Annotated in this window: 140 protein-coding genes, 2 tRNA genes, 1 pseudogene and 1 riboswitch (2 of these 144 running past the window's edge); of the genes and pseudogenes, 46 read left to right on the top strand and 97 right to left on the bottom strand. The window is 66.7% G+C overall.

The window, feature by feature from the left end; genetic code table 11:
* From OG300_RS40865 to OG300_RS40855, 3 genes are all read left to right on the top strand, one after another.
* Window positions 1–475, top strand: the 3' portion of a protein-coding gene (locus OG300_RS40865) for a hypothetical protein (RefSeq protein WP_405490608.1). Its footprint begins 440 nt before the window's first position; the window shows 475 of its 915 coding nt (coding positions 441–915); its start codon lies beyond the left edge, outside the window; the stop codon is at window positions 473–475.
* A gap of 117 nt (window positions 476–592) precedes the next feature.
* Window positions 593–2,269, top strand: coding sequence for a DUF222 domain-containing protein (locus tag OG300_RS40860; protein ID WP_405490606.1), 1,677 nt, complete (start codon window positions 593–595; stop codon window positions 2,267–2,269).
* A 132-nt stretch (window positions 2,270–2,401) separates the two neighbouring features.
* Window positions 2,402–2,854: a VOC family protein gene (locus tag OG300_RS40855; RefSeq protein WP_405490604.1), complete on the top strand. Its 453-nt coding sequence runs from the start codon at window positions 2,402–2,404 to the stop codon at window positions 2,852–2,854.
* Here OG300_RS40855 and OG300_RS40850 read toward each other — a convergent pair.
* A complete protein-coding gene (locus OG300_RS40850; protein ID WP_405490602.1) occupies window positions 2,851–3,399 on the bottom strand; it encodes a hypothetical protein in 549 nt (182 codons plus the stop codon). The two genes, OG300_RS40855 and OG300_RS40850, sit on opposite strands and share 4 nt — an antisense overlap.
* A 158-nt stretch (window positions 3,400–3,557) precedes the next feature.
* On the opposite strand from OG300_RS40850, the gene OG300_RS40845 reads away from it, so the two are divergent.
* The 3 genes from OG300_RS40845 to OG300_RS40835 all read left to right on the top strand — a co-directional run bounded on the left by OG300_RS40845 (window position 3,558) and on the right by OG300_RS40835 (window position 6,278).
* Entirely contained in the window at window positions 3,558–4,433 is an 876-nt protein-coding gene (locus OG300_RS40845; RefSeq protein WP_405490600.1) for a helix-turn-helix domain-containing protein, read from the top strand.
* Window positions 4,430–4,639: a DUF397 domain-containing protein gene (locus OG300_RS40840; RefSeq protein WP_405490598.1), complete on the top strand. Its 210-nt coding sequence runs from the start codon at window positions 4,430–4,432 to the stop codon at window positions 4,637–4,639. Before OG300_RS40845 ends, OG300_RS40840 begins: the two co-directional genes overlap by 4 nt.
* Before the next feature lie 286 nt (window positions 4,640–4,925).
* Entirely contained in the window at window positions 4,926–6,278 is a 1,353-nt protein-coding gene (locus OG300_RS40835) for an MFS transporter (protein ID WP_405490597.1), read from the top strand.
* 79 nt (window positions 6,279–6,357) lie between these two features.
* On the opposite strand, the gene OG300_RS40830 is transcribed toward OG300_RS40835, so the two are convergent.
* The gene (locus OG300_RS40830; protein WP_405490595.1) at window positions 6,358–7,029 is read right to left on the bottom strand and encodes a hypothetical protein; all 672 of its coding nucleotides are present in this window, start codon (window positions 7,027–7,029) and stop codon (window positions 6,358–6,360) included.
* Between the two features lie 127 nt (window positions 7,030–7,156).
* Window positions 7,157–8,029 carry a hypothetical protein gene (locus tag OG300_RS40825; protein WP_405490591.1) on the bottom strand — a complete coding sequence of 291 codons (873 nt, stop codon included), beginning with the start codon at window positions 8,027–8,029 and terminating at the stop codon, window positions 7,157–7,159.
* Window positions 8,030–8,283: 254 nt separating this feature from the next.
* Between OG300_RS40825 and OG300_RS40820 the strand changes: the two genes are divergently transcribed.
* The 6 genes from OG300_RS40820 (at window position 8,284) to lysA (ending at window position 14,403) form a co-directional block, all read left to right on the top strand.
* The gene (locus OG300_RS40820) at window positions 8,284–8,862 is read left to right on the top strand and encodes a PadR family transcriptional regulator (RefSeq protein ID WP_405490589.1); all 579 of its coding nucleotides are present in this window, start codon (window positions 8,284–8,286) and stop codon (window positions 8,860–8,862) included.
* The gene (locus tag OG300_RS40815) at window positions 8,859–10,886 is read left to right on the top strand and encodes an FAD-dependent oxidoreductase (RefSeq protein ID WP_405490588.1); all 2,028 of its coding nucleotides are present in this window, start codon (window positions 8,859–8,861) and stop codon (window positions 10,884–10,886) included. The genes OG300_RS40820 and OG300_RS40815 overlap by 4 nt, the downstream gene beginning before the upstream one ends.
* Window positions 10,886–11,470 (top strand): VOC family protein, encoded by a 585-nt coding sequence (locus OG300_RS40810; RefSeq protein WP_405490587.1) that lies wholly within the window; start codon window positions 10,886–10,888, stop codon window positions 11,468–11,470. Before OG300_RS40815 ends, OG300_RS40810 begins: the two co-directional genes overlap by 1 nt.
* A gap of 102 nt (window positions 11,471–11,572) precedes the next feature.
* Entirely contained in the window at window positions 11,573–12,058 is a 486-nt protein-coding gene (locus tag OG300_RS40805; protein ID WP_405490586.1) for a nuclear transport factor 2 family protein, read from the top strand.
* Between the two features lie 61 nt (window positions 12,059–12,119).
* On the top strand, window positions 12,120–12,914 hold the full coding sequence (gene cmrA, locus OG300_RS40800; protein ID WP_405490585.1) for a mycolate reductase: 795 nt from the start codon (window positions 12,120–12,122) through the stop codon (window positions 12,912–12,914).
* Between the two features lie 142 nt (window positions 12,915–13,056).
* A complete protein-coding gene (gene lysA / locus OG300_RS40795) occupies window positions 13,057–14,403 on the top strand; it encodes a diaminopimelate decarboxylase (protein ID WP_405490584.1) in 1,347 nt (448 codons plus the stop codon).
* Window positions 14,404–14,471: 68 nt separating this feature from the next.
* Here lysA and OG300_RS40790 read toward each other — a convergent pair whose 3' ends face one another.
* The gene (locus OG300_RS40790) at window positions 14,472–16,253 is read right to left on the bottom strand and encodes a helicase HerA-like domain-containing protein (protein WP_405490583.1); all 1,782 of its coding nucleotides are present in this window, start codon (window positions 16,251–16,253) and stop codon (window positions 14,472–14,474) included.
* A 240-nt stretch (window positions 16,254–16,493) separates the two neighbouring features.
* Here OG300_RS40790 and orn point away from each other — a divergent pair, with 240 nt between their 5' ends.
* Window positions 16,494–17,123 carry an oligoribonuclease gene (gene orn / locus OG300_RS40785; RefSeq protein ID WP_405490582.1) on the top strand — a complete coding sequence of 210 codons (630 nt, stop codon included), beginning with the start codon at window positions 16,494–16,496 and terminating at the stop codon, window positions 17,121–17,123.
* Between the two features lie 78 nt (window positions 17,124–17,201).
* Window positions 17,202–17,274 (top strand) — tRNA-His (locus OG300_RS40780).
* Between the two features lie 140 nt (window positions 17,275–17,414).
* Here OG300_RS40780 and OG300_RS40775 read toward each other — a convergent pair.
* Window positions 17,415–17,660: pseudogene (locus OG300_RS40775) on the bottom strand (pyridoxamine 5'-phosphate oxidase family protein); the annotation flags it as partial.
* A gap of 40 nt (window positions 17,661–17,700) precedes the next feature.
* Window positions 17,701–18,246 (bottom strand): LppP/LprE family lipoprotein, encoded by a 546-nt coding sequence (locus OG300_RS40770; RefSeq protein WP_405490581.1) that lies wholly within the window; start codon window positions 18,244–18,246, stop codon window positions 17,701–17,703.
* 197 nt (window positions 18,247–18,443) lie between these two features.
* Here OG300_RS40770 and OG300_RS40765 point away from each other — a divergent pair, with 197 nt between their 5' ends.
* The gene (locus OG300_RS40765) at window positions 18,444–19,196 is read left to right on the top strand and encodes an SDR family NAD(P)-dependent oxidoreductase (protein ID WP_405490580.1); all 753 of its coding nucleotides are present in this window, start codon (window positions 18,444–18,446) and stop codon (window positions 19,194–19,196) included.
* 4 nt (window positions 19,197–19,200) lie between these two features.
* Here the strand turns inward: OG300_RS40765 and OG300_RS40760 are convergent, their stop codons facing one another.
* On the bottom strand, window positions 19,201–19,740 hold the full coding sequence (locus OG300_RS40760; protein WP_405490579.1) for a dihydrofolate reductase family protein: 540 nt from the start codon (window positions 19,738–19,740) through the stop codon (window positions 19,201–19,203).
* Between the two features lie 99 nt (window positions 19,741–19,839).
* On the opposite strand from OG300_RS40760, the gene OG300_RS40755 reads away from it, so the two are divergent.
* Entirely contained in the window at window positions 19,840–20,472 is a 633-nt protein-coding gene (locus OG300_RS40755) for a metal-dependent phosphohydrolase (RefSeq protein WP_405490578.1), read from the top strand.
* A 22-nt stretch (window positions 20,473–20,494) separates the two neighbouring features.
* Here the strand turns inward: OG300_RS40755 and OG300_RS40750 are convergent, their stop codons facing one another.
* Together OG300_RS40750 and OG300_RS40745 are read right to left on the bottom strand one after the other, a co-directional pair.
* On the bottom strand, window positions 20,495–21,907 hold the full coding sequence (locus tag OG300_RS40750; protein WP_405490577.1) for a glycoside hydrolase family 27 protein: 1,413 nt from the start codon (window positions 21,905–21,907) through the stop codon (window positions 20,495–20,497).
* A gap of 119 nt (window positions 21,908–22,026) precedes the next feature.
* Complete coding sequence (locus OG300_RS40745; protein WP_405490576.1) at window positions 22,027–24,201, bottom strand: glycosyltransferase family 39 protein; 2,175 nt, start codon at window positions 24,199–24,201, stop codon at window positions 22,027–22,029.
* A gap of 114 nt (window positions 24,202–24,315) precedes the next feature.
* On the opposite strand from OG300_RS40745, the gene OG300_RS40740 reads away from it, so the two are divergent.
* The 4 genes from OG300_RS40740 to OG300_RS40725 all read left to right on the top strand — a co-directional run bounded on the left by OG300_RS40740 (window position 24,316) and on the right by OG300_RS40725 (window position 31,414).
* Window positions 24,316–24,789, top strand: coding sequence for an Lrp/AsnC family transcriptional regulator (locus OG300_RS40740; protein ID WP_405490575.1), 474 nt, complete (start codon window positions 24,316–24,318; stop codon window positions 24,787–24,789).
* Window positions 24,790–24,975: 186 nt separating this feature from the next.
* On the top strand, window positions 24,976–28,452 hold the full coding sequence (locus OG300_RS40735) for an indolepyruvate ferredoxin oxidoreductase family protein (RefSeq protein WP_405490574.1): 3,477 nt from the start codon (window positions 24,976–24,978) through the stop codon (window positions 28,450–28,452).
* A 271-nt stretch (window positions 28,453–28,723) separates the two neighbouring features.
* Window positions 28,724–29,794 carry a Glu/Leu/Phe/Val dehydrogenase dimerization domain-containing protein gene (locus OG300_RS40730; RefSeq protein ID WP_405498851.1) on the top strand — a complete coding sequence of 357 codons (1,071 nt, stop codon included), beginning with the start codon at window positions 28,724–28,726 and terminating at the stop codon, window positions 29,792–29,794.
* A 51-nt stretch (window positions 29,795–29,845) separates the two neighbouring features.
* Window positions 29,846–31,414 (top strand): amino acid permease, encoded by a 1,569-nt coding sequence (locus OG300_RS40725; protein ID WP_405498850.1) that lies wholly within the window; start codon window positions 29,846–29,848, stop codon window positions 31,412–31,414.
* Window positions 31,415–31,469: 55 nt separating this feature from the next.
* Here OG300_RS40725 and OG300_RS40720 read toward each other — a convergent pair whose 3' ends face one another.
* Window positions 31,470–31,658 carry an NAD(P)-binding domain-containing protein gene (locus OG300_RS40720; RefSeq protein WP_405490573.1) on the bottom strand — a complete coding sequence of 63 codons (189 nt, stop codon included), beginning with the start codon at window positions 31,656–31,658 and terminating at the stop codon, window positions 31,470–31,472.
* A gap of 158 nt (window positions 31,659–31,816) precedes the next feature.
* Between OG300_RS40720 and OG300_RS40715 the strand changes: the two genes are divergently transcribed.
* From OG300_RS40715 to OG300_RS40700, 4 genes are all read left to right on the top strand, one after another.
* Window positions 31,817–32,422: a class I SAM-dependent methyltransferase gene (locus OG300_RS40715; protein WP_405490571.1), complete on the top strand. Its 606-nt coding sequence runs from the start codon at window positions 31,817–31,819 to the stop codon at window positions 32,420–32,422.
* 60 nt (window positions 32,423–32,482) lie between these two features.
* Window positions 32,483–33,316, top strand: a complete 834-nt coding sequence (locus tag OG300_RS40710) for a formate/nitrite transporter family protein (RefSeq protein ID WP_405490569.1) — start codon at window positions 32,483–32,485, stop codon at window positions 33,314–33,316.
* Between the two features lie 12 nt (window positions 33,317–33,328).
* Window positions 33,329–34,192, top strand: a complete 864-nt coding sequence (locus tag OG300_RS40705) for a thioesterase family protein (RefSeq protein ID WP_405490567.1) — start codon at window positions 33,329–33,331, stop codon at window positions 34,190–34,192.
* A 79-nt stretch (window positions 34,193–34,271) separates the two neighbouring features.
* On the top strand, window positions 34,272–35,222 hold the full coding sequence (locus tag OG300_RS40700) for a LysR family transcriptional regulator (RefSeq protein ID WP_405490565.1): 951 nt from the start codon (window positions 34,272–34,274) through the stop codon (window positions 35,220–35,222).
* On the opposite strand, the gene OG300_RS40695 is transcribed toward OG300_RS40700, so the two are convergent.
* On the bottom strand, window positions 35,174–36,076 hold the full coding sequence (locus OG300_RS40695; RefSeq protein WP_405490563.1) for a serine hydrolase: 903 nt from the start codon (window positions 36,074–36,076) through the stop codon (window positions 35,174–35,176). The two genes, OG300_RS40700 and OG300_RS40695, sit on opposite strands and share 49 nt — an antisense overlap.
* Before the next feature lie 153 nt (window positions 36,077–36,229).
* On the opposite strand from OG300_RS40695, the gene OG300_RS40690 reads away from it, so the two are divergent.
* On the top strand, window positions 36,230–38,005 hold the full coding sequence (locus OG300_RS40690; protein ID WP_405490561.1) for a penicillin-binding transpeptidase domain-containing protein: 1,776 nt from the start codon (window positions 36,230–36,232) through the stop codon (window positions 38,003–38,005).
* A gap of 208 nt (window positions 38,006–38,213) precedes the next feature.
* Window positions 38,214–39,074, top strand: coding sequence for a class A beta-lactamase (bla, locus tag OG300_RS40685; protein ID WP_405498849.1), 861 nt, complete (start codon window positions 38,214–38,216; stop codon window positions 39,072–39,074).
* Window positions 39,075–39,194: 120 nt separating this feature from the next.
* Here bla and OG300_RS40680 read toward each other — a convergent pair whose 3' ends face one another.
* The 3 genes from OG300_RS40680 to OG300_RS40670 form a co-directional block, all read right to left on the bottom strand.
* Window positions 39,195–39,467 (bottom strand): hypothetical protein, encoded by a 273-nt coding sequence (locus OG300_RS40680; RefSeq protein WP_405490559.1) that lies wholly within the window; start codon window positions 39,465–39,467, stop codon window positions 39,195–39,197.
* Between the two features lie 239 nt (window positions 39,468–39,706).
* On the bottom strand, window positions 39,707–40,471 hold the full coding sequence (locus tag OG300_RS40675; protein ID WP_405490557.1) for an SDR family NAD(P)-dependent oxidoreductase: 765 nt from the start codon (window positions 40,469–40,471) through the stop codon (window positions 39,707–39,709).
* Between the two features lie 35 nt (window positions 40,472–40,506).
* Window positions 40,507–41,145, bottom strand: coding sequence for a DUF4386 domain-containing protein (locus tag OG300_RS40670; RefSeq protein ID WP_405490555.1), 639 nt, complete (start codon window positions 41,143–41,145; stop codon window positions 40,507–40,509).
* A gap of 105 nt (window positions 41,146–41,250) precedes the next feature.
* Between OG300_RS40670 and OG300_RS40665 the strand changes: the two genes are divergently transcribed.
* Window positions 41,251–41,733, top strand: coding sequence for a MarR family winged helix-turn-helix transcriptional regulator (locus OG300_RS40665; protein WP_405490553.1), 483 nt, complete (start codon window positions 41,251–41,253; stop codon window positions 41,731–41,733).
* Window positions 41,734–41,746: 13 nt separating this feature from the next.
* Here OG300_RS40665 and OG300_RS40660 read toward each other — a convergent pair whose 3' ends face one another.
* Window positions 41,747–42,379, bottom strand: coding sequence for a TetR/AcrR family transcriptional regulator (locus OG300_RS40660; RefSeq protein ID WP_405490551.1), 633 nt, complete (start codon window positions 42,377–42,379; stop codon window positions 41,747–41,749).
* Window positions 42,380–42,519: 140 nt separating this feature from the next.
* Here OG300_RS40660 and OG300_RS40655 point away from each other — a divergent pair, with 140 nt between their 5' ends.
* The gene (locus OG300_RS40655; protein ID WP_405490549.1) at window positions 42,520–43,662 is read left to right on the top strand and encodes an FAD-dependent oxidoreductase; all 1,143 of its coding nucleotides are present in this window, start codon (window positions 42,520–42,522) and stop codon (window positions 43,660–43,662) included.
* A gap of 1 nt (window position 43,663) precedes the next feature.
* Here OG300_RS40655 and OG300_RS40650 read toward each other — a convergent pair whose 3' ends face one another.
* Complete coding sequence (locus OG300_RS40650) at window positions 43,664–44,098, bottom strand: helix-turn-helix domain-containing protein (RefSeq protein WP_405490547.1); 435 nt, start codon at window positions 44,096–44,098, stop codon at window positions 43,664–43,666.
* Between the two features lie 68 nt (window positions 44,099–44,166).
* Here OG300_RS40650 and OG300_RS40645 point away from each other — a divergent pair, with 68 nt between their 5' ends.
* On the top strand, window positions 44,167–45,003 hold the full coding sequence (locus OG300_RS40645) for a class I SAM-dependent methyltransferase (protein WP_405490545.1): 837 nt from the start codon (window positions 44,167–44,169) through the stop codon (window positions 45,001–45,003).
* Between the two features lie 62 nt (window positions 45,004–45,065).
* On the opposite strand, the gene OG300_RS40640 is transcribed toward OG300_RS40645, so the two are convergent.
* On the bottom strand, window positions 45,066–45,593 hold the full coding sequence (locus OG300_RS40640) for a hypothetical protein (protein WP_405490543.1): 528 nt from the start codon (window positions 45,591–45,593) through the stop codon (window positions 45,066–45,068).
* 134 nt (window positions 45,594–45,727) lie between these two features.
* Window positions 45,728–45,817: riboswitch (glycine riboswitch) on the bottom strand.
* Between the two features lie 135 nt (window positions 45,818–45,952).
* Between OG300_RS40640 and OG300_RS40635 the strand changes: the two genes are divergently transcribed.
* Window positions 45,953–46,633, top strand: a complete 681-nt coding sequence (locus tag OG300_RS40635) for a cyclase family protein (protein ID WP_405490541.1) — start codon at window positions 45,953–45,955, stop codon at window positions 46,631–46,633.
* A gap of 104 nt (window positions 46,634–46,737) precedes the next feature.
* On the top strand, window positions 46,738–47,049 hold the full coding sequence (locus OG300_RS40630) for a hypothetical protein (RefSeq protein ID WP_405490539.1): 312 nt from the start codon (window positions 46,738–46,740) through the stop codon (window positions 47,047–47,049).
* Between the two features lie 85 nt (window positions 47,050–47,134).
* Here OG300_RS40630 and OG300_RS40625 read toward each other — a convergent pair whose 3' ends face one another.
* On the bottom strand, window positions 47,135–48,334 hold the full coding sequence (locus OG300_RS40625) for an Ig-like domain-containing protein (RefSeq protein WP_405490537.1): 1,200 nt from the start codon (window positions 48,332–48,334) through the stop codon (window positions 47,135–47,137).
* 315 nt (window positions 48,335–48,649) lie between these two features.
* Between OG300_RS40625 and OG300_RS40620 the strand changes: the two genes are divergently transcribed.
* Both OG300_RS40620 and OG300_RS40615 read left to right on the top strand, forming a co-directional pair.
* Window positions 48,650–48,722, top strand: a tRNA-Lys gene (locus OG300_RS40620).
* 54 nt (window positions 48,723–48,776) lie between these two features.
* Window positions 48,777–48,992, top strand: a complete 216-nt coding sequence (locus tag OG300_RS40615; protein WP_405490535.1) for a hypothetical protein — start codon at window positions 48,777–48,779, stop codon at window positions 48,990–48,992.
* Window positions 48,993–49,063: 71 nt separating this feature from the next.
* On the opposite strand, the gene OG300_RS40610 is transcribed toward OG300_RS40615, so the two are convergent.
* On the bottom strand, window positions 49,064–50,254 hold the full coding sequence (locus OG300_RS40610; protein ID WP_405490533.1) for a helix-turn-helix domain-containing protein: 1,191 nt from the start codon (window positions 50,252–50,254) through the stop codon (window positions 49,064–49,066).
* A 206-nt stretch (window positions 50,255–50,460) separates the two neighbouring features.
* Between OG300_RS40610 and OG300_RS40605 the strand changes: the two genes are divergently transcribed.
* From OG300_RS40605 to OG300_RS40585, 5 genes are all read left to right on the top strand, one after another.
* Complete coding sequence (locus OG300_RS40605) at window positions 50,461–50,676, top strand: hypothetical protein (protein ID WP_405490531.1); 216 nt, start codon at window positions 50,461–50,463, stop codon at window positions 50,674–50,676.
* The gene (locus OG300_RS40600; RefSeq protein ID WP_405490529.1) at window positions 50,673–50,843 is read left to right on the top strand and encodes a hypothetical protein; all 171 of its coding nucleotides are present in this window, start codon (window positions 50,673–50,675) and stop codon (window positions 50,841–50,843) included. Before OG300_RS40605 ends, OG300_RS40600 begins: the two co-directional genes overlap by 4 nt.
* Complete coding sequence (locus OG300_RS40595) at window positions 50,840–51,130, top strand: hypothetical protein (protein ID WP_405490527.1); 291 nt, start codon at window positions 50,840–50,842, stop codon at window positions 51,128–51,130. The genes OG300_RS40600 and OG300_RS40595 overlap by 4 nt, the downstream gene beginning before the upstream one ends.
* 138 nt (window positions 51,131–51,268) lie before the next feature.
* A complete protein-coding gene (locus OG300_RS40590) occupies window positions 51,269–51,571 on the top strand; it encodes a hypothetical protein (RefSeq protein WP_405490525.1) in 303 nt (100 codons plus the stop codon).
* A gap of 7 nt (window positions 51,572–51,578) precedes the next feature.
* Complete coding sequence (locus OG300_RS40585) at window positions 51,579–52,064, top strand: hypothetical protein (protein WP_405490523.1); 486 nt, start codon at window positions 51,579–51,581, stop codon at window positions 52,062–52,064.
* 66 nt (window positions 52,065–52,130) lie between these two features.
* On the opposite strand, the gene OG300_RS40580 is transcribed toward OG300_RS40585, so the two are convergent.
* The 31 genes from OG300_RS40580 to OG300_RS40430 all read right to left on the bottom strand — a co-directional run bounded on the left by OG300_RS40580 (window position 52,131) and on the right by OG300_RS40430 (window position 79,549).
* Complete coding sequence (locus OG300_RS40580; RefSeq protein ID WP_405490521.1) at window positions 52,131–53,636, bottom strand: hypothetical protein; 1,506 nt, start codon at window positions 53,634–53,636, stop codon at window positions 52,131–52,133.
* A gap of 10 nt (window positions 53,637–53,646) precedes the next feature.
* The gene (locus OG300_RS40575) at window positions 53,647–54,141 is read right to left on the bottom strand and encodes a hypothetical protein (protein ID WP_405490519.1); all 495 of its coding nucleotides are present in this window, start codon (window positions 54,139–54,141) and stop codon (window positions 53,647–53,649) included.
* Window positions 54,142–54,151: 10 nt separating this feature from the next.
* The gene (locus OG300_RS40570; RefSeq protein ID WP_405490517.1) at window positions 54,152–54,805 is read right to left on the bottom strand and encodes a hypothetical protein; all 654 of its coding nucleotides are present in this window, start codon (window positions 54,803–54,805) and stop codon (window positions 54,152–54,154) included.
* Between the two features lie 12 nt (window positions 54,806–54,817).
* The gene (locus tag OG300_RS40565; protein WP_405490515.1) at window positions 54,818–55,204 is read right to left on the bottom strand and encodes a hypothetical protein; all 387 of its coding nucleotides are present in this window, start codon (window positions 55,202–55,204) and stop codon (window positions 54,818–54,820) included.
* Between the two features lie 101 nt (window positions 55,205–55,305).
* Window positions 55,306–55,608, bottom strand: coding sequence for a hypothetical protein (locus OG300_RS40560; protein WP_405490513.1), 303 nt, complete (start codon window positions 55,606–55,608; stop codon window positions 55,306–55,308).
* On the bottom strand, window positions 55,608–55,925 hold the full coding sequence (locus tag OG300_RS40555) for a hypothetical protein (protein WP_405490511.1): 318 nt from the start codon (window positions 55,923–55,925) through the stop codon (window positions 55,608–55,610). The genes OG300_RS40560 and OG300_RS40555 overlap by 1 nt, the downstream gene beginning before the upstream one ends.
* A 7-nt stretch (window positions 55,926–55,932) precedes the next feature.
* Complete coding sequence (locus OG300_RS40550; RefSeq protein WP_405490509.1) at window positions 55,933–56,526, bottom strand: hypothetical protein; 594 nt, start codon at window positions 56,524–56,526, stop codon at window positions 55,933–55,935.
* Window position 56,527: 1 nt separating this feature from the next.
* Window positions 56,528–57,673 carry a hypothetical protein gene (locus tag OG300_RS40545; protein ID WP_405490507.1) on the bottom strand — a complete coding sequence of 382 codons (1,146 nt, stop codon included), beginning with the start codon at window positions 57,671–57,673 and terminating at the stop codon, window positions 56,528–56,530.
* A complete protein-coding gene (locus OG300_RS40540) occupies window positions 57,670–58,422 on the bottom strand; it encodes a hypothetical protein (protein WP_405490505.1) in 753 nt (250 codons plus the stop codon). The genes OG300_RS40545 and OG300_RS40540 overlap by 4 nt, the downstream gene beginning before the upstream one ends.
* Window positions 58,423–58,800 carry a hypothetical protein gene (locus OG300_RS40535; protein WP_405490503.1) on the bottom strand — a complete coding sequence of 126 codons (378 nt, stop codon included), beginning with the start codon at window positions 58,798–58,800 and terminating at the stop codon, window positions 58,423–58,425.
* Window positions 58,797–59,006 (bottom strand): hypothetical protein, encoded by a 210-nt coding sequence (locus tag OG300_RS40530; protein WP_405490501.1) that lies wholly within the window; start codon window positions 59,004–59,006, stop codon window positions 58,797–58,799. The genes OG300_RS40535 and OG300_RS40530 overlap by 4 nt, the downstream gene beginning before the upstream one ends.
* On the bottom strand, window positions 58,987–59,322 hold the full coding sequence (locus tag OG300_RS40525) for a hypothetical protein (RefSeq protein ID WP_405490499.1): 336 nt from the start codon (window positions 59,320–59,322) through the stop codon (window positions 58,987–58,989). The genes OG300_RS40530 and OG300_RS40525 overlap by 20 nt, the downstream gene beginning before the upstream one ends.
* Window positions 59,309–59,548: a hypothetical protein gene (locus OG300_RS40520; RefSeq protein WP_405490497.1), complete on the bottom strand. Its 240-nt coding sequence runs from the start codon at window positions 59,546–59,548 to the stop codon at window positions 59,309–59,311. Before OG300_RS40520 ends, OG300_RS40525 begins: the two co-directional genes overlap by 14 nt.
* A complete protein-coding gene (locus OG300_RS40515) occupies window positions 59,545–60,357 on the bottom strand; it encodes a GH25 family lysozyme (protein WP_405490495.1) in 813 nt (270 codons plus the stop codon). Before OG300_RS40515 ends, OG300_RS40520 begins: the two co-directional genes overlap by 4 nt.
* Window positions 60,354–60,857 carry a DUF2744 domain-containing protein gene (locus tag OG300_RS40510; protein ID WP_405490493.1) on the bottom strand — a complete coding sequence of 168 codons (504 nt, stop codon included), beginning with the start codon at window positions 60,855–60,857 and terminating at the stop codon, window positions 60,354–60,356. Before OG300_RS40510 ends, OG300_RS40515 begins: the two co-directional genes overlap by 4 nt.
* A gap of 42 nt (window positions 60,858–60,899) precedes the next feature.
* The gene (locus OG300_RS40505; RefSeq protein WP_405490491.1) at window positions 60,900–62,606 is read right to left on the bottom strand and encodes a hypothetical protein; all 1,707 of its coding nucleotides are present in this window, start codon (window positions 62,604–62,606) and stop codon (window positions 60,900–60,902) included.
* Complete coding sequence (locus tag OG300_RS40500) at window positions 62,603–63,427, bottom strand: hypothetical protein (protein ID WP_405490489.1); 825 nt, start codon at window positions 63,425–63,427, stop codon at window positions 62,603–62,605. The genes OG300_RS40505 and OG300_RS40500 overlap by 4 nt, the downstream gene beginning before the upstream one ends.
* Before the next feature lie 89 nt (window positions 63,428–63,516).
* Window positions 63,517–69,156, bottom strand: a complete 5,640-nt coding sequence (locus OG300_RS40495) for a hypothetical protein (protein ID WP_405490487.1) — start codon at window positions 69,154–69,156, stop codon at window positions 63,517–63,519.
* 17 nt (window positions 69,157–69,173) lie between these two features.
* The gene (locus tag OG300_RS40490) at window positions 69,174–69,692 is read right to left on the bottom strand and encodes a hypothetical protein (RefSeq protein ID WP_405490485.1); all 519 of its coding nucleotides are present in this window, start codon (window positions 69,690–69,692) and stop codon (window positions 69,174–69,176) included.
* A complete protein-coding gene (locus tag OG300_RS40485) occupies window positions 69,599–69,973 on the bottom strand; it encodes a hypothetical protein (protein WP_405490483.1) in 375 nt (124 codons plus the stop codon). Before OG300_RS40485 ends, OG300_RS40490 begins: the two co-directional genes overlap by 94 nt.
* An 88-nt stretch (window positions 69,974–70,061) precedes the next feature.
* A complete protein-coding gene (locus OG300_RS40480; RefSeq protein WP_405490481.1) occupies window positions 70,062–70,961 on the bottom strand; it encodes an Ig-like domain-containing protein in 900 nt (299 codons plus the stop codon).
* 90 nt (window positions 70,962–71,051) lie between these two features.
* Entirely contained in the window at window positions 71,052–71,582 is a 531-nt protein-coding gene (locus tag OG300_RS40475; RefSeq protein ID WP_405490479.1) for a hypothetical protein, read from the bottom strand.
* On the bottom strand, window positions 71,579–71,953 hold the full coding sequence (locus OG300_RS40470) for a hypothetical protein (protein WP_405490477.1): 375 nt from the start codon (window positions 71,951–71,953) through the stop codon (window positions 71,579–71,581). The genes OG300_RS40475 and OG300_RS40470 overlap by 4 nt, the downstream gene beginning before the upstream one ends.
* Entirely contained in the window at window positions 71,953–72,213 is a 261-nt protein-coding gene (locus OG300_RS40465) for a hypothetical protein (RefSeq protein WP_405490475.1), read from the bottom strand. The genes OG300_RS40470 and OG300_RS40465 overlap by 1 nt, the downstream gene beginning before the upstream one ends.
* 62 nt (window positions 72,214–72,275) lie before the next feature.
* A complete protein-coding gene (locus OG300_RS40460) occupies window positions 72,276–72,764 on the bottom strand; it encodes a hypothetical protein (RefSeq protein ID WP_405490473.1) in 489 nt (162 codons plus the stop codon).
* Window position 72,765: 1 nt separating this feature from the next.
* Complete coding sequence (locus OG300_RS40455) at window positions 72,766–73,923, bottom strand: Ig-like domain-containing protein (RefSeq protein WP_405490471.1); 1,158 nt, start codon at window positions 73,921–73,923, stop codon at window positions 72,766–72,768.
* Between the two features lie 73 nt (window positions 73,924–73,996).
* Window positions 73,997–74,548: a hypothetical protein gene (locus tag OG300_RS40450; protein ID WP_405490469.1), complete on the bottom strand. Its 552-nt coding sequence runs from the start codon at window positions 74,546–74,548 to the stop codon at window positions 73,997–73,999.
* 80 nt (window positions 74,549–74,628) lie between these two features.
* On the bottom strand, window positions 74,629–75,855 hold the full coding sequence (locus OG300_RS40445) for a hypothetical protein (protein ID WP_405490467.1): 1,227 nt from the start codon (window positions 75,853–75,855) through the stop codon (window positions 74,629–74,631).
* Window positions 75,856–76,019: 164 nt separating this feature from the next.
* A complete protein-coding gene (locus OG300_RS40440) occupies window positions 76,020–77,513 on the bottom strand; it encodes a phage portal protein (protein ID WP_405498848.1) in 1,494 nt (497 codons plus the stop codon).
* 10 nt (window positions 77,514–77,523) lie between these two features.
* Entirely contained in the window at window positions 77,524–79,155 is a 1,632-nt protein-coding gene (locus OG300_RS40435; RefSeq protein ID WP_405490465.1) for a terminase, read from the bottom strand.
* Window positions 79,127–79,549 carry a hypothetical protein gene (locus OG300_RS40430; protein WP_405490463.1) on the bottom strand — a complete coding sequence of 141 codons (423 nt, stop codon included), beginning with the start codon at window positions 79,547–79,549 and terminating at the stop codon, window positions 79,127–79,129. The genes OG300_RS40435 and OG300_RS40430 overlap by 29 nt, the downstream gene beginning before the upstream one ends.
* Window positions 79,550–80,133: 584 nt before the next feature.
* On the opposite strand from OG300_RS40430, the gene OG300_RS40425 reads away from it, so the two are divergent.
* Entirely contained in the window at window positions 80,134–80,412 is a 279-nt protein-coding gene (locus tag OG300_RS40425; protein WP_405490461.1) for a hypothetical protein, read from the top strand.
* Here OG300_RS40425 and OG300_RS40420 read toward each other — a convergent pair.
* The 5 genes from OG300_RS40420 to OG300_RS40400 all read right to left on the bottom strand — a co-directional run bounded on the left by OG300_RS40420 (window position 80,375) and on the right by OG300_RS40400 (window position 82,402).
* A complete protein-coding gene (locus tag OG300_RS40420; RefSeq protein ID WP_405490459.1) occupies window positions 80,375–80,680 on the bottom strand; it encodes an HNH endonuclease in 306 nt (101 codons plus the stop codon). The genes OG300_RS40425 and OG300_RS40420 overlap by 38 nt on opposite strands.
* Window positions 80,681–80,752: 72 nt before the next feature.
* Window positions 80,753–81,070 carry a hypothetical protein gene (locus OG300_RS40415; RefSeq protein WP_405490457.1) on the bottom strand — a complete coding sequence of 106 codons (318 nt, stop codon included), beginning with the start codon at window positions 81,068–81,070 and terminating at the stop codon, window positions 80,753–80,755.
* Between the two features lie 8 nt (window positions 81,071–81,078).
* Window positions 81,079–81,264, bottom strand: coding sequence for a hypothetical protein (locus OG300_RS40410; RefSeq protein WP_405490455.1), 186 nt, complete (start codon window positions 81,262–81,264; stop codon window positions 81,079–81,081).
* Window positions 81,251–81,454, bottom strand: coding sequence for a hypothetical protein (locus tag OG300_RS40405; RefSeq protein ID WP_405490454.1), 204 nt, complete (start codon window positions 81,452–81,454; stop codon window positions 81,251–81,253). The genes OG300_RS40410 and OG300_RS40405 overlap by 14 nt, the downstream gene beginning before the upstream one ends.
* Window positions 81,455–82,006: 552 nt before the next feature.
* Window positions 82,007–82,402 carry a hypothetical protein gene (locus OG300_RS40400; RefSeq protein ID WP_405490452.1) on the bottom strand — a complete coding sequence of 132 codons (396 nt, stop codon included), beginning with the start codon at window positions 82,400–82,402 and terminating at the stop codon, window positions 82,007–82,009.
* A 226-nt stretch (window positions 82,403–82,628) separates the two neighbouring features.
* On the opposite strand from OG300_RS40400, the gene OG300_RS40395 reads away from it, so the two are divergent.
* The 4 genes from OG300_RS40395 to OG300_RS40380 all read left to right on the top strand — a co-directional run bounded on the left by OG300_RS40395 (window position 82,629) and on the right by OG300_RS40380 (window position 84,060).
* Window positions 82,629–82,934 (top strand): hypothetical protein, encoded by a 306-nt coding sequence (locus OG300_RS40395; RefSeq protein WP_405490450.1) that lies wholly within the window; start codon window positions 82,629–82,631, stop codon window positions 82,932–82,934.
* 138 nt (window positions 82,935–83,072) lie between these two features.
* Window positions 83,073–83,255: a hypothetical protein gene (locus OG300_RS40390; RefSeq protein ID WP_405490448.1), complete on the top strand. Its 183-nt coding sequence runs from the start codon at window positions 83,073–83,075 to the stop codon at window positions 83,253–83,255.
* Window positions 83,256–83,273: 18 nt separating this feature from the next.
* Window positions 83,274–83,609, top strand: a complete 336-nt coding sequence (locus OG300_RS40385; RefSeq protein ID WP_405490446.1) for a hypothetical protein — start codon at window positions 83,274–83,276, stop codon at window positions 83,607–83,609.
* Between the two features lie 301 nt (window positions 83,610–83,910).
* Window positions 83,911–84,060, top strand: a complete 150-nt coding sequence (locus tag OG300_RS40380; RefSeq protein WP_405490444.1) for a hypothetical protein — start codon at window positions 83,911–83,913, stop codon at window positions 84,058–84,060.
* Here OG300_RS40380 and OG300_RS40375 read toward each other — a convergent pair.
* The 41 genes from OG300_RS40375 to OG300_RS40175 form a co-directional block, all read right to left on the bottom strand.
* Window positions 84,057–84,431: a hypothetical protein gene (locus OG300_RS40375; RefSeq protein ID WP_405490442.1), complete on the bottom strand. Its 375-nt coding sequence runs from the start codon at window positions 84,429–84,431 to the stop codon at window positions 84,057–84,059. The genes OG300_RS40380 and OG300_RS40375 overlap by 4 nt on opposite strands.
* Window positions 84,428–84,736, bottom strand: a complete 309-nt coding sequence (locus OG300_RS40370; protein WP_405490440.1) for a hypothetical protein — start codon at window positions 84,734–84,736, stop codon at window positions 84,428–84,430. The genes OG300_RS40375 and OG300_RS40370 overlap by 4 nt, the downstream gene beginning before the upstream one ends.
* Window positions 84,737–84,992: 256 nt before the next feature.
* On the bottom strand, window positions 84,993–85,367 hold the full coding sequence (locus OG300_RS40365) for a hypothetical protein (protein ID WP_405490439.1): 375 nt from the start codon (window positions 85,365–85,367) through the stop codon (window positions 84,993–84,995).
* Complete coding sequence (locus OG300_RS40360; RefSeq protein WP_405490437.1) at window positions 85,364–85,744, bottom strand: DUF6221 family protein; 381 nt, start codon at window positions 85,742–85,744, stop codon at window positions 85,364–85,366. The genes OG300_RS40365 and OG300_RS40360 overlap by 4 nt, the downstream gene beginning before the upstream one ends.
* Window positions 85,741–86,124 carry a hypothetical protein gene (locus OG300_RS40355; RefSeq protein ID WP_405490435.1) on the bottom strand — a complete coding sequence of 128 codons (384 nt, stop codon included), beginning with the start codon at window positions 86,122–86,124 and terminating at the stop codon, window positions 85,741–85,743. The genes OG300_RS40360 and OG300_RS40355 overlap by 4 nt, the downstream gene beginning before the upstream one ends.
* A gap of 73 nt (window positions 86,125–86,197) precedes the next feature.
* Window positions 86,198–86,419 carry a hypothetical protein gene (locus OG300_RS40350; protein WP_405490433.1) on the bottom strand — a complete coding sequence of 74 codons (222 nt, stop codon included), beginning with the start codon at window positions 86,417–86,419 and terminating at the stop codon, window positions 86,198–86,200.
* Window positions 86,416–86,709 carry a hypothetical protein gene (locus tag OG300_RS40345; RefSeq protein WP_405490431.1) on the bottom strand — a complete coding sequence of 98 codons (294 nt, stop codon included), beginning with the start codon at window positions 86,707–86,709 and terminating at the stop codon, window positions 86,416–86,418. Before OG300_RS40345 ends, OG300_RS40350 begins: the two co-directional genes overlap by 4 nt.
* Complete coding sequence (locus tag OG300_RS40340) at window positions 86,706–86,939, bottom strand: helix-turn-helix domain-containing protein (RefSeq protein ID WP_405490429.1); 234 nt, start codon at window positions 86,937–86,939, stop codon at window positions 86,706–86,708. The genes OG300_RS40345 and OG300_RS40340 overlap by 4 nt, the downstream gene beginning before the upstream one ends.
* A gap of 286 nt (window positions 86,940–87,225) precedes the next feature.
* Window positions 87,226–88,269: a hypothetical protein gene (locus tag OG300_RS40335; protein ID WP_405490427.1), complete on the bottom strand. Its 1,044-nt coding sequence runs from the start codon at window positions 88,267–88,269 to the stop codon at window positions 87,226–87,228.
* Entirely contained in the window at window positions 88,259–88,504 is a 246-nt protein-coding gene (locus OG300_RS40330; protein ID WP_405490425.1) for a hypothetical protein, read from the bottom strand. The genes OG300_RS40335 and OG300_RS40330 overlap by 11 nt, the downstream gene beginning before the upstream one ends.
* 5 nt (window positions 88,505–88,509) lie before the next feature.
* Window positions 88,510–88,764, bottom strand: a complete 255-nt coding sequence (locus OG300_RS40325) for a hypothetical protein (protein ID WP_405490423.1) — start codon at window positions 88,762–88,764, stop codon at window positions 88,510–88,512.
* A complete protein-coding gene (locus OG300_RS40320; RefSeq protein WP_405490421.1) occupies window positions 88,761–89,024 on the bottom strand; it encodes a hypothetical protein in 264 nt (87 codons plus the stop codon). Before OG300_RS40320 ends, OG300_RS40325 begins: the two co-directional genes overlap by 4 nt.
* A complete protein-coding gene (locus OG300_RS40315) occupies window positions 89,021–89,365 on the bottom strand; it encodes a hypothetical protein (RefSeq protein WP_405490419.1) in 345 nt (114 codons plus the stop codon). The genes OG300_RS40320 and OG300_RS40315 overlap by 4 nt, the downstream gene beginning before the upstream one ends.
* Window positions 89,366–89,648: 283 nt before the next feature.
* Window positions 89,649–90,026 carry a hypothetical protein gene (locus OG300_RS40310; protein WP_405490417.1) on the bottom strand — a complete coding sequence of 126 codons (378 nt, stop codon included), beginning with the start codon at window positions 90,024–90,026 and terminating at the stop codon, window positions 89,649–89,651.
* Entirely contained in the window at window positions 90,023–90,397 is a 375-nt protein-coding gene (locus tag OG300_RS40305) for a hypothetical protein (RefSeq protein WP_405490415.1), read from the bottom strand. Before OG300_RS40305 ends, OG300_RS40310 begins: the two co-directional genes overlap by 4 nt.
* Before the next feature lie 207 nt (window positions 90,398–90,604).
* Window positions 90,605–90,814, bottom strand: coding sequence for a hypothetical protein (locus OG300_RS40300; RefSeq protein WP_405490413.1), 210 nt, complete (start codon window positions 90,812–90,814; stop codon window positions 90,605–90,607).
* Window positions 90,804–91,304: an SLOG family protein gene (locus OG300_RS40295; protein ID WP_405490412.1), complete on the bottom strand. Its 501-nt coding sequence runs from the start codon at window positions 91,302–91,304 to the stop codon at window positions 90,804–90,806. The genes OG300_RS40300 and OG300_RS40295 overlap by 11 nt, the downstream gene beginning before the upstream one ends.
* Window positions 91,304–91,693 (bottom strand): hypothetical protein, encoded by a 390-nt coding sequence (locus OG300_RS40290; protein ID WP_405490410.1) that lies wholly within the window; start codon window positions 91,691–91,693, stop codon window positions 91,304–91,306. The genes OG300_RS40295 and OG300_RS40290 overlap by 1 nt, the downstream gene beginning before the upstream one ends.
* A complete protein-coding gene (locus OG300_RS40285) occupies window positions 91,686–91,856 on the bottom strand; it encodes a hypothetical protein (RefSeq protein ID WP_405490408.1) in 171 nt (56 codons plus the stop codon). The genes OG300_RS40290 and OG300_RS40285 overlap by 8 nt, the downstream gene beginning before the upstream one ends.
* Window positions 91,849–92,958 carry a hypothetical protein gene (locus OG300_RS40280; RefSeq protein WP_405490406.1) on the bottom strand — a complete coding sequence of 370 codons (1,110 nt, stop codon included), beginning with the start codon at window positions 92,956–92,958 and terminating at the stop codon, window positions 91,849–91,851. Before OG300_RS40280 ends, OG300_RS40285 begins: the two co-directional genes overlap by 8 nt.
* Window positions 92,945–93,550, bottom strand: a complete 606-nt coding sequence (locus OG300_RS40275; protein ID WP_405490404.1) for a hypothetical protein — start codon at window positions 93,548–93,550, stop codon at window positions 92,945–92,947. The genes OG300_RS40280 and OG300_RS40275 overlap by 14 nt, the downstream gene beginning before the upstream one ends.
* Complete coding sequence (locus tag OG300_RS40270; RefSeq protein ID WP_405490402.1) at window positions 93,547–94,536, bottom strand: hypothetical protein; 990 nt, start codon at window positions 94,534–94,536, stop codon at window positions 93,547–93,549. The genes OG300_RS40275 and OG300_RS40270 overlap by 4 nt, the downstream gene beginning before the upstream one ends.
* The gene (locus tag OG300_RS40265) at window positions 94,533–94,799 is read right to left on the bottom strand and encodes a sigma factor-like helix-turn-helix DNA-binding protein (RefSeq protein WP_405490400.1); all 267 of its coding nucleotides are present in this window, start codon (window positions 94,797–94,799) and stop codon (window positions 94,533–94,535) included. Before OG300_RS40265 ends, OG300_RS40270 begins: the two co-directional genes overlap by 4 nt.
* Window positions 94,800–95,017: 218 nt before the next feature.
* Window positions 95,018–95,521 (bottom strand): hypothetical protein, encoded by a 504-nt coding sequence (locus OG300_RS40260; protein WP_405490398.1) that lies wholly within the window; start codon window positions 95,519–95,521, stop codon window positions 95,018–95,020.
* Entirely contained in the window at window positions 95,511–95,945 is a 435-nt protein-coding gene (locus OG300_RS40255; protein WP_405490396.1) for an HNH endonuclease, read from the bottom strand. Before OG300_RS40255 ends, OG300_RS40260 begins: the two co-directional genes overlap by 11 nt.
* Window positions 95,942–96,493, bottom strand: a complete 552-nt coding sequence (locus OG300_RS40250) for a hypothetical protein (protein WP_405490394.1) — start codon at window positions 96,491–96,493, stop codon at window positions 95,942–95,944. Before OG300_RS40250 ends, OG300_RS40255 begins: the two co-directional genes overlap by 4 nt.
* A gap of 2 nt (window positions 96,494–96,495) precedes the next feature.
* Complete coding sequence (locus OG300_RS40245; RefSeq protein ID WP_405490392.1) at window positions 96,496–97,380, bottom strand: PD-(D/E)XK nuclease-like domain-containing protein; 885 nt, start codon at window positions 97,378–97,380, stop codon at window positions 96,496–96,498.
* Window positions 97,377–97,589, bottom strand: coding sequence for a hypothetical protein (locus tag OG300_RS40240; protein ID WP_405490390.1), 213 nt, complete (start codon window positions 97,587–97,589; stop codon window positions 97,377–97,379). Before OG300_RS40240 ends, OG300_RS40245 begins: the two co-directional genes overlap by 4 nt.
* Complete coding sequence (locus OG300_RS40235; RefSeq protein WP_405490388.1) at window positions 97,586–97,861, bottom strand: hypothetical protein; 276 nt, start codon at window positions 97,859–97,861, stop codon at window positions 97,586–97,588. Before OG300_RS40235 ends, OG300_RS40240 begins: the two co-directional genes overlap by 4 nt.
* Complete coding sequence (locus tag OG300_RS40230; RefSeq protein WP_405490386.1) at window positions 97,861–98,139, bottom strand: WhiB family transcriptional regulator; 279 nt, start codon at window positions 98,137–98,139, stop codon at window positions 97,861–97,863. The genes OG300_RS40235 and OG300_RS40230 overlap by 1 nt, the downstream gene beginning before the upstream one ends.
* Window positions 98,136–98,363, bottom strand: a complete 228-nt coding sequence (locus OG300_RS40225; RefSeq protein WP_405490385.1) for a hypothetical protein — start codon at window positions 98,361–98,363, stop codon at window positions 98,136–98,138. The genes OG300_RS40230 and OG300_RS40225 overlap by 4 nt, the downstream gene beginning before the upstream one ends.
* Window positions 98,363–98,632 carry a hypothetical protein gene (locus tag OG300_RS40220; protein ID WP_405490383.1) on the bottom strand — a complete coding sequence of 90 codons (270 nt, stop codon included), beginning with the start codon at window positions 98,630–98,632 and terminating at the stop codon, window positions 98,363–98,365. Before OG300_RS40220 ends, OG300_RS40225 begins: the two co-directional genes overlap by 1 nt.
* Window positions 98,632–99,186: a hypothetical protein gene (locus tag OG300_RS40215; RefSeq protein ID WP_405490381.1), complete on the bottom strand. Its 555-nt coding sequence runs from the start codon at window positions 99,184–99,186 to the stop codon at window positions 98,632–98,634. Before OG300_RS40215 ends, OG300_RS40220 begins: the two co-directional genes overlap by 1 nt.
* Entirely contained in the window at window positions 99,183–99,443 is a 261-nt protein-coding gene (locus OG300_RS40210; RefSeq protein ID WP_405490379.1) for a hypothetical protein, read from the bottom strand. The genes OG300_RS40215 and OG300_RS40210 overlap by 4 nt, the downstream gene beginning before the upstream one ends.
* A complete protein-coding gene (locus OG300_RS40205; protein WP_405490377.1) occupies window positions 99,440–99,712 on the bottom strand; it encodes a hypothetical protein in 273 nt (90 codons plus the stop codon). Before OG300_RS40205 ends, OG300_RS40210 begins: the two co-directional genes overlap by 4 nt.
* Window positions 99,709–99,927, bottom strand: a complete 219-nt coding sequence (locus tag OG300_RS40200) for a hypothetical protein (RefSeq protein WP_405490374.1) — start codon at window positions 99,925–99,927, stop codon at window positions 99,709–99,711. Before OG300_RS40200 ends, OG300_RS40205 begins: the two co-directional genes overlap by 4 nt.
* Window positions 99,924–100,277: a hypothetical protein gene (locus OG300_RS40195; RefSeq protein WP_405490372.1), complete on the bottom strand. Its 354-nt coding sequence runs from the start codon at window positions 100,275–100,277 to the stop codon at window positions 99,924–99,926. The genes OG300_RS40200 and OG300_RS40195 overlap by 4 nt, the downstream gene beginning before the upstream one ends.
* 218 nt (window positions 100,278–100,495) lie before the next feature.
* A complete protein-coding gene (locus OG300_RS40190; RefSeq protein WP_405490370.1) occupies window positions 100,496–100,933 on the bottom strand; it encodes a hypothetical protein in 438 nt (145 codons plus the stop codon).
* A complete protein-coding gene (locus OG300_RS40185; RefSeq protein WP_405490368.1) occupies window positions 100,930–101,628 on the bottom strand; it encodes a Bro-N domain-containing protein in 699 nt (232 codons plus the stop codon). Before OG300_RS40185 ends, OG300_RS40190 begins: the two co-directional genes overlap by 4 nt.
* The gene (locus tag OG300_RS40180; protein ID WP_405490366.1) at window positions 101,625–101,837 is read right to left on the bottom strand and encodes a helix-turn-helix domain-containing protein; all 213 of its coding nucleotides are present in this window, start codon (window positions 101,835–101,837) and stop codon (window positions 101,625–101,627) included. The genes OG300_RS40185 and OG300_RS40180 overlap by 4 nt, the downstream gene beginning before the upstream one ends.
* On the bottom strand, window positions 101,834–102,115 hold the full coding sequence (locus tag OG300_RS40175) for a helix-turn-helix domain-containing protein (RefSeq protein ID WP_405490364.1): 282 nt from the start codon (window positions 102,113–102,115) through the stop codon (window positions 101,834–101,836). Before OG300_RS40175 ends, OG300_RS40180 begins: the two co-directional genes overlap by 4 nt.
* Before the next feature lie 136 nt (window positions 102,116–102,251).
* Here OG300_RS40175 and OG300_RS40170 point away from each other — a divergent pair, with 136 nt between their 5' ends.
* The gene (locus tag OG300_RS40170; protein WP_405490362.1) at window positions 102,252–102,824 is read left to right on the top strand and encodes a multiprotein-bridging factor 1 family protein; all 573 of its coding nucleotides are present in this window, start codon (window positions 102,252–102,254) and stop codon (window positions 102,822–102,824) included.
* A gap of 593 nt (window positions 102,825–103,417) precedes the next feature.
* Here OG300_RS40170 and OG300_RS40165 read toward each other — a convergent pair.
* A complete protein-coding gene (locus OG300_RS40165) occupies window positions 103,418–104,611 on the bottom strand; it encodes a tyrosine-type recombinase/integrase (RefSeq protein WP_405490360.1) in 1,194 nt (397 codons plus the stop codon).
* A gap of 358 nt (window positions 104,612–104,969) precedes the next feature.
* On the opposite strand from OG300_RS40165, the gene OG300_RS40160 reads away from it, so the two are divergent.
* Window positions 104,970–106,067, top strand: a complete 1,098-nt coding sequence (locus OG300_RS40160) for a hypothetical protein (RefSeq protein ID WP_405490358.1) — start codon at window positions 104,970–104,972, stop codon at window positions 106,065–106,067.
* A 125-nt stretch (window positions 106,068–106,192) separates the two neighbouring features.
* Window positions 106,193–106,285: the 5' portion of an SAM-dependent methyltransferase gene (locus tag OG300_RS40155; RefSeq protein WP_405490356.1), read on the top strand. It continues 720 nt past the right edge of the window; only the first 93 of its 813 coding nucleotides appear in the window; the start codon lies at window positions 106,193–106,195; its stop codon lies off the right edge, out of view.

Genomic DNA, 106,285 nt, shown 5'->3' with positions numbered 1-106,285 from the left:
TGCCGGGCAGCGCGTCGGCAGACTCGAATGGCACATCAACACCGACCAGGGCACGACAGTCGCATTCAACACCCACCTGCGCTTGGAACCCGCCGCCCGCGGCCAGGGCTTCTCGAAATCCTTCACCACCGCGATCCGCGACTACTACCGCCGCTCGGGCGTGAACCGCATGGAACTCCACGCCGTCCAGGACGGCTCCGTAGCCTGGGCGCGAGCAGGTTTCGACTTCGACCGTGACCCGGCAAAACTGGCCCGGACGGTATCCAGCCTCCGAGAACGAATCGCCGCCATCCACACCGACCTCTCCCCCGCCGACCGCAAACAACTCACCAAGGCCGTGAAACACCTCGAACGAGGCGGACCAGGCTCCCCCACAGCCCGCGACCTCGTCGAATTGACCGGCGACGACCCGAAACTCGGCACCAAGCTGATGAAAGGCACGTCCTGGCACGGCGTCCAGACCCTGTCCACCTAGTCCCGCAGCGGCCCGATCGCCGCGAGCACGACAGTCGTTGGGCCAGCTGGAAATTCGCTCAGCGTGTCACCGAAAGCCTTCTGGCGTGTCTCATTACACGCGAATATCATCGAACATGTGAACGAAACCGCTGCTGACAGCCTCAGCGCCACCGAACTGGTGGCGCGGCTGCGCGCGGTGCACTCGACGATCGCTGTAGCCCAAGCCGAAGAAGTCGCGTTGATGACCGCGCTCTACCGGATGCGCCGCACCCAGCAACTCCAGCGCGGAGTACGCGCCGTCTACGCGGGCGAGGACGCCGCCACCGAAATCGGTGTCGCCCTGCATGTTCCACAACGCCACGCCGACAACCTCATCGCCCTCGGCCTGGGCCTCGAACACCGGTTGCCGTGCACGCGTGCAGCATTCGAAGACGGCCGCATCGACCTGCTGCGAGTACGGGCCCTGCACGAGGTATTCCGCAATGTCGACGCCGAACTCGTCGCGGCCCTCGAATCACGCATCGTCGCCTACGCCGAAACCGCCGACCCGTCACGGGTCAAGCGCACCCTGCGCCGCTGGCTGCTGGAAACAGACCCCGCCGGACAGGCCGAACGCCGCAAGACCGCCGAAGCCGACCGGTATGTCAACGTGACTGCCGCCGACAACGGCACCGCCGTCTTGGATGCGGTGTTGCCCGCTGCCGACGGTGTGGCTCTCTACGAACGCCTGCGGGAGATGGCGCAAACCCATTGCTGCGCTGGCGATCCCCGGACCAGCAACCAACGTCGCGCTGATGCCCTGATCGCCCTCACCACCGGGGCCGGTCGGTTGAGTTGCGGGTGCGGCCACCACGACTGCCCACGCGCCACGCTCCCGGCCGTACCAGCACGTAAAGCGCTTGTGCAGGTGGGTGTTTCCGCGCACACCCTCGCCGGGTTGGCCGACAACCCTGCTCTGCTGGCCGGTTTCGGTGCGATCGACGCCGACCTGGCACGCCAGTTGGCCCGCCACGCCCGCTTCGAGATCATCCCCGAACACCCCAGCAGCATCGAGCCCACCGGGCACGCTACCGTCGACGGCCGGGCACGTCCGGCAGACACCAGCCATAGCCGACAGGCTGCGGTCAACAACCGGGCGCGCCCGACAGGCACCAGCCACGCCAGGCAGGCCGCACCCGAACTCCGGGCCGCCACCCCGATCAGCACCGGTGAGCAGGTATACCTGGCCGCCGCGGGCGAGATGCGCTACCGGCCCAATACTCGCCTGGCCCACCGCATCCGCGCCCTCGATGGCGGCTGCCGCGCACCCGGATGCGCGATCCCCGCCGCAGCCACCGACATCGACCACCAAGACCGCTACAACCACCGCTCACCCGAATCCGGTGGCCGCACGGTCGAATCCAACCTCGGCTGCCGGTGCCGACGCCACCACCGCACCAAAACCCTCGCCGACAACGGACTCAACGGATGGAAAGTCATCCACCACCCCGACCGACGCGTGGAATGGCGCAGCCCGTCAGGTGGATCGATCACCACCACACCCGAGGGAGCGAAGTTCCTGTTCCCCAACACACCGGTACCGCCGGTCACCGTCACGGGCATCCAAGCACCGGAACCGGTTGAGCCACTGTTGAATCCGGGCAGAGCGGTCAACGAACTCACCGAACTCCTCCACGTCTACCACCCACCCGCACAACGACGACTCGCACGCACCGCCCGCTCTGCTCGTGCCCGTCGAGAATCCGGAGCGACGCGACAGGCGTCGACTATCGACATGCCCGAGACTCGGTATGCCGACCCGGCACCGTTCTAGCTTCTGTCCTCCGAGCTCAGGTCCTGTCTTCCGGTGAGGTGAAAGGTCCGCCTGGTTCGATCGATACCTGTAAGCATCCTGCGGTCTCGCGTCCGCGGATCGTTTGTCGGCGGTGCGGAGTAGCTTCAGCGCATGGCACTGCACTGGAAGCTGGTCATCGACAGTCGAAACGCGGCCGTGCTCGCGGACTTCTGGGCCGACGCCCTGGAGTACGTGGTGGAGGACCCGGGCGCGCTGATCGGGCAACTGCTCGCCGCGGGCCACCTCGGGCAGGACGCGGTGGCGAAGCACCAGGGTCGCACGGTCTTTCGCGGCTACGCGGCGATTCGGCATCCGGACGATCCCTTCGACCCGGCCAGCGGCGTCGGCCACGGTCGCCGCATCCTCTTCCAGGACGTACCGGAGGACAAGTCCGGCAAGAACCGCCTGCACATCGATATCCACAGTGAACCCGGCGGCCTGGACGACCTGGTCGCCCGGTTGGAGAAGGCTGGGGCAACACGCATCCGGGAGGTGGACCGAGGCCCCGCCGGGCACTGGTGGATCATGGCGGACCCGGAAGGCAACGAATTCTGCGCTGCCTAGGGCTGCACTCCGCCCTGCGGCGGAAGCGGTGACGCACGGCGCGCGTACGTGGCTTCCGGGCTCACCGTGATCACATCGAGTTGCCGTACCAGCGCCGCCGGCACGCGATCGTCCGCGAAATGGGCTGTGCCGGGCACGATCACCGCTTCCGAATCCAATCGGTTCGCCTGGATTCTCAGCCTGGCCAACGGTGGCCGACCGCTGGCAGGGTCGTAGACCACGATCCCGGCCAGGTCGTAGCCGAGCCGGACCGCCAGCGCCCGGATCTGAGATTCGTCCCAGAGCTGGCCGATCCCGGACACGTCCGTACGCAGGTATCCCAAACAGGTTGGCTTGTAACGCATTACCGCCCCTCCATCGTGTTCACAGTCGTGTGCGATCGTCGGATGGAATTGGAGGAAGGCCCCGCACGAGCCGATGTCCTCGTCGCCGTCTCCGGTCAACTCGAGGACTCCGCCTGGAAATTCGACCAGGCGCGCGCACTCGGCTACCTCCCGATCCAGTTGCCGGTGGAGCTCCGGGAAACCTCCGTTCTGCTGTGCCATGGCGATATAGTGACGCCCCCGAGGGGCTGGGGAGTCTCCGACCGAGTGTGTTCCGCGAAGAGTCCGGAAGGCCCAGCACGATTCCTGCGCACCTCGTACTCTGATTCCCAGAATGGGAAACAGCAGGCCACACCGTTGGGAAACCAGGGGGGACTGAGATGCCCAGCAAGGCAAACCTCACCGGCACAACGCTTCCGCGTCGACAACTGGGCAAGGCACTACGGGATGCGCGGCAGGCGCGCGGGATGACCCTGGATCAGGTAGCGCGCGAAACCGAGAACAGCAGATCCACCCTGAGCAGGATCGAACTCGGACAATACGACAAGATCAAAGTCCGTGAGATCGAGTACCTCTGCCGGTATTACTCCCTGCCGGAGGCTCAGACCAGCTACCTCACGAGCCTTGCTTCACAATCGAATACAAAGGTCTGGTGGCAGGACTATCGGCACCTGCTGATCCCTGGGTTCAACACGTATCTCGAACTCGAGTCGTACGCAAACCAATTCAGGATCTACCAACCACTCATCGTTCCGGGGTTGCTGCAAACAGCGGACTACGCACGTACTATTCAATGCCTCTTCACACCCGACGACCCGTCAGCGGAAATCGACAAGCGAGTCGAGCTGCGGATGCAACGATCTGCGCGCCTCACCCGCCAACACTGGCCGGTACGTGCGGAATTCTTGTTGTACGAGACAGTGTTTCACGCGCTGGTCGGATCCAGCCGGACGATGGCGGCTCAATGTCGGCATGTCGCGGACATGAGCACACATGAGAACATCACGGTCCGCCTCTTGCCCTTCGCGGCCGGCCTGCCAACCGGGACCGTGATCCCTCCGTTCCTCATCCTCGAATTTCCGGAAAGCGAGCCATCCGTGGTCTACACGGAGGCAGCAATAGGGTCGATGACCTTCGAAGATGAAGAAGACGTCAAGCGCTTCCACGCGCTGTATCGAACCCTCCGACACGCCGCACTGGAAGAACAGCCGTCTCGGGACCGAATCCGAAAGATAGCAAGGAGATACGAACAGTGACGATCGACCTAACCGGCGCACACTGGTTCAAAGCGTCATACAGCGGCGGAAGCAACGAGTGTGTCGAAATCGCTTGGATCGCAACCGATCACGTCGGTGTACGTGATTCCAAAGACCCGACGGGATCAGCGATAGTTTTCACTTCCAATGAATGGAATACCTTCACCCTGGGCATCAACAGCGGAGAGTTCAACTCTCCCAGCTGATTTCGAAGGGAGCCGGATCGCGGCGAGCGGCACTCTGGGCATACAGCGCGTAACCATGTCCGGGCACTCCGAGGTCCCCGACCTGGCACGGCGTCCAGATGCTGTCCGCCTGACCCGCGGTGCTCCGTATCTCGGCACCGGGATCCAGGTGGTGCCGGTACCCGTATAAGCAGGCTCCTGTTCCAAGGTGTCGGGGCGGCAGACGATCATTCACATGACTCAGAGCCTGACCCAATCTTCATCGGTGACGGCGGCTTCCGCTTCCGTCGGTAGGCGGCCGGTTGCCGTGCTGGCCGTTATTCTGCTCGGACAGTTCATGGCCGTGCTGGATGCTTCCATTGTCAATGTCGCCATTCCTTCGATGCGAATCTCGTTGCATGCCAGCGGTTCCGAGATGCAGTTGATCGTTTCCGGGTATGTCATCGCGTATGCCGTGCTGCTGGTGACCGGGGCCAGGCTGGGGGATCGGTTCGGGCAGCGGAATATGTTCATTGCTGGGCTGGCGTTGTTCACTGTTGCTTCGTTGGCCTGCGGCCTGGCGTGGAATGCGGGGGCGCTCATCGTCTTCCGATTCCTGCAAGGGGTGGGGTCGGCGACCATGGTGCCGCAGGTGATGACGCTCATTCAGCGGACGTTCACGGGGACCACACGGGCTCGCGCACTTTCGGCGTATGCGGCCGTTATCTCCGGTGGCATGGTTGTCGGGCAGATCGTGGGTGGGCTGATCGTGAGCAGCGATATTGCCGGGACCAGTTGGCGCGGAGTGTTTCTCGTGAATGTGCCGATCGGGCTGGCACTGCTGGCGGTCGCGCCGGGAATCCTGCCCGGGATCACCGCTCGGGTGGATCGGAAGCTGGATCTGGCCGGGCTCGGCGTGCTCACCGCTTCGGTGCTGCTGCTGGTGGTGCCGCTGGTGCTCGGGCACGAGCAGCACTGGCCGCTGTGGACTCAGATCGCGCTGGCCGCAGCCGCATTCGGCTTCGCCCTCTTCGCGCTGGTGGAACGTGCTGTGCATCGGCGAGGTGGTGAACCGCTGTTCGCTGACCGTGTCTTGCGCACGCCAGGCCTGGTCCTCACCGCCGCGACGCTGCTGTTGGTGATGACCACCTTCGGTGGCTGGCTGTTCGTCATCGCCATCCATCTGCAATCCACACTGGGCTACAGCGCCATTCACGCGGGGCTGGTCTTCTTCCCCAACGGCGTGGCCTTCGGCCTGATCAGCCTGAACTGGTCGCGAATCCCGGCCCGATTCCACGCGATCATGATCCCGGCGGGGCTGGCCATAGCCGCGATCACCACCGTCATCATGGGCCTGCTGCTGCGCGACGGCGGTGGCTTCGGCCCCCTCGACCTCACCGTCTTCACCATCATGGGCCTCGGCTACGGCCTGTCCTTCAGCCCGCTGATGGCCCGCACCACCGCCCGCATCCCCCTGGCCCTGGCCGCCGACGCCAGCGGAATCCTCGTCACCTGTGTACAACTCGGCGTCGTGATCGGCATCGCCACCTTCGGCTCGATGTTCCTGAGCCTGGCGGGCACCAGCATCCTGTCGGCCTCGCACGCGGTCGGCATCACCGCCATCGCCGAGGGCATCACCGTCGCCGTGGCGGCCGCCCTGGCCGTCCGCGCCGCCCGCTGACGAAGTCGTTGGGGGCGACCCGAATCCGAGAACGCGAACCGGTAGCCGAACAGGCCGGTTCGCGTTCTCGCGTCGGCGACTAGGCCGGTTGCTCCGCGCCCACCAGACAGCAGCGGGCGTAGTCGATGACGTCCAGGGCGTCGGGCGAGGGCTCCTCGTCGGCGAGGTGGGCCAGGTGGTCGAGGGCGTCGTCGAGGCGGGGGTCGGGGCCCTCACCGGCGAGCAGGACGACGATGGCCTCCCAGGTGGCGATGGTCGGATCGGGTTGGGCGAGTAGCTCTTCGAGGTAGGCGCCGGGTTGTAGCAGGCGCAGGGCGCGGCGGGCGTAGGCGTGGACGCGCTTGGGGAGTTCCTCGCGGATCACCGAGACGTCACCGGTCAGGACGTGGCCGGGGGCGTCGGTGTCCAGGCGCAGCGACCAGGGTTCGGTGAGGGCGGGCGGCAGGGTGTCGGCGTCGATCACGCCGGGGCCGGTGGCCGCTTCCAGCGGGGCGACCGGCAGGCCGTCGCGGGTGTCGCGCCAGGCCCGGAATTCCCACCAGGCCAGCGGGGTGGCCTGCACACGCAGGCCGAAGGTCAGTTCCTGCTGGCCCGCGGTGAAGGAGCGCAGCGTGCGGGTGCGTTCGACCACGGCCACGCCACCGGGGTCGGTTCTCACCCAGCGCGGGTCCTCGCCTTCGAACCCGTAGGGTTCCAACAGCTTTCCGGTATCGCGCATGAGGCGGCGCAAGGCCGAATCCGGTCTGACCATCAGGGCAGATTATCGGGGCGGACCGACAGCTTCGGGAAAGAGCGAGACCGCCACGCCCGGACGGATCCGTCACAATTCGGGACCGGCACGCCCCCGGCCGGTCGCGCGGCCGGAGGCGTGGACGGACTCAGTTGACGGTGACCGCCAGCGTGGCCGCGGGCGTCTGCCCCTTGGTGGCGTCGTAGCTCAGCACGTACGCGCCGGTGCCCGGGGACGCGACCACGAAGGTGGCCAGATCCTTCGGATTGTCGATGGTCTGGTTGCGGTCGAGCAGCTCGTCGATGAAACCGCGCTGGTCGGCGACCAGACTCTGACCGTCGGGGGTCTTGATCGAGAAGTACTCGGTGAAGATATTCGCGCCACCGTCGGAGATATCGCCGCCGCCAATGAGTTTCACGTGCAGGGCGAGCTCCATCTTGCCGCGCTCGTCCTTGGTGTAGCTGGGGGTCAGGGTGGCCCCGGTGACCTGCACGGTGGTGTGCCCCTGCACCAGGGTGCCGGTGATGGGCAGCGTCTTGGGCTGGATGCTGTCGACCTTCGCATCGGCCTTCAGCGGGATCTTGGTCTGGTTGGCGCTGGCGGGGCCGTACACCAGGGTGAGGGTGTCGATCAGGTGCCCGGCGTCGCCCAGCTTCTTCACCGAGGTGGTGACTGTGCCTGCGGCCGAACCCTTTCCGGGCACGGTCGGGTCGGTGAAGTCGGCTCCCCCGTCGATCTGATCGCCGACCTGCAGGGTCGGTGTCACGCTGATCATCTTGTCGTCGGTGGTGTTGTTCTTGTACGTGATGTCGATGGTGACGCGGGCGCCGCCGGAGCCGTCGGGCACCACGGTGGCCTTGTCGACGGTGATGTCGAAGCCGTCGTACCAGCCGGTCTTGCCGATCGCCTTGACCGTCGACTGCGAGTTGCTGCCGCCGGGGCTGGTCGAGGCGCCGGTGTCGCCCGTCTGACCGGGTCCCATCCCCGCCGCCCCGACCGCGCTGGTCGTCGGCGCGGCCACCGGGGTGTCCTTGTCATTGCATGCCGTCAGAAGTACCGCCGATGTGGCGATGAGTAACGCCGCACCAATGGTGGTGAGTTTCGATCGCACAGCTGCCTCCCAGAAAGATTGCCATCTCAGTGCACGACACCCGGTCCCCCCGGGCATGTGATTCGCAAAGAAATCCCCGCGACGCGCGTGAACGTTAACCGGCGGACAACTCACGCCTATGCACTGAATTGCATAGTACGTCCCGTAGCAGTTATCCTGGCCGCATGGCCCTCGAACACGCACTACTGGTGTCGCTGACCGAACGCGCGAGTTCGGGGTACGACCTGGCCCGGCGGTTCGACAAGTCGATCGGCTTCTTCTGGAACGCCACCCACCAGCAGATCTACCGCGTCCTCAAGCGGATGGACGAGCAGGGCTGGGTCATCCCCGAAGCCGTCGTGCAGGAGGGCCGCCCCGACAAGAAGGTCTACACGGTCTCCGACGCCGGTCGCGCGGAATTGGTCCGCTGGATCGCCGAACCGGCCGACCTGGAACCCATGCGCAACGAGCTCGGCGTCAAGCTGCGCGCGGCCTCCCTCGGTGACGTGCCCGCACTGCTCACCGAGGTGAAGCGGCACCGCGACCAGCACGCGCACCGCCTCGACCTGTACCGCGCCTTCGAGAAGAAGGACTACCCCGCGCCGGATCAGCTCTCCGGCCCCAAGCTGCACCAGTACCTCGTGCTACGCGGCGGCGTCCGCGTGGAGGAGGGCATCGTCGACTGGTGTGAGGAAGTAATCGACGCACTCACGCGCGACACAGCCCCGTCGCCGGCGTCCGACACGAAAGGCACTCAGGGATGAGCGCTTACCCGCATCTGTTCGAACCCCTGGACCTGGGATTCACCCGGCTGCGCAATCGCGTGGTCATGGGTTCCATGCACACCGGTCTCGAGGACCGGGCCTGGCACATCAACCGGCTGGCCGCCTACTTCGCCGAAAGAGCCCGTGGCGGAGTGGGTCTCATCATCACCGGCGGTTACGCGCCCAACCGCACCGGCTGGCTGCTGCCCTTCGGCGCCAAGCTGACCAACAAGACCGAGGCCTACCGGCATCGCGCCATCACCAAGGCCGTGCACGCCGAGGGCGGCAAGATCGCGCTGCAGATCCTGCACGCGGGCCGCTACTCCTACATGCCCACCAGCGTCTCCGCCTCCGCCATCAAGGCCCCCATCAACCCGTTCAAGCCGCGGGCGCTGTCGGGCAAGGGCGTCGAGGCCACCATCGACGATTACGCGCGCTGCGCGGCCCTGGCCAAGTTCGCCGGGTACGACGGCGTCGAAATCATGGGTGGTGAAGGGTATTTCATCAACCAGTTCCTGGCCGAGCGCACCAACAAGCGCAAGGACAAGTGGGGCGGCTCGCCCGAGAACCGCCGCCGCATCGCCGGTGAGATCGTGCGCCGGGTGCGCAAGGCGACCGGGCCGGACTTCATCATCGTATTCCGGCTGTCCATGGCCGATTTCGTGGAGAAGGGCCAGACCTGGGACGAGATCGCCGCCGTCGCAAAGGATGTGGAGGCCGCCGGAGCCACCATCATCAACACCGACATCGGCTGGCACGAGGCCCGGGTGCCCACCATCGTGACCTCGGTGCCGCGCGCCGCGTTCGTCGAGTGGACCGCGAAAGTCAAGGACATCGTGGACATTCCGGTGTGCGCGTCCAACCGCATCAATATGCCGGAGACCGCCGAGGAGATCCTCACCCGCGGTGACGCGCACCTGGTGTCGCTGGCCCGCCCGCTGCTCGCCGACCCGGAGTGGGCGCGCAAGGCGCAGGAGGCCCGCGCCGACGAGATCAACACCTGCATCGCCTGCAACCAGGCCTGCCTGGACCACGCCTTCCAAGCCAAAACTGTTTCCTGCCTGCTGAATCCGCGCGCCGGACACGAGACCGAGCTGCAACTGCTGCCGACTCGGCGCACCCGCAGGTTCGCGGTCGTCGGTGCGGGACCGGCCGGGCTGTCGGCCGCGGTCAGCCTGGCGCAGCGCGGACATCACGTCGACCTGTTCGAATCCGACGACAAGATCGGCGGCCAGTTCGACATCGCCCGCCGCATCCCCGGCAAGGAAGAGTTCAGCGAGACCATCCGCTACTACACCCGGCAGATCGAGATCTCCGGCGTGCGTTTGCATCTCGAAACCCGCGCCACCGCGCAGCAGCTCATCGACGGCGGCTACGACGAGGTCATCCTGGCCACCGGCGTGAAGCCGCGCATCCCCAACATTCCCGGCATCGATCACCCGAAGGTGCTCACCTACGCCGAACTGGTGCGCGAGGGCAAGCCGGTCGGCAAGAAGGTCGCCGTGATCGGCGCGGGCGGCATCGGCTTCGACGTGAGCGAATTCCTCACCGTCGAAGGACATCCCAGCCTGAAGCTCGACGAGTGGAAGGAAGAGTGGGGCGTCTCCGACGACCCGACCGTACCGGGCTTCGTCACCACCCCCAAGCCCTCCCCCGCCGCCCGCGAGGTGGTGCTGTTGCAGCGCAAGGCGTCGTCCTTCGGCAAGGATCTGGGCAAGACCTCGGGCTGGGTGCACCGGGCCGCGGTCAAGGCCAAGGGCGTCGAGCAGATCGGCGGCGTGAACTACGAGCGCATCGACGATCGCGGCCTGCACATCAGCTACGGCGAGGAGCGCAAGCGCCCGCAGATCATCGAGTGCGACAACGTGATCCTGTGCGCCGGACAGGAATCCGTGCGCGAACTACAGGAGCCGCTGGTCACCGCGGGCGTCAAGGTGCATCTCATCGGCGGGGCCGACCTGGCCTCGGAACTCGACGCCAAGCGCGCCATCAACCAGGGCACCCGGTTGGCGGCGGCCCTGTAATGCCGAACCTCACCCGCCTGGGACTGCCCGGAGACGAGCAGTCCTGGGCGGCACTGGGTTTCACCGTCACCGACGGGCGAATCCGGATCGGGGCCGTCGAGTGCACGCTCGGCGGCCCCGGTTGGGGTTTCGACGAAATCCGGGCCGCCCCTGAGCAACTCGGTGTGCCGTACCTGAAGCCCGGCGACGCGCTGCCTCCGGTCGCGCACCCCAACGGGGTGACCATTGTCGACCACGTCGTCTACTGGGTGCCGGAACTGGACGCGGCCGTCACCGATCTGACTGCGGTACTGGGCATTCCGCCGCGCCGCCGCTTCTTCCCGCGCGGCCCGGAAGGCCCCGAGATGGCCTTCTACCGGGTCGGCGAACCGTTCATCGAGGCGGTCACCTCCGGGTCCCCACCCGCCCTCGTCGGCGTCGCCTTCCTGACCCCCGATCTCGATGCCGCGGTGGCCGCGGTGCGCGCGGCGGGCGGTCCGATCGGCGACCCGAAGAACGCCGTGCAGGGCGGGCGCATCGCCAGCGTCTGGCACGGCCACCTGAACTGGGGCATCGCCTTCATGGAGCCCAAGCCGCGCAACTGAACTGCCGACCCATTGACCCGTTTAAGCGAACATGCTTAATTGGGAGTCGAGTGCCGTCCTCATCGCCGAGGGCGGCATCGACCGACGGGAAAGAGTTCCGCTATGGGCAAATTCAGCCGGGCCGAGCTGGAAGAGGCGCTGCACCACTACGTCGAGGTGGTCGATCGCTGCTCGGCCACCGAGGACTGGTCCCCCTTCGCCGATCTCTTCACCGAGGACGTCGAATACATCGAGCACGCCTACGGCATCATGCACGGCCGCGAGGAAGTGCGCCGCTGGATCGTCAGCGTCATGAAACCCTTCCCGCAGATGCGCTTCCCGCACGAGTGGATCGCCTTCGACGAGGACAACGACGCCATCGTCATCAGCATCCGCAATGTCCTCGACCATCCGACCGAAGCCGGCGTCGAATTCTGGTTCCCCAACATCAGCCGCATCGTCTACGCGGGCGACGGCCTGTTCGCCAGCGAGGAGGACACCTACAACCCCGCCCGCGACGCCCCGCGCGTGGTCGGCGAATGGGTGCAAGCCGGTGGCGTGCTGCGTTCCGCACCCCAGGAACAGATGAAGCACGTCTTCACCCGCTAGTCACCGACGCCTCGGCGCACTCGACAACGTGGGTGCGCCGGGCATCGGTAGGCTCTGGGCCGTGAGCCTGCCTGCACCCACCGCCGACAACCGTGCCGTCGTCACCGGATCCTCCTCCGGGATCGGCGTCGCCCTCGCCGAAGAGCTTGCCTCGCGCGGCTACTCGCTGATCCTGGTCGCCCGGCGCGGCGAGCTGCTCGCCGAACTGGCCGAGAAGCTGACCGAGCGGTACGGCATCACCGCCGAGGTCCGCGCCATCGACCTCTCCGATCGCGAACAGCGCGCGCCGCTGGCCAAGGAACTGGCCGCCCGCGATATCGCCATCCTCTGCAACAACGCGGGCGTCGCCACCTTCGGCGCGCTCGCCAAGCTGGATCTCGACTACGAGCGCGACATCATGGAACTGAATGCCGTTGCCGTACACGACCTCACGCTCGCGGTGCTGCCCGGCATGCTGGAGCGACGCGGCGGCGGCATCCTGATCACCGGATCCGCGGCGGGCAATATGCCGATCCCGCACAACACCACCTACGCCGCCTCCAAGGCGTTCACCAACACCTTCTCCGAATCGCTGCGCGGGGAGCTCAAGGGCACCGGCGTGAACGTCACGCTGCTGGCCCCCGGCCCGGTCCGCACCGACAACCCGGACCAGGAGGAGATGGGCAACAAGATCCCGGAGTTCATCTGGGTCACCGCCGCCCACACCGCCAAGATCACCATCGACGCGCTCGGCCGCAACAAGATGCGGGTGGTCCCGGGCCTGATCAGCAAGGGCATGAGCTTCGTCGGCCAGTTCGGGCCCCGCTCGATCACCTCGATGGTGGCCGGGGCCGCCTACAAGAAACTGGGCGAGTGACCGTCGATTCGGTCAAGATCGCGTAAGGATCGGGGCGCGGCTCGTCAAAGCCGCGTAGCCGGACGTTCACCGGCACCCGTACGGGCGTACTCCTGGGGATGGCCCCGCATAAGAGAAAGCGGGGACGCCCACAGGAGACACCTTGACGCTGCTCGAGATCTTCCCGTCATTGCGCGACGGGGGTATGGTGCCGCGACTCGACCCGACCATCTGGCCACGTGACACCCACTACGACGGCGAAGGACGCATCACCGTCGGCAATGTGGCCCTGGCCGATATCGCCGACCAGTACGGCACCCCCACCTACGTGCTCGACGAGGGCGAGGTGCGCGGACGCTGCCAGGACTACCGCAAGCGCTTCCCCGACGCCGAGATCATCTACGCGGGCAAGGCGCTGCTCACCCGGGCCGTCGCCGAATGGGTCACCGAAGAAGGACTCTCCCTGGACGTGTGCTCGGCCGGCGAACTGGCGGTGGCACTGTCCTCCTGGGCCGACCCGGCTCGAATCATGCTGCACGGCAACGGGAAACCGTTCGGCGAGCTGGAGACCGCGATCAACTGCGGGGTCGGGCGCATCGTCGTCGACTCGCTCACCGAGATCACCCTGCTCTCCGCGCTGGCCAGCCGACCGCAGCGGGTGCTGCTGCGGGTCACCCCCGATATCGACGTGCACGGGCATCCCGCCGTGCGCACCGGCGTCACCGACCAGAAGTTCGGCTTCCCGATCGGCGGCGACGCGGTCCGGGAAGCGGCGGATCGCATTCTGCGCCAACCGAATCTGCAACTCGTCGGACTGCACTGCCACATCGGCTCGCAGATCGGCGAGACCTTCCCCTACGGTGAGGCCGTGCGCCGGATGATCGGCGAAATGTCGCGCCTGCGTGACGAACTCGGCGTCGAACTCACCGAACTCGACCTGGGCGGCGGGCACGCGGTCGCCTACCGCAGCGGCGATCCGGCCATGGATCTCGCCGAGCTGTCCGACATCGTGGGCGACTCGCTCGACGCCGCCTGCATCCGCTACGGCTTCCCGCAGCCGAAGATCGCGCTGGAACCCGGACGAGCCATCGTGGCCCGGGCCGGAGTCACCCTCTACCGGGTGCTGTCGATCAAGCACGTGGAGGGCGGGCACACCTACGTGACCGTCGACGGCGGCATGAGCGACAACCCGCGGGTGGCGCTCTACGGGGCCCGCTACGACGCCGTCGTCGCCAACCGGCATCCCACCGGCGAGCACATGACCGTCACCATCGCCGGACGGCACTGCGAGGCCGGGGACATCCTCGCCCACGATGTTCGGCTGCCCGTCGACCTGCGGCCCGGTGAGGTGCTCGCGATGCCGTGCACGGGCGCGTACCACCACAGCCTGGCCTCGTCCTACAACGGGATCGGGCGGCCGCCGATCGTCGCGGTGCGCGACGGGCGCAGCCGGGAACTGGTGCGGCGGGAGACGATCGACGATCTGCTGTGCCGGGACATCGGACACTGAGCGGCGTGAGTCCGGGCACCCGCGGGTGCCCGGACTCGTTGCGGCTCAGCGTAATTACCCAGTTGTGCTCAGCGTTTCCGGGTGCCGAAGATGCTGCGGCTGATCTCCCGTCCCGCCACGGTGGCGGCCGAACGCAGCAGGTTCTTGAACGCCGGGTTGTTGACGATCTTCTCGGCCATCGACTCGTCCTCCGGCGTCGGCTTCGAGGACCGCGACGGCTTCACCGGAGCCGACTCCTCGGCGGCCTGCTTGGCGGCCGCCAGCTTCTCGGTGAGGATCTCGTAGGCCGAATCGGCGTCGACGGTGGTGCCGTACTTGCTGTACAGGGTGGAACCCTGTGCCCGCGAACGAATTCCGTCGTCACCGATGGTGTCCATCAGCGAGCGCGGGGGCTGCATGCGCGCCCACGCCACCGGCGTCGGCGCACCCTTCTCCGACAGCACCGTCACGATGGCCTCACCGATACCCAGTGAGGTGAGCGCCTTTTCGAGATCGTAGGTCCCGGTCTTGGGATACGTGCGCACCGTCTTCGACAGCGCCGCTTGATCTTCCGGCGTGAACGCGCGCAAGGCGTGCTGCACGCGCGCACCCAGCTGCGAGAGCACCTGGTTGGGGATGTCGGTCGGCAGCTGCGTGCAGAAGAACACGCCAACGCCCTTGGAGCGGATCAGCTTGACGGTCTGCTCCACCTGGTTGAGGAACGCCTTCGACGCCCCGTTGAACAGCAGGTGCGCCTCGTCGAAGATGAAGACCAGCTTGGGTTTGTCGATATCGCCGATCTCGGGCAGGGTCTGGAACAGGTCGGCCAGCACCCACATCAGGAACGTGGAGAACATCTGCGGCCGCGACGCCTGCGCACCCAGCTCGAACAGGGTGATGACGCCCATGCCACCCGCGGTCCGCATCAGGTCGGCCGGATCCATCTCCGGCTCACCGAAGAAGGTGTCGCCGCCGTCGGCCTCCAGGTTCACCAGCGCGCGCAGGATCACGCCCGCGGTCTGCGCCGAGACACCGCCGATGCCCTTGAGATCCTCCTTGCCCTCCGGGCTGGTGAGGAACTGGATCACCGCGCGCAGATCCTTGAGATCCAGCAGCGGGAAGGCGTTCTGATCCGACCAGTGGAAGATCAGGCCGAGGGTCGATTCCTGAGTGTCGTTGAGCCCCAACGCTTTACTGAGCAGGATCGGCCCGAACGAGGTGATGGTGGCGCGGATCGGCACCCCGATGCCCTCGGTGCCCAGCGAGACGAATTCGCACGGGAAGCCCTGTGGCTTCCAGTCCGGGTCACCGGTCTCCGCCGCGCGTGCCAGCAGCTTGTCATTGGATTGGCCCGGCATGGCGAGGCCCGACAGGTCGCCCTTGATATCGGCCAGCACCACCGGGACGCCCGCCGCCGACAACTGCTCGGCGATGCCCTGCACGGTCTTGGTCTTACCGGTGCCCGTCGCGCCCGCGACCAGACCGTGACGGTTCATGGTCTTCATCGGAATGCGTACGCGCGCATCGGGATGCACCTGACCGTCCACGATCACGGTGCCCAATTCGAGGGCCAGGCCCTCCATGGCGTATCCGGCGGCGATCTCCTGCGCGGCGGCCTCGGCCTTGTCGGTCGAATTACCGCCCGTGGCAGTAGCTTTCACGCCGGTCTTCGCGGTGTCCGCCGCTGCGGCCGGTGCCGCACCGGAATCGGAGGTCGCCGCCGCGGCATCCGCCTGTGCCTGCTCCGCCGCCTCCTGCTCGGCGGCTTCCTTCTCCGCGGCTTCGGCGGCTGCCACGGCTTCCGCCGCGATCCGCGCCGCGTCCTCCGCCGCCTTCCGTGCCGCGGCTGCCTTCTCCTGCGGGGTGGTCATCGCGCTTCCTCCGTCTGCTCTGCCAACTACGACTGCCCTGCGAACACTTGCTCTGGGAACTGCCTGCCAACATGCCGACCGCTGCATACGCGCCGGGGATGCGGGAAACGATACTGCCCGGTCGGCACGGAAACCGGACCCGACGCGGCCGGATCACCACCCGGGTGTCGGCCGACCACCCGCGAGCGACCCGAAAGTCCCTGCGCCGTCGAACCAGGGCCTACGGCTACGCTGGCCCCGGTGAGCGACAAATACTTGGTGTGGATCGACTGCGAGATGACCGGCCTACGCCTGGACAGTGACAAGCTGATCGAGGTGGCCGCGCTCGTGACCGACAGCGACCTCAATGTCATGGGCGAGGGCGTGGACATCGTGATCCACGCCGACGACGCGGCCCTCGCGGCCATGCCGCCGGTGGTCACCGACATGCACGCCCGTTCCGGGCTCACCGAAGAGGTTCGTCGCTCCACCGTCACCGTCGCCGAGGCCGAACAGCAGATCCTCGACTACATCAAGCAGTACGTCCCCACCCCGCGCACGGTGCCGCTGGCCGGCAACTCGATCGCCACCGACCGCGGCTTCATCGCCCGCGACATGCCGATCCTCGACGGCCACCTGCACTACCGCATGATCGACGTCAGCTCCATCAAGGAACTGACCCGCCGCTGGTACCCCCGCATCTACTTCGGCCAGCCGGAGAAGGGCCTCGCCCACCGCGCCCTGGCCGACATCCAGGAGTCCATCCGCGAACTCCAGTACTACCGCCGCACCGCCTTCGTCGCCCCGCCCGGCCCCTCCACCGCCGAGATCGCCACCGTCGCCGCCGAAGTCTCCGCCACCCACCCGACAACCCCCGGACAACACCACTGAAACCCCACCTGAACAGCCGATTTTGTACTCCCGGCCGGGACAGGATACGATTCTCCGCGCCGGAAGTTACCGGCAATGGTGGCTGTAGTTCAGCTGGTAGAGCACCAGGTTGTGATCCTGGGGGTCGCGGGTTCAAGTCCCGTCAGCCACCCGACACGAAGGGCGTGAACCGATCCGGTTCACGCCCTTCGTCATTCTCACCGCATCGCCACGTAACTGGGGCCGCATGCCGTAGGGCCGATCAGGCCGGGGAGATGCTCGCGTAGTCGGGTGCGTAGACGGTCATCCAGTGCGGGCGGTGCCGAAATGCCATGCGCCGTGCAGGAAGTGGCCGTCCGCGCCGCTGATTCGCGGCTCGCCGGTGGCGGTCACGGTGGACAGGGCGAGGGTGCACATGCCGGTGAGGATTCCGGTGAGCTGCGCGGCGGTGAGAGTTCGTTCGGAGTTGATGATCGACTGCAGGTGCGCGGTCGATCGGGTCAGGGATGCGTCGAGCAGCGTTTGCAGTTCCGCGAGTTCTTCGGATGTTTCGCGCATCGCGCGACTGTATCGCCGCCCACCGACAACTCCGCCGACCTCAGCTGTGCGGCGGGAACTGACCGTTCGCGGTGACGGTGGTGCCGTTGAGCGTGAAGGTGACCGTGCTCGGACCGCCCTGCGGGCAGCACATCGGATCGGTGGCGTTCGTCCACCGGTAGGTCAGCGCCAGCGAAGTGCGCGTGTGCGCGCCCACCAGCGTGTACGGGTAGGCGTCCGAGGTGGCCGTGCCCAGATAGGTGCCGTTGGTGAAGAACAGGACGTGCGTGTAGGTGTGATTGGTGCTGGTGTTCACGGTCATCCACGACAGCACCCCGTCGCATCCGGAACTCAGCGAATCATCGCTGACCTCCCCGACCGACCAGCCCCCGACCGGCGGTGCCGCCAATCGCGCGATCGCCGCCTGCGCCAGACTCGAATTCCGGTCGAAGCACAGCCCGTTGCCACTCCCGTTCGGAGCCGCCTGCTGCTGCGCCACCGAACCCACCGGACTCGGCGCGGCCTTCGACGTGGACGCCGCACACCCCCCGGTCGTCAAGGCGATCCCCGCCGCCAACGCCACCGCCGCCAAAGCCTTCATGTTCATGCTCTCCCCTCGGACCAGTCGCACACAGTGTGAATCGCCCCGGCCCGATCTTGTGTTATCGCAGCTCACCACGGCCCGGTTACGGGAGAAAACGGGGCCGGAATTCGGGGTCGACGCCGGACCACGGCAGGCTAAATTGTAACTCGTTCTAATTTGGCGGCGGGTTCGAAGCCGCTCGGCGATGGATGGAGACGGGTATGACGGGCGAGAATGCCGGGCGGTTCGAGGGGCGGGTCGCGGTGGTCACCGGGGCGTCGTCGGGGCTGGGGCAGTCGGTCGCGCAGTTGCTGACCGCGGGCGGGGCGCGGGTGTTCGGGGTGGGGCGGGACGAGGAGCGGTTGAAGGCGACGCTGAATGGGCCCGAAAGTGGTTGGCTGGCTGCCGATCTGGCCGATCCCGCGACGGGTGACGCGGTGGTTCGGGCGTGTACGGAGCGGTTCGGCGGGGTCGACATTCTGGTGAATGCGGCGGGGGCGCACGGCATGCGGCACACCGGGACGCTCACCGACGAGGAGTGGCAGCGGGATCTGGCGGTCAACCTCAGTGCGCCGTTCTTCCTGTCGCGGGCGGCGCTGCCCAGCCTGCTGGAGCGGGGCGGGTGCATCGTCAATGTGTCGTCGGTGGCGGGACTGGAGGGGCAGGCGTATTCGGCCGGCTACTGCGCGGCCAAGCACGGGCTGATCGGGCTGACGCGGGCCATGGCGCTGGAATTCGACAGCCGCGGCATCCGGATCAACGCGGTCTGCCCGGGCGGCATGACCACGCCGATGGTGCAGTCGTTCACCTTCCCGGAGGACCCGGACTACACGCTGATCATGAAGGTGGCGGCGGCCCGCGGGCTGATGGATCCGGTCCAGGTCGCCAATGTCATCGCCTTCCTCTGCTCCGACGAGGCGTCCGCCGTGCACGGCGCGATCTACACCGTCGACAACGGCAAGATGTCGCTGTGAGCCGTCAGGCGCGGACGACTTCGAAACGCAGATCGGTGATCTGACCGGAATCGTCGCAGCGCAGCTTGCGCAACCCGACCGGCGCACCACCGTCGAACAGCCGGACTCCACCGCCGAGCAACGCCGGAACCAGGTGCACCACAATCTCATCCACGAGACCCAGGTCGAGGCACTGCCGGGCGAGATCGGCACCGAGGATCCCCACCGCCCGGTCCCCGGCGGCGGCCTTCGCGGTGGAGACCGCGTCTGCCACGCCCGCGGACAGGAACACGAAGCGAGAGTCCGCGGGCACGTCGTAGGGCCGGTGCGTCAGCACGAACATCGGCCCACTCCACATGCCGCCGTACAGTTTCCGCTCCCCCTCCCCGGGCTGATTGCCGAGGTCGTATCCCCGGCGACCGGACAGCACCGCGCCGAGCCGCTCCATGGTCTCCATCCCGAGCGGCCCGGCCGCGCCGTGCCCGAACATCCACTCGACGGAGTCGTCCTCCGGCGCGATGAACCCGTCCAACGACATCGTGATATGCCACAGCACCTTCGTCATACCCGTACAGACGGTCCGCACCGGGCGAATTCATCGACCGTGGCGAAGACCACCGGGAAATCCCTGTCCCCTGTCACACCGATTCGGCAGACTGCCGAGATGGGGAATCTCGAAGCAGAACTGCTGGATCGCTGGACCCGCCTGGCGGGCCCCGGCGCGCACCCGGTCGGGGAGGACCTGGTGCGCCGCTACAGCGAACCGCACCGCCGCTATCACACGGTCGACCACCTGGCCTACATGCTCGCCGTGGTCGACGACTTGGCCGCGGACGCAACGGATATCGACGCCGTCCGCTACGCCGCCTTCTTCCACGACGCCGTCTACGCCATGGACGGCACCGACAACGAGGAAGCCTCCGCCCGGCTGGCCGAATCCACCCTGCCGAGCCTCGGTCTCGCACCGGAGACCGTGGCGGAGGTGGCCCGCCTGGTCCGCCTCACCGCAGGCCACTCCCCCACCCCCGACGACCGCAACGGCGCAGTCCTCTGCGACGCCGACCTCGCCATCCTGGCGGGCGACGAATCCGCCTACACCGCATACGCTTCCGCCGTCCGAGCCGAATACGCCCACGTCCCGGACCACCTGTTCCGCGCCGGCCGCGCCCAAGTGTTGAAGGGCCTGGTCGAGCAGGACAACCTGTTCCGCACCCCCATCGGCCGAGCCCGCTACAACACCGCTGCCCGCGCCAACCTCACCGCCGAACTGGCCGACCTCACCGCCCCGGAGCACTGAGCGCGCCGCGCCCGCAACGGAATCAGTGGGCGACGGTCAGTTTGAGCATGGTCACGCCGTGGGCTGGTATGCCGGTGGCGGTCAGCACGCCGGTGGTCTCGGCGGTGGTGTGGGTCCACAGGTCTTTCACCGTGTAGGTGGTGGCGGTGGGTAATCCCAGTGCTGCGGTGGTGGTTTCGATGGTGGTCGCGGATTCTGCTGGGTTGAAGATCGCGACCGCGAGTGAGCCGTCGGCGAGGCGCTTGGTCAGGATGCGGCGATCGGCGGGCAGCGGGGCGGCCTGGGTGCCGGTCGGATCCTGGTCTATCGCAACGACATCCGGGTTCGTCAGGATCGCACGGGTGGTTTCGGTCATGGTGCGGACGTCGTTGCCCGCGATCAAGGGGGCGGCGAGCATGGACCAGAGGGTGAAGTGGGAGCGCTGCTCGTCGGGATTCAGGCTGAAGTCCGGGTCACGCAGACGGCCGACCACCGCGCTGGGGAGTTCGAAAGAGGCTTCCAATTCCAAGGTTTGGGTGGTGGTGAGCGGGCCCTGGACCACCGCTTCCGGATAACCGTCGACATGCGTGGCGATGAAGTGGGCGAGCTGGACGCCGACCACCAGCATGTCGGGATCGTTCCAGTACCCGGGGCGGCTGCGGGCGGCGAGGGGTTCGGCGGCTCCGAGTTCGTCGGTGACGCCGATCAATCCTCTGTTGGAGGTGGTTTCGAGCTGGCCGGTGGGGGAACCGTTGTGCCACAGCGGGATCAGATCACCGGTGTTGCGGGTCATGTCGGCGACGCGGGACCAGTCGTAGTCGGCGGCGGCGTGCAGGTTCTCGGAACTGTTGGGGTTGATGCTGTAGACGATGCGACGGCCGCTGGCGCGCAACGCGTCCCGCATGGTGCTGAAGACCCGGACCTGTTCGGTCAGGTCGGCGTCGGCGCGGCACCAGTCGTATTTGAGGAAGTCGACGCCCCAGGCGGCGAAGGTGCGGGCATCGGCGGTCTCGTGGCCGAAGCTCGCGTTGGTGCGGGCCTGGCCGCAGATCTGGTTGAAGGGGCTGGAGTACAGGCCCAGCAGCATGCCGTGGCTGTGCGCGTAGTCGGCGAGGGCGGCGATGCCGTGCGGGAACCACTGCGGGTCGGCTCGCAGGTTGCCCTCGGCGTCGCGGTCGGGGGCGGCCCAGCCCGCATCCAGGTTCACGTAGCGGTATCCGGCGGCGACCATGCCGGAGGCGGACATGGCGTCGATGACGGCGTGCACGTTGCGCTCCGTCAGCGGGACACCGGAATTCCAGGAGTTCCAGCCCATCGGCGGCGTCGGTGGCCCCGCCGGGGCGGCCCCGGTCACCCCGTCGGCGGAGGTGCTGGACGTGTCGCCCAGCAGCAGCGCGTCACCGAGCACCAGCGAGGCCGCGGTGAGCAGCACCAGGGGCAGGATTCGGGATCGCACGCTGAGCGTTCTCCTTCGGTGCGCCGGAGCGGGACGTGGCAATGATCCAGCAGGACCGAACGCGAAGGCCCGGCGGGCAGTGGAAGACACTGCCCGCCGGGCCGTTTCGCGAGGCCGTCCTAGCCGGTGTATCCGGTCAGCTGGTAGACGGTGGCCCCGCCGACCTGCTGCGGGGTGAACGTCGCGGTCACCCAGTTGGTGATATCGGTGTGCTGGTTGCGCCCGAAGCCACCACCCTGGTTGCCCGCGTCGGTCTGATCGCGCACCGGGTCGGCGGGCGTCTGGCCGCCCTGCCGGTCGCGTTCATCGTTGCCGGTCGCGCCGGGGGTGCGGTTACCGGTGCCGTTCTGGCCGGTGCCACGATCGCCGGTGCCGTTGCCGGACTGCGCATTACCGCGATCACCGGTGCCGTTGCCGCCGTTGGCGCTATCGGTGTCGCCGCCGCCGCGCTGGTTGTTCTCGACGATGTAGTAGCCGATCTTCCCGGCCTTCACATCGGCCTGGAATTCCGCGAGGGTCGGCGTCGGGTCGCTGCCCGAGAAGCCGCCGATCGCCATGACCGAACGGTCGCTCTGCAATTCGAGTCCGGCCGCCGCCGAGGATCCGTTGATGGCCGCGGCCCACTTGGCGTCGCTGCCCTCGAGGAGGGTCGCGAGTGCCGGATTGGCTTGGCTCTCACCGAATCCGCCCATGCCGCCGCGGCCACCGGCACGCGCCGGTCCGACGGTGGGGCCGCCACCGGAGTGCGGGGTGGCGATGGTCGCGAATGCGTAGGCAGAGGTCCCGGCCAGGCCGCCGATCAGTCCGAGCGCCAGGGCGGCGGTCGCCAGTCGCCGGTTGCCGCGAGCCCACGGCAGCGCGATCAGCACCGCCGCGATGACGGTCGCGGCCAGGATGGCCCAGCGCAGTTCGGGGAACCAGCCGCTGTTGCGGTGCAGCAGCACGAAACTCCACACCCCGGTCAGCAGAATCAGCGCGGACAGTCCCAAACGGCCGAGCAGTACGTCACGGCGCGTCCACATTTCGTGGATGCCGAGGGCGAACATGCCCGCCACCGCCGGGGCGATCGAGAGGCAGTAGTAGGGGTGCACGGTGCCGCTCATGTAGCTGAGCACGCCGCCGTCGATGACGATCCACAGGCCGAACAGGATCGCGCCCGCCCGGGCCAGATCGGTGCGCGGGGCCCGGCCCCGCGAGATCAGCACCAGCACCACGGCCAGCAGCGCGGTCGGCAGCAACCAGGCGATCTCGAAACCGAACTCACCGGTGAACAGGCGTTCCACACCGCGCACCTGGCCGCCGCCGAAGCCACCGAATCCGCCACCGCCGCCACCGCGGCCCGCCTGCTGCTGGGCAGCATCCGCCGCCGCCTGGGCGGCCGCCGGGTCGGCGGGTGGACGCGGTGCGCCACCACCGCCACCGTGATTACGGCCGAGCACCCGCGCGAAACCGTTGTAGCCCAACACCAGGTTCATGAAGTTGTTGTCGGTGGAACCGGCCAGGTACGGGTGGCTCGAGGCGGGCCACAGCAGCGTGACGAACACGTACCAGCCGCTGGAGGCCAGCATCGCGACCAGCGCGCCGACCAGTTGCAACAGCCGGGTGCGAATCTTGTTGGGAGCGGCGATCAGGTAGACCACGCCCAGTGCGGGCAGCACCATCAGGCCCTCGAGCATCTTCGCCAGGAACGCGAAGCCCAGCGCGACACCGGCCAGCAGAATCCAAGTGGTGGAAGCCTTTTCGAGTGCCCGGACGGTGGCGTACGCGCCGGCCATCATGAGCAGCACCATCACGGCGTCCGGGTTGTTGAACCGGAACATCAACGCCGCCACCGGAGTCAGTGCCAGCGCCGCACCGGCGAGCAGGCCGGTGTAGTGGCTGCCGGTCACCCGCTTGGTCGCACCGTAGAGCAGGCCCACCGCGGCGACCGCCATCAACGCCTGCGGAATCAGCATGCTGGCGCTGGAGAATCCGAAGATCTGCCCCGACAGGCCCATCACCCACTGCGAGACGGGCGGCTTGTCGACGGTGATGAAGTTGCCCGGGTCGAGGGACCCGAACAGGAGGGCTTCCCAGTTCTTCGACCCGGCCCAGGCGGCCCCGGCGTAGAACTGGTTGCCCATGCCGTTGATGGTGATGTTCCACAGGTACATCACCGCTGTCGCGACTAGGAGCACGACCAGACCGGCACGTTCGACGGCCTTACCGTCGAACCTGCCCGTCACGCGGGGGGCCGCGGACTGCGGCGGAACGACCGGAGGGTTGTCCATGAGTGATGCGGTCACGGTGACCATTCAGCCCTTCGGACTCCAAGGAATCCTGTGAGCCCGCCGCGAGCTTCCGGTGAGCCCTGGCCGGTCTGTTTCCGGGCGGGCGGGTGGCGCAGGTCACGTGTGGGAAAATGCGGCATGAGTATCAAGATCGATGCGCTGGATTCCGCACTGCTCGCGGAGCTGGCCGTGGATCCGCGAGTACCGATTCTGGAGTTGGCGCAGCGGCTGGGCGTGGCCCGCAACACCGTGCAGGCCCGGATGAAACGCCTGGAATCCTCGGGCGCGGTGCGCGGCTATCTGCCGGATGTAGACCTGGCCGCGATCGGGTTCGGGGTGCACGCTTTCCTGGGCATCGAGGTGGATCAGAACAAGATGGACGCGATCGTCGAGGCGCTGCGGGACTTTCCGAATGTGCTCGAGGTGCACGCCACCACCGGGCGGTCGGATCTGCTGGTGCGGATCGCGGCGCGCTCGCAGCAGGATCTGCTCGCAGTCGTCCAGCGCGTGCACACGATTCGCGGGGTGAAGCACACCGAGACCATGCTCGCCCTCGCCACGCCGATCGAGTACCGGTCGCTGCCATTGGTCGAACACGTTAATGACGCCTAACTGAACCGCCCTGAGCAGACTGCTGCGCACCGGCAGTGTGTGCTGAATCACTATTGAGCAGTCTGATCAACTTTTCGCGCGTCGGTTGACACAGATCACCCTGCACGGCAGATTTCGCTGCACCGAATCGCTGGCCCCTTCGTTTGCGGCTCACGATCTGAGCCGTGGAGAGTGTGGTGACTGTTCATGACCGACCTCGCCTGTGCGCCCCTACCGCAGGCCGAACCGGCCGCACCCTACGACCTCGCCGACCGCTACCGCTCCGGAGCGGGCCCGGTCCTGCTGACCGGGGTGCAGGCCATCGCCCGGCTGCTGGTCGAACAACATGTCCGCGATATCCGCGCCGGACGTCGGGTCGCGACCTTCGTGTCCGGCTATCAGGGCAGCCCGCTCGGCGGCGTCGACAAGATGCTGCTCGGGATGCCGAATGTGCTTGCGGAGCATGACATCACGTTCGTACCGGGCCTCAACGAGGAACTGGCGGCGACGTCGGTGTGGGGCAGTCAGGCCGACCTGCCCGCCGGGCGCGCCACCCATGACGGGGTGGTCGGGGTCTGGTACGGGAAGGGGCCGGGCGTGGACCGGGCCACCGACGCCATCCGGCACGCCAATATGTACGGCGTGAACCCGCGCGGCGGGGTGTTGCTGCTGGTCGGCGACGATCCGGGCTCGAAATCCTCTACGGTGCCCGCGGTGAGCGAACGGTCGCTGGCCGCCATGGGCGTGCCGGTGTTGTTCCCGCGCAATGCCGAGGAGATCATCACCCTGGGCCTGCGCGGGGTGGCGATGTCGCGGACCTCGGGATGTGTGGTGGCGATGAAGATCGTCGCCGATGTCGCCGACGGCGCGTGGACGGTGGACTCGACTGTCGCGGACCTGGCGCTCGATGTTCCCGAGGTGAGCTGGGACGGAAAGCCTTTCGTCTACCGGCAGCGCCCGATGGCCGCACCCGCCGACAGCCTGATCGCCGAGGCCGATCTCTACGGCCCGCGCTGGGCACTGGTGCACGCCTTCGGCGCGGCCAACGATCTCGACGTGATCGAGGTGGATCCGGCCGACGCCCGGGTCGGGATCGCAGCCACCGGAACCACTTTCGACGCGGTGCGGCAGGCGCTGCTGGACCTCGGGGTGGACGACGCGACCATGCATCGCGCCGGAATCCGCCTGCTGCGCATCGGAATGCCCTATCCGGTCGGTGCGGAGCGGGTCACCGAATTCGCGCGCGGACTGGAAGAACTGATCGTGGTCGAGGACAAGACCGCGTTCGTCGAGACCCAGATCCGCGAAATCCTCTACGGCGCAGTCGAAGCCCCGCGGATACACGGCAAGCGCGACGGGAACGGCGCACCGCTCATGCCCGCCGACGGTGAGCTGACCGCCGGTCGGCTGCTGGCTCCGCTGCGCCGGGTGCTGCGCGAGCGGGTGGAACTGAAGCGGACCCCGCCGCCCCCGCTGGCGCTGGAAGTGTTGTCCGCCAAGCGCACCCCGTACTTCTGTAGCGGTTGCCCGCACAATCGCTCCACGGCGCTGCCGGAGGGTTCGATCGGTGGCGGCGGCATCGGCTGCCACACCCTGGTCACGCTGTCGGGGCGCGCGGACAGCGCGGTCACCGGGCTCACCCAGATGGGGGGTGAAGGCAGCCAGTGGATCGGGCAGGCCCCGTTCACCGATGTGCCGCACCTGTTCCAGAACATCGGCGACGGAACGTTCTTCCACTCGGGACAGCTCGCGGTGCAGGCGTGCGTCGCGGCGGGGGTGAACATCACCTACAAGCTGCTCTACAACGAGGTCGTCGCCATGACCGGCGCGCAGGATGTGGAGGGCGGGCTGACGGTCGCGAAGCTGACGCACAAGCTGACCGTCGAGGGCGTGAAACAGATCATCATCTGCGCGGATGAACCCAAGCGGCACAACCGCAGAGCGCTCGCCAAGGGCACGCTGCTGTGGCATCGCGACCGGCTCGACGAGGCGCAGCGGGTGTTGCGTGAGGTCGAGGGCGTGACCGTACTGATCTACGACCAGCACTGCGCGGCCGATGCCCGCCGTCAGCGCAAGCGCGGCACACTGCCGGTGCGCAATACCCGCGTGGTGATCAACGAGGCGGTGTGCGAGGGGTGTGGTGACTGTGGCACCAAGTCCAATTGCCTGTCCGTGCAACCGGTCGAGACCGAGTATGGCCGCAAGACGCGCATCGATCAGACGTCCTGCAATACCGATTACAGCTGCCTCGACGGCGACTGCCCGTCGTTCGTGACGGTGGAGACTTCACCGGATACGAAGGGTGGCAGGTCTTCCCGACGCAAGGGTGCGGATGCCCCTGCCGTCCCGGACCCGGCCTTCGGACTTCCGGAAGGCACCCAGAACGTGCTGATCGCGGGTATCGGCGGCACCGGCATCGTGACGGTGAACCAGGTGCTGGCGACCGCCGCCCTGCGGGCCGGATACGCGGTGGAGAGTCTCGACCAGATCGGCATGAGCCAGAAGGCCGGACCGGTGCTGTCGCATCTGCGTTTCGCCACAGCGGAATTGGAGCCGTCCAATCGGCTCACGCCGGGCAGCGCCGACTGCGTGCTGGCCATCGACCTGCTCACCGCGGCCGAACCCAAGAACCTCCAGTTCGGTTCTCCGATCAGCACGGTGACGGTCGCCTCGACCAGCCCGACTCCGACCGGTGACATGGTCTACGACAAGTCGGTCGCCTACCCGAATACCGCGACACTGCTGGATCGTGTTGCCGCGGTGTCGAATTCCGTGCATCACTTCGATGCGCTGGCCGCCTCGCAGGAGCTGTTCGGCAATACCGCCGCGGCCAACTTCCTGATCGTCGGCGCGGCCTTCCAGTCCGGTGGCCTGCGCCTGCCCGCCGCCGCCATCGAGGAGGCGATCGGCATCAACGGTGTCGCGGTCGCCGCCAACACCGCGGCCTTCCACTGGGGTCGAGTGGCCATCGCCGACCCGGCGGCCTTCGCGGCCTCCACCGCGACCGCCCGGCCGAAGCGCGCCCGCGCTGAACTGCCCGCGGATCTACTGGCACACACCACCTTCCACGGGGAGGTCCGCCGACTCGTGGAACTGCGCGCCGCTGAACTGATCGAATTCGGCAACCGGAAGGTCGCCCACCGCTACCTCGAATCCGTGCAGGCGGCCTGGACCGCCGAGCGCGCCGTCACCGACCGCACCGAATTCTCCGAGGCGGTGGCCCGCGGCCTGCACAAACTCACCGCCTACAAGGACGAATACGAGGTGGCCCGCCTGCTGGTGGACCCCGACTTCCTCGCCGACGTCGAAGCCCAGGTCCCCGGCGGCCGACGCCTCACCTACAAACTCCACCCGCCCGCCCTGCGCGCGCTGGGCCGCAAGAAGAAGATCGGCCTCGCTCCCAAATCCCATGTGGCACTGAAGCTCCTCGCCAAGGGCAAGGTCCTGCGCGGCACCCGTCTCGACCCCTTCGGCTACGCCCACGTCCGCAGGGTGGAGCGTGAACTGCTGGCCGACTACACCGCGATGATCCACCGCCTCGCGGCCGACCTGACCCCCGAAAGCTATTCCGCCGCGACGGAAGCCGCCGGACTCCCCGATCTGGTTCGCGGCTACGAAGACGTCAAACTCGCCAATGTCGAGCTGTATCGAGCCCGCCTGCGCGAACTCGGCCTCGACCAGTGACGGACCACCGGACACGAAGTCACCCACCGCACCACATCTGAATTCGCTCCACCTCGAACGGCAGCTTCCACTCCGCTGGACCCGGCGGGCGCGCGAGCAGGCGCGCCCGGCGGACAGCTGTGCCCGAATCTGGGAACACCTGACAATTCAGGAGAGTGCGGCTGCACAGATCTCCGGCCGCCGCGCGAGCGTCCGCCGGTCCGGCCGCCACCCATGCGGCCCCGTACTGCCGCCACGAGCGGCGACTCGAAAGGAATCGACAGTGACCGCAATGCACACCGACGCAGGGGTTTTCGGGCGTTCGCACGAGTTGAGCGCACGCCGCCACGAGCAGGTGATGTTCTGCGAGGACGAGAAGAGCGGGTTGCGGGCGATCATCGCCGTGCATTCGACGACGCTGGGGCCCGCGCTCGGCGGGACCCGGATGTATCCGTATGCGAGCGAGTCGGCGGCGCTCGAGGATGTGCTGCGACTGTCGTGGGGCATGACGTACAAGGCCGCGGCGGCGGGACTGGAGCTGGGAGGCGGGAAGGCCGTAATCATCGGGGATCCGGCGCGGGGCAAGAGCCCGGAACTGTTCGCGGCGTACGCACGGTTCGTGGAATCGCTTGGCGGGCGGTACATCACGGCGGGCGATGTGGGCACCAATACCGATGACCTCGACACGATCGGCCGCCACACCCGGTACGTGACCGGCCGCTCCACCGCGGCGGGCGGCTCGGGCGACAGCGCCCGGCTGACCGCGCTCGGCGTGTTCAACGCCATGCGTGCAGGGGCCGAATCCGTGTGGGGTGCTCCGACATTGGCCGGTCGCACGGTGGGTGTCGAGGGTGTCGGCAAGGTCGGTCGTCAGCTGGTGGAACTGCTGCTCGCCGACGGCGCGGAAGTCTGCGTCACCGACGTGAACGATGCGGCCCTGCAAGGAATCTCGCGGGACCTGCCCGCGGTGCGGCTGCTGAGCACGGTAGCCACCGCACCCGTCGACGTCTACGCCCCGTGTGCGCTCGGCGGCACCCTCACCCTCGACAGCGCCGAGCACATCGAGGCCAAGCTGGTGTGCGGCGCGGCCAACAATCAGCTGGCGAATCCCGTTGTGGAACAAGCCCTCACTGAGCGCGGCATCACGTGGGTCCCGGATTTCGTGGCCAACGCGGGCGGGCTCGTCCAGGTAGCCGGTGAGCTGCACGACGCAGCACCGGATCAGGTCGAAGACGCTGTGAGGGGCATCTTCGGCCGGTGCCGCGACATCATCGCGGAGTCCAAGGCCGAGGGAATCGGCACCGGCGCGGCGGCCAACCGGTTCGCGGAACGGCGTCTGGACGCCATCCCGCGGGCCCTCTGACCATCGCCCGAAGTTTCAAGGAGGAGACGACAAGTGGCGTTCGCGAGCGGCATGTTCCGCACCAAATCGGTCGAGCAGTCGATCAGGGATACCGAGGAACCGGATTCCAAGCTGCGCAAGGATCTGACGGCCAAGGACCTCACCGTCTTCGGTGTCGCCGTGGTCATCGGGGCGGGCATCTTCACGCTGACCGCGCGCACGGCGGGGACGGTGGCCGGTCCCGCGGTCTCGCTGGCCTTCGTGTTCGCGGCCATCGCCTGCGGGCTGACGGCCCTGTGCTACGCGGAGTTCGCGTCGACGGTTCCGGTGGCGGGCAGCGCGTACACGTTCGCGTACGCCACTTTCGGTGAGGTGATCGCCTGGATCATCGGCTGGGATCTCATTCTGGAGTTCGCGCTGGCGGTCTCGGTGGTGGCCAAGGGGTGGTCGCAGTATCTCGGGGAGGTGCTGGGCGGGCTGGTGAATCCGGTCGCGCACATCGGGTCGATCCAATTCGACTGGGGCGCGGTGCTGATCATCGCGATCGTCGGCGTGCTGCTGGCGACCGGCACCAAATTGTCGTCGCGGGTGTCGGCGATCGCGGTGGCGATCAAGCTGGCGGTGATCGCGCTGGTATTGGTGGTCGGCGCGACCTATTTCAAGGCCTCGAACCTGAGCCCCTACATTCCGCCGTCGCAGCCTTCGGACAAGGCGCAGGGCGTGCATCAGTCGATGTTCGCCTGGCTCACCGGTTCCGGCGGCACCAGCTTCGGCTGGTACGGGCTGCTGGCCGCCGCCAGCCTGGTGTTCTTCGCCTTCGTCGGCTTCGACGTGGTCGCCACCACCGCCGAGGAGACCCGCAACCCGCAGCGCGATGTGCCGCGCGGCATCTTCGGCTCGCTGGCCATCGTGACCGTGCTGTACGTGGCGGTGTCGCTGATCCTCACCGGCATGGTGCCCTACACCGAGCTGGCGAGCGGAAACGCGACCCTGGCAACGGCTTTCGCGATCCACGGCGCGACCTGGGTGAAGAACATCATCTCGATCGGCGCGCTGGCCGGGCTCTCGACGGTGGTCATGGTGATGTTCCTGGGCCAGACCCGGGTGCTGTTCGCGATGGCCCGTGACGGTCTGCTGCCGCGCGGTCTGGCCCACACCGGCAAGCACGGCACCCCGGTCCGCCTCACCGTGATCGTCGGCATGGTCTGCGCGCTGCTGGCCGGGTTCGTCGATTTCGGCACCCTGGAGGAAATGGTCAATATCGGCACGCTGGTCGCGTTCGTGCTGGTGTCGCTGGGTGTTCCGGTCCTGCGCCGCACCCGGCCCGACCTCAAGCGCGGTTTCCGGGTCCCCCTGGTGCCGGTGGTCCCGATCCTGGCGGCCCTGGCCTGCCTGTGGCTGATGCTGAACCTCTCCATCGAGACCTGGCTGCGCTTCGTGCTCTGGATGGCGCTGGGCATGGTCGTCTACTTCGCTTACAGCCGTAGGCATTCGGTGCTGGGCCGCCGGGCGGCGGACACAGAGGCGGTCACGGCCCCGGCGAGCACCGAGACCTCGACGCTCGCCGAAGCCCCGAAGCTCCCTGAGACCTCGGAGCCGAACGAGGCCGCGAGACAAAGCGAGACGGCCACGCAAGGCTGACGACCCGAGCCGGGCCGGTGCGTGAATCTCGCACCGGCCCGGCCGTTCTCGTCGATCAGCGCGCATCCCCACCGTGCAGCTGACGGGTTCCCATCACCGGCGCGTCGATCAGCCGCAGTCCGTATTCCTGTGCGACAGCGGCAAGTTCGGGTATCGCATCGACTCCGACGGTGGAGGTCTGCAACCAGATCTGACCGGCTCGCAGCCCGTCCGCCGCACCCTCAATGGCCGCCCGATGCGGCATCCCGTTCCATCCTGGCCACGCCCGGGCCCGCTACCCAGGGCCGTCGCGCGCCTGGGCACCGGGTGACCACCCTGACGGAAAAGCCGCTGCACAGCGAACTTGGCTAGCATGATCAGCGGCGCTGCCCCGCGCGCCGCAGTCGTATTCAGGAGACCCCGATGGACCAGGCCACACTCGACGCCTATGACAGCCACGCCGCCGAATACGCCCGAGAGTGGTCGTCGCAGAGCGCTCCCGCCGATATGTATCAGCTCATCGAGCGCTACTTCGAGCCCGGCCTGACCGCCGATGTCGGTTGCGGATCCGGCCGGGACGCGGGCTGGCTCGCCGCGCAGGGCTACGAGGTGCGCGGCTACGACGGGAGCGCCGGACTGATCGCCCGCGCTCGCGCGGATCATCCGGCGCTGAGCTTCGAGCAGTCGCTGCTGCCCGCGCTGCCGGAGGCCCCGTCGGGTGCGTTCCGGAATGTGTTGTGCGAGACCGTGATCATGCATCTGCCCGCCACCGAGGTGGGTCCGGCGGTCACCCGGCTGGTGGAACTGCTGCAGCCGGGCGGGGTGCTGTACCTGAGCTGGCGGATGACCTCCGGCGATGATCTGCGGGATCAGAACGGCCGCCTCTACGGCGCGTTCGACGCCGAGGTGGTGCACGACGCACTCGCCGCCGACACCACCGTGCTGTTCGAGCACGAGGCACTGAGCGAATCCTCGGGCAAGCGGGTGCGCCGGGTGATCGCGCAGCGCAACCCCACACTGCTGCCCTGAGTTCGAATTCGGGACATTGGTCCATGTCGGCGGGCCGGGGCGAGTTCTAACGTCGAGGTAGTGAATACCGTTGCCGAGAACATCGCCGACACCACCGGGCAAGCCGCGCACAAGGCCGAAGACCTGCGAAGTCCCGGCCGGTTCCTGGTCTCGGCCATGCTCGCGGGTGCGTTCATCGCCGCCGGTGAGGTGCTGCTGCTGACGGCGCTGTCGCCGTTCGCCGCCACCCACGCGCCCGCACTGAAGCTGCTCGAGGGCGCGGTCTTCCCGATCGCGCTGACCATGGTGATGGTCGCGGGCGCGCAACTGTTCACCTCGACGGTGATGGTGATGCTGATCGGCGCGCTTGCCGGGCGCACCGGCTGGAAGGACATGCTGTGGGCGTGGGCGGCGACCCTGTTCGGCAATCTGGCCGGGACCATGATCTTCGCCGCGATGGTGCACGCCTCCGGTGTCACCTCCACCGCACCCGCGAAAGCCATGCTCGCCGAGATGCTTTCGGGCAAGAACGCACTCGCCGGCGGGCAGCTGTTCTGGCGGGCGGTGCTGTGCAACATGCTGGTCTGCCTGGCGGTGTGGATGTTCGGCCGGGTACGCGGTTCCGGCGCACGCATTCTGGTGTTGTGGCTGCCGGTGCTGGTGTTCGTGGCGGCCGGGTTCGAGCACTGTGTGGCGAACATGTCGCTCTACGGCATCGGAATCATGGAGGGCGAGGCCACCTTCGGTGAGCTGGCGCGCAATCTGCTCTACACCGTGCCTGGCAATATCGTCGGCGGCGGACTGCTGGTGGGCGCGGTCTACTGGTACGTCTCGGGGGCACGGCGGAAGCGGCCGGAACCGGAGCCGGAAACCGATTGGTCGTACACCGTAGAAATGGCCGCCAACAGGGGTTGATACGTTGGCCAGATGAGCCGACTGCCCGATCTGACCGCAACGGACGAGCCGACCACGCGCGACGCCACCGGGCTGCCCGCGTATTTCCTGCCCGGCGGCACCACCACCGAGGGCCACGACCGCTTCCGGGCCACCGAATCGACGGTGAGCGTCTGGGCGGCGACCATGCAGCACGGCGCACCGCCTTCCGCACTGCTGGCCCGCGCGGTCGAGCAGCACGCGCCGCGCCCGGGCACCCGGGTGGCCCGCTTCACCATGGAGATCCTCGGCCCGATCCCGGTCGGCGAGCTCGAGGTCCGGGCCTGGGCGGAGCGCCCCGGCAATCGCGTCGAGCTGATCGCCGCCGAACTGGTGGCCCGCAAACCGGACGGCACGCCCCGCACCGTGGCCCGGGCCGCGGCCTGGCGCATCGCCACCTCCGATTCCGGCGCCGTGGTCCACACCGTCGACACCCCGCTGCCGCCGGTGCCCGACCTGTCCGAGATCACCTGGCCGTTCCCGGACGGCTGGGATGTCGGCTACGTGAAGACGGTCGACATGCGGGCGGTCGCCTCCGACGGCGGCACCCGCCGGGTGTGGGTGCGTCCGCTGGTCGAGGTGGTCGACGGCGAGCCGATCAGCCCGCTGGTGCGGGTCTTCGCGGTCGCGGATGTGGCCAATGGAGTTGGCGCGCAACTGGATCCGGCGCACTGGACCTTCCTCAACACCGATCTGACCGTCGATCTGTTCCGTCTGCCGGTCGGTGAGTGGATCGGCCTGGCCGTGCAGACCTCCATCGGACCCGACGGCGTCGGCATGTGCTCGAGCGTCCTGCACGATCAGGACGGGCCGATCGGCCGCTGCCTGCAGATCCTCGAGGTCCGCCCCCGCGACTGACCGCCGCGATCCCGGCGAACAACAGCGGCGGCGATGACCACCCGCTCCCGGCGATAGCGAAAGCGATATCGTCGCCGGGGTGGATCCGCTTCGCCAGTTGCGCTATTTCATCGCCGTCGCCGAGGAGCTGCATTTCGGGCGGGCGGCCGAGCGGCTGCGGATCGCGCAGCCCGCGTTGAGCCAGCGCATCCGCAAGCTCGAGACGGATCTGGGCGCCCGGTTGCTGGATCGCGACAGCCGCCGGGTCGCGCTGACCGAGGCCGGACAGATCTTCCTGGTCGAGGCCCGCGATCTGATCGCCCGCTGGGAACGAGCGCGCTCGCTGGTCGGCAAGGCCCATCGCGGTGAGATCGACGCACTGCGGGTCGGGGTGCCGCCGGAGCTGGCGGGCCGGGTGCTGGCCGCGATTCTCACCGCGTTCGAGAGTCGTGAGGTGCGAGTCGATCTACAGGAGTTGACCACCGCCGAGCAGGTCGGCCTGCTCGCGGATCGGCAACTCGACGCGGGCCTGCTGCAATATCCGGTGGACGTGGTCGGCCTGCAATCGGGTCCGGCGGTGGAAACCCCGCTGGGCGTGGTGCTTCCGCGCGATTCGCCGCTGGCGGCCCGCGCCGCGCTCACCCTGGCCGATCTGGCCGGGCACGGCCTGGTGATCTTCCCGCGCGCCGCCGCGCCCGGGCTCTACGACGCCACCCTGCGCACCTGCTGGGAGCACGGCTTCCGCCCGACCTCGGTGCAGCACGCCCGCAATCCCGAATTCGTGCTGGGCATGGTGCTTTCCGGGCGCGGTGTCGCCTTCGATCAGGGCCTGGTGGCGCAGAAGGAGCCGCGCGTGGTGTGGCGGCCGCTGCCGGAGGGCACGCTGACCTGGCGACTGGCGCTGACCTGGCCCGCGGCCGCCCCGCATCCGCTGGTCCGGGAGCTGGCCGAGCTGATCGTCGCGGTCATGCAGGGCGACGGGGCTTCCCGGCCCGCACCGCTTCACACCGCCGAGCGGCGACCCTGGAACGCGGTGCACGGCAGGCAGTGAGCGATGCCCTCGATCGCCGCGCGCCCCGCCAGGCCGATCGCCCGATCCACCTCCGGCTGCCGTCCGTGCAGATTCTCCGAAGCGGTGAAAACGGCTACGGCATAACGACTTCCGTCCGGGTACTCGACGACGCCGATCTCGTTGCGGATGCCCGGCAGCGTGCCTGTCTTGGACCAGATGCCGGTGTCGGACGGGAACGCGGAGGGCAGTCGATGCCCGTACACCTGCTCGCGCATGAGATCTCGCACCCAGCGGCAGGCCTCCGGGGCGCCCGCCCGATCCTGTCCGATCAGCAGCAGTAGCCGGGTCATGTCGCGCGCGGTGCTCGCAGTGGTGCGCAGCGGGTCCACCGCGCGGGTGCCGAAGATCTCGTCCACGCTGGAACCTGGGAAGCGAGCGGCGAATTCGTGCAGGTCACGAGCGCCGATGTCCTCGGCCATGCTTTGCAGGATGTCGCGCAGCGAGCCGACGACCCGGGTGGCGGTGAGCCCGAGTTCCCGGGCCAGCGATCGCACGTTCTCCACCCCGACCCGATCGAAAAGCAGGTCGGCGGCGGTGTTGTCGCTCAGTGTGAGGGTGAACCAGGCCGCGTCGCGCAGGCTGTATTCGACATCGTCGAGGCAGCCCGCGGTGCCGACACCGCCGAGCCGGTCGGCGGCGGTGGCGCGCACCCGGTCGGTCGGGTCGAGCTGTCCGGCGGTCACCTGCCGCGCGAACTCCAGCACCAGCAGCACTTTCACCACCGACGACAGCACCACGGGTTCGTCCGCGCCCGAGCCGGTCTCGGCGTCACAGCCGAAACATCGGGCGTGCACCCACCCGCGTACACCGGCCTTCCGGAAGATCTCGTCCACTCCCCCAGCATTGCCGGTGCCGTTCCCACCCTGTCAACCGCCCGTGACCCACGCACGCGACCACTCGCATCCAGCGACGATATCGATTCACTTATCGGTTCTCACCCGTGTTGGTCTTGGACAGGCACGGGTGATCCGTGTTGGGGTGCGTGTATGGCGAAGTTCAGCAGGCGAGCGCTCACCGGTGTCGTGGCGGCGGCGATGCTGGTCACCGCGACGGCATGCTCGAAGTCGGGCGAGGACCCGTTGGCGAAGGCGGTGAACGGTTTCACCGACGCCATCAATCGCGACGACGTCACCGCGGCCGCCGCCGCGACCACCGACCCGGCCAAGGCCACCGCCGCACTGGGCCCGCTCTACGACAACCTCGGCAAGCAGGTGAGCTTCGAGGCGTCGAAGATCGAGAAGACCGATACCGGCGCGACCTTCACCCTCGCCGCCACCTGGAAGCTCGGCGCCGACGGCAAGGACGTGTGGACCTACACGACGTCCGGTCGCGCGGATCAGGACAACGGCGACTGGAAGGTGTTCTGGGATCCCACCACCGTCGCCCCCGGCCTGAACCTCGGCCCGCTGTCGTTCGGCCCCGCCTATCCGGCGCCCGCCAAGATTCTCGACAGCGCGGGCGGTGATCTGCTCACCCAGCAGGTGGTGACGCTGGTGAACGTCGCGCCCGGTGCGGATCTCGGGGCCGTCGCGGCGGCACTGGCCCCGGTGGCCCCGGATGTCACCGCCGCCAGCCTGGGATCGGAAATGGCTGGCGCACAGGGCAAGTCGATCACCGCCATCACCCTGCGCGATGCCGACGCCACCATCGTGCAGCCCGCACTCGCGGCGCTACCGAATGTCACGCTCGCCCAGCAGACCCGGTTGCTCACCGTAGACAAGGCACTGTCCTCGCCGACCTTCTCCGGCCTGTCGGATCTGTGGCAGCAGCAGGCCGATGCCGCCGCCGGATGGGCGGTGCGCGCGCAGGGCACCGACGGCACCCAGCGGGTCGGCGGTCCGGATCCCAAGCCGGTCAATGACATTCGCACGACGTTAGATGTCGCCTTGCAGCGGGCGGCGGAGGCCGCGCTGGCCCCCATCACCACTCCGGCCGCCATTGTCGCGTTGCAGCCCTCCACCGGGAACGTGCTGGCCATGGCGCAGAACACGGCCGGAGACGCGCAGGGGCCGATCGGGTTGACCGGCCTGTACCCGCCGGGTTCCACCTTCAAGACCGTCACCGTGTCCGCCGCCCTGCAAGCCGGTTCGGTCACCCCCGACACCGTCGTCGCCTGCCCCGGCGAGGAGAACATCGAGGGCCGGGAGATCCCGAACGACAACAAGTTCGACCTCGGACAGGTGCCACTGCACACCGCGTTCGCCAAGTCCTGCAACACCACCATGGGACGGCTGGCGGTCGGCCTCGCACCCGACGGGCTCACCAATGCGGCGGCTCAGCTCGGACTGGGCATCGACTACGTCACCCCCGGCCTGACCACCGTGACCGGCAAGGTGCCGACCGCCGACACTCCCGCGCTGCGGGTCGAGGAAGGCATCGGACAGGGCACGGTGACCGCGTCGCCGTTCGGAATGGCGCTGGTGGCAGCCGCTCTGGCGCACGGCTCGGTGCCCGCCCCGACCGTGGTGCAGGGCCAGCCCGGCACCGCAAACAAGCAGCCGCCCGCACTGCCGCCGACCATCGCCGATCAGGTGAAAACCATGATGCGCGAGACCATTACCGGCGGCACCGCCACCTCGCTGCGCGACATCCCCGGCCTGCTCGGCAAGACCGGCACCGCAGAGTACATCGACGACAAGCACGCGCACGGCTGGTTCGTCGGCATCGACGGTGATCTCGCGTTCGCCGTATTCATCAGCGACGCGGGCAGTTCCGACCCGGCCGTGCAGGCCGCCGGTCGCATGCTGCGCGCACCGCACTGACCACATCTTCATCACGTCGGCCGATAACCCGGCCGGAATCCACACGGCGAGAGCCGGATACGCGCGGCCCGGTCCCTCGACCGGCGCCGAAACCCCCTGACCCGCAGGCGTCCCACGGGTGCGCGGGTGACACAGTTCCGACGAAGAGAGGTTTGTTTTGTCGACCCTGAAATACGGCGCCCTGGCATCGCTGCTGTTGCTTGCCCCGCTGGCCGCCGGATGCGACTCGTCCTCGAAAAGCGAAGCGACGCCGAGTGTTTCCGCGACGTCCGCCGCCAAGACCGACGACACCGCGCTGCGTGATCTCGAGCAACAGCGCGGGGCGCGGGTGGGCGTGTTCGCCGTCGACACCGGCAGCGGCAAGACCTTCGGCTACCGGCAGGACGAACGGTTCGCCTTCGACTCGACCTTCAAGGCCCTGGCCTGTGGCGCACTGCTGCACGCGCACCCGCTGAGCAGCGGATTCTTCGACCAGGTCCAGCATTTCACCAAGGACGAGCTGGTCGCGAACTCGCCGATCTCCAACACCCGGGTCGATTCCGGCATGACCGCGAGCGAGCTGTGCCACGCCGCCATCACCGTCAGCGACAACACGGCGGGCAACCAGCTGTTGAAACTGCTCGGCGGCCCGCAGGCGCTCACCGCGTTCCTGCGTTCGATCGGCGATCAGACCACCCGCATGGATCGCTGGGAGCCGGACGTGAACACCAATATCCCTGGCGACGAACGCGATACCAGCACTCCGGCCGCCCTCGCCGCCGACTATCGCGCCCTGGTCGTGGGCGACGCCCTGGCCGCCCCCGAGCGTGCGCAGCTCACCGACTGGCTGCTGGCCACCTCGACCGGCGGGGAACGCATCCGCGCCGGTCTGCCCGCGGACTGGAAGACCGGGGACAAGACCGGCTCCGGCGACTACGGGACCGCCAACGACATCGCCGTCACCTGGCCCACCGGCAATGCCGCGCCGCTGGTGGTCGCGGTGCTGACCACCAAGCCGGATCAGGCTGCGCAGAGCGACAATTCGCTGATCGCGGCGGCGGCGAAGGAAGCGGTCGGGGCCGTGCGCTAGCACCTCACCGGCGACTCGACAAGCCACTGCCCACGAAGTAGATGTGGCCCTGCGCATCCGTGCCGTTGAGGATGGAGGCGAGCTGGCGTCCATCGGAGGCGAGTGACCAGAAGGACATGCTCACATCACCGTCGGCGGCGTGGCAGACCTGGTTCGCAGGCGCGAGTTCGGCGGTGTTGCCCGCCGTGTCGAAGGTCCAGTCGCAACCGTCATCGAATTGAGGTTGTTCAGGTACGCCGGGTTCACCGGATCGTAGGCCCACGATCCGGTGAACAGCCGGGCGGGATCGGCCGGATCGGCGATATCGGCACGGGTGCGCTTGCCGGTGTCGAGGGTGAAGTCGACGGTGCCGAAGGCACTGATAGCTGTTGGCGCGCAACTGTTCCCGCTCACGCTCGCCCTGCACGGTTACGTGCCAGTAGTAGATGTTGTATCCGGATTGGATCACGTTGTTGAAGCAGTATTGATCGGTGGAGGTCAGGTCGAGTCCGTCACCGCTCGGCGCGAAATGCCAGGTGCAGCCTTGATCGGTGTGCCCGATGACCTCGTCCCCGCGGGGGCGCGGAAAGTTACCGGACCCGGAACAGAAAGGCGGCGACCCGGCCGGGTCGCCGCCTTCGGAAGCGTGCTGCTCAGTTGGTGATCCGCCCGCCCGCCACGTCGATCGTGATCCCGCTCAGATAGGACGAGGCGTCCGAGGCCAGGAACAACGCTGCTTCCGCGACATCCTCCGGCAGGCCGAGCCGCCGCAGCGGATGCGCCGCGGCCACCTGCTGCTGCACCGCCTCGGGCATGTTCGCGGCCACCTTCTCGGTCAGGATCGACGACGGCGCAAGGGCATTCACGCGAATGCCGCGCGGCCCGACCTCGGTGGCGAGGTGCCGGGTCAGCATGACGACCCCGGCATTGGCCACCCCGTAGGCGAGGTTGGCCTGGCTGGGCTGCCGTCCCGCCGCCGACGCCATCGTGATGATGCTGCCCGACCCCTGCGCCAGCAGCCCCGGCAGGAAGGCCTGCACGGTCAGGAACACCGACGTCAGATCCGAGTCCAGCACCCGACGCCAGAACTGTTCGGTGAGTTCGGAAATCGGGGTCGGATAGCCCATGCCACCGGCGAAGGCCGCGAGAATGTCGACCCGCCCGAATTCGGTCTCGACCTGGTCGCGGGCGGCGGCCAGCTCGGCGGCGGAGGTGACGTCGGCGACCGCGCCGATGGCGGTGCCGCCCGCCGCGCTGATCTCGGCGACCACGTCGTCGAGGGCGTTCTTGTCGCGTCCGATCACGCACACCCGCACGCCCTGGGCGGCGAGCATGCGGGCGGTACGTGCCCCGATGCCACGCGAGCCTCCGGTGACGACGGCAGACTTACCTGAGAGGTCGGCGTAGGAGCTGAGCATGAGAGTGAGCCTTTCCGAAAGGTGGACAGTGGTTTTCAGCGACGGGACAGGAAGACGACGGTGGTGGTCAGCCACAGCAGTCCGCCGAAACGGACCACCGGCATCAGCACGGTGAGCGCGGACGCCACCAGCCCCAGCGCCGACACCGCCGCCACGACCGTGATCGCGATGCCGAGCCACACCAGCCAGGACGGCAGCTTCCGTTGCAGCAGTGCGGGAATCACGATGCCCAGCACCAGCAGCCCGAATCCGGCAGCATAGGCCGGGCCGCCGCTGAGGAATCCCAGGTCGGCCAGCGCGCGAGCCAATTCCGGTGCGGCCGAAGCGGGTAGCCGCGCCCCGGCCCAGCCGAACAGCGCGCTGAGGGTGAGCGCACCGGCGGCCAGCGCGCCGCCGATCGCGGTGATGGCGGGTCCGGCCAGCTGCCGCTGGATCACTCCGGCCAGGATCGCCAGCGGCGCGGCGGACAGCAGCAGCAGGGCCGAACCGGCGTTGATGAGCCCGGTGTGCGCGGTGGTGTAGGTGAGCACGTCGGCTCCGCTCGCGTCCGGATGCGGGGTGCGGGCATTGGTGGCGACGTAGGCGACGGTCAGTACCGCGAAGGCGATGGCCGGGGCGAGCAGGGCGGGACTGAGTCGAGCGGGGCGAGCGACGGTGGTGGTGGTGGTGCTCATGTCGGGGTTCCTTCGATCTCGGGCGATCCGTATGCCTCCAATAATGATTACAGTTTGTAACGATTGTCAAGGGTGCATCGTTTTCCCGCTGCTACGATTACGCCCATGGATGCGAACCAGGAGGCTCAGCCGCAACGCGCACTCACCGCGGTCGGATTCCTATTGGCGCAGGTCGGGGCCTATGCCGCGAACCGATTCGCGGAACGCACCGCTGCCCTCGACCTGACGCCCGCCCACGCCGGACTGCTGCGGCTCCTGATCGCCCAGCCCGGCCGCAGTCAGCGCGAACTGGCCGACGAGCTCGGCATGCCGCCCAGCCGGTTCGTGCAATTCGCCGACAAGCTCGAGCAGCGCGGGCTGATCGAACGCAGGCGCAATCCCGACGACCGCCGGTTGCACGCGCTCTACCTGACCGAGGAGGGCCGCGGCGCACTGCTGAAAATCGCCGCGGTCGCGCGCGAAGCCGAGGAAAATCTGTGCCGCTCGCTCAGCGAGGCCGAGCACAAGCAGCTGTCGGCGCTCCTGGTGCGAATCGCCGCCGACCAGGGGCTCACCCCCGGGGTGCACCCGGGCTACAAGCGGGAGTGAAAACGGCTGCGCGTCAGGCGGATTCGAGGCCGAGCAACCGGCCCAGCACCGCGATCTGATCCGCGAACCGCTCGATCACCACGGGCGAGCTCGGATCGCCACCGTCGATCCCGGCGATGACCTGCGGCAGCGTGGTCGGGGCCATGGCCGCAGCCATCAGCATGACCAGCAGCACCGCCGGATCCAGTTCGGCGGACAGCCCACCCGATTCCTGTAGCGCGCGCAGCCGCTCGATGGCCGGCGCGAACATGTCGGTGCGCGCGTCGCGCTCCGAATCCGCTTCCGCGCCGGCGTATTCGAGGCCGCTCCAGGCCAGCAGCCGGGCCGCCGCCGGGTTGCGCGCCGCTTCCAGCGCGAAGTTGCGCATCTGCTCGGGCAGCGACAGCTCCGGCGGGGCGAGTTCGCGCTGCCGCTCGCGCCACTGCTGCGAAATCGCCTTGTACAGGCCCTCTTTGCCATCGAAGTAGTACGAGATCAGCTGCTGGTTGACCCCAGCACGGGTGGCGATGGCGCTGATCCGCGCGCCCGCGTAGCCGTGTGCGCCGAACTCGGCGGCGGCCGCCTCCAGGATCAGCGCACGGGTGCGCTCGGGATCGCGTTGGCGCTCCTGCGGGCCGGGCGACCTGCGCGGTTTCGACGACGGCATGCGGTGATGCTACCTCGGTCAGCACAATCATCTATCACCATGAATTAATCAAACAAACGATTGACAACTTCATGAGGGCGGTTGACGATGGAGGCACGGCCGCGAACGGCACGGTCACCAGAGCGAGAAGGTGGAAAATCATGTCCGGACTCGGAAAAGTGCTCATCTCCGGCGGCGGGCTCGGCGGGTTGGCACTCGCTCAGGCCCTCCGGCGCGGCGGCATCGAGGTGGCCGTGCACGAACAGGATCCGAGCCCGCGCACCCGAAACCAGGGCTATCGCATCCACATCGACGGCAACGGCAACGCGGCCCTGCGCGCCTGTCTGCCCACCGAGGTGCTCGACACCATCCTGCGCACCAGCGGCATCAACGGCGACCTGGTGGCGGGATACACGAGCGACCTGCGGCAGACCATGGCGCAGACCTTCGACGGCCTCGGCGACGACGAGATCACCCACGTGGATCGCGAGACCTTCCGCCGCGGCCTGCTCACCGGCCTCGACGACGCCGTGCACTTCGGGCACACCCTCACCGACTACCGGATCACCGAATCCGGCCGTGTCCGTATCGAATTCGCGGAGGGCGGCGGGGACGAGGGCGACCTGCTGATCGGCGCGGACGGCGTCGGTTCACCGGTGCGGCGACGGCTGCTGCCGCAGGCGGAGGTACGCGATCTCGGGTTGCGCTGCCTGTACGGGCGGATGCCCCTCACCGCGCAGACCACCACGCTGCTGCCCGCGGATTTCGATCGCGGATTCATCTGGGTCGCAGGCGAATCCGGCAGCGGGGTCGGGTTCGCTCCGCAGCGCTTCCGCGACCGCCCGGTCGGGGCCGTCGACTACCTGATGGTTGCCTACGCCGCGACCACCGAGCAGCTCGGCGTCCCCGACGACCGGCTCTACCGGCTGGATCCCGCCGACCTGTGGCAGGTCGTCACGGCCGCCACCGCGGACTGGCATCCGAAGCTGCGAGCCCTCATCGCGCACGCCGACCCGGACAGCTTCTTCCCCATCACGATTCGCGCCGGACAGCGCCTGGAACCGTGGCGGTCCGGGCCGATCACCCTGCTGGGCGACGCCATCCACACCATGCCGCCCACCGGCGGCGTCGGCGCGAACACGGCACTGCAGGACGCGGCAACCCTTGCGGCGGAACTGCTTTCGGCCGCGCGGGGTGAGAAGTCCGTGCTGGCGGCGGTCGCCGACTACGAGCGGGTGATGGTGCCACGCGGCTTCGACACCGTCGACAGCTCACTCCGGATGGCCGGGCAGCTCTTCGGTTGAGCTACGGCACAGCGGATTTCAGAACGTTCTCGACACTCGGCAGGTCGCCGTCCATCGCCGCACGCAGGATGCGGCGGAAGGTCGGGCATTCGGCGTGCCTCGGGGCCGGGCAGGCGGCGGCGTGACGCAGGCCCGCGCTGACGATGGTGAGCCGGGCGATGGTGCGGTCGAGGTCGTCGGCCTTGGTGGCGAGCAGCGCCCGGTCCACCCGCAGCTCACCGCCGGCGCCGAAGACCAGGGGGATCTCGTCGAGACTGAATCCGGCGGTGCGGCCCAGGGAGATCAGCGCCAGGCGCTCGAGCACATCGGCGTCGTATTGGCGGCGCAGGCCGTGGCGGCCCGAGGAAACGATCAGGCCCTTCTCCTCGTAGTACCGCAGGGTCGAGGCGGGGATGCCGCAGCGGCGCACCACCTCGCCGATATCCAGGGTTTCCATGGTTGACCTCAAGTCGACTTGAATTGAGACAGTGTATCGAGGTGCCCCACGAGGAAAGGACCGCGACCATGACCACTCCGGCCGAGAACGAGCAATCCGCGCGCTGGAACGGACCCTCCGGACACGCCTGGGTCGACACCCAGGCGATGCTCACCCAGGTCATGCAGCCCTTCGAACCGATCCTCGTCGACGCCGTGAAATCCAGATCCGCACACGATGTGCTGGATGTCGGCTGCGGTTTCGGGGCGACCACCCTGGCGGTGGCGCGGACGCTGGGCTCCGAGGTGCGCTGCACCGGCGTCGACATCGCCGAGCCGATGGTCACCGCCGCCCAGGCGAACGCCGACCGCGAGGACCTGCCGGTGCGCTTCCTGTGCGCCGACGCCCAGACCCACGATTTCGAGCCCGCCACCTTCGACATGATCATGTCCCGATTCGGAGTGATGTTCTTCCCCGACCCGATCGCGGCCTTCACCAACCTCCGCCGCGCCACACGTACGGGCGGCAGCCTCACCGCCATCGTATGGCGCGACACGCAAGACAACCCCTTCATGACAGCGGCCGAGCGCGCCGCCGCTCCCCTACTCCCCGACCTCCCTCCGCGAATCCCCAACGCGCCCGGCCAATTCGGCTTCTCGGACCGCGAGTTCGTCACCACCGTCCTGGAAGCCAGCGGCTGGACCGACATCGACATCAGCCAACTCGATGTCACCAGCGTCATGCCCGAACCCGAACTACTCGGCTACCTCTCCCGCTTCGGCCCCCTCGGCCAGATCCTCCCCAACGTCGAGGAACCCTTGCGCAGCCGAGTAATCGAAACGGCGCGCGCAGCCTTCGCCCCCTTCGTGCACGGCAACGAGGTCCGCTACAACGCCGCCTGCTGGATGGTCACCGCACACGCCTGACCTCGAATGTTGTTCGACGGTAAGCGATTTCGACAGACCAGGCGGCCAGGTCTGGCCGCGCCTCAGGCGATGCGGCGATGCGGCCGGGCGCTCAGGGTCTTCAACGCGCGCCCACTGTCCCGATGCACCTCCAGCATCGGGATACGCAGTGCCGCAGCTGTTTCCGACACACTGAGACCGAGAACCACACGCAGCGTGACGATCTCACGCTGCAGATCGGTCAATGGGGTGAGCGGGCTGCACGAGGGCACCTCGTAGCGGCACACCCGGACCGCGCGCCGGGCGGTCGAGTAGGCGAACTCGAGGAAGTCGCGACCCGCGGCGTGCGCGGCGGGCCAGCCGCCCACCACGGCCTCGCACACCTGAACGGCCAGTTCGTCCGACAGCCGGATGGTGCCCAGCCCGGCCCGGCAGTATCCGGTCACGAAAACCCTTGTGAAGCGCAGCAGTTCGGCGATGGCGGGACGGCGGCCGCGCGCGGCGGCGGTCAGGACGTCGGCGGCGGGCAACGGAAGACGCACCGAACGGGGCGGGCAATCGACGAGGGAGATGTCACCACTCACACGGACTACCGGGGAAACGACGGGCATGGGAGGTCCTCTGGTCCGCCGGGCAGCCGCCCGGCTATCGGAACTCCCCCTCTGTCACGGGACCTGAGAGTTTCACCGCTGACGCGGCTTGCACCGTAGGTGAGGCGCTCGGTGCGCCTGCTTTCCAGAGTGGCCTGGTCGAAACGGTAGCTGTGCCTGAGAGATTCCGGGGAGGTTGCTCCTTCGGCGCCCCCGTCGAGCGGGGACTCTCCCGCTCCGACTCCTAGCGGCCCGATGTTCGGTTATCTCACGACCCTAGTCGACGCCAACCTTCCCGACACCATTCAGCAAACTGCTGGCAGGTGCCTTGTGGCCGAACTCACGGTAGTCTCGCGACAACTCGGAGAGGCAGGCGATCCGTGCGCATCATCGATCTCTCGGTACCGATCCTGACCGGAATGCCGGTGTACCCCGGCGATCCCGAGGTCACGGTCCGACCGGCACTCACCGTCGCGCTCGACGGTGTGAACGTGCTGCACCTGGCGTTGGGTTCGCAGACCGGCACCCACGTCGACGCCCCACGGCACATCGACGATTCGCTGCCCGCCCTGGATGAGCTTCCGCTGGAACGGTTCGCGGGGCCCGCGGTGCTGGTGGACGCGCGCGACGCGGGCGCACGCGGGGCGATCGGCCCCGAATACTTCACCGGCAAGGTCCGGCCCGGCGTCATCGTGCTGGTGGAAACCGGCTGGTCACAGCATTGGGGCACAGTCGAATACCTCGCCCATCCGCACCTGACCCCGGCCGCGGCCGAACTGCTGATCGCCGCGGGCGTGCGCACCGTGGGCATCGACGCGCTCAGTGTCGACCCCACCCCGGCGCTCGAGATCCCGGTGCATCGCATCCTGTGCGGCGCGCAGGCGGTGATCGCGGAGAATCTGACCGATCTCGCGCAGGTGCGGGCCGCGCAGCAGACCGGGGCGCGGATCGAAGTCTCGCTGTTCCCGCTGCGCATCCCGGGTGGTGACGGCGCTCCGGTGCGGGCGGTGGCACGGATCGAGGACAGTCGGATACCCACGGAAACTGTGATTGATACCTGATTGTTCAGGGTTTGTAGCGCGGATCACTCGATATTCGTAGACTTCATGCAATCCCGGGGGGAGTCGGGGCCCCCGCACCGTGCTCGACCAGAAAGATGCTCCACGTGAATCGTTGTGCTGTATCCGCTTTACTGGCCGCCGCGACCATTCTGGCTGTCGCACCCGCCGCATCTGCGGAGATCGTTCTCACTGACTCGTCCAACTCGGACACCAAGGCGACCACCAGCACCGATCCGATGGTGTCGGAGGTCTTCGGATCCTCGGGCTTCAGTCTCGGCTCTGCGGGCGGTTCCTCGACCGATTCCGGCCAGAAGGGCCTGTGCACCGTGATCGGCAGCGCCTCGGCGCTGTCGGGGATGGCGGCACTCGGCTGCGGCGGCGTCTCGCCCGGCACGGTGGGCCCGATCATTCACTGACGCACCACGTCACCCGGAGCGAGCACAGCGAAGGGGCACCGGCGGATTCGCCGGTGCCCCTTCGCGTTGTGTGCGGCGGTTGCCGCTAACGGTTGTCGTCGGCGTTGCCGGCCTTCCACTGCTCCCACGGAATGTTCCAGTCGCCCAACCCGTCCAGGCCCGACAGCGTGCCGCCGACCGTGTTCTTCACGATCGTGATGTCGCCGCGTTTGACGTTGTCGTACACCCATTTGGCGTCGGACGGACTGAGATTCAGGCAGCCGTGACTGGTATTGGACGAGCCCTGCGCGCCCACCGACCACGGGGCCGAGTGAAAGAAGATGCCGGAGTAGGAGATTCGCGTCGCCCAGTCGACCGGAGTCTTGTAGCCGCTGGGCGAGTTCACCGGGACGCCGTAGGTGGAGGAGTCCATGATGATCTTGTCGAATTTGTCGCCGACGATGTAGACGCCATTGTCGGTGGGCGTGGAGTTCTTGCCCATCGAGGTCGGCATGGTCTTGATCACCTGCCCGTTGCGTTCCACCGTCACCATCTTCGTGTCGTCGTCGGCGGTGAAGACGGTCGCGTCGCCGATGCTGAAGCTCGAGGTCAGATCGGTGTCACCGACCAGCCCGTTGCCGAGGTCACGCCCGTAGACGTTCACCGCGATATCGACCTTGGTGCCGGGCGCCCAATAGCTCTGCGGCCGCCACCGCACCTCGCGGTTGTTGACCCAGTAGAACGCGCCCTCCACCGCGGGTGTGGTGGTGATCTTTATCGCGGCCTGCGCGGCCTTGCGGTCCGGGATGTTCTCGTCGAACTGCACGGCCACCGGCTGCCCGATGCCGACCACGTCGTTCTCGGCGGGCAGCAGATAGGGATGCGTGCGATTGTGCGGCGAGATAGTGGTGAAGCTCATGGTGCTGGTGGTCGCGCCACCGAGCCCGACAGCGGCCGCGGTGAGCTGATAAGTGCGTCCGAAGCCCAACTGCTCGGCCAACTTCCACGAACTGCCGTCCGGGGCCAGCTGCCCGTTGACCGGCTTGCCGTCCGGGCTGGTCAGCGTCACCGCGGTGAACCGGCCATCCTCGACCCGCAACGTGATGTCGGCGGGCGCCACCCCCTTGTCGCCATCCTTGATCGGTGAGATCAGCTTCGGCTTCGTCAGCTCACCGATAGGGTTGGAATCGATTGCCACCGTTGCGGAATCGCTCTTCCCGCCGGACGAGCATCCGACCACCGCCAACGCCAGCACGGTCAGCACCGCGCCTGCCACCAGCCCGCGCCTGCCGCGACCACCACTCATCTGCAACCCCGATCCACGTCTCGGAGCGCGACCCGGTCACCGACTGCCTCGGCCCCGGCCACGCCAGTTCGACCCACCTCGCCTGCCGCGAACGGTCCGCACCCGCCCGGTCTGCCAACCCGGCCGAACATCCCGCCCACCACAGCGCTTCGTACCGAACATCCTCAAACAACCGCGCCGCGTTAACAACTCCCCAACCCTCACCAAACCACCAGCTCAGGGGGGCGATTTCACTTTCCACGGTCATCCCTGTTAATGTTCTTTCCGCACCGCAGAGAGCCCGAGCGAGAGCCCAGGCCCCCGGCGGCGAGAAATGCGCCATTAGCTCAATTGGCAGAGCAGCTGACTCTTAATCAGCGGGTTCGGGGTTCGAGTCCCTGATGGCGCACAAGAAAAGGCCCCTCCTGCCAGCGGAAACGCTGGATCAGGAGGGGCCTTAATCATGGCTACTGTAGCTTCAGCTGTAGCTTACGGACCGAACCTCGCCATCCCGGAGGTTGCCGTCGCTCGCCGCATCCGCGTGATCCTCGACACATCCCGAACGGTCGCGACGGCGGAGTCCGACGACGTCGTCACGCAGCGGTTGAGCGAATGCGGCCAACTCCGAGGGGAGCTTCTCGGCTGGCTCGCTGAAATCCTCTTGGAATCCAAGGATTAGCCGCTCGGAAGGCCCGGTGATCTTGCTGGATTTTACCGACGCTTCGTTCCAAACGGAAGGGACAGCGTGTCCTACACGTGCACGCCGACCCGGTCCGCGAGTGCCCGCAACGGGCTGCGACGGTCGTAGTCAAGTAGCTCGGCCACAACCTGCTTCATCAGCGACTGGTACTTCGTCCATTCCGCACCGCCCACACGCTCACAGGTCAGCAGCAGGTCGAGTGCCTTCTGGTGCTCGCCGATCCGCGTCAACGCCGCCGCCTGGTCCAGAAGGTGCCGAGCCTGCGATACCTGCGTAAGACCGGCGCCGCGGTTCGGCATCTCCTTCGCCACGACCAGCGCTTCGGGGTACCGCTCGGACGACACATTGATATCGACCTGCTGCATCACGACTTGGCTGGGCCCGAAGTTGCATTCATAGTGCTTGGTGTCAGCACCCAGTCGAGTCGCAACCTCCGCCGAAGCGGACGCGAGATCCAGTGCGGCACCGGTCTTCTGGTTACGCCCGGACGCCGTAGCACCTTGCAACACGAGCGACCCGTAGACGGCGAGCTGATCCTCAGCGACATCGCCGACAGGCTCAACGGAAGCAGCGGCTTTGAGCGCGACCCGATGCGATTCCTCATAGCGGCCCTGAACCAGCAGTTGCCACGCAACGGAGCCCTGCAGCGTGGCGGACAGCAGCGGGTCGTTGCCCTTCTTCGCGGCGTCCAGAGCGTCCCGGATCGCGATGAACGCTGGATCCGTTTGTCCGAGGTGCACCAGCGTGCAGCCTGTCACCCAGTACATGCGGGCCAGCAACTCGTGCGCCGATGCCACATCGGGTTCCTGTGCGGCATGTGCGGTCGCCCGGAGCTGTGTAATGCCGGACGGCAGGATCGAGGTGAGCACCTCGTATCGGCCGTTCCAGTAAGCGCCCCAGGCGTAGTGGACCGATCGCTGAGCGTCAGCAATGGTGACGGGCTGATCGCCCGGTTCATCGAGGAGGTCGTCAACGGAGGTCAGGGCGCGGCGAATCGCTACGACGCCGGCGTCCGGGTCGGTCGACGGGATGCCGTAGCGCTTGCCGACGAGATCGGCGATGTCGACGTCGAGTGCCTTCGCGATGCGATGCAGGGTGGCGATCGACGCGCCACGACGTTTGCCCTGTTCGAGCTTGCGGATGAGGTCGACGCTGATGTCTGCGCGTTCGGCAACTTGCTTCTGCGTCAGAGCGTTTCCTCGGAATTGGCGGATACGTGCGCCGATGGTCGGCTCGTCCATTGGATGTCCCTCGTGGATGGTGGCTGAGATGCCTCACCGAGCGTAGCGAGAAATCGGGGCACGAGTAGGACATGGCGTCCTACTCGTAATGGTTTGTTCATACCTACCGTCAGTTATGCGGCCCCGGCGGCTGACGGCGCGTCCAAGGTACCTCCGCCGCCGGGTGCCGCTTCCACCACAGGACGGTTCTAAGAAAGGGCCCGACCATGGTCCTGGTCGAGATCCCCGGCGGCCCCGACGCCAAGGCGCTGCGGGCCGCACTCACGCACGACAACGGCGAGTGGGCGCTACGAAACCCCCACGACGCCATGCAGATCCACGTCGACTGCCGAGTCGGCGTATGCGTCGCGAAGACCGTCGGCTGGGGTGAGCTGCAGCGGCAGGGCAAGCTCGTCCCCGACTCCGGCCGGATACGGCGATGAGCGCGCCCGGCCGAGAGGGCGGACCGATGGGATTCCTGCACGGACCCGACGGGCTTTACGCCATCGGCGACGATGGCTTCCCACTCAGCGCCGAGGAACTGCTGGAACTCGAGGAGCCGACGCGACGGGAGCTCGAGCGGTACGCGGTCATCGACATCGAGCCATGACCGCCGAACCGTTCGGCCCCATCCGACCCGAGGATGCCGTCGATGGCTGGAAGCTCGAAGGCGACCCAGCCGAGTGGTGGCTGACCAAGGAGCTACCGAACGGCGTCACCGCGCGCATCAAGGGGACCACCGCGAAATGCTGCGCGTGGACGGTCGCCTGGCGCGAGGCGTCCGAGTACTCGGTTGCTGAGGCCCGCGAGCGCGCTGACCGGTTCATCGTGTCGGCGGATGGGCGCGATGTCCTGTCCATCGAACGTAACCATCCTCGCGCCTACCGCCGTCGCTGACCGATCGTGCCAATTCTTCGAGCGCAGCTACACAGCCGCAGCCTTGTCGGGCAGCATTCACGCCACGGTGCGTCGGGGTCACCGATCCAGATAGGGCGGTCCACGCATATGACGCGGACCGAATACGAAAGTCATCATATGAATCGCATTGTGCGCGTTGCTGTTCTGTCCACCCTCGCCGTCGTCGGCATCGTCACCACCGCAGGCGCAGCCTCTGCGGACCGCACGGGAATCATCAACGGATACTCGGCATGCCAAGACACGGCGACGTCGTATCGCAATGCTGGATACACCGCCGACTGCATCCTGCTGCAGGGCGACAAGTACGTCGTCGACTACCACCGCAGCGACAGCGGCAACGCATCTCCCCTCAGCCTCCAAGGGTTCGCGCAACAGCTCGCCGGAATCCTTGCCAGCGGCAGCGCTTCCGCATCCCAGTAGCGCCGCCATGGGACTCATCCGCAAGACCCTGATGATCGCCACCGGTGGCGCGGTCCGCGGGAGCAGCAAGAAACAGCGCGTCGCCAGGGCTCAGCTGAACGAGCTGCGCAAGCAGACCTCAATCGCCGAGCAGCAGGCGAAGAACATCGGCAACTCACAGCCGATGCCGAACATCCCCGCGGTGAGCGGCAGCCAGCCTCCGACACCTATGTCCTTTCGCCCGGGCCGCATACCTCCGATCACCGCCCGGAGCGGCAGCATCCTGATCAGGTTCGACGGTGCGGTCATCGACGTTTCCCAACCGGCCGGCCGAAGCTCCATCCCACTCGGGCAGTTGGAGAGCGCCACCCTGACAAGGGCCGTCTTCGGCAAGTCCAAGCTGGAGTTCCGGATCAAGGACGACGCCAATCCCGTACTGGTCACCCTTGGCTCCGACCACCACCAGTTCGACCGGCTGATCGAAAAGATCTACCTGCACGGAGTCACCGCATAAGTCCGGGCATGCGAAAAGCCGCCCCAGCCAGTACGGCTGGGGCGGCTTTTCATGTGCGCGAGTGTGTTACAGATCCTTCCCGGTCCAGTCGTCGAGTTCCCACCCGTAGCTCGCGGTGCCGCTGCCGTCCTTCGCTGAGGAGCAGACGATGCCGGTCAGTCGAGTGGTGGCGTCGATCGCGATGAGGTGGCCGCTGTCCACCCAAACAACCGCGGGCAGGGTGGCCGAGCTGCCGATGTAAGCCCGGTAGGTGTGGCCGGCCGCGTCGAACCGGATCGTGACGACGTTCGGCACCGACACAGCCACCGTCTGCCGCACCGTGCGTGTCCCGCCGATGACGGTGACGATCGCGACCGTCGTTGTGGTGGCGATCATCTCGACCCGATCGAAGCCGGTGTTGCCACGCACGATGAGACCGGACCCCAGCGAGGAGTCCGGGTTCACGCCGGCGGTCACGACAACCGCGGTTGCCTCCACATCGTTCGTGCCGGTGGGCGTCGACCACAGCGCCGGATAGTAGGTGGTGGCCGAGTTCGGGCCCGAGCTGCCAGCGCGCACCTGGTTGGACGCGATGATCGGTGCGTTCGCGCCCACCAGCCAGGAAACACCGAGTGATCCGCGGCCGAACGAATCGTTGAACGCGAGCTTGCTGGCCGGAGGTCCCGGCAGCACGATGCCCGGCGGCAGCACGAGTTCCTCGGCCGCGAGGCGTGCGTGCAGGCGGCGGGGTTCGGCGAGAATGCGTTGCGTCCGGTTCTCGGCACAGATCACCAGCGTGCGGTCCTCGGCTGTAATGCGTTGGGTGCGTTCGGGTGGCGTGACGGGTTCGGGTGCGCCGACGATGTGCATGCTGGCGCGCAACGTCGCGGTCAGCGTCGAGGAGTTCGCTGCTGCGTGCAGTACGCCGGCCATCCCTGCGGTGAGTGTTCCGGTCAGGGCGGTGCTGGCGTCGACCGGCGTGCGGCGCCCCATAGCGGCGGTCGCGGTGGCGGTCAGGGTGGTGAGCGCTTGGGCGGTCTTCACCCCGGCCCCGGTGCGGATCATGCTCGCGGTGCGGGTGCCGGTGAGAGTCGAGGTGGGTGCTTCGGCGTAGGTGCCCATCGCCGCGGTGAGTGTCGCGGTGAGCGTGGCCGTTGCGTCGACCGGCCGGGTGGTGACGAAGTCGGCGGTAAGTGTCGCGGTCAGGGTGGAGGTGGCCGCGATTGTGGTGGCGCTGGCGGCCGCCGCGGTGAGGGTGGCTGTGCCGGTGAGGGTGGCGTCTACTCCGGCGGTGCGGTGGAAAGCCGCGGTCAGGGTTCCGGTGAGCGTGCTGCTGGCGTCGACAGTGGGGCCGGTCGCCATGTCGGCGGTCAGTGTTGCCGTCAGGGTCGAGGTGGCCGCGACGTTGGCGCTGCGCTGTGCTGCCGCGGTGAGGGTGGCTGTGCCGGTGATCGACGCGTCGGCGGGGGCGCTTCGAACAGCGGCGGCGGTGAGTGTTGCCGTGCCGGTGATCGACGCGTCCGCGGGAACGTACGGCTTGGCCGTTCGAGGACGGTAGTTCGATACCGGCCGGGCGCGCCCGATCCGAGACACGCAGTGGCCCTTACTCTTCGAAGATCACGTAGCAGAGGGCGTTGATCGTTGTCGCGGTGGTCATCCGGATGCGCAGCAGATCGTTGGCCTGCACGCCGGGTTCGCGGTCGAGGGGGAACTGCTGGCTGAAGCTCTGCCCCCATTCGGTGCGGTCGGCCAGCGGGCGCGTCGAGGTGATCGTGCCTTCGGCGGAGGCGGTGTATCCGGAGGCCGAGGTCCCCAACGAGATCGCTGAGGCAGCCGATCCGGCGTCGTCGTACTTGATGACATCGCCTGAGGCGTAGGCGGTTACGGTCGCCGCCACCGTTCCGGTCGTGATGAGCTCGACCTTGACCAGACTGGTGGGCACGGCATCGAAGCTGTAGCCCCACTCCAGGATTGCGATGTTGGTGGTCGGCTTGAGCTGCAACATCGTCTTCACGGATGTGCCAGTGGCCACCGACGCCAACGCTCCGGTGAGCGCTGCGGTGGCTCCATTCCAGACGATGAATCGTCTGCGCGCCATAGGATCTCCTTCAGAAAGAAGTGGGCCGGTTGATCGACTGCATCGGCATGGCGACGTCGACGGGCCGCAGATCACCGAAGACGAAGTCGTCAAATCCCATGCAGCCGTTGATGCTTGAGGCGTCGGAGTTGTACTGCATGATCGCGCCGCCATATCGGCCGGTCGTCGAGACGGTTGCGCCGGTGTCGGCCCAGGTCACGATGGTGCTGCCGTTGTAGGTGCCGTAGAAGGTGCCGTTCGCGACGTAGAACTCGATGCGGCTGCCTGCGGGCATGTCGGATCCGCCGTTGACGTTGGCGTAGCCGCCACCCTGCGCGGTGAGACTGCCGGCCGCCCATGTGTTCATGGTGTAGATGCCGATCTGTCTGTTCGTGATGAACAAGACGGCGACGGTGCCCGAGGTCGCGTTGTTCGGTGACCGCAGGAACAGGCAGGACGCGGTGCCGCCGCTGGTGCCGGGATGCAACGCGGCGACGGTGACCGCCGAATACTGGTCCGGGCCGCGGGTCGGACGGCCGGTGAATTCGGCCGGATAGAAGCCAGCCGTCGTGTTGGTGGTGAGCACGCCTGACGCGGTCAGCGGATTCGTGCTGCCGTTGCGCCGGACCCAGGCGCTGGCGAGAGTGCTCGGGAATCCGTCGTAGCGCCGATACCACTGCAGCACAGCGGATTCCGATCAGGCTGCCAGCGGAGCGAGGTTGACACCGAGCGTGGTCTGCGTCAGGGTGTCGCCGTTGACCACCGACTTCGCCGAGGTGAGCTGCACCGACCATAGGAAGTTCCCGGACGTCGAGGCATCCCACAGGCTGATGTGGCTGATCGTCTCGGTTGCCGTCATCGAGAACGCCGGCGCGTTCGACAAGGCGATGGCACCTGCGGACGCGGCACTGAACGTGGCCTGGGCGCGGGTCGTCACCGTCGACGCGTTCGAAGTACCCGCCGATCCGGGGTCGCCGGTGTGCAGCTTGATGTAGATGCCGCCCGGCTGCGTCCACGCGGTCCCGCCGCGCAGGTGGTCCAGAATCTTGTTCACCAAGTTCACGGCATGAAATCCGGTGGCCATGGGTCAGTCCTCCTGCGGGGTATCGGAATCCGTGGTGCCGTCGGCGTGAGTCACCACGGCGTCGGCGGTGAGCGTGACTTCGAATGCAGCGGTCATGGCAGCTACCTCAGTTCGATTCGGATGGGCATCGTGCGCTTGGCAGTGCGGGAAGCGTTCGTGGTGATCAGGCAGGTCACGCCGTAGGTGACACCGAGGGTGCCGCCCGAGACCCAGAAGAGGACGTCACGGCCGCCGTCCACGATTGCGTCGCCAGGTTCCGGGGTCAGGCCATCGGGAAAGCCGAGGGTGTAAGCGCTGATCGTTTCCCCGGGCTCCAGGTAGGGCTGCGCGGATCCCGGTGAGCCCCAGTCGAATTTGTAGTCGAGGGTTTCGGCGGGGTCTTTGATCTTGGTTTCGAACACCATCAGGCGTCCTGCGGCTGGATCGCGTAGCCGCCGAGGAGCATCAGCGCCCAGGCGTAGGAATCGTCGAGCTTCTGTTCGGTGTCGGCTTCCTCGTGCAATACGAAGCTGCCAGCCCGCGCCATCAGCGACCGCTCCGCGCACGCACCGGTTTCGGTGGCGGGGAAGATATCCGCCTTCGGCCTGACGACACCGCCCAAAGCAGGCGTGACACAGATGGTGACGTAGGAATGCGTCTCGTACGGAGGGTCGATCTCGAAGCATCGAGCGCGTCCGACGAACCCGCCAACTTCGGCGACTTGTATTGTGGCTGTGGCCATTTCACTCCTAGTCGAAGATGTATTGGATGACGGTCACCGCGCCGTTCGCGCCTGCCGCGCTGGATCCGCCACCGCCCGCTGGGAACCCACCGGCGCTGCCGCCTGCTCCTCCTCCGCCGGACTGGCACGCCTGCCACAGCGGTGGGCTCGAAGTCCCTGCAGCGACTCGTCCGGACGCGCCACCGGCAGCACTCGAGCCACCACCGCCACCACCGCCGGCCAAGAGCCGCACGGGCGCTGAAGTGACGGAGGTGCCTGCCACTCCCGAGCCGGATCCGCCTGCGCCGCCACGCATGTAGGACAGGCCACCCGTGCCGCCGTTGTTCGCGCCACTGCCGCCTGGTGCGATCAGGTAGGTTCCGAATCCGCTCGCGCCACCATCGCCGCCGCTGGAGCCGCCCGCGCCGACCGTGATCGTCACCGAGCTGGGCAGGTCGGTAGCAGCGATGCGTTTGGGCGTGGCGACCGCCGCGCCACCGCCACCTCCAGCGGTGGACGATCCACCGCCGCCCGCGCCCCGGACGATCACCTCGATGGCGTAGAGCCCCGTCGGTTGGGTCCAGGTGCCGGTGGCCGTGTAGACGGTCAGCGCGACATGCACGTCAGGTCGATCGCTCGATCACGAAGCAGATGCCGACACCGCCGACACCGCCGAACGTCGCGCCACCCACCGCACAGGCACTTCCGCCACCACCGCCGCCGGGTGCCGCGCCCGCGCCGCCGCCCGCGCTACCGGAGACTCCGCCGCCTCCTCCTCCACCGCCGGTGGCGATGATCGAGGCCGGAGCTGTCCCGGCAGCACCAGGATTTCCGGCTGCTCCGCCGGGTGAAATCCCGCCTGCCCCACCGGCATAGCCGGTACCGGCTGACGCGCCGCCCGAGCCGCCGCCACCGCCGCCACCGTGGAGGTCGTAGTTGCTGACGCTCGAGCCCGGTGCAGCTGGCGGGGTGGAAATGTAGCCGCCGAGGCCGCCGTTGCCGCCCGGGATCATGCCTACCCCGCCGATGGCGAGCGGGCCGGGCTTGCCCCAGGAGCCACCGTTGCCTCCGCCACCGAGCAGCCATGCGCCGCCGGAGCCGCCGACTTCGGGGCCGAAGGTCGAGTTGCCGCCACCGGTGCCGACACCACTGTCGGAGGCCGCGCCCGCCCCACCCGCGCCGATCACGATCGTGATCGGCTTAAAATTGCCGCTGCCGTCTTTGGGCAGCAGGTTGGCCGGGATCGAGGTGTGGGTTTCCCCGCCGCCACCGCCTCCGCCGCCGGAGAGCGCCGACCCGGTGAGCAGGGCGTCGTAGCTTCCCGAGCCACCGCCGCCGCCAGCGCCGATGATGATGACGTCGATGCTGTGGATGCCTGCGCTGGGCGTGTAGGTGTTGTTGCTGGTGAACACGATGGCCACGCCCTGCAGCAGGACTTGGTTGAACTGGGCCTGCAGGGTAGTGATCGAATTCGAATGGTTGGTGATCGTCGGCAACGTCGCGACGTAGTGGTCATCGACCGTCCCGGAGATCGCGTCGATGATTGTCGCGAATCCGCCGAGGATGGCACCGAGTGCGCCTCCGATGAAGCTGACTATCATGGCGATCAGGCCGCCGCCGAGACCGGAGAACTGGTTGCTGGAGAAGCCGTCCTGCAGCGATTGCGTTGTAGCGGCCTGGGTTTGGGTGGCCTTGCCCGGAATCGAGCCATCCGCGGTGAGACCGTACGAGCCTGGAGTCAGCCCTGCCGAGCCGCCTGGGTTCGTCATCGCCGAGTGAATGCCTGCAGATCAGCTTGCAGCGCAGCGAGATTGAAGCCTTCCGGGCTGATGCCGGAAGTCAGCATCTCAGTGCTGAGGTACACCAAGGCCTCATCGCAATAGCGGCGGTAGAACCCGACCGTCATCTCCTGCACTCGCCCCCACGTAACTACACAGAATTGACCGGCCCGACGCCCGACCACCGGCACGTAGTGGCCGCCGACGATCTGCGAATTGCCGTGCCGCACATCCCATGGCTGGTTGGCGTTGAATTCAGCCTCCGCGTAGGCGGGGACCCGCAGGCCGATGCCGACCGCGCCGAAGATGTAGCTGGCCGCAGCGAGCTCGTCCGGGTCGCCGGGAGTGAGTGCGACATATGCGCCGACGCGATGCCGAGTCCCGGCCGCGTCGAGCACGCCGATCCGGCGTCGGTAGGACGCGGCGGCCTGCATGTCGGTGCCCTTGTCAGACTCCGGATCCAAGGGGTTGTAACCGGTGACCGCGCTGTAGTCGGAGAGCACCGACTGCTCGGTGAATTCGATGTCGGTGTTGGCTTCCCGACCCCAGATCATGGTCTCGTGGCCGGCACCTGCCCACAGGCAGTCGGCCACCTCGTCGTTGCCGAGCATCCCGTAATCCGCGATGGCCTTCTCGTGCCCGAACTCTGCCGGAACCTTCGGCAGCACAGTGGAATCGAGGTAGGTCGCCAACTTCAGCGTGGTGGCGTTGATCCGCGCGGGCAGCTTGCCGAATTTCATTCAGGACTCCTCGTCGGGAGAGGCCGTCTCGCGGCGTTGGATTCGGATCAGGGTCCACAGCAGGTCGAGGATCGCGACGCCCACGAGCAGCAGGAGCATGGGGCGGATGATCGAGCGGCCGGGGTAGGAGTAGTCCGTGAGGATGGTGGCCAGACCTTGTGTGCAGATCGCGGCGATGCACACGACCAGGCGGATGATTGCGCGCCCTGCGGCGGTCGCCGACCAGTGGGAGCGGGTCATGTAGACGAAGACGAAAACCCATGACACCCCGGCTGTTCCGGCGAGGATGACATCGGCGACGGTCTCTTTGTTGGGGAAGATCGCCAACAGTGTCAGGCCCAGCGCGGTGATCGCGCCAAGCCCGATGATTCTCTTCATGCTCTGCGCCTCTCGAAGGCGAGCTCGATGCTCTCGCCGAAGTGATTGCGTGACAGCAGTTCGTGCGCGTCATTGGCGACCCGGTCGACTTCCGGCCACAGCGCTCGCACCCGGGCGAGGTCCGCTGCGGCGCAGGCATCAGCCGCTCGCGCGCGGTCGAGATCCTCGGGGTTGAAGTCGATGTGCCTACTCCGACGTCGCCACATGGTCGCTTCCCGCGTGCGTGGTGGTGGGCAGGGATTGCAGCACGCGGGTCTGCACATCGCCCTGGACCATGAGCCGGGTCACCTGGGCTGTGAGCTCGCTGTTGGCTGCATCTCTCTTGGTGAGAGCGTCCTGGAGGTAGGCGATCTGGGCGTCCTTGGCCGCCATCATCCGGTCCACCTGCTCGGCTGGCACGATCCGGCCGGTGCTCATCAGCCGCCAGAACGCGAGGATCACCATGAGGCCCAAGCCGGTGCCGATACCGCCGGAGATGCCATTCCAGGGGATGGACTCGAGCACGTCTCTACTCGGTCCCATCACCACCGAGTACGTCGGTGATGACCTCGGCCTTCTTCAGGAACACCAGCGGCGCGGTCAACGCGGCAGCGATGCCGGCAACCCAGGAGGCCGCGGTGCTCAGGCCGCCGGTGGTGAGGTCCGCGGCCACCAGTCCGAGGACGCTGATAGCGGAAGTCAACAGCGCGACAAGAGCCTTGGCGATCTCGGCAGGCCGATAGTCGAGGGGATTCAATGAGGTCTTCATGCCTGCTCCTTGGGCTGCAGCCACGCCTTCAGCTCGGCGACCGCGTCGACGAGGGTGAGCGGCTGCCCCTGGTCGTTGTGTCCGAGCTGCGGCCACGGGCTGAGCTGACCGCGGATGTAGCGGGTGTTGTCGAGCAGCTCCTGCTGCTCGTCATCGGTGAGTGCCATGAGTCCTCCTGAATTGGGGAATGGGATTGTGCCGAGTAGGACATCGAGTTCGAACCGAGTGCCTTGGAATGCGTTGGCGTCCAAGAGATGTCCGGCGACTTGCGCGGCGTCGGTGAACTGGAGGAGGTCGACAGTCTTCCCACCGAATCCGTTCCAGAATGTGGAGTCGTCACCCGGGTACATCACCGACGCGGCGCCGCCGCGGCCGCTGACGTATGAGGACTGGATCAGGCCGGGCACTTGCGAGAGGTCGGGGCGGCCGATGTTCTGCCAGTACCAGCGGGGAATGTAGGACAGGGAGATCTCGACGCCGCGGGAATTGCAGGCGCGGACGAACGCCCAGAAGGTGTCCATGCCGCCGGAGTTGGCCTCGAAGTCCACCATGGCGGGCATCTCGCCGAGGTTCGAGCAGAAGACCTGCGCCTGCGCGTTCACGTCGGAGTCCCCGCGCAGGTAGTGGTAGCCCGCTACTGCGAGGCCGGCGGCTTGGGCGGCGTCGCGGTAGTGAGGCCAGGTCCAGTCCAGGAACCCGTCACCTTCGGAGACCTTGCAGAATACGAACTCGAAGCCCTCGGCTTTGACGAGGGACAAGTCGATGTCGCCGCCGTTGTTGTTGGAGATGTCGATGCCGTAGATGGTCATTCGGTGGCCTCCTTTCGCTTGAGGTCCGCGAGCCGCCGCAGTGCCGGAGGGAGGTTTTCGCGGGCCGCCTCGAGGGCTTGCGCCTTCTGCTCCTCGGTCGTCATGGCGGCGATCTGTTGAGCCATCTCCGGATTGAGCTGAGCGAGCAGCCTCTCCGCGGTCGCGCGCCATTGATCCGCCGAGGCGTCGGTGTCGGTGTGGACGGCACGCCAGCGCTCGTATTCCTCGCGGTCGACCCGCTTAGGGACGTTGAAGCTGCCGACCTCCGGGTGATCGCCAGGGATCAGCCATTTCGTCTGCTCTGTGGGGTCGTGGCGGAAGCCGAGTTCCCACAGCAGTTCCGACTGCATGCCCGGAACGGTGGGCAGCGCCGGCACCATCCCCATCTGTGGATTCGGTGACGGGAATGCACCCAGCGCCCAGGCCAGATGTTGTTTCGGGTCGTCCATGTCGGCGTTGTCTTGGGTGATCGGCACAGCCCGGCGAAGGGCAGCGTTCACATCCACACGGTCACCTCCAAACATGTTGGCTATCAGTGGGATTCAGCTGAGCAGATGGCAGCCGATGTTGCTGAGGGTGGCGAGCGCGAAGGAGATGGCACGGTTCTGCCGTTCCGCCAGGGTCATCGCTGCCTGCGCGAGCCCGATCTGCGCCTTGTACTCGTGCGGTTGCCCGGCCGAGTAGTCCCAGCCCAGCGTGAGTTCCTCGCACTGGTCGACCCGGATGGTGCTGGTGGCCTGCTCGAAGGTGGAACCGATGCGGTCGCCGGGCATGAACATGAGCCCCGGCAGGAACCGGCCGCCCGAACCGAGGGACATGACGTGTGCGGATTGGGCCTGTGTGGCGAGGAACGCGCCGCGCAGGGCGACGACCGCGCCCAGGCTCCAGGCGTTGTTCTCCGCGCCTTGGCCGAACACTTCCCACAGGTGCGCCCAGCCGAGATTCGTTGCACGAGAATGGTTTTGCCATTCCAGCCACGCGAAGATCGTCCCGACGAGAAACGGCATGATGACGTCGGCGACGATGCTGCCCAGGCCGGAGAATCCGCCGAGGAGGAAGTAGCCGATCAGTGCGCCGATGCTTTCGATCGTCAGCCGGGCGAGGTTGTCCGCGAGGGGGTTGTCGCCGCCGACGATCGCCCGGACCGCGGTGGCTGGCCCGTGCGTCCATTCACTGGTGTCGATCGAGTTGTACTTGCTGTCCCGGATCACGATCCACGTTCGCGTCGGGTCGCCTGGCCCGAGGTAGTCCGCGTCGAAGTAGCTGGGCGGCCACGATTCCGGGTCACCGGCGAGGATGCTGACGTCCTCGACGAAGCCGTCCGCGAAGCCCTGCACGGTGCGCGCGAACCCACCGCCGATGCCGCCGCCGGTCGCGGTGCCGTCCGGCGAGTAGTAGCCGCTGGTGTCGACCACCTCGAGCACCAAGGCTCCGTTGGCGACGATCGGTACGCCTGGGACGTCGGAGGTTTCGCCGTCGTCGGTGATGATGCGCCGGTACCGCATGGTCAGCTGGGCGTCGTCCAACGCGTTGGCGATCACCTGGTCCATGCGGTTCATACGGGTCGCGATCAGCGTCCACAGCGACGAGTCGTCCAGGTCGATGGGGTTGGCTTTGATGAGGACTTGCCAGCCGCTCCAGTCGAAAAGGTTGTCCCACTGGTCGATCGCGAAAGGATCGTCGGGCAACGTCCAGAGGTTGCCCTCGAGCCGGATCAGGTTGAGCAGGATCATCATGCTGATCGCCCACTTCGCGGGCCCGAAAATCGGGAGCACTCGCGGGAATTGGAAGATCGGGATCGGCAGCAGTGGGTTCGGTGCGCCGAGCATGAACTGCAGGTATTGCAGGTCGTCGATGAAGCAGATCTCCAGGTACCAGATGCCGGACTTCTTGACGGCCTTGAAGTACTTCATCAGCCCTGACCAGCGGACTTTGCCGCCGTAGTGGTCGACGGTGATGACGACGTTCTGTTTGGCGTCCGGGTTGTCGGGTAGCTGGATGATCTGCCGGGCCAGGAAGTGGTCCATGCGCAGCCGCAGGGTGCCGGTGTTGCCGAATTGGTTGCGCTTCCACGGGAAGTCGCCGCTGATGTTGTCGCCGGCTTCGCCCATGAGGATCAGGCCGGCCGAGCCGTCGGGTTTGTTGGTCCACAGTCGCGGGCGCGGGCGGGCGCGGCGCATGGCGTCGAGCTGGTCGCGACGCGCCTGGCAGGCGGTGTGGATCTCGTCGTGCGACAGCATCGCCGTCACAGCGACATCCCGAACGGCCTCGAATACCAGCGGTCGACCTCGATGGTCGCTGCCACTCCGGCGGTGGCACCTGTCACCGAGACCGTGGTCGAGAACGGCGGGGTGTAGGGCGCGACTGGATAGATCATTTCGCGGCCGTTGGACCGCATCCACGGCCCGAGACCACCGGCCACGGTGAGGATGAACGGCTTGTCGGTGTTGGTGTCGACCTCGACGTCCTCGCCTGCCAGCAGCGCGACCACCGGGAACATCAGGTTGGTGTCCGCGCCGGGCGTGCGCTGGAAGTCGATCTCCTGCCCGAACGACAGATCCGGCAGTGTCCACTGTCCGGGCGCGTTGAGCGTCCAGCGCGGGAACACCGCGATGTCACCCGGGTTGCCAGGGTGTGCGAAGCTGCTCGTCGACCCAGATGTCCCGCTGCTGAGCGTCCAGGCCGAGGTAACCGGGTCCGCCGCCCAATGCGGTTGCTCGCAGGCAGCGCTGACCATGACCGTATTGGCCTGAAAGTTGAACGGGTCCTTACCTTCCCAGTCGCCGGTCTCGAAGCTCTTGGGGTCTTCGAGCAGCCGCATCGTCAAGCGGCGCACACCCCATCGGGTGGTCTCGGCCTCCAGCTGGAAGGTGTCGTCCGGGTCGCCGAGGTCTTGGCGCACCTGATCAGCGATAGCGATCTCTTCCTCGGGATCGTCACCGGCAATCACCAGACCGAACAACGGATCTCGCCGCTTGTACGAAAACCCTTGGTACTTCTGCAGCCCACCGCCGGAGGAGATCCAGTAAGTGACCGCTGGCGAGTCGTAGAAGTTCTTCGGCTTCGGCATCAACTCGACACCCTCACGGCCTGCACCGGGCCCCGAGATCGTCCAGACCCGACCCGATCTGCCGATCAGCCGGATCGCGAGATGGTCGCTCACCCGACCGCCGCCAGCTGGCCCATGGACTTGATGTGTGCCTGCCGCTCCACCAGGTCCGCGAGGTCTCGCACATCGGCGACACGCGGCTCATTGATGTTCGTGATGTGCTGTGTCCCTCCGCTATTCGAGGAGTTGGTGCTGCGGAGCTGGCTGGGGTCGAGGCTGACAGGAGACCAGCGTCCAGCGTTGATGGCTTCGAGCGCGTCGCTGTTGCGGGTGGCGTCGTAGGCGTTCACCACGAACTCGTCCGGGCTGGCCCAGATCGGCACGCCATCGGAACGCCGACCACCGATACCGGTGATCCGGCCGCCGTCGGCGTAGCCGTGGCCTTGACCCCAGACCGTGGTGGCGTCGCCGTAGCGGTCGGCTGTGTAGTTCACCGAGGCCGCGAAGTTCGATGCGCCGTCGAAGATTCCACCGCCGTAGAGCGCCGAGCGGTATTTCTGGTAGTTGTCCTCGCGCATCTGCATCAGGCCGAGCACGGTCTGGATGCCGCCCTGGCCATCGGGGTCGTTGTCGTTGCGGGCGTTCTCGTTGCCGCCAGATTCCGACTGCGCCTGCGCGAGACCCGGCTCCAGCCAGGAGGACGGCTTGCCGAGCGCTGACAGCACCTGTTTGAAGGCGGGCCGCCACTTCTCCACCGCATCCGGGAAGACCTTTCCCGTACCTGTCGTCGCGGTGGTCGAGGTGTCCGCGCCCGGCACCTGGGTAGCCAGCGCCGGATCGGTCACCGTCGCGTCGGACTGTGGAGTCGACGTGGTGACCACGGTCGGAAGGTTCTGCGGCGTATACGAATAGCCGCCGGTCGAGGTGCCGGTGTTGAAGTGGTCGTAGAGCGAGGTGGCGGCCTTGTTGTAGACGTTGTTCTCGCTGAAGATCGAGTTCTCCAGGCCGAACCCGCTCAGGATCGCGTCGGCGAAATAGCCTGCGGCCTTGGTGAAGATGCCCTTCAGCGACAAGCTGCTGTTGTCGTCCTTCTTCTGCGCGGACTCCAATGCGTTCTGCGCTTTCTGGTATTTGATGTCGGCGGCCGTCTTGTCTTGAGCAGTCGAGGCCGGATTCGCGTACACCGCATTGCGTTCCGAGTTCGCGGTGTCCACGGCCGCTTTGTCCTCGGTGATCGTCAGCTGGGTATCGGTGACCTTCCCAGGCAGAGCGGCCTGCGGATTCGTGACCGTGGTCGTATTCGTGTTGTAGGTCGTCGCGCCCGGAGTCGAGGTTCCCGGCACGTACGCGCCGCTGCCGCCAGCCGAGTCCATGACGAGGTAGGCGCGCTGGTTGAACAGGTTGTCGCTGGCGCCGATGGCCTGGCCGCCGTACATGACCTTCGAAGTGGCACCGCCACTTTCGACATTCACCGAGTTCGGGAGAGTGCCTGCGGTGTGGCCACCGGCCGCCATCGATGCGTCGTTGACCCAGCCGATCCGGAAGGTGCTGCTGTTGCCGACACCGGTCTTGAATCCGAGCGCAGACAGGTACTCGCCCTCGTTTGCGGTGGAGAAGCGGCCCGAGTTCGGTTCGCGGCCGACCGATACGTTGGCGAGCTCGGACTGGTAGCCCGAGCAGTCCTCGGCCCCGCCTGGCGTGTAGGGGTTGCCGTCGCGTGACTGGGCGTACGAGATCAGGTCGGAGACGTGCGAGACCGCGGTGGTTTTCGTGGTGTCGGTGGTGGCTGGGGTGGTGGTCTTGTCGTCGATGACACCGCCGTCGGCGTGGGCGGGAAGCTGGCGGAAGGTGCCCGCATTGATCTGCGCCAACTCGGCGTCGTATTTCTTCGACGACTTCTTATTGACCACCCACTCCCCGCCGTCCAGACGCGCGACCGGCATTCCCGCGGCGTTGACCGCGAGGATCCCGTCACGAGTCTCGGTGCCGGGGCCAGTAGTGGGCAGCTGGCCGCCGCCGGCATGGCCGGGCACAACGACACCGCGATCGGTCAGCGCCTTTTGGAGCATGATGGCCACAGGAGATGCGTTGTCGGGCAGCTTCCAGTCGATGTTGATCGCCTGCGTCTTGTCCGGCAACTTGGTGTCGATCAGGTCCTGAAGTCGCTTCTTGGCCTCGTCGGTCTGGGCGACGACATGGATCTCGCCCTTCTTGCCGGAGACGTCATCGACGGACACGCCCAGGTCCTTGAGCTTCTGCTTTGTCTCGGTGGTCAGGGCATCCGTAGGGATCGTGACGCCATCCTTGCTGGTATTCAGCTCCTCATTGATCACGGTCAGCTGCTGCTTGACATCGGTCGCACCCTGAAGACCAGCCAGGATCTTGATGTCCTTGGGCAGGTAGCCGATTCCGGTCGCCAAGTCCTTGATCGTCTGAACGTCGAGGCCGGTCACCCGGGCGAGGTCGCCGAACTGGGTGTTGTTCTTGTCGAGGACCGGCCCGAGGTCATTGCCTGCGAGGGCGGCGTCTGCGGTGGTGTCGCGGATCTGCTTCAGCGTGTCGTACAGCTTGCGGCCATTGGCCGTGGTGGTGTCGATCTTGCTGCCGTCCAGCAACTTGTCGCCGAACCCCTGGCTCTGATCCCACTGCGCGGCAAGCTCGGCGGTCTGGCGGACCTGGTCGTTGTAGCGGGCCATCGCGTCCTGGGCGTCCAGAGACTTGCCTGCCAACACATCCAGCGCGGCCTTCATCGCACTGAGCTTGTCCGTGCTGGATGCCGAAGCATCAGCGAGCGTCTTCACCGACTCGGTGAGCGAAGAGAACCCCGGAGTCGTATCCAGGGCCTGCTGCGTGGACGCAACGAGCTCATCGCGCGTCGTCTTCAGAGACGCAACAACATCCGAGCCAGCACTGCCGGTCCGCTGCAGGGCACTGATCAGGCTGTCGTACGCGGATCCTCCGTCAGCGACGACGGTACCGACGTCCGACATCTCCAGCTTCTGATCGCGCAGCACTTTCTTGAAGGTGTTGTTCTGGTCGATGGCACGCTGCACCGAGTCGTACTGCTTGTCGACTTCGTCTGCGTTCCAGGTGAACACCTTCTTCTGGAACGAACTCCATGCCGTGTGGCCGGAGTTCGCAACATCGGTGATGCCGGACAGGTTCGCGGTAGTCAGCGCGGACGCTGCCTCTTTCGCGCTGGTGGTCAGCGCGCCGTTGGACTGTTCCAGCGAATTGCGGAATGTGTCTTGGGCTTTCGCGCCCTTGACGACGGCGTCGGCGAGCGCGTCCTGGACGCGGCGGGTTTGGTCAGCGTCCGACCGGTAGGCCAGGAAGGCGGCCGCGCCAGCGGCGAGCGCAATCCCCCACGGTCCACCGAGCGCCGACATCAAGCCTGCGCCTGCGGACTTCAGAGTGCCCCCGGCGGTCCGGAGGCCGTTAGCGATCGAGCTCAGCCCGCTGCCCGCTGCGGCGAGCGTTCCTGCGGTTCGGCTGAACGAGGACGCGCCGGAGGCGGCATTCAGGAAGGCCGTCTGCATGCCCGAGATTGCTGGGACGTGGGTGCCGAGTTGCTGCACCGCGGAACCGAATCGGCCGAGTGCCACCTGGCCGATGCCAGCGACGTTGGCGACGCCCCCGTTGGCGGTGAATACGTTGCGCGCCGCGGTGCCGAAGTTGTTCAGTCCGGTCCGGGCGTTGTTGACGTACCCGCGCATCGTGTTGAGAGTGCTGCCAGTGTCGGAGATCTGGGTTCGGACGCCGGTGAAGATCGGCCCCAGCGTCTTGAACGCCAGGTACGCGACGACCGCGCCCTGCACCAAGCCCGGGTGAGCACTGAGCAGGTCGGCGGCGGCCTTGAGGAACGGGGTCGCGATGCTGCTCCAGGTCTGGAAGCCCTGATAGACCCCGGACAGCAGCTTCGGAAGGTCCGCCAAGAGCGGCTTGATCCGGTCCAGATCGGCGCGCGCCTGAGCGAAGAACGAACTCAGCTTCTCTTGTCCGTCTGCGGATTTCAGGAATCCGGCGAAGTCTTGGGTAGCCTGCCGCAGCGACTTGCTGACGCTGCCCGCATCGGCCGCTCGGAAGACGCTGGCAATGATCGAACCGGTGTCCTTCAGGATGCCGAAGAAGGTGTGAGCGGCGTCGATGCCCTCCTGGATCCAGGTCTTCAATGACCCTGTCGCGGCACCGACCTGGACTTTGTTGTCGAAGTCGGTGGCGAACTTCGCGAAGTCGGTGCCCATCTTCGGCAGGAAGTCCGTGCCGACGGTGACGAGCTTGGTCAGCGCATCCGTCAGTGGCGCAGCACCTTTGGCGGCATTCTGGAATCCGGTCGAGACGTTCGCCAGCGACGTCTTGAAATCGGCTTTATTTGTCTCCGAGGACAATTCGGTGATCGAGGCACGTAACCCGGTATTGATGGCCGTGTTGATCCCGACCATCCCGGCCTTGAGCCCGGGCAGCTGCACGGTGGCGAGCGTGGTGACCGCGGTCCCCATGCCGTTGGTCAGGGCGTCCTGCGCGGCGGTGCGCGCGTCCTTCCACGCCGGGCCCAGCGCATGGATCTGGTCGACCATGTCGCGTGCGTTCGGCGACAACTTCGCCAGCGCCTTGTTCAGGGCGGAGTCGCTCGAGGAACCCTTCGCCTGATCGCGCTGCGCCTTCTCCAGCTCCTGCTGCGCCTTGATCTGGTTGTGGGTGGCCTCGGTGACTTTCTGCTGAGCGGCAGTGACCTTGTCGCTGCCGTCGATCCCCTTTGCGTTGGCTTCGGCGGTGTCCTGCTTGAGATCCGAGGTCTTCTGCTGCTGCTCCTTGAGCCGCTGCACCGCCTCCCGATACGACAGGTCCGCGCGCTTGCGAGCATCGGCATCCGCGGTCGGATCGTGCTGAACCTTAGCGAGGTTCTTGGCTGCATCGGCGACCGAGAGGGTGGCGTCTTCGACGCTGAGTTTCTGGTCTTCGAGCTGGTCGTTGAGGTCGCGGAGCTCGCGGCCTTCATCCTTGTAGCTGTTGGCCAAGTCTTTGTTGGCGGTGGTCGCCGCCCGATCTGCCTGCTCGACCGCGTACTGGGCTTCGGTGACCGCGTTGGCCTTGTCGATCGCCTCACCCGCGTCGGACCCGCTGCTGGAGGACTTTTCACCGAACGCCTTGAACGCGCCCGTGATGCCGCTGAATCCCGTTGCGATGGACCCGATTCCAGCCAGACCACCGAAGCCGATCGCCGGCAGCAGCGCCAACGCATGGCTGGCCTTCGCCGCTGCCCCGGCGATCGCGAGCAGGTCGGCGACCACACCGGCCGCACCGACGACGCCAACCACCTTGGCCTGCAACGTTAGAACCGATCTGATGTCTCCGGCAAGTTTGGAGGCTGATGCCTTGGCGGCGGACCCATTGACGGTCGGGGCAATGGTCGAACTACCGCCCGCGGCCCGACGCAATGCCTCGATCTGTGCCCGCGCGGCTGCGGTATCGGCGTTGACGCGCATCGACGCATTCCGGGACGCAGCGCGACGCAGTTCGTCGACATCGGTTCGCGCCGCGGCAGTATCCGCATTCACCCGCATGCTCGCGTTGCGGTTGGCTTCAGCGCGGAAGGCGTCGAGTTCGGTCCGGGCTGCCGCAGTGTCGAGACCCATGGTGACGTCGACCTTGAAGTCCATCGACTTCAGTTCGGTCTCAGCGTCTCTCACGAAATTCGTGAAATTCGGTTTGATCTTGATCGCAGCGGTACCGGCATCGTACGTAGGCATGACCCTCCTCTCTGCGGCTAGGCGGACAACTTCGGCGTGAGGTCGACGTGAGTGGGGCTGAAGACCGAGACCAGGCGATTCATCGCGGCCTGGCGCTTCTGCAGCCCCAGGACATCCGCGCCGGTGAGAGGGCGCGGAAGCATCGACGCACGAGGGTCTTTCGCGAACTGGGCGATCTGCAGGTCCGCGATGTCACGCAATGCGTGCAGCTCGGCGGTGAACCGGAACGCGGGAGGATTCTTCGACTTCGGCAATTTCGCCGCGGCCTCGGCGAGCGCCGGATCAGTCAGGAGCACGGAATGGCAAGCGCTGCCGGTGATCTGCTGAACTCTGCTGACGAAGCGAAAGAACTGCGGCCAAGGCTTGAGTCCTCGTATCCAATCGAGCGCGTCAAGGCCGAGAATCTCCTGGAAGTCCCATTCGATTTCGTCCCAGCGTTCCTCTACGAGTCGGAGGATTCCTCGGATTTTCCCGGCGCCTCCTCGGCGCTGGGGCCGAAGAAGTGCCGGTTGAAATCTGCTTCGAATGCTCGCCATTCGGCGACCGGCCGGTTCTCGTACAGGGCGTTGACAGCGTCGTAGTGCGCGCCGAAAACCGCCCGGTGTACCGCCTCCTCGGTAGAGGCGTCGTTGACCGCAAGCATCTGACCTCGCGTCAGCGCAGGAAAGACGATGTCGTCGGTGAGGACGTACGGCTTCGGTGCCGTTACTTCCTTCTGCAGGTCATAGAACCGTCCGACCGGCTCCGGCGTGGCGGCTGCGACGACCTTGACGACGTCGCCTCGCGGCTTGGTGGCTGGCGTCTTGCGTTCGACCATGAGAATTGCCTCCCCGGCATGTATCCCCGGCATGTGAAAGCCGCCCACGCCCGCCGGGGAGGAGGAGGCGTGGACGGCGTCTGATGGGTTAGCTGACGGTGATCGTGCAGGTCCCGGTGAAGGTCTTGTAGGTCGCGGTGATGACCGAGGAGCCGGTGGCGACCGCGGTGATCAGACCCGTGGAGGACACGGTGGCCTTCGCCGGAGTGCCCGAGACGTAGGTGGCCAGGGCGGTGACGTTGACGCCGTTGTTGTCGACGACCATCAGCTGCTGGGTCGCGGCCGCAGCCTTGGTGGCGGTCGACGGGGTCACCGTGATGCTGGTGACCGGCGGGTGGAACCCGGCGTCCCCGGCCAGTGGCTTCCAGCCCGCACCCGCGTAGGTGATACGGGTCGCGTAGCCGAGGGTCCGGTGCTTGAGGAACGTCAGCGTCACCGGGTACATCGCGATGCCGTCGTCGTTGTAGGTGATGTCACCGGACTTGGACAGGGTCGCGCGGGCGGAGTCGATGATCGTGTAGATCTCGCTGCCACTCTCGCCGTCGACACCGATCATGACCAGCGAGTACTCGATATTGAACGCGGTCTCCGGAATGACCAGGTGCACCTCACCGGTGGTGCCGTCCGCGGTGACGTCACTGAAATCGGCGCCCCAGTACAGGCCCGCGGTGATCATCGACGTTTCCTGCGCGGTGAAGTCGACGGTGGTGGTGCGGTCCTTGCGGATGATCCGCGAGGCCGACTGCTCACCGTAGGTGTCGACCGGGGTCGAGTTGATCGCCGTGGCCAGCTTGGTGCCGGCCTTCTTGTCCAGGTTGCCGACCGGGATGTACGCGGCATCCAACGGCACGATGAGGCCGGAGCTGTCGGTGAAGTCGACCGGGATGGCGGTCCCCTTCGGGGCCAGATACACCGCCCAGTCCAGGACCGCGATCTCAAGATCGGGGTTGCCCTGACGGACGTCGGTAGCGAAATCGGTTCCGGTCATTGCTGTCCTCCTTCAGAGGGTCGCCCGGGGTGCGGGCATCGCGAGATGACACACGCCCCGGGCGGGCGCGCGTTTAGTGAAAGCTGTTGTTCAGGAGAGGGATTCGCGGGTCTTGGCGTAGTCCGTGCGCGGACGGGATGGGCGGCACACCACACGGAAGTTGAGCTGCACCAGCCGTTCCTCGGGCGAGAGCTCCGGGAACTGCTGTGGCCCTACCAGTTCCTCGACCGAGTCGATGAAGGTCTTGGATGAGTCCGCGCGGATCACGGTGCCGCCGTTCTTGAACGACAGCAGCCATTGCCGGCACAGCTCCATCAACGCCCACGAGTCCGTGCGGGTCTCGGCAATTACAGCGACCTGCACAGCGGCCGGATCCACCATCTTCGTGACATCCGCAGCACCGCCGCCACGGAAGATCCGCACCAGCGGCAGCCGCTCGGTGTATTTCGCCGGCAGCCACGTGCAGGCCAGCGGTCGCCGCGGTTGCCCGTTGTCGAGTACCGGATCACCGTTCTGGTCGAGAACATCGACCAGGTCGAGGATCGGCTGCAGGGCATCCAGGACCACCAGCTCGCGGTCCGGAAATCCGCCTTCCCACCAGTCCGGGAACCGAAGGCTCACAGGGATCCCATCATGTTGAGGATCTTGTTGAGGTCGTGTGCTCCCTTATGGACCTCGCTGAACACTTCGCGGGCGGTGTTCGCATCGCGTCGTGGCGCTTCGTGGTCGGCACCGGTCAGACCGAATTCATGCCAACCCGCGTAGTAGGCGGTCGAGCTGCCGACTGTCATCACCCCTACCCAGCGGTCGCCCTCGAGGTCGGTGGAGACGTGCGCCGACTTGGCCAGCTCGCCCGTGCGTTTGGCGACTATCTCCCGGTAGAGCGCCTGATAGAGCTCAGCGGACTCGAACACCATGGCCCGGCATTCGGGCGAGACGAGCCATTGCGTGATGAACGGATTCGGGCGGCTGGGGATGTTGACGTCGTCCACTACGTCACCCCTTTCACCCGGAACAGCTGTCGGCCGGTCAGCCGTCCGGTGAGCGGGTGCGGCCCTGACCAGCGGGAGAGGCCGACAATGGTGAACTTCTCGCCGGTCGGTGAGGTCGGCCGGTCCGAGGTCCGCACGTCTGCCGTGTCGGGTGGTGCGAGGATCCCGTGGGCCACGACGGTGTTGCGCTGGAAGTCGGTGACTTCTTCGGAATCGCTCCAGAAGATGCAGTCATCGACCGTGAACGTGGAGCCGGGCAACGTATCCCCAGTGGGATCCTGAGTGCCGGGCCTGGTGAAGGTCCAGGTATCGCCGTGCCACATCAGAGCGGCCCCGGATAGTGGTCGGCGTCGGCGAATCCTGGATCCGTGGAGGCGTACCAGGCGATCGGGTCAGAGCCCGGTCGGTCGTCGGCCACGAATCCCGTCTCCCAGTCGTGGTGGCCGCGCGTGGTTCCGAGCGTCCAGAGACCGGCCTTGGGGCGCGCCTTCTTCAGAATCGCGATCTCGGAGGCGGTGAAGGGAGAGCCGGTCACGGTGGCGGCCGCACGGCTCGCCGCCATCGGACCCATCGTTTCGTAGACGAACCCTCCCGGGTTCTCGTACATCCGCCGCGCCCCCGACAGCACGACGGCAACCACGTCATCCGGGACACCGACGGGAGCGTCCGGCCACGATTGTTCGGCGATCGACCGGGCCAGGGCCGAGACATCGCTGATGGCCGCCGCGGCGCGACCGAGGTCGGCCCCGGTGAGGGTCAAGCCCAGTCGTGTCTGCAGCGCGGACGCATCAGCGATGTCCGGCAGGGTCATATCAGGACACCGTCACCAGGCAGGTCGAGGTCAGCGCGCTACCACCCGGAGGGGTGTAGGTCGCGGTGACCACTGACGTGCCTGCGGCGACACCGGTAACAAGACCGGTGGAGGCCCCGACCGTGGCCTTCGAGGTCGTCGCCGAGGTCCAGGTCGCGGCGGTGGTGACGTCGAAACCGTTGGAGTCGTACGCCTTCAGCTGGTGCGTGGCAGTGCCGACGATCGCCGCGGTCGAGGGAAGAACCTCGATGCTGATGACCGGGAGCAGCAACTGCACACCGCGAACAAACCCGTCCACAGGGTCCGAGATCGCCTGGTAGCCAGCGAACGAGTTGATCACCGAACGGTCGGTGAGTGTCGTCGGGTCGTAGTCCCGAATCCATCGCATTGCGAGGTTCTGCATCGACTGGCTGTTGCCGAATGCTGCGCCCTGGGGGACGTTCGGTGCGCGGTTGGCGAACACGTAGGCCGACTTGTGCGCGAGGTACGCCTCGCCTTCGCGCAGCGCATTCGAGGTGACGAAGGTGGTGCCGCCAATCTGGCCGATCATCGCGTCCCGCAGTGCGGTGTTGTTCTGGTCGCCGCTGTGATCGAACCGTGCGAACTGGGGATCCTTCAGAAGTGCCGCTTCCCACCCGGGACCGCCGATCAGGATCCGGTTCGCCATCGGCACATTGGCGACGTTCAGCGCCTTGCGGGCGTTGATATAGGCATCCCAGGTGGCGCCGTCGCCGGTGCCTGTCCGCACCACTGTCTGATAGGCCGCGCCCTGGATCATGGCCGCGATGTCGTCTTCGAGTTGCTCGCCGACCGCCCGAATCTGCGGGGTGAGAACCTGATCGCCGATATCGAAGATGTCGAGCGTGAGTTCCTCGTCGGTGAGCGGGACGGCCGAGTACACGTCCTCGGTCAGCTGGACAGCCACCACCTGCTCGGTGAGGGTGTCCAGCGTGATGTTCCGATCACTGCCGGTGCCGCGCAGGGCGCGCTTGCGGGCGGTCGCACGGGCCGGAATGCGGAGATTGATGGTGTCATTGAACGCACCAGCGAAGTCGCCGATGCCGTTCGTCCACACCACACCGGGCAGGACGATCTCACGCAGCAGCAGCCCGATGGCAGTCCGGTTGATGATCGTCGGCTTTTCGAAATTATTCGCCATGATCTACCTCCTTCAGAGGTTCTAAGGCCACCGTCGGCCTGCTCATGGCGAACAGAGGTGGCGCGAAAGGTGGTCAGCGGCGCGGGATTTTGGCGATGATCTTGTCGATGTCGATTTCGTCGTCGCGTGTTTCGTCCGGCCGGCCGCCGCCGCGAAGGGATTCCTTCGGCTTTTGGGTCAGCGGCGTCTTGGGTTCTGACTTGGGGAGGTCCTCGGCCATATCGGCCGCGTCCGCAGCAAGTTCTTCCGGAGTGCTGCCGCTCAGGCGCTTTGCCCAGGACGGGGGCAAGCCCGCATCCCTGGCAGCCTGGACACGCATCTGGCCGAGCTTGAGCGTGTTGTTCTCGGTCTCCAGCGCTTGCAATCGCTCCGTCAGGCGCTGCTCATTGGTCTTTTTCGCGTCCTCGAGTTCGTCGTACTTGGCGGCTTTCGCCTTCCAGTCCTCGGCTCCCGCGAACTGCGCTCGTACTTTCGCCAGCCGTGCACCCATCAACTTGTCGAGTGCGTCCTGGGAAGTGATCGGAGTGAACTGCGGCGCAGTCTCCTTCTCGGGTTCCTGCGAATCCTCCTGCGGTGCCAGCGTTTCCGGCTCTGCGGGAGTGGGGTCTTCGATCGGATCAGTCATGATTCGATTCCTTCATTCAGTGAGCCCTGCGGCATTCGTCCATACGCTGAACGGGGCGCATCCACCGAGGCGGTGGGAAGCTATTTGAGTGCGGCTTTGAGCCGGGCGATCTGCTTCCGGTTCCATTGCACCTGCGGTGAGCTCTCGGAAAACCCGCGTGCGATAAGGCTTTCCGCGAGCTTCTCCAGTGCGGGCAGCTGCCGCCGGGCGACGTCGGCTGCCGACTCGGCAGTCTTCTTCGCCGCACGGGCGGGGGAAGCGGCGCGGCCGGTCGAAGCAATCACGTCGGTGTTGCCGAGGATCGCGCCGAAGCGGGCGATCTGCTGGTCGATCCACCGGACCTGATCGGAGTCCGCGGAGAACCCGTCCTTGAGCAGCTCGTTGCGTTGCACCAGCAGCGAATGCATGTCGATCCGCGGAGCATCAGGGACGTCGGGGACTTCGTAGTTCTTGCGGAACGCCTTGATCGCTTCCTTCGACGGCAAGCCCTGCGAGTGCTGTTTCCACTGCTCCCACAACGCTTCCGAGGTGGGGTCGCGGGTATCGCTGTGGCTGTAGACGGGCCTGAGCCCGCACCGGCATGCGTCGTGGACTTTCGCGACACCTTCGCCTTCGAACAGGTTGTTCGAGCCGGTGAAGCTGGTGTGCTTGTAGACCGCGCCGCGGCTGGCGAGCATCGCGCAGAAGTAGCAGGGGTCCACGTTCAGCACCCGCGCCCACCCGACCGCTTCGTGGTCGAGGTCGACTGCGCGGCGTACGACCGCGCGGCCGCCGTCGATGGCGATGCGGATCGCGACCTTCGAGGACAGCACCCGGCCGGCGTCCATCGCCTGCTCTTCGGGCGCGGGCATCTGCTTCTTCACTTCGCCCGGGCCGGTCCCCAGCAAGCTCGCTGTGGACTCGGTCGTCTGGAATGGCGTGTCCTCGATAACCTTCGGCACCGCACGGCGGGCTTCCGGCACCGGCGAAGCCTCCGGGACCACGTTCTCCGGCGAGGCCGCTGCGGTCCCAGGAGTCGACGGCGGGCTGGGTGTACCGCCGAGTGCCGCAGCGAGATGTGCCTGGAAGTCTGCGGCCGCTTGCTGCGCGGCAGCGGATTCGGTCGTGGTCGTGGCCGGTGTTCCGGTGAGGGCTGTCAGTTCGGGAGCGGCGGGCAGGTTCGCGTGCCGGTAGTCGATCACGAACTGCTGCGCTGCCCGCTGCGAGGCTTTGTAGGCTTCCTCGACCACCGGGAGGGTGGCCTGAATCCAGGGGACCTGGCTGGTTTTCAGGTCGTGGAAATCGAGGATCTTCCACAGCGGCGCCAACCGGGTCACGACGCCGGCGGCGATCGCCCGCTGCTCGGCCTGATGGTTGAGCACCAACCAGGCAGCCAGCCAGGCCAACGGGTGCGAGTCCTGCCCGTTCGCCTTCCGCTCGTTCGAGTTCTGCTTCTGCGAATCCTGCTGCTGTTGAGTCTGGGGCGGGGCGGTCATGGCGCGGCGGGGATCTCCGGTGCGGCGACGCCGAGTTCCTGATCCTTGGCCACCAAGTCGGCGCCGGCCGGGGTCGCACGGATATCGGACTGGCTGCGCAAGTACTTCGACAGCGGGTCGTCATCGAGCGCGTGATCGGCCCACTCTTCGACATCGGCTTGGGTGACGCCCGGGATTCGCGCCCACAGGTATTGGCGTGGGATGCCGAGCATCTGCGCAGCCTTGCCCAGTGCGTCGACGGCTTGCGAGAGCGACCGGACTTCCACGTCCTGCCAGGTGATGCGGGCCATCACATCGTTTGCCGCGTCCAGGTCGCCTTCGAGCTTCGCCGAGAGCCGCAGCATCTGCGAGTGCGCGGCGCCGAACGCCACCTGCCGCTCGTACACCTTCTGCGTCAGAGGCGCCCGGGCGGCTGCCAATGCTTCCGCCGAGAGATTGACCATCTTTCCCGTCAGCAGGTGGTTCGGCAGCTGCGCCACCGCGGCGAGCGCTTCGATATCGGCTTCGGCTGCGGCGATGAACCCGGTGAGGTTGGTTTCGTCGAGGGTGCCGAACTTGGTGTCCGGATCCTCGGAGACGAGGAAGTCTTCCTGACGCAGCTTGAGCTTCTTGAGGTTCGCTTCTTGGTCCGTTTCGGCGAAGTTCGCCATCCCGGAGATGGTGCGGACCTTCCAGGAGTTGAAGTGCTGGACAGTCAGGCGGTCGAACTCGGTCTTATCGATCCTGGACGCCACGGGAATGAATGGCTCGACTTCACCTGGGGTGCGGCCGTCCAGATCGAGTTGGTTGCAGTACCGCACGACCGGGCACACACCCGCCGAATGGCCTTCGGACTTCAGCCACTTCACGCCGTCGTTGGTGCGAGTCAGGTAGTGCACGTAGGTGTCGTCGAATACCTTCAGATCCAGGACGCCACCGCGTTCGGGCTCTACCTTCATGGCGTAGATCGGCCAGTCGTCGGCTGCTGGATCCTCATACACGGCGAACATGCGTTGTGGTGAAACACCGCGCAGCACACTGGTTTTCACCCCATCGGGACTGACGCCGGGGAGAACGATCGTGTACGAATACCCGTACGCCAGCGCGGCGCGGTGCACAGCGATCTGCCGCACATCGAAGCTGTTCGCGTTCCATGTACGCCACGGGCTCGAGTTTCCCTTGGCGTCCGGCGACCGGTACCCGTCCCCGTACATGGTCTGCGCGATCGTCGTGACAACCAGGCCTAGCCATGGAGTCCTGCTCAGCGCCAACAGATTTCGCAGTTCCGATGTCGCGCCGCGCGGCACATTCGGATTGGCCTGATCACCCTTGTACCAGAGGTCGATCAGTCGCAGCCGAGACCGCTCCGCCTCGAACGCCGGCCACAGCGACTTCCCGACATAGGCCACCAGCTCAGCTGGGTTGGCGAATGACTGCTCGCCAGGCTCAATGTCGAGCCCGAACGGTTCCGGCGACGCTGTCGCGGCGAAAACCCACGGCACAGCAGGCATCGTCACGGCATCACCACACCTTTCCTGAGCGTTGCTTCTCCTTGACGCCAGCGGCTTTCAGCAGCCGCCACACGTGCCGGACGCCGATGACGCACACGCAGGCGTCGATCTTGTCCGGGCTGTCGGGTGATTCCTTCTTGACCGTGACGCCCCAGCGGCCGTCAGCGCGGCGCGCGTTGCGCACATGCCGTGCGGTGCGCGAGTCGCCGTCGTGGGTGAAGGCTTTGTCGCGGATCTCGGCTTCGGTCAGTTCCGCGGCCATCGTGAAGTCGTAGGAGTGGCTGCGCATATCCCAGGCGACCGGCTCAGGGGTTTTCCCGCCCGGCACCGCCCACAACTGCAGCCGATCCTTATAGCGTTGCGGCCAAGTGACTTTCGTGAAGCCTTCCCATTCCTTCACGTCCGCGAAGAACGCCTGCACCGCATACCGGTCGAACGCCCGCTCCACGGTGGCGTCGATCTCGGCGACCGGCACCACCGACGTGGAGTCGTGGGAATTGCCGGGCTCCCACACACCGAGGGTGAACACATGCCCGTCCGAAATCCGCACGCCCAGAAGGGCGGTGGCGTCGCGGGACTTCGAGCCGTCGAAGAACAGCCCGATCGGTTCCTGGTCGGCCACCACGACGGTGGGGTCGGCGAGTTTGGCCCAGTCCTGCGGATCACACCAGGCGTCCTCGGGCGCGGTCGGCCAGTTCAGGTATTTGCGTTTCGAGTCGTCCGGGCGCGATTTCAGATCCCGGATACGCACCATGATCGGCCGCACATCCGCCCACCAGCAGTCCCCGTACACATGCTCGAGGGCTTCGCGTAGCGAATCGTCGTCGGCCATATCGGTATCGGCCGGGGCGATCCTTGCGTCGTAGAGGATCTTCGAGTCGTTGCGGGACCGGCCCTCCTCCTGGGCCACCCACGAATCGAACGAATCCTCCGCGACCGACCCGACACCGGGCTTCCAGGAGTTGCAGGTCTCCAACATCCGGTTGCCGGACTTGGTGAGGTTGTCCAGCAGCGTCGCCGCGAACGTCGGGCCGCCGTTGGCCGGCACCCACCACTCGGTCTCGTCGCCGGTGATATGAGTGGCCTCAGCGCCTTCCGCCGCACTCGACGACGATGTGATGACCTCGAGGCCACCTTCGGGCAGCCGGTTGTACCGGGTCCGGCCGAACTCCAGGTTGTGGTCGGCGCACACCCGCGAGCCCTTCGGAGCGAACGCCCGCACCATCCGCATCGTGTTGGCCGTCTGCGCCTCGGCGGTCGCCGCGATCTGCACCAGCGGCATCGCCACCGGCTTGCCGACGCAGCCGCCCGGCGATGCCGCGTCGAAGTCGTAGAGCCGCACCGGCGCGCACAGCTCGATCAGCGACAGCACCGCGGCGAACGGCGACTTGCCGCTGCCCTTGGCCAGCCGGCGCACACCGTGGTGATAGATCCAGCCGCCGGCCTCATCGACGGCGTACCAGTGCAGCAGGAACCGGATCTGGCTGTCGACGAATTCGAACCGCTGTCCGGCATGGTCGCCGTTGGGCTGGCGTAGATACTTCGACGCCCACTTGATCGCTTCCCAGCCGAGGGTCCGCCGCGGAATCTCCTCCGGCAGCGTGACCAGACGGTCAGCCGGAGAAGCGAGTGACGTACTCATTCAGCTGCACCACGGCCGCGTCCTCATCCAGATCGGCTTGAGGGCGCTGCACTTCGATACCGAGGCGACGCTGGTCGGCAGCCGAGACGAGCAGGTCGCGCATGTCGGCCTGCAGTGCAAGGTGCATCTGCGCCGAGGTCCGCTCCGCCGAGAGGTGCCGCGAGAGCAGCAGCGCCGTGACGCGGGCACGCTGCCAGATCGCCGCGGTGAAGTAGCGCCCCTCGGGCGAGACCTTCAGCGCGTCGTACCAGGCCACGGCGATCTCGTGCAGGCCTTCGATGTCCAACGGCGGTGCATCGACTGCACCGACTGGTGTGTCCAGGCCGTGCTCGGCTTCGAACTTCGGCTTGTTGCGGCGCCGGCGTTGATCGGAGCGCTTGGGTGGAACGGGCATCGCACACCTCCCCGGCGTGAAATCGGATCGAAAAGCGGATGGAACTTGGGTGCGACCAGCGGTTTTCCAGCACCCCGTATTTGGCTGCGGCCCCTGACCTGCGAACATCGGGAGCCGTACGGCCCGGCCGGCGCTATGTGACCCGAAGGATGATGGCCTAACCGAGGGAGGCATACCCCACCCCGGCATGGTTACGGGCCGCCAGCGAGCCCCTGGTGGGGCTGCCGTCGGTGCGGTGAGGCCTGGTGACCCCTGTTCGCTCTGCGGCCAACCTAGGGCAATTCACCCTACTTATCGTGACAATCACCAGGTCAGAGTGGTATTCTGATCCGATGGAGTGCAGCGTGTGCGGTCGGCCGATCACCTGGTCCGGTCGTGGCCGGCGACCCTCCGTGTGTGGCCAGCGATGCCGCAAGCGCAAGTCCCGCGAGCCGAAGGGACTGCCACAGACGCTGACGTCGCTGCCGCGGTGGACCACGCGGGACGGCAAGCGGCCCACCCAGCCCGACGGCCGGCCAGCCTCCTCTACCAACCCAGGCACATGGAGTGACCATGCGACCGTTCGGGATCTACCGAACGGGGTGATGCTGGGCGACGGGCTGGCCTGCTGGGACCTCGACGGGGTGATCGACGCGGCCGGTGTGCTGCACCCGGAAGCGGTCGCAGTGCTGCAGCAGGTCGGTCGTGACGCGCTGTGGATCGAGCGGTCCATGTCGGGGCGCGGGCTGCACGTCTTCGTGCGTGGCCATGAGGAACGCGGTCAGGTAGGTAAGCGGGTGTCGTACTACTCGCGAGGCCGGTTCATCGCGGTCACCGGAGATCGGTTCACTGCAGCCCAGGGTGTCGCTCGGCGGGCAGCCTGAGCTTCGCCCGCTTGGCAGCCAGTGCAACCTGTGCTTCGTTGCTGGTCTTCTTGGCATGGCACGGATGGCATGCCGCCTGCATGTTGGTGTCGTCGTCACTTCCGCCGGCGGCCACGTTGATCCGGTGGTCCATCTCTGTGGCTCGGCCGATGCAGCGGTTCGGGTAGCGCAGCTGGCAGTGGTAGCCGTCGCGCTCCAGGATGCGGGCTCGCTGCTTCTTGTGTCGTGCCGTGCCGACCCGTTCGCTGGCGCCTTTGCCCCAAGCCATGGCTGCTCCTAGTGCGTGGCCGTAGTCCCCGCACTGTCCCGATCGCTGGACCGGGACAGTGCGGGACAGCGACTACTTGTCGACCGCGTCACCGGCGACCAGGTTGACGATCGCGACACCACCGGGCACGACGTCCACAGCGAGAGTGGCGGTCAGGTCCGGGTTGCCTTCGCTGGTCGGCACCGACACGGTGACCACAGCGGAGCCGGGCTGGCCGGAGACGATCCACTTGCTCTTCGGGTCGATGGTGCCGTCGTCGAGGGTGACGTCGACGATCGAGGCGACCGCGGAGTTGTCGACGCTGAAGCTGATCGCGGCGTCGACGTCGTAGCCGGCCGCGTCCTGCGGGTCGGCGGTCAGCTGGAACTTCTGGGTGTCGACGATCTGCATGGCTTCTCCTACTTGGGTTCGGGGTTGCCGACGCGCAGGGTGAGCGTGGCGGCGGGTGTGGGGCGGCGCAGCCAGTCCAGGTAGCTGGAGGCTGCGGACAGCACGTCGTCGGGCTGTCCGTGGTGGTGGGTCTCGACGGCCAGGGCGAGCGCCTGCAGGCGGCGGTGGCGGTCGAGGGCTTCACGGTCGGGCATCGTCGCCCCCGTTGGACAGGTGCGCCTTCAGGGCTGCGAACTGGTCTCGGCCGAGCGCCTGCACTTGCTCGGCGGTGTAGGTGAGGCCGCAACCGTGATCGCGTCCGATGAGCTCAATGGGGTTCCCGGTGATCACGCCGCCTATGGCGTACCTCGGCTCGGCGCAGTCTGTGGCCGCAGGATCGGGCATGGGCACCTCCTCGGCTACCAGGTGCCCTGTGCGCGGGCGTAGAGGGCGATGAGCGTGAGCACGAGGCTCAGCAGGGCCACGGTCAGAGGGAGCCGCTGCCGGCGAGCGCACCGGTGAGCAGATGCCACGCGCCGCGCGGGAGGGCGAAGTCGTCGGCGGAGACGATGGACCAGAGGGCGGTGGCGATTACTTCGAGCATGGGATTCTCCTGGCGAATCGGGCGGAACATACCGGCTGATCGAATGCGACCAGCACGTTTGTGGGTCTCACCAGAGGTGGATGTGGCGCGCCAGGCGCTGACTGAGCCAGACGATCAGGCGCTCAAGCATCGGGACTGCGATAGAAACGAGTGCTCCTTGCGCCACACGCGCAGCTGCCACCGCCGGCGGGTGTGATGTGCCAGCCCTGGTCGCAGCCTGCACCTGTCTCGCTGTACATCCGGACGACGGCTTCGGCGGCCGAACGGTCGCGCTGCTCGGTGACATCCGGCGGGTTTATGCGGTGCGCCAGGCGGATCAGGCGGCCGGCCAACCACTTACGCATCGAGCTCCGTCACCATGCCGCAGGCACGGTCAGCACCCAACGTGATCCGTCGATGCCAGTGAAGGGGAACTCGTCCACGGCAGGTTCGTAGGCGCGCTCGAAATCGCTTGGAGAGCAGCAGGAGAACCCAGCGTCGGTAGGGATCGCGGGGATGCCTGGGGCGTTGTTGTTGCGGATCACCCAGTCGCCCAAGTCGACTCGGCGTGGTTCTTCGGTTGTTTCCAGCACCAGGAACGCCGCTCCAGGCTCACCTGGTGTGCGCATGGGGTGTGGGTCGCCTGGGCCGATGAACTGCACCCCACCACCGCACATGACGATCCAGCCGATGATCTCGCGGGTCGGTTCGATGCGCCCGTTGAATTGGACGGCGGTGACCTCAAGCGGCTTCGTGCGGAACTGCTTCACAGCGGGATGACGCGGATCGGTGCCCAGAACTCCAGCGAGCGCACCGGAGGGTGGAGCAGGGAGTTGATCCAGGCTTCGAGACAGGTCATCGCGGGTCCTCTCGACGGTCGGCCGGTGGCCGGAAGATGTTGTCTAGCTTCGTGTTTGGGGAGTTCTACTCAACCCCTTGCGCAATGTGTTCCCTAGGGTATATAGTTGTGTCATCACCCCGAGAGAGGAACCCGAAATGGCCACCAAGACCCGCAAGAACATCACCACCATCGAGGAAGCCGAGAAGGAGATCCGCAAGGCCTACCGCAAGGCCACCAAGGAGTACAACGGCGGCATCCGGATCCAGACCCTGCGCAACACGGTCGCGGTGGACACCCGGCTGATGGAGAAGACCCTGGCCGCCATGGCCGGCCAGGACGGGGTCCACTTCCGGGCCGAGGCCGACCAGAAGACCCTGAACTTCCTGGACTGGCAGCCGCGGATGGGCGGGATCATCCTGGGCGGGACGATGCGCCACAACCTCTTCCTCGAGCGGCGCTGAGCTGGCGAGCCGGGGCGGGTCGAAGCCGCCCCGGCTCAACCTGCACGGTACCGGGCACCGGCCGTGGCCACCTCAGGCCAACTCGATCGTTTGCCTAACGAAATTTCCCTCTTCCGACCACACGCCCAAGGAGATCCGATGCTCACCGACCACGACGCCCGCCATGCAGTCATCACCGCCATCGAGGCCGGCGAAGCCAGCCGACACGAGTTCGACATCGACGCCATCGTCAGCGACATCCGGGAGGTCACCGGCGACTACAACGTGGAAGCCGTCGACGCCGCCGAGTTCTGGACCGTCGTCGCCCGCCACGCCCGCTGACCACCGAAAGAGACCGCCGTGACACACGATCCGCTGGCCGCCCTGGAAAACGAAGACCTTCCTACCCCGACACCGTGGGAATCCATCGCCCAGCAGGCACGCTGGCTGGCCGAGGCCGCTGACCGCTGCGCGAGCATGGCAGCCGCGGACCTGGCTCCCACCGAGGATGCCGACCCCTTGGCCGATCTGGACGCTCGGGCCCGCGCGCTCGTCGGTGCGGCGGCGGCCTGTCGGCGGTACACCTGGCAGCAGCTGGTCGACAGCGGGCAGTCCTACGCGGCCGTGGGGCGCTTGTGGGGCAACGCGCTGTCCACGGTCCGCAACGCCTTGGTTGCTCAGGACAGGGCACGCTGAGGCGCAGCGCGCGGCGCAGCCTTCCCCAGCGGGGTTCCGAGGCACAGCGCTGCGGGCAACATGTGGGTCTCGGATGACTGCGCCGGCCGACGGGCTGCTGGAACGTCGGCGGTTCGCGCTGCGCGTGGGGGTAGATCCCGGTTGCGACACCAGACCTCACCCACGAAAAACCCCTGCTCAAACCGATTTTCGGGTCGGGTCGTCAGCAGTGGATTTGGGTCCAGACTACCTGACCTGCGGATTTATGGGAGCCGCTGCGAGTCGGCGTGTCCATGGCCGCTGCTGCTCTACGATCCGTGACGTGTCAGATGAATCGCTCCTCTGTGGCCGCTGCGTCGAGGTTGTCCACCGCGAGCCGCCGAATCCCGTCGGGCGCGGCGGTCAGGCGTGCGAGCAGTGCATGACCGAGATCCGCGAGGCCAATGCCGCGAACTGGGGCGGCGAGGGCTAGTCCGGCCCAGCCAGGAGGATCACCGCGACCTCGAGGCCGGATCGGTCGGGTCCGCGAGTCTTGCGCGGCGGTGGCGGGTTTTCGCTCGCGTAACCGGCGTCATATGCGGCGTAGTCAGCCCAAGCGTCCTCGTCCTCACGGACCTGGACGCGCATGTAGGCGGCGAGGCGTTGCTCGGCCTCGGTACCCGCCTCCAGCTTCACGAGAGCCCGTTCGATTCGGGCCCGCGCCTCGGCGTGCTCGCGGTACTGCCGCTCCTCGTAGGTCACGTACATGGGGACGCCTGCCATCCTGGGGTCCTGCTTGAGGCGCATCATCATCACGGTGGCGGGATCGAGCTCATCGGCACCCTGGTCCATCTCGTCGCTCATGGCTTCGATCCTCCCCCGCGTTCCCACGGCGGCAAGTACACCGCCAGTTCGCGCGGATCGTCCACGCGCACAGTCCATCCGGAGCTGAGAACGTCCACGAAACCCGACGGGTCGATATAGCTGACACGACCGATCGTGAACCCGCGCTGCACCAGATCGCCGACCTTCCAACCGGTTTCCACCGGCGCTCCTTCGTGGCGCTCGACCTGAGCCAGCTCCCACGAGCACTTCGAGCACCAGCGCTCACCCACGCTCACCAGGAAGTGACCGCCACAGGCCGGGCAGTCGATGCACGTCATAGCCACGTCCGGATCGTCTGGAAGTGTCCACGTGGGCATGCTCGGTGCGAGTGTCGCCCAGAGGGTGCGCATCTGACGACGGCCAGCAGCTCCGAGCGGGTCGCGCTCGTCCTGCGCTCTGATGCACCTCTCGCAGTGGCTCATGGCTTCGATCCTCCGCTGTCGCGTTCGTACCTCTCGATCGCGTAAGCGAATTTCAGCACTTCGAGATCAACCCGAAGCTCACCCTCCGAGAACCCAGGTGGGCAGTGATCTTCCTCGCTCATGACTTCGATCCTCCCCCATCGACGGCAGGAAGTGCGTCGATCGCTTCGGCGGCCGCCAGAGCACTCAACATGTCGGAACGGTCGCTCATCTCGGGCAGCACTACGAACACCGTCAGCTTGTTGAAGTAACCGAGCACGCTCGGTCCCACGTGTTTGCCATGCATCGGCTCCGCAGTCACTGGCACGATCCGGTCCCTGCCTTCGACCTCGACGTATCGGCCGGTGTAGTCGGGGTCAGGGTCGGTGAACCGCCAATGCCCGGCACCCTGAGATGTTTCCATCCAGCCAGGGACGCGGTCTCGGATGAGGCGCGCGATATCAGAGGCCGCGGTAGGTCGTTCTGGATCGTAGAAGCCGACTGGCTGGCTCATATGGCCGATCCTCCCCCATCGGCAGCCCACGAGCGGTCGTAGTCGGGATGGCCGAACCAGATAGCGGCAATCGGCAGCAGCACGGTGTCCTCGAACTCGATCTGCTGACTCGCACTGATCAGCGCCGCCCCAAATTCCATGACACGTCGCCATGCGGCAGCACTGCGCAACTCGCGCGCCGGGTCGTGGCGGGCGATGTGCTGGGATTCGGCGGTGCTCCTGACGTCGCATACGGGAATGCCAGCTTCGACGCGAGAAACCACCAGGAACTCTCGCCCGTAATCTTCCGCCCAGTCGCGCCGCGGTCCTTGTTCGGCACCTGCGGCAATGTCCTCATCCTCGGCAATCCGCGCCTCGATGAACTCCTCGATGGTCAAAGTTCGTCCTCACTCCGGCATGGGTCGTGATGGCAGACTCCGCAACTCGCACAGTAGCCACAATCTGGGCATCCCTCGACACGGCTGCAATCCACCGAATGACACGCCGTGCAGCCGGTTAGCTCCTTCATCAGCTCCGTCAGGGTCATGGCCTCGGTGATCACATGCTGGATGCCTTCAGTATCGCGCCAGGTGATCGTGAGCTCGATCGCCGGATCGTCTCCAGCGGTCACGCTTGAGCCGCCGAATCCCCGGCTGATCGCCTCTGTGATATCGACGATCTCGGCCGGCGTGCCCCAGTCTGCGTGCGGGCGCGACGCCGGCACGCGAGCAAGCCAGGTGAGCACGTCACGGTGGAAGCCCTCACGCCAGCCGCTCATGCTGCTGATCCTCCCTGCTTCTCGTCATCGGGATCCGGTGCGGTGTCGGCGTACCCGTCGAATCGGAACTCGGTCACGGGTTCGATGCCCCGTAGTAGCCGTCCAGCATGACGTTCAGCTCTGCCATGTCGGGATGCTCGGCCATATTCCGATCCACTCCAGACTGGAATGCGTCGTACAGGCTCTTGCAGCTCGCGTTGAACTCGATCGCCGAAGCCTTGAGCCTCAAGGCCGCAGCATGCATCTCTAATAGCTGCGCTTGGAGTCTCAGCAAGGCCGGGATCGGGTCGCTCATGGCTTCGATCCTCCCCCATCGACAGCCCAGGTGGACTGATAGGCGGGGTTATCGGACCAGATGGAGGCCACGGCACGTTGATCGGATTCGGGTAGCTCGCGAGCCGTCGAGGGCATGGCCAGCAGCTGGGTTGCGGTGCGTTCGGAGCGGGACCAGACGCTGCCGAAGCTGGCGCACCCCGGTCCTATCCCGCGGCGGTCCATCTCGGCGTGGAACAGCGCGGAGGTGATCGTGTCGACGTCCGCTGCCCGCGCGGTCGCTCGGGCCTCGATGAACTCCTCGATGGTCACGATATTCCTCCAGTCGCCCGCAACAAATCCTCTGCCGGAACCCTGACCGCCTCCGCAATCAACGCGAGCTGCTGCGTGTCGATCCGAGATTGCCCTTCCTCGATCATCTGCCAGACGATGGGGTCCATCCCGGCAGTGTCGGCGGCTTCCTGGATGGTGAGGCCAGCGGTCTGCCGGGCTTCACCGATCACGATGCCCAGTGTCTTCTCGATGCTGTGGTCACCGCTCATGCTGCTGATCCTCCCCGAATCTGTTCTCTCCGTTCGGAAATGAGCGGATAGAGCACGTTCAAGTACTCCCAGATGTAGACGCCGTACCACTCAGCCGAGCAGTCGTAGCACTCACCGGATATGCGCCGGTTGGGCATCCAGCCGCGCCCGATCTGTCGCACCCAGTACTCACACCGCAGCGATCGAGCGGGAGGCGGCTCGGTCCAATACTGGTACCGATCATCGACTCTCGCGGGCTTGGGCTGTTCGATCTCAACCCAGGGCTGCCCCACGCTGCCCGTCTTGCCTACCCGGCCCATGCCGCTGATCCTCCCTGCTTCTCGTCGCCCTGGGCGAGCTTCAGCGCGTCTCCGAGTCGATACACCTGCTTGTCGCGGTCGGAGATCTGGTGGTCGGTGATGCGTGTGCCTCGGTCGTCGACATGCTGCCAGCCGCGCGGCTCCAGGCGGTCGGTCTTGCGCCCGTTGGCCCACCAGTGCAGCGTCTGCTTCGACACCGGCACCCCGACGGCAGCCAGGACGCCACGCATCTCGGCGAGCGTGTACAGCTTGTCCTCAGCGATGAGACGCGCTTTGGCCTGCAGCTCGGACACATCGAACTGTTCACGGCAGCGCCCGCACCGAACCGACGTCTGGCCCCGCTCGGCACGTAGCACGAAGCCACACTCGTACCCGCTGTCCAACCAGGTTGGACACGGCCCCAGGTAGTTCAGTTCGAGGGGCCGGTCGACGACCTTGCGGAGCTCCTCGAGGGCACCAGCGATCTCGGTGAGCATGTCGCGTGCCGCCTCATGCGCACGCAGCTCGTGAGGATGGCACGCCATCCACACCGCGGCCTGCTCGACTGCGGTGGCGGGCGCGGCTAGGGCGTCGGGGGCGTGCCGGATCAGGCGGGCGTACTTGCCGTCAGGGCTGCGATGGATCGTGTTGGTGCCGCGGTCGGCCGGGTTGTAGCGGTTGTTGATGGCCAGCTGCGCCAGGCCACGCGCACCGACGGGTACCTCGGTGCGCAGGTGTTCGGACAGGACTCGCGCCCACCCGTAGACGGCCGCCTCCACGCGGCGATAGCCGCGGTCACCGGTCAGCTCGGCACCGACAGGGTCTTTGAGCTTGCGGGCGACCGACTGCACGGGCAGCCGGGACTCGGCGGAGCGGCCACCGACCCGCTCGCCCGAGAACTTCGCCTGCCCGGCGCGCATCGTGGCCAGGTCCGCGAGAACGCCCGGGACGGAGAGGAGTTCGTCGCGCAGGCGGTCGCCGCAGTGGATGCACAGGGTCAGGTGGTCGCCGACCGGGCGGGAGCATTCGGCGCACTGGATCTCATCGGCCATCGCGATATGCCTCCTGCATCTTGATGAGCTCTCGAATGTGTGGAGCAACCACAGCCCCGACGTTGCGGAGGTCGAACCATCCGTCCAACCGCGTGCTGGCCGGTGAATCGCTCTCGGCCACAAACGAGCCCGGCTCTCGGCAGGCGACGAACGCGGCATGCACCAGCTCGCCGAGCACTTCATCCAGCGGGCCGTCCGGCCATCCCTCGGGCAGTTTCAGTTCTCGTGCGGCCATCGGGGTTACGCCTCCTCGGTAATCGCGGTTGTCCGGCCGCTCCAACGGAATTCGGGGATCTCAAATGTCGCCAGCTCCGGCCGGATGCCGTCGCCGAGGTAGAAGCCCCTTGGTCGCTGGTGAGCCGAGCCCTTCCGGTACCAGTACGGCCGCCAGCTGGCGTCGTAGAGGGCGAGCATCCATGGCCGTCGACGGTGTGGTCGTCGGACCTTCATGCGCGGGAAGAACACACGGGTGAGTGGCTTCTGGCCTCGGCTCATTCGGTCACCTCCTGCCAGTCGGTGACGTATCGCCGGAACTGATGGACCACGGGATAGCCCTGCGCGTCGTAGTCCGTTCTCCGATACTCATCGACTCCGGTCGGCAGCATGTCGCCGTGGGCATCGACGTACTTGGCCATCTCACGCCGGTACTGGGGAGCCCAATCCTCATACCGCTCACCGGCGGTCGGGTTGTCGAGTTCGAACTGCATGCGGGCCAGGCGGTCGACTGCCTCCGCACGGATCTGCTCGGGGCTCATTCGATCTCCTGTCGCAAGTAGTCGAGCAGGAGCTGGCCGACCACGCCCACCGGAAGACTCAACGATGCGATGCTCAGGGTGTCGCCATTGACCACATGTGGTGTCGTGCGTAGCGGGACAGCCCAAAGGAAGTCGCCCGCAACAGCCGCGCTCCATAACGAAAGGTCGCTGATCCGCTCTCGTGCGGTCATTGTGAACGGGCCGGTCACGGCGATCTCGCCGGAGTTGTCGATCTGTGCCGCGAGACGAGTGGTCATCGCGGACGGATTCGCGGTGCCGTCCAAGCCCGGGTTGCCGACGTGGAGCTGGACGAAGACGGCGACGATCGTCTCGATGCTCATTGTCCACCTCCGCGCCGGTATCGCAGGATGCCGAAGAACGCAGCGATCGCCGAGTCGATCGGACCACGCCGAGGTTCGGCCGGCGGCGGTTCAACAGGGGCGAGCTGCGGCGGTTCCGACTCGGCGGGTGCCGAGGTCTTGAGCCTCGCCCGCTGCGCCCGGCAGCTCGCGCAGTACGGGTCGCCGCACCGGGACGCCACATGGCCTTGAGCAGTGCGGAGTTTCGCGTCCGCCCACTGCTGCATCCACAACGGAACGGGTCGGGAGGACATGGGGTGCTGGCTCATACGGCACCGCCCGGGCTCGCCTCGACAGCGCGCGGTGCGTGATCACCCTCGTGCTTGAGCGGGAGCTTGCAGTGCGTGGAGTGCCCGCAGCAGGGACACAGGAAGTACTCGCCGCACGCGTCGAAGAACTTCCCGTACTCGTCCACGGCGATCAGATCGTGGCCGTTGTGCTGTTCTGCGAAACGCGCCAGGTCGAAAGGGAACTGCACATCGAAGCGCCAGAAGGTTTCGTTGAGCGTGCGCATCACCGGCTCGGCCTTCACGACCTCCGGCAGCGAGGAGATCAGGGCTTGGATCTGTTCTCCGGCGTGGTTCCAGTCGAGACTGTGTACCTCATCGCAGGTGCGGCAGGCCAGGTTCCAGTAGTTGCTCACTTGGCACCGCCGGTGAACAGCTTCTTGATGCCGCCCTTGTAGAGCACATCCGTGACTTGATCGGTCACGTCCCCATAGTCCAATCCCGTGAAGTCGGTGGACGTGAAGATCTTCGGCAGGCTGAGGGAGCCGTTGACCTTGTTGTGCTGGGCCATGTAGCCCGATTCGGCGAAGCGGACCAGCAGGTCCACCTCTTGCTCTTCTTCCTGCTCGGCGGTCAGCGTGAAGGGCCAATCCATCAGATGCCCCAGCTTGTCGAGTCGATCACCGAGAATGTCGAGGGCGGTCATGTTGCCGTCGACCTGGAGCCAGAAGTTCCAGGTCTCTCCCTCGTGGTCGTTGGTCTCGATGAACCGGCGGTAGGTGGTCATCGCTTGTCTCCCTGGTTGTCTCGTTCGATTGCTGCTTGGGCGCGGGCGCTGATCGAGCGCCCCGCGTTGTCGTTGCTGGGGGTGCCGGACACGAGGTGGGGTTTGCAGTCCGGGCACGGGATGGGGCGGCCTTCGTCGTCGTGGCCGAGCCAGCCGCGGCGACAGGCAGGGTTGCGGCACTTCGCTGGCTCGGGATCTCCGAAGCGGTCAGGCATCGTGTCTCCTCCGGCAGACGTAGCCGTCTTCTGTGCTGGCGATCTCGTCCCCGACCTCGATGTCCTTGAAGCACAAGGCGCACCGCCCGTCGAAGCGCGCCGGGAAGAACCGCAGAGGGTCAGGTGCGGGGAGGTCTTGTTTGCGGCAGTGCGCACACCACGCCTTCGGCATGTCGGTGCGTTCGCAGAGTTCATCGCCCATCGCGGACCGCCTCACCGATATCCCCGACGGTGAACCGCGGCATCATGCTCGGCGTCTGGATCTCGACGACCAAGAGCGCGGCCGCGGCCTTGTCGATGCAGTCGTACGTTCCGCGGGAACGCTTCCGGTCACCGGCGAGCGGGAACGCCAGCACCAGATCCGCTCCGAGCGCGACCATCTCGGCGTTGCGACGCGGCCCGGCCGCCGGGCATCGGCCGTCTTCGCGTGGCCGGTGGTAGCAGTCCGGCGTGCAGGTCGCCCAGTCCGCCGGGTGTGGCTCCTCGACGATCGCTACCCCACTGCCGCCGTCGGGCAGCCGGATCCAGGACGCGGCGTGCGCGTCGGCTCTGGTGGGGCAGGCACCGTGCACGACGGTGAAGGTGTCCCCGGGATCGCAGTGCTCGGCCAGCGCCATCGCGAGGGCTTCCCACACGTCGTCCTCGCAGGGGTAATTCCTTGAGCCGGTGACGATTACGCGGAGGTGACTCATCAGCCGTTCACCTCCGGCTGCCACAGCACGGTCACCGGCAAGTACTGGGGGTCGAAATCCTGTAGCCCTCCGAATCCGATCATGTCGACACATGGGCGGCCGTCAGCGTCGATCGTCAGGCGCTGCGGCATGTCAAGGTTGTCGCGCAGGATCGCCCCGTCAGGCACGGTCGCCAGTTCCTCGACCGTCTCGATCACCAGGGCGGCTGGACGCCAAGCCTTGGTGGCGTTCCTCGCGCGTTCCATTGCCTGGTCGTGCGAGAGGATCTCGATGTCGGGCTGGTACACCTTGAGGACCTCAAGGAGTCGATGCATCTCCTCGATCACTGCCTGGTGCATCTCCAGCGCGTTGGAGAGCCGTTCCTCGGCGAGGATGTTTCGGTCAGACATGGGCGGCATCCTCTTTCAGGTATTCCGCAGGAATCGGTCGGTGCCGCACCCACCGGGACACATGCACCCATGCATGCGTCAGGCCGATGACACCGCGCACCTTGTCGTAGTTGATGAGCCGGATCGGCTTCCCGCATGCCTGGCACCGATTGCGCTCAGCCACGGTTCACCTCCGGCCGCCACAGCACGGTCACGGGCAGGTCGACATCCTCGGAGGGGTACGTGTCGGAGTGGCCGACGCCCTCCCATCCGCCCGCGACGCGACGTGCCACCCCGCCGAGGTCGGTGCGGATGACGGCATCGACCGGCAGCGGGGCCAGCTCCTCCGGGTTCTCAATCACCTGGGCGGGTGGACGCCAGCCCGCGTACTCCGCCCGCTCTGCATCGAGTTTGGATTCCGCTGCCACGGCACGCGCGGTCGCGTACTGGGTTACCTGCTCCAGCTCGGCGATACGGGCGTTGGCCGTGTGGAGTGCGACTGCGGCGTCCTTCCACTTCCTGGCGTCCTCGTCACTGCCCCGCATGTAGTTCCCCAGGATCCGGGGCAGGTCTGCCGGGTGGAACCAAGAGCCCTCCACGAGCACCTCGTCGTCAGGGTTCCGCTGTGCGGCCAGCTCGTTCACGCGCTGCTCCAGCTCGGCGATGCGGGCTTCGGCCGCCTCGGCGCGCGCCTCGGCGTCACACCGAAGCGTGTGCGGGGATGGCCCTTCCGCCCGCCGAACGTGCACGACGTAGCCGCGGGCGTTGGCCGGCGACACCTCGAACTCGACATAGTTCGGCGCCTGCCCGTCGTCCAGCATCCGACCGCACGCCAGGCTCATCGTCAGCACGAGTTCCCGGGCCTGCTCCGTGGTCGGGACTGTGGTGAGCGTGGCGACACCGCCCTGTGCCGTGAGGCTTTGGAGGCCGAAGCCATCGGCGGTCCGTTCGCTCTCCAGTTCGGCGATGCGCCGCTGCGCGGAATCCAACTCCAGACTGCGGTGCTCCAGCGCCTGTTGGAGTTGCTGCACCCGCAGGGCGTTCCCGTCGCCGCGCAGCATCGTCAGTTCGTCGAGCAGGGCGGTCAGCGTATCGGGATGCACTGCGGCGCAGTACTTGCCAGCCGGGCCGCCGAGAGCTCCGTCGATGCAATCCGACCAGACAGCGGGTCCGCCTCCGCCGTACGGCCAGCCGGGGTTGTGGGTCTCGGCGAGGGTGGCGGCCGCGAGCTGCCGGAGGTGGGCGTCGGTCGGGGCCTGGAGTGGGGTGGGGTCAGGCTGCGCCATGGCTGCTCTCCTGATCTTGGGTGGTGGATTGCGGTGGCCCAGCGGGCACGCTGGCGAGCGGCGGAGGCGTGGGCGGGGTCGCCGCTTGGGCGAGGGTCTCGTTGACGCCCTTGACGATCCCGCCGAGTCCGAGCGGGCGGCGTGGGCTGGCATCGAGAGCGCGTCGGGCCGCCATCAGTGACTCGTACTTGTCCTGCTGCTCGGCGGTCAGCGCGATACCGGCGTTACGGCCCAACGCAATTCGCCGTGAAGCGCGATGTGCGTCCGGGGGTGATACGCCGAGTTCCTGGAGTACGTGGTTGGCGTTCTCCATCAGCTCGCGCTGCTCCTCGGACAGCGCCTTGAGCTGTTCGAAGTAGGCGGCTCGGGCGTGCTGCACGATCGTGGACGGCAGCGGCCGGAAGCCCTCGGATGCTTCCTTGTAGGCGTGCCGGGCACCGACCAGCAGGTCATCGGGTGACAGCCCGGACTCCTGGAAGACCTCGGCCCACCCGAGCACCAGAGCGTCACCGCCAGCAGGGAAGTACGGGTCGCGGCTCTGGCAGATACCGATGACACCGGTGGCGGCGTCGATGAATTCCTCGCGGATCATCCCGCGATCTCCTTCCGGCCCGGGGCGGCAAGCTGGTTCGCGGCAAGGCGGCGCTTGAGGTCTTCACCGCGCTGGAAGGTGTCCAGCACCTTCTGATCGCCGCGTGCGACGGTGAGGCCCGTGGCTTGTGGGCGAGCAGCGACAGACCGGTTGGCCTGCTGACGGACGGTGTCGTACTTCTTGCGGAAGGTCGGCATCGAATGGATGACCGAGGACCAGAATTCGTCGGACTGACACCAGTCGAGCAGGCGCATCGCCTTGTCGAAGTCGCGGCCGTCGGCATCGAGCATGAGCCGGGCCTCGCGCCGCCATGTGTCGGTGATCTTCGGTGGCTTGCAGTCGTTCTCGATCATCCGGGCAACGAGGCGTTCGCAGAGGGCTTCGACGTCTGCACGCTTCGGCTCGGGCGTCCTCGGAGGCTTCGCCGACGAAGAAGTCTTTTTATCTTTCTTCTCTGGTTCTACTGGCTCTAGTTCATGCGTCACCGGTGACACCACCCCTCTCGTCACCGGTGACGCCACCCCTACTGTCACCGGTGACGAGAGGGGTGTAGTCACCAGTGGCGAGAGGGTGTCGTCACCGGTGACTAGGGGGGTGGTGTCACCGGTGACTACACCCCCCTGCTTTCCGCGCACCCGGACAGGGGCGTTGTGCAGGACGTATCCGTTCGCGGCCCGCACCTGGTGCGCTTCGTCGCGATCATGGGTGAAGCTGGAGCCCGCCGGATTCGTCCACCGGTGACGCACGGTGATGGCACCGATGACCTGAAGCTCTCGCAGAGCACGATCGAGGCTGCTGAGCGAAGTGCGCAGTCGCACAGCCAGCTTCGCCCGCGACGGCCGCGCCTTCAGTTCGCCGTTGGCGAAGCGGCGCAGCACCGCATACAAGCGCACGGCACGATCGGAGATCTCGGCGTCGATCACCCACTCGGGCAGGATCGCGAAGTAGCCGTCGACCGAGACGTCGAACTCCTCGTGCGCGCTCATTCGTCGAGCCCGTACGTGGGACTGCACTTGGCGCGCTTGATAGCCGCGCGTACCGCAGCCTCGCTGATGTCGAGTAATTCGCCGATGCGGGCGTTGGTGAATCCGTGCTCGCGGGCCAGCAGCATGTACCGGCGCTTGTCGATCCACACGGACTGCTCGGTCTTGCGCAGATGATCCAGCGCCGCGGTGAGATAGTCCCGGGCATCCCGGGCAGGAAGAACAGCGACGTCCACATAGCCAGATGGCACGGCGACGTTGCCCATTTGGGTAGGCTGCAGCACAGCCCCCTCCTTCGGTGAAGTCGAAGTGGGTGGGGTCAGTGGCCGCGTGGTGTTACCAGCACCTGCGGCCACGTCTGTATTCAGTTCGAAAATCTCTTCGATCCTACCGCAGCAACGCGGCGGCGAAGACTCCTGCGTACCCGATATGTCCGTGTCGCGCAACAAATTTCGAGCTACCCCAGCCCCTTCGGCACCCAACATCAGCGGTCCTCCTCCGAAGGTTCGTGCACGACCGCCTCATGCTCGGCTGATGCATCGTCAATGGATCCCAAATCCATGTCAGCAACGAGGATTTCGATGGCCTCCACCACCTCCGAGCCGTCGACTTTGCCCAGCTCGAGCGCCAGACACTGCCGCAGCATCGGACTGTCTACCGCCTTGGCCGAATTCAAAGCGCCGCGAAGATGATTCGGAATCCGATGCGCGCCGCTGAGGTGAATGAAGTTGCGGATCAACACCTCGAACGTCTGCGCATCCACCACCACGAACCCGACCTCGGCGAGCTTCGCCAAGTCCGCTCGCGTCGATGCCTCATCGGTGTCCGGACTACCCGCCGCCCACTTGGCAGGCATCAGCGGCAACACGCCAGCACTGCTAGTCGGACCGAGCACGACCATCTGCGCGAACAAGGCACGCGCCGATGCGGGCAACGCCCGGAACCTCTTGTCCCGCCAGACCGCACGAAGTACGTCATCACGCGCCATACGCTGGACCTCCGACCGGTGCGATTCCGCCCTCGTCATCGAGCAGCACCGGCACACGCCCGTGCAGCCCCGAGATGACCGGGGTCTCCGCGGGCTTCTCGCCGGGCCGGAGGTGAAAGCCCTTCTTGTGCGCGGCGTCCGGGTTGAGCTCGGCCCATCCATGGCAGCCGCGGACGCCGTCACCACACGCCGCGACACAGTTCGACCCGGACCACGGTCCGCCTTGGGATCGCTTGCGGCGGTGGTGAACCGACTCCGCCCGCATGACTCCGCAGATCTCGCACCAACCGCCGGAGCGTTCAGCCACGAGCGCGCGGGTACGGGACTCACCCGGGTTGCGAACCTTCGGCGGCCGCGGCTGCCGCTTGGCCAGCCGCTGCAGGGCGTGCGCGGTGATGAACTTCGGTTCGCGTCGGATCGTCATGCGGCCTCCCGGTATTGGGCGAGCAGCTTCTCGATCGCGGCGTGGTCGGTGGTCGTCTTCAGCTCGGCCCCGTGCTCGCTTCGGAACTCGGCGGCCACCTTGTTCGGGTCGATGCCGCGGGCGTTGCACAACCGCATGAGCTCGGCGCGCGCGAAGTCGGCCGGCGGAAGCTGGGCGGCGGCCCGCGCGGTCCGCGCCCGCACCTCGTCGGCAGAGGCGACGCCGCGCTTGGTGTCGGCGGCCAGCGCGGCGACGATCGCGCGCCCCCACGCCGAGGTCTCGGCGTTCATCAGCTCGGAGTCGCGGGTGAAGCTGGTCTTGCCGGGGAACGCTTCCCATGCCACACCGATCCCGGGCAGCACGTCGTCGGCGGTGCGGTAGGCGGCGGCCGTGTACACGATGAACGTCTTGTCGCCGATCGTTTCGATCCGGTACGGGGTGGCCGGATCCACGGGGCGTAGCGCCCCGTTCGGGTACTGCTGGCGGAAGTCCCGGATCCGCTCGGCGACCTCGACGTAGTCGTTGTTCTCGAACTTCTTCTCGCCCATACTCACTCCCCGTATGCCCATGCGGGCAAGCTCATTTGGTTGATGCCGCCGCGGTAGCCGGGCCAGTAGCCGAGCTCACGGCATTGCGCGTACAGGGCGATCGCGTCGTCCACGCGCCGCTCGGCTTCCGCGAGGGCTGCGTCGTCCCACTCGTGCAGCGACACCAGATACGGCCGGGTCTTCTCCTGGGCGAGGAACAGGAACTGCTCGACGTCGATCCCCAGCAGGCGCAGCACGCGCCGGTAGGTGACGTCCTGGATGTGGTAGCCGTAGTCCGCGCCGGACCGTTCGAACGGGCGGCGACCGGCGTTCTTGGTAGTCTTGTAGTCCAGCACCAGTGCCCGCTTGCCGGTCACGACCAGCCAGTCGAAGCGGGCCCGCAGCATCACCCAGTGCTGAGGGTCCATGGCGTACGCCGACATCTCCGCTTGACCAGGCAACGACAGCAGCTCGGCGACCTCGGGCACCTTGCGGGCCGCCTCGGCCATGTCGTGAACCATCTGGAACTGCTTGGTCTTCAACGCAACCTGGCCCTTGGCGCGGGCTGCTTCGCGTTCGGCCTTGGCCTTCGGCGTCCACACGTCGGTCTTCACCTCGACCACCTCCGGGCCCGCACCCAGCAGTAGGGAGTGGGCGGCGGTGCCCTCGTCGAACTCATCCGAGAACACCGGCGCTGCGGCCTTGAACCGCGCCGGGCCGCCCTCCTCGAGCAGCGTGCGCATCCCGGTGGAGGACAGGCTGTTGGGGTCCCCGTGGTAGATCTCCTCCGATATCCCGGCGTACAGGCCGGGAATGGACGGTGCCGAGATCTGTTGTGGTTCAGCCTTGTTGCAGTGATCGCATACCTCACGATCGAGGTCGCTCACCGCGCAGATGTCGTTGCTCATTGGTCTCCCTCGATGAATGCGGCGATGGTCCGGGCGACCTCGCCACTGAACGACGCGGTGAATCCGGTACGGCCTTCGTCGCGGCCGGGACGGCCGAGATCGTTGGTGGTGAAATGGAATCGGCCGTCGATGCCGCGGCTGACCACCATCTCCGTCAGGCCGTCCTGATCCCTCCACACGTCAGCGCCCGTGATCGCCCGGCCCGTCACGCGATGGCCTCGGTCCTGTCGGTGAACCGCAGCGCGTCTTCCCGCCGATCGGCCACCGCCTGCGCCCGGTCGGCGAGCGTCGACGGCGGGGCTTCGTACGGCACCCAGGAGGCGAGCGCCATGACCACCTGCGCCATCCCTTCCGGGTCCGTCGCGCACTTGTGCGCCAGTTCCCGGTAGAGCCAGGCGGTTCCGCAGTCCACCTCGCGGATGTCCTCGCAGATACGCAGGGCGTGCGCGGCGATCTCGTCGTGATCGGTGCGGGCCGCCATTACTGCGCCCCTGCAATCTGCTTCAGCTGCGCGAGGGCCGCGGCGTACTCGTCACCGTGGCCGCCGTCGCCGAGGTCGACGCCAGCGAACACGCCGTTCGTCGCCACCGGCCTGCTGACCGCGAGCCGTGCGCATGCCTGCTGCACCGAGCACTTCGCGCAGATCGCCTGTGCCGCAAGCACGACCTCTCGCCGCCGCTGATTGTCGCGGCGGCCGGGGGGGAAGAACGTCTCGGCGTTGCTCTTCTTGCAAGCGGCCTTGTCCACCAGAACGCTCACAGTGCCCCCATCCCATCGGCAATGCCATAGTCGCGATCGAGGTCCGGATCGTCGGGCCGGTCCTCGCCGTCGTCCTCGTCCTCATCGGGTTCGGTTGCGGGGCCGCAGCATTCGCAGGCGCGCATCGTGTGCCGCAGCGCGAGCAAGAAGATCCCCAGGACAGCGAGGACCGAGATCCCCGCAATCCCGTTCACCATCAGCTCCGCCATCGCGGACTTGCTCATCACGGGGTCACCTCCGGTCCGCCGTAGCGGTCGCTGTCCAACATCAACTTGAAGCGCACGTGCCTAGGGGTGTGGTCCTGCCCGTAGTCCAGGAACCCGGGAACCTCGGCCACCTTCGGCAGCAGCTCAGTGGGCGCGTTGGCGAGTGCGTCCCGCTTGGCCCGCTCCACCTCGGCAGCCGCGGCTGCCTTCTCCGCCTCGAGCCGCGCCGTCAGCACGTCGACGGTCAGCTGGTCGGGCACGCCTCGGCGCCAGAATGCGAGGCGCATCACCGCGCCCCCTTCGTCAGCTCGATCGCTATCGCGGGCATCACGGTGTTGCGAAACCACAAGTCCGCTTCGAGACCGGCCGCGCTCAGCCCCGCGAGATCGTCTATCCCGGAATGCCATTCGCACGTGTACTCGTTGAACCAAGACATCCCGATACCCCGAGCGGCCAGGGCCCGGTGAACGATCACAATCGCTCGCGCATGCAAGTCCGAACAGCTGGCACCGTTGGGTCCGGTGTAGCCGTACGCGGTGTCCCAGCCGAGTTCCACCCAGCACGCCGGGGTCCACACGCCGTCGCTGTCCTCGAGACGTTCATCGGTGGGATGCAACGCGGCCCCCGACCGAAAGTCGCAGTCGACAATTCCCGGAAGACCTTGACCGATGCAGGTGCCTAGGCTGGTCGAGCCATTTTCGTTCTGGCACGGGTCCCGCAGAACGGCGGTGGGGATGCGGTCGGCCTCGCCTGCGGCGACGCAGATCGCTTCCAGCGCAAGCTGAAAGGCCTCCTGCCCGTCGATCTCGCCGTGGATTGCCACTCTCGTGTGAAGCGTCACCGGTCGGCCTCCTTCGCCTGCAGCACAGCGACATCGAGCTCGGTCATGCCGGACTCGGTGCCGACCGGGGTCGGCTTCATGTCGAAGGCGATCTGCAGCAGCGCCTGGCCGATCTCCTCGTACAGGCGGCGCGCGTCGGCGAGCTTGAGGTGGACGAGCATCGTGCCGCCGTCCACGTCGATGACCACCTGGTCGCGGTAGACGATGTTGCGGCGGGCGGCCGCCGCGTTCTGCCTCGGGTGCGAGTAGGAGGTCACTGCCCATCCCCCATCCCGTGCTGCGCCATCCACGACGCAGTCGACGTCCAGCCGTCCACGGGCGGCAGTTGCTGCAGCCACTCGTCCCACGGCGGGGGTGCCGAGGTGGGCGTCGGATCCATCAGGAGCGCGCCGTTTTTCACGACCGGCGTCGCATCGTCGATGGCCGCCGCGTGGTGCACAGCGATACCGTGCAGCGCCTTCGCGACCAGCCCGACGTGGAACGCCGCCATGAAGCGGTCGGTCACGGTGAAGTGCAGGTGCTTCATGCCGCCACTCCGCCCATGAGCATCCGGATATCGCTCGCCACCTCGAAGGCGCGGGAGTTCGTCGGGTTGGTCGCCATCACCGAGTCCAGGTAGTCCGGCACCCCGGCCCTGTTCGAGATGGTCAAGCCCCACACCTGCTCACCGATGAGCCGCGGCATCGAGCCGGACTCCGTGCCGAGCAACGCCATCAAGTAGGTGGACAACGCCTTCGTCATCGCCCGACCGCCTCGGTGTCGGCGCGGAGGTCGGTGAGCGCGATCTGCAACGCGCTCAACGGAATCGTGGCGTCGAAGTATCCGTCTCCGGCGTCGCGGTAGTCCTTGGCGACGGGGCCGGACGCGATGGTCTTGAACCTGCGGATGGCCTCGGCCATGATCTCGCGGGTCCGGCCGTCGCGGGCCTGGTAGTGGACGGAGTGGGCGGGCCACGCGCAGTCCTTGAACAGCTGGGCCACGATGGCCGCGGTGAATCCGTCGCTGTCGTTCTCGATGAGGTCGGCGAGCGCCCGCAGGTCCCGTGCGACCAGTGCCTGATCGGGTGCGGAGGGGTTCAGAACGATGTCCATCAGGTACTCTTTTCACCTGTTGTGATTGGTTAGAAGGCCATCCGAGTTCGCACCTCGGTTGGCCGGATCCCTTCTCGCGAAGGGACGTTGGGTGCCCGCCCCGGGTCTCGTTCGGGGCGGGCGTCCTCATCACCGGCGGTGGTCACCGGCAGCGAGGAAGCGTCGGGTCATGCGCGCCAGCACGAGCGCGCTCGGGACGGACAGCACCGTCCACGCGATCAATGCGGCGGCCATGGTCCCTTCCGATACAGGTCGAGTCGGGTGGGGGTGGACGAGTCCGGGTGCACCGGCGGGGGGTTACCGGCCGCATCGACCGGACTCGTCCGTCCCTCGACGACGGGGAGTTGGGGGTAGCCGTCGAGGGAGTGTGAGGGCTTGCTCGAGTTCTGCGCGACGTACAGGGCGTAGTCGCGCATCCGCCGGTTGCGGCGCGGCCACATCAGGTAGAACCAGGCCAGCCGCAGCCCGACGGCCACGACCCCCTCGGCCGCGACAGCCACGCCAGCCAGGAGCATGCCGACGAATTGATCGACGGAGATGCGGCCCAGCGACACCATGGGCACCGACATCGCCACCACCCCGGCGCCCAGCAGCAGCGAGGTGAACAGCAGCGTTCCGGCTCCGGTCATCGCGTCGCGGAGACTCGGCGCGGTCACGACGCACCGCCCTCGAGCACGGTGAGATCACCGGCGGAGAAGATGGTGAGCTGATACTGCTGCGCCTGCGGCTCACCCAGATCGCGCATCGTGCCGACCAGATCGGCCACCAGCTCAGGCAGTACATGCGGGAACAGCAGGTACTGGGTCCCGGTGTGCCAGAAGTGATTCCGGTACTCGTGCTTCGGTGTGCAGGATCCAGCCTTGAGCCAGCCCGCCGAGCGCATGCCCATCGTCAGCTGGGTCGGCTTGTAGTCCAGGCCGTACCGCTGCCGGATCTGAGCGGCGGTCTCGTCCCACGACCAGACGCTGCCCGGCTCCGGGCCGACCGCGTGGCCGGCGCGCATCATCTGCGGCAGGACGTCGTGGAAGATCCAGCGCTGGAACCGGTAGACCGCGGTGCGGATCTTCGGGTCGCGGATCAGGTTGATGTTCCGCTGGCCGACGACCTTGTAGAAGCCGGGCTCGCTGACGTACCAAACTCCCTGGCCACCGGGGGTACGGGAATTCCCGTACCCTTTGACCAGCAGTTTCTCGTCCTCGTCGAGATCGCGCACCAGGTCGTGGGCTGCACGGTAGCCGAGCTGCTTCGCCAGCAGGGGCGCGTAGACGCGGAAACTGCCCTCGTCTTCGAAGTCGATTGTGATCTCGAACTCGCCGTTGTGGAACACGGCCGGGGTTACCTCGGTGGTCATTCGTCCCCCTCTGCCGGGCAAGACTTTGCGTACGACTCAAGCTCGTCGTGATCGAAGAAGATGTGGCCCCCGTCCAGGCGGCCGACGATCTTTCCTTCGGCACGGAGGTAGTCCAGCTTGCGCACGCTGATCGAAAGCATCTGAGCGGCATCGGCTTTCGTGTACCGGATCCGCGCCGACTTCGATGGCAGCTTGTCTCGACGAGTCATGCCGCACCCTCGCCGTCGACCAAGGCTTGAGCCTCGCCATCGCTGGCGATAGGCGGCTGCCAGACATCGAGAGGACTGACCCCGAGGGCTCGCGCCCAAGCGGTCAGTAGGGGCCCACTTGGGCGCTTGTGTCCGAGCTCGACATTGCGGATGGTGTCCGCGTGGACGCTGCCGATTCCTTCGGCACTCATGCGCTCGATCAACTGCTTGACCGACAGGCCGTGTGCCTCGCGGAGTGTGCGGATTCGTATCTGGGGACCGATAGGTCTGGCGCTCACATCGCCAACTTTAGCGACAGGAATGGACAGATGCAATCATTCAACCGCTAAATTTAGCGATAGCTGGCGTTGATGCGGGTTGGCATGAATGAGCCTGGCGCTAGACCTGTCTGCGCCTGTCATGCATCATTGCTGCATGGCTGAGAATTGGACGCGCCTCGGCGAGCTTGTACGGCTCCGCCGCGAGGAGCTCGGCCTGACTCAATCCCAAGTGCAGGAGCGGGGCGGCCCATCACCCGCCCTCGTCCGCACACTTGAGACAGGCCGCGCACGGTCGATGACCCGCAGTAAACGCAGGGACCTCGAGCGTGCGCTTGATTGGAGACTGGGCAGCATCGACGAAGCGGTCACGGGCGGATCCCCAGCGCCGGCGTCAGAACCATTGAACATTCCGAACATTCGCCAACACCCGGGAACCGATGGAGGCCGCGGCGGCTACGAGGTAGTTCGAGAGCTCGGATCCGTCGAGCCGCTGAAGCTGTTCGGCTTGGCGCTGCTTGCCAACGCCCTGTCCGAAGCGGCAGACGACTTCTCGAAGGGTGATACCAACGGAGACCGCCTCGTCGGTCTGGCCTACCGGACCTACCACGCCTCGATCAAGCTGCTCGCCGAAAGCCTCGGTGTCGACGAAGTTGATGCCAGGGAGACCGCACGCAAGATGGGCTACCTGTTTGACGACCTAGGGCCGGACGGGAGTCCCGAGCAGTAGCTCTGCAGATCCGAGAACGTCAGAAATACCCGACCATCGGCCGCTCCCGGCGGGGCAGAGGCGGTCGATGGCTCGCCGCCCTCACCATCCCCGTCGCCTTCCGAAGCGTCGGTGCCCGGCGCAGGATCATAGGCGGCCGAAGCTCGAATAACAGAGGGTGTCAGCGCAACCGGCGACAATCCACCCCCGGCTGGCTGCGGCCGCGCGTTCATCCCAACTCCGCCAAAAAGTGTAGGCAATGTCGCTGCGTGGCTCCGCCCGAAGTTGTGCGCATCTCTGAACCTCTTTGTCCCCGACCCGAGCGTTCCTTACGTTCAACAGTTGAACGTAGGACCACCATGTTAGTTGTAATAAACCCTCGCGCAAGACATTCCAGGCATTGCGAAAGAGGCTGGACGGTACGTTACCCGCTACTCGCCGGAAACATGCGGTTCAGCCGACATTCGAGGGGTTGCCAAGGAAACTTCTGGCACGGGATGTCCGTTTGACGCACGGGATGTCAGCGTAATCCCGCTATGGGGCTTCACTTTTGGTGAGCAGTCGCCGTATTACTCACAGTCGCAACAAGGTTCCTGTGTCCAACGGTCGCACAATCACCCCAATTCCAGAAGCCCGTCGAGGTTCCCCAGCGCCGCCCGCGCAACCGACAGATCAACATGCGCGTACCTGCGCTGCGCCGCTAACGTCGACTGGCCCATAATCGCCATGCGCACAGCCTCTTCGACGCCCATCTCCAACAGCAGAGTGGCGGTCGTATGGCGCGCGTCATGAAGGCGCACTTGTGGAACACCAGCGCGGTCGAGAGCGGCATGCCATGCAGTCGAGTCATATTTGTTCGGGATCGGGGTGCCCGCTTCCGAAACCCACATCAGGCCGAACCTGTTCGGTGGCGTGATCTTGAGGTACACCTCGAAGATAGCGGCGAGCGGAACCGGCAGCGGGATCAAGATGGGGCGCTGTCCTTTCCTGCGAGTTAGCGCGAACCGCCGGTAGAGCGGTCGGCACTCGTAGCCTTTCGGCACAACGAATCGCTCGGGATCGTCGAGAGCGACTCCGGGGTGAGTCTTCAGGGACTGAAGCTGCCAGGACGTGTCTACGGTGAGGTCCTTCAAGTCGATTCGGTCGCGCTCAAGTCCGAGGCACTCCCCCTGGCGAGCCCCAAGTAGGTACGCCATTGCCCAGCGGGTGACCATTCGATCCTGCGCCGCAGTGGCGGCACGCAGTACAAGTCGGGCTTGGTCCGAGGTATGCGCGGTGCCGGTGGTCTTGTTGTTAAGCGGCTTGGCTATGTGCTCCGTGGGATCGGTCTTCAAGCCCAGCTCACCCTTCGAGGCTTTCGAGCTGATGCTCCACACTGCATAGGTCAGCTCCGCCATGCGCGCAGACCAGTTGTCTCCCACCCATTTCAAATTCGCCCGGATGAGCGCGGGGCGCACGGGAAGCCGGACCGTCTTGCCGATGTTCGGCACGATCTGGTTGTCGATGACCCCTCGGTAGCTGTCATAGGTCTTTGGCGCCTTGTTCGGCTTGACGATGTTCTCGACCCAGTAGTCCAGCCACCGTTCGACGGTCATCTTCGAACCCGGCGAGTAGGTGCCGGCCGCGATCTCGCTACGGAGAGCACGCCACTTCTCCATCGCGATGACTTTGTCCGCAGATGTTGTTGTTGCCCTGTGCCTCTCCCCGTACTCGTCCTCATAAGGAACCGCGCCGACCCACATTCCGTCGGACTTACGTTTGTAGAACGAGCCTTCACCCCGCGGACGCCGACGCTTCTTGGCAGGCATATCCATCATCCCCTTGGAATCCCTGTAGCTTATCTGTAGCATACGTGCTGCTAGCAGATGCTAGCCGTTGCAACCCTAATCCTATTGATAACCAGCAGATTTAGCGATTTCCGCAGTTGGAGAAATGCCTGCCCGCCTGACTCTTAATCAGCGGGTTCGGGGTTCGAGTCCCTGATGGCGCACCACAAGGAAGCCCTTGACCGAGAATTTCGGTCAAGGGCTTCCTTCGTCTCAAAACCCACTCCGACACCGGGAATGGGTCTCACGAATCGCGGTGTTGGATTCGGAATCTATTGGGGCGCAACGGTATCCAAGCGGAGTAGAACCGCGGACGACACAGATATGAGAGACTGGCGCGGTGCAGCGCGAGCGTAAGGTTCACTTCGTGGGCAGCCTGCCCGCACAGTTGGACTCTCCGGCGAAGGCAATGGCATTCGCTGTCGACACCGCCGGTGAATTCCTGGATGGCATGGTTCCGGGCTGTGAAGCGGATCCCTATCGCGCCCAGTGGTACGTCAGACCCATCATCGACCGGCTCGGCAAGGTACCGGCATTGGCTCCGGTACGCCGAGGCGATTGGTCGACGCTGCGTTCCCGCGACACCTTTCGACTGCTGGCAGGCCGATCGCTGGCCGAAGCCGATATCGACACCGCGCTCGGTTATGCGGCGGAGGTCGGGCGTGCCGGGGACGCGTTGGCCGAACTGCGCCGAACCGATCCCGAACTGCGCTTGCAGGTGGGTATACCGACACCCTTTGTCGTCGGTTTCATCGCTTTCGAGGCGCGCATGCTCAGGGTGCGTCGGGGCTTGCCCTATTACCGCCCGATCCTCGACGCCACGGTCCGGGAGATCGTCCGCATCCATGAGGCGTTGGGGGACAACGTCGTATTCCAACTCGAACTGGCAGCCGAGACGCTCCTCTGCGCGGGGATGCCTCCGGGTCTGCGGCAGGGCCCGGCCACGGCGGCGGGTCGAGCGATCGCACAGCTCGTCGCGCGGGCCCCCCACGGCACCCACTTCGGTGTGCACCTCTGCTACGGCAGCCTCGATGGCAAGCCGGCCATAGCGCCGAGGTCGACGGCCGCGGTCGTCGCGCTGACCAACGCGATCGCGCGACGCTGGCCCGCGGGGCGGCATCTCGATTTCGTCCACCTGCCCATCGGCGACGGGAAGCGGGCACCGGTTCGGCCGCGGTACTACGCTCCGCTGGCGCACCTCGAATTGCCTACCACCACAAGGGTTATCGCCGGGCTGGCGCATCCGAAGCAGCCGCTCGCGAACGCGCGACAGGCGCTGGCGGCGGCGGAGTCGGCCTACGGCGGCCAGTTGGACGTCGCGTCCCCATGCGGTCTGGGCCGTTTCGAGACCGTCGACCGGGCTCGGTCCGCAGTGGAATTCGCAGTCACTTTGGCTGAATCGGATCCGACCCCGACGCCCGGCGGCAGTCGGGAGTAAGTACCGGTCGACCTGTCCTGGAGGGTTGGATCATGTTGTGTCGGAGCGTGGTTCCCAGGATTCGGGCAATCACAGAACTCCGGAGTCGCATACGCCCGGGGTAGCGGGCAGCTACGGTTACACCTGTGGTGGAAGAAGCCGAAGGGTCTGCGTCTGAGCACGAACGGGTACCACCGTCGCTCGACCCTGGCGAGCTGAACTCCGCCCGGGTGTACGAC

This window comes from Nocardia sp. NBC_00511 (assembly GCF_045161165.1).
Classification (GTDB): domain Bacteria; phylum Actinomycetota; class Actinomycetes; order Mycobacteriales; family Mycobacteriaceae; genus Nocardia.
The sequence above is the reverse complement of the archived record's forward strand: the minus strand, read 5'-3'. Positions and strand labels throughout refer to the sequence as shown.

Excerpts from the sequence above, each read along its gene's own strand:
- OG300_RS40855 (WP_405490604.1), top strand. The coding sequence starts at position 2,402 with ATGGCACTGCACTGGAAGCTGGTCATCGACAGTCGAAACGCGGCCGTG.
- OG300_RS40850 (WP_405490602.1), bottom strand. The coding sequence starts at position 3,399 with ATGGCACAGCAGAACGGAGGTTTCCCGGAGCTCCACCGGCAACTGGAT.
- OG300_RS40845 (WP_405490600.1), top strand. The coding sequence starts at position 3,558 with ATGCCCAGCAAGGCAAACCTCACCGGCACAACGCTTCCGCGTCGACAA.
- OG300_RS40830 (WP_405490595.1), bottom strand. The coding sequence starts at position 7,029 with ATGGTCAGACCGGATTCGGCCTTGCGCCGCCTCATGCGCGATACCGGA.
- OG300_RS40820 (WP_405490589.1), top strand. The coding sequence starts at position 8,284 with ATGGCCCTCGAACACGCACTACTGGTGTCGCTGACCGAACGCGCGAGT.
- OG300_RS40815 (WP_405490588.1), top strand. The coding sequence starts at position 8,859 with ATGAGCGCTTACCCGCATCTGTTCGAACCCCTGGACCTGGGATTCACC.
- OG300_RS40810 (WP_405490587.1), top strand. The coding sequence starts at position 10,886 with ATGCCGAACCTCACCCGCCTGGGACTGCCCGGAGACGAGCAGTCCTGG.
- OG300_RS40805 (WP_405490586.1), top strand. The coding sequence starts at position 11,573 with ATGGGCAAATTCAGCCGGGCCGAGCTGGAAGAGGCGCTGCACCACTAC.
- OG300_RS40790 (WP_405490583.1), bottom strand. The coding sequence starts at position 16,253 with ATGACCACCCCGCAGGAGAAGGCAGCCGCGGCACGGAAGGCGGCGGAG.
- OG300_RS40770 (WP_405490581.1), bottom strand. The coding sequence starts at position 18,246 with ATGAACATGAAGGCTTTGGCGGCGGTGGCGTTGGCGGCGGGGATCGCC.
- OG300_RS40765 (WP_405490580.1), top strand. The coding sequence starts at position 18,444 with ATGACGGGCGAGAATGCCGGGCGGTTCGAGGGGCGGGTCGCGGTGGTC.
- OG300_RS40760 (WP_405490579.1), bottom strand. The coding sequence starts at position 19,740 with ATGACGAAGGTGCTGTGGCATATCACGATGTCGTTGGACGGGTTCATC.
- OG300_RS40755 (WP_405490578.1), top strand. The coding sequence starts at position 19,840 with ATGGGGAATCTCGAAGCAGAACTGCTGGATCGCTGGACCCGCCTGGCG.
- OG300_RS40745 (WP_405490576.1), bottom strand. The coding sequence starts at position 24,201 with ATGGTCACCGTGACCGCATCACTCATGGACAACCCTCCGGTCGTTCCG.
- OG300_RS40740 (WP_405490575.1), top strand. The coding sequence starts at position 24,316 with ATGAGTATCAAGATCGATGCGCTGGATTCCGCACTGCTCGCGGAGCTG.
- OG300_RS40735 (WP_405490574.1), top strand. The coding sequence starts at position 24,976 with ATGACCGACCTCGCCTGTGCGCCCCTACCGCAGGCCGAACCGGCCGCA.
- OG300_RS40730 (WP_405498851.1), top strand. The coding sequence starts at position 28,724 with ATGCACACCGACGCAGGGGTTTTCGGGCGTTCGCACGAGTTGAGCGCA.
- OG300_RS40725 (WP_405498850.1), top strand. The coding sequence starts at position 29,846 with ATGTTCCGCACCAAATCGGTCGAGCAGTCGATCAGGGATACCGAGGAA.
- OG300_RS40720 (WP_405490573.1), bottom strand. The coding sequence starts at position 31,658 with ATGCCGCATCGGGCGGCCATTGAGGGTGCGGCGGACGGGCTGCGAGCC.
- OG300_RS40715 (WP_405490571.1), top strand. The coding sequence starts at position 31,817 with ATGGACCAGGCCACACTCGACGCCTATGACAGCCACGCCGCCGAATAC.
- OG300_RS40705 (WP_405490567.1), top strand. The coding sequence starts at position 33,329 with ATGAGCCGACTGCCCGATCTGACCGCAACGGACGAGCCGACCACGCGC.
- OG300_RS40690 (WP_405490561.1), top strand. The coding sequence starts at position 36,230 with ATGGCGAAGTTCAGCAGGCGAGCGCTCACCGGTGTCGTGGCGGCGGCG.
- OG300_RS40675 (WP_405490557.1), bottom strand. The coding sequence starts at position 40,471 with ATGCTCAGCTCCTACGCCGACCTCTCAGGTAAGTCTGCCGTCGTCACC.
- OG300_RS40670 (WP_405490555.1), bottom strand. The coding sequence starts at position 41,145 with ATGAGCACCACCACCACCACCGTCGCTCGCCCCGCTCGACTCAGTCCC.
- OG300_RS40665 (WP_405490553.1), top strand. The coding sequence starts at position 41,251 with ATGGATGCGAACCAGGAGGCTCAGCCGCAACGCGCACTCACCGCGGTC.
- OG300_RS40660 (WP_405490551.1), bottom strand. The coding sequence starts at position 42,379 with ATGCCGTCGTCGAAACCGCGCAGGTCGCCCGGCCCGCAGGAGCGCCAA.
- OG300_RS40655 (WP_405490549.1), top strand. The coding sequence starts at position 42,520 with ATGTCCGGACTCGGAAAAGTGCTCATCTCCGGCGGCGGGCTCGGCGGG.
- OG300_RS40650 (WP_405490547.1), bottom strand. The coding sequence starts at position 44,098 with ATGGAAACCCTGGATATCGGCGAGGTGGTGCGCCGCTGCGGCATCCCC.
- OG300_RS40645 (WP_405490545.1), top strand. The coding sequence starts at position 44,167 with ATGACCACTCCGGCCGAGAACGAGCAATCCGCGCGCTGGAACGGACCC.
- OG300_RS40640 (WP_405490543.1), bottom strand. The coding sequence starts at position 45,593 with ATGCCCGTCGTTTCCCCGGTAGTCCGTGTGAGTGGTGACATCTCCCTC.
- OG300_RS40625 (WP_405490537.1), bottom strand. The coding sequence starts at position 48,334 with ATGAGTGGTGGTCGCGGCAGGCGCGGGCTGGTGGCAGGCGCGGTGCTG.
- OG300_RS40615 (WP_405490535.1), top strand. The coding sequence starts at position 48,777 with ATGGCTACTGTAGCTTCAGCTGTAGCTTACGGACCGAACCTCGCCATC.
- OG300_RS40610 (WP_405490533.1), bottom strand. The coding sequence starts at position 50,254 with ATGGACGAGCCGACCATCGGCGCACGTATCCGCCAATTCCGAGGAAAC.
- OG300_RS40605 (WP_405490531.1), top strand. The coding sequence starts at position 50,461 with ATGGTCCTGGTCGAGATCCCCGGCGGCCCCGACGCCAAGGCGCTGCGG.
- OG300_RS40600 (WP_405490529.1), top strand. The coding sequence starts at position 50,673 with ATGAGCGCGCCCGGCCGAGAGGGCGGACCGATGGGATTCCTGCACGGA.
- OG300_RS40595 (WP_405490527.1), top strand. The coding sequence starts at position 50,840 with ATGACCGCCGAACCGTTCGGCCCCATCCGACCCGAGGATGCCGTCGAT.
- OG300_RS40590 (WP_405490525.1), top strand. The coding sequence starts at position 51,269 with ATGAATCGCATTGTGCGCGTTGCTGTTCTGTCCACCCTCGCCGTCGTC.
- OG300_RS40585 (WP_405490523.1), top strand. The coding sequence starts at position 51,579 with ATGGGACTCATCCGCAAGACCCTGATGATCGCCACCGGTGGCGCGGTC.
- OG300_RS40575 (WP_405490519.1), bottom strand. The coding sequence starts at position 54,141 with ATGGCGCGCAGACGATTCATCGTCTGGAATGGAGCCACCGCAGCGCTC.
- OG300_RS40565 (WP_405490515.1), bottom strand. The coding sequence starts at position 55,204 with ATGGCCACCGGATTTCATGCCGTGAACTTGGTGAACAAGATTCTGGAC.
- OG300_RS40560 (WP_405490513.1), bottom strand. The coding sequence starts at position 55,608 with ATGGTGTTCGAAACCAAGATCAAAGACCCCGCCGAAACCCTCGACTAC.
- OG300_RS40555 (WP_405490511.1), bottom strand. The coding sequence starts at position 55,925 with ATGGCCACAGCCACAATACAAGTCGCCGAAGTTGGCGGGTTCGTCGGA.
- OG300_RS40545 (WP_405490507.1), bottom strand. The coding sequence starts at position 57,673 with ATGACGAACCCAGGCGGCTCGGCAGGGCTGACTCCAGGCTCGTACGGT.
- OG300_RS40540 (WP_405490505.1), bottom strand. The coding sequence starts at position 58,422 with ATGAAATTCGGCAAGCTGCCCGCGCGGATCAACGCCACCACGCTGAAG.
- OG300_RS40535 (WP_405490503.1), bottom strand. The coding sequence starts at position 58,800 with ATGAAGAGAATCATCGGGCTTGGCGCGATCACCGCGCTGGGCCTGACA.
- OG300_RS40530 (WP_405490501.1), bottom strand. The coding sequence starts at position 59,006 with ATGTGGCGACGTCGGAGTAGGCACATCGACTTCAACCCCGAGGATCTC.
- OG300_RS40525 (WP_405490499.1), bottom strand. The coding sequence starts at position 59,322 with ATGGGACCGAGTAGAGACGTGCTCGAGTCCATCCCCTGGAATGGCATC.
- OG300_RS40520 (WP_405490497.1), bottom strand. The coding sequence starts at position 59,548 with ATGAAGACCTCATTGAATCCCCTCGACTATCGGCCTGCCGAGATCGCC.
- OG300_RS40515 (WP_405490495.1), bottom strand. The coding sequence starts at position 60,357 with ATGACCATCTACGGCATCGACATCTCCAACAACAACGGCGGCGACATC.
- OG300_RS40500 (WP_405490489.1), bottom strand. The coding sequence starts at position 63,427 with ATGCCGAAGCCGAAGAACTTCTACGACTCGCCAGCGGTCACTTACTGG.
- OG300_RS40495 (WP_405490487.1), bottom strand. The coding sequence starts at position 69,156 with ATGCCTACGTACGATGCCGGTACCGCTGCGATCAAGATCAAACCGAAT.
- OG300_RS40490 (WP_405490485.1), bottom strand. The coding sequence starts at position 69,692 with ATGGCGAGCATTCGAAGCAGATTTCAACCGGCACTTCTTCGGCCCCAG.
- OG300_RS40485 (WP_405490483.1), bottom strand. The coding sequence starts at position 69,973 with ATGGTCGAACGCAAGACGCCAGCCACCAAGCCGCGAGGCGACGTCGTC.
- OG300_RS40480 (WP_405490481.1), bottom strand. The coding sequence starts at position 70,961 with ATGACCGGAACCGATTTCGCTACCGACGTCCGTCAGGGCAACCCCGAT.
- OG300_RS40460 (WP_405490473.1), bottom strand. The coding sequence starts at position 72,764 with ATGACCCTGCCGGACATCGCTGATGCGTCCGCGCTGCAGACACGACTG.
- OG300_RS40455 (WP_405490471.1), bottom strand. The coding sequence starts at position 73,923 with ATGGCGAATAATTTCGAAAAGCCGACGATCATCAACCGGACTGCCATC.
- OG300_RS40450 (WP_405490469.1), bottom strand. The coding sequence starts at position 74,548 with ATGACTGATCCGATCGAAGACCCCACTCCCGCAGAGCCGGAAACGCTG.
- OG300_RS40440 (WP_405498848.1), bottom strand. The coding sequence starts at position 77,513 with ATGCCTGCTGTGCCGTGGGTTTTCGCCGCGACAGCGTCGCCGGAACCG.
- OG300_RS40435 (WP_405490465.1), bottom strand. The coding sequence starts at position 79,155 with ATGAGTACGTCACTCGCTTCTCCGGCTGACCGTCTGGTCACGCTGCCG.
- OG300_RS40430 (WP_405490463.1), bottom strand. The coding sequence starts at position 79,549 with ATGCCCGTTCCACCCAAGCGCTCCGATCAACGCCGGCGCCGCAACAAG.
- OG300_RS40425 (WP_405490461.1), top strand. The coding sequence starts at position 80,134 with ATGCTGGGCGACGGGCTGGCCTGCTGGGACCTCGACGGGGTGATCGAC.
- OG300_RS40420 (WP_405490459.1), bottom strand. The coding sequence starts at position 80,680 with ATGGCTTGGGGCAAAGGCGCCAGCGAACGGGTCGGCACGGCACGACAC.
- OG300_RS40415 (WP_405490457.1), bottom strand. The coding sequence starts at position 81,070 with ATGCAGATCGTCGACACCCAGAAGTTCCAGCTGACCGCCGACCCGCAG.
- OG300_RS40410 (WP_405490455.1), bottom strand. The coding sequence starts at position 81,264 with ATGCCCGACCGTGAAGCCCTCGACCGCCACCGCCGCCTGCAGGCGCTC.
- OG300_RS40405 (WP_405490454.1), bottom strand. The coding sequence starts at position 81,454 with ATGCCCGATCCTGCGGCCACAGACTGCGCCGAGCCGAGGTACGCCATA.
- OG300_RS40395 (WP_405490450.1), top strand. The coding sequence starts at position 82,629 with ATGGCCACCAAGACCCGCAAGAACATCACCACCATCGAGGAAGCCGAG.
- OG300_RS40390 (WP_405490448.1), top strand. The coding sequence starts at position 83,073 with ATGCTCACCGACCACGACGCCCGCCATGCAGTCATCACCGCCATCGAG.
- OG300_RS40375 (WP_405490442.1), bottom strand. The coding sequence starts at position 84,431 with ATGAGCGACGAGATGGACCAGGGTGCCGATGAGCTCGATCCCGCCACC.
- OG300_RS40365 (WP_405490439.1), bottom strand. The coding sequence starts at position 85,367 with ATGAGCCAGCCAGTCGGCTTCTACGATCCAGAACGACCTACCGCGGCC.
- OG300_RS40355 (WP_405490435.1), bottom strand. The coding sequence starts at position 86,124 with ATGAGCGGCTGGCGTGAGGGCTTCCACCGTGACGTGCTCACCTGGCTT.
- OG300_RS40350 (WP_405490433.1), bottom strand. The coding sequence starts at position 86,419 with ATGAGCGACCCGATCCCGGCCTTGCTGAGACTCCAAGCGCAGCTATTA.
- OG300_RS40340 (WP_405490429.1), bottom strand. The coding sequence starts at position 86,939 with ATGAGCGGTGACCACAGCATCGAGAAGACACTGGGCATCGTGATCGGT.
- OG300_RS40335 (WP_405490427.1), bottom strand. The coding sequence starts at position 88,269 with ATGGCCGATGAGATCCAGTGCGCCGAATGCTCCCGCCCGGTCGGCGAC.
- OG300_RS40330 (WP_405490425.1), bottom strand. The coding sequence starts at position 88,504 with ATGGCCGCACGAGAACTGAAACTGCCCGAGGGATGGCCGGACGGCCCG.
- OG300_RS40325 (WP_405490423.1), bottom strand. The coding sequence starts at position 88,764 with ATGAGCCGAGGCCAGAAGCCACTCACCCGTGTGTTCTTCCCGCGCATG.
- OG300_RS40320 (WP_405490421.1), bottom strand. The coding sequence starts at position 89,024 with ATGAGCCCCGAGCAGATCCGTGCGGAGGCAGTCGACCGCCTGGCCCGC.
- OG300_RS40315 (WP_405490419.1), bottom strand. The coding sequence starts at position 89,365 with ATGAGCATCGAGACGATCGTCGCCGTCTTCGTCCAGCTCCACGTCGGC.
- OG300_RS40305 (WP_405490415.1), bottom strand. The coding sequence starts at position 90,397 with ATGACCACCTACCGCCGGTTCATCGAGACCAACGACCACGAGGGAGAG.
- OG300_RS40300 (WP_405490413.1), bottom strand. The coding sequence starts at position 90,814 with ATGGGCGATGAACTCTGCGAACGCACCGACATGCCGAAGGCGTGGTGT.
- OG300_RS40295 (WP_405490412.1), bottom strand. The coding sequence starts at position 91,304 with ATGAGTCACCTCCGCGTAATCGTCACCGGCTCAAGGAATTACCCCTGC.
- OG300_RS40290 (WP_405490410.1), bottom strand. The coding sequence starts at position 91,693 with ATGTCTGACCGAAACATCCTCGCCGAGGAACGGCTCTCCAACGCGCTG.
- OG300_RS40280 (WP_405490406.1), bottom strand. The coding sequence starts at position 92,958 with ATGGCGCAGCCTGACCCCACCCCACTCCAGGCCCCGACCGACGCCCAC.
- OG300_RS40275 (WP_405490404.1), bottom strand. The coding sequence starts at position 93,550 with ATGATCCGCGAGGAATTCATCGACGCCGCCACCGGTGTCATCGGTATC.
- OG300_RS40270 (WP_405490402.1), bottom strand. The coding sequence starts at position 94,536 with ATGAGCGCGCACGAGGAGTTCGACGTCTCGGTCGACGGCTACTTCGCG.
- OG300_RS40265 (WP_405490400.1), bottom strand. The coding sequence starts at position 94,799 with ATGGGCAACGTCGCCGTGCCATCTGGCTATGTGGACGTCGCTGTTCTT.
- OG300_RS40260 (WP_405490398.1), bottom strand. The coding sequence starts at position 95,521 with ATGGCGCGTGATGACGTACTTCGTGCGGTCTGGCGGGACAAGAGGTTC.
- OG300_RS40255 (WP_405490396.1), bottom strand. The coding sequence starts at position 95,945 with ATGACGATCCGACGCGAACCGAAGTTCATCACCGCGCACGCCCTGCAG.
- OG300_RS40250 (WP_405490394.1), bottom strand. The coding sequence starts at position 96,493 with ATGGGCGAGAAGAAGTTCGAGAACAACGACTACGTCGAGGTCGCCGAG.
- OG300_RS40245 (WP_405490392.1), bottom strand. The coding sequence starts at position 97,380 with ATGAGCAACGACATCTGCGCGGTGAGCGACCTCGATCGTGAGGTATGC.
- OG300_RS40235 (WP_405490388.1), bottom strand. The coding sequence starts at position 97,861 with ATGGCGGCCCGCACCGATCACGACGAGATCGCCGCGCACGCCCTGCGT.
- OG300_RS40225 (WP_405490385.1), bottom strand. The coding sequence starts at position 98,363 with ATGAGCAAGTCCGCGATGGCGGAGCTGATGGTGAACGGGATTGCGGGG.
- OG300_RS40220 (WP_405490383.1), bottom strand. The coding sequence starts at position 98,632 with ATGCGCCTCGCATTCTGGCGCCGAGGCGTGCCCGACCAGCTGACCGTC.
- OG300_RS40205 (WP_405490377.1), bottom strand. The coding sequence starts at position 99,712 with ATGAAGCACCTGCACTTCACCGTGACCGACCGCTTCATGGCGGCGTTC.
- OG300_RS40200 (WP_405490374.1), bottom strand. The coding sequence starts at position 99,927 with ATGACGAAGGCGTTGTCCACCTACTTGATGGCGTTGCTCGGCACGGAG.
- OG300_RS40195 (WP_405490372.1), bottom strand. The coding sequence starts at position 100,277 with ATGGACATCGTTCTGAACCCCTCCGCACCCGATCAGGCACTGGTCGCA.
- OG300_RS40185 (WP_405490368.1), bottom strand. The coding sequence starts at position 101,628 with ATGACCACCGAGGTAACCCCGGCCGTGTTCCACAACGGCGAGTTCGAG.
- OG300_RS40180 (WP_405490366.1), bottom strand. The coding sequence starts at position 101,837 with ATGACTCGTCGAGACAAGCTGCCATCGAAGTCGGCGCGGATCCGGTAC.
- OG300_RS40170 (WP_405490362.1), top strand. The coding sequence starts at position 102,252 with ATGGCTGAGAATTGGACGCGCCTCGGCGAGCTTGTACGGCTCCGCCGC.
- OG300_RS40165 (WP_405490360.1), bottom strand. The coding sequence starts at position 104,611 with ATGCCTGCCAAGAAGCGTCGGCGTCCGCGGGGTGAAGGCTCGTTCTAC.